Origin of the sequence: Desulfurobacterium thermolithotrophum DSM 11699 (assembly GCF_000191045.1) — a bacterium.
GTDB classification, from domain to species: Bacteria; Aquificota; Aquificia; order Desulfurobacteriales; family Desulfurobacteriaceae; genus Desulfurobacterium; species Desulfurobacterium thermolithotrophum.
The window spans coordinates 228,514-343,856 of the sequence record NC_015185.1 but is presented as its reverse complement, the minus strand read 5'-3'; the positions used below and the strand labels follow the sequence as shown (position 1 = coordinate 343,856).

Annotated in this window: 107 protein-coding genes, 4 tRNA genes, 3 pseudogenes, 1 CRISPR repeat array and 1 riboswitch (2 of these 116 only partly in view); of the genes and pseudogenes, 45 read left to right on the top strand and 69 right to left on the bottom strand. The window is 34.9% G+C overall.

Features of this window, described 5'->3' with window-relative positions:
• The 8 genes in view from DESTER_RS01815 to DESTER_RS01780 are tightly spaced (at most 10 nt apart) and all read right to left on the bottom strand, a layout consistent with a single transcriptional unit that may run on beyond the window.
• On the bottom strand, positions 1–886 hold the 5' portion of the coding sequence (locus tag DESTER_RS01815) for a cytochrome c3 family protein (RefSeq protein ID WP_013637969.1). 2,192 nt of this gene lie to the left of the window's left edge; 886 of the gene's 3,078 nt are visible here — the first part of the coding sequence; the start codon lies at positions 884–886; the stop codon falls past the left edge of the window.
• Positions 886–1,686 carry an NHL repeat-containing protein gene (locus tag DESTER_RS01810; RefSeq protein ID WP_013637968.1) on the bottom strand — a complete coding sequence of 267 codons (801 nt, stop codon included), beginning with the start codon at positions 1,684–1,686 and terminating at the stop codon, positions 886–888. The genes DESTER_RS01815 and DESTER_RS01810 overlap by 1 nt, the downstream gene beginning before the upstream one ends.
• Before the next feature lie 6 nt (positions 1,687–1,692).
• Positions 1,693–2,412, bottom strand: coding sequence for a multiheme c-type cytochrome (locus tag DESTER_RS01805; protein WP_013637967.1), 720 nt, complete (start codon positions 2,410–2,412; stop codon positions 1,693–1,695).
• Positions 2,412–3,344 (bottom strand): formate dehydrogenase subunit gamma, encoded by a 933-nt coding sequence (locus tag DESTER_RS01800; protein WP_013637966.1) that lies wholly within the window; start codon positions 3,342–3,344, stop codon positions 2,412–2,414. The genes DESTER_RS01805 and DESTER_RS01800 overlap by 1 nt, the downstream gene beginning before the upstream one ends.
• Complete coding sequence (locus tag DESTER_RS01795; RefSeq protein ID WP_013637965.1) at positions 3,344–4,438, bottom strand: hypothetical protein; 1,095 nt, start codon at positions 4,436–4,438, stop codon at positions 3,344–3,346. Before DESTER_RS01795 ends, DESTER_RS01800 begins: the two co-directional genes overlap by 1 nt.
• A gap of 10 nt (positions 4,439–4,448) precedes the next feature.
• On the bottom strand, positions 4,449–5,318 hold the full coding sequence (locus DESTER_RS01790) for a cytochrome c3 family protein (RefSeq protein WP_013637964.1): 870 nt from the start codon (positions 5,316–5,318) through the stop codon (positions 4,449–4,451).
• Positions 5,315–5,920 carry a hypothetical protein gene (locus tag DESTER_RS01785; protein ID WP_013637963.1) on the bottom strand — a complete coding sequence of 202 codons (606 nt, stop codon included), beginning with the start codon at positions 5,918–5,920 and terminating at the stop codon, positions 5,315–5,317. Before DESTER_RS01785 ends, DESTER_RS01790 begins: the two co-directional genes overlap by 4 nt.
• Positions 5,917–7,173 carry a hypothetical protein gene (locus tag DESTER_RS01780; RefSeq protein WP_013637962.1) on the bottom strand — a complete coding sequence of 419 codons (1,257 nt, stop codon included), beginning with the start codon at positions 7,171–7,173 and terminating at the stop codon, positions 5,917–5,919. The genes DESTER_RS01785 and DESTER_RS01780 overlap by 4 nt, the downstream gene beginning before the upstream one ends.
• 86 nt (positions 7,174–7,259) lie before the next feature.
• Here DESTER_RS01780 and DESTER_RS01775 point away from each other — a divergent pair, with 86 nt between their 5' ends.
• Complete coding sequence (locus tag DESTER_RS01775; protein WP_013637961.1) at positions 7,260–8,234, top strand: IS5-like element ISDeth1 family transposase; 975 nt, start codon at positions 7,260–7,262, stop codon at positions 8,232–8,234.
• Between the two features lie 62 nt (positions 8,235–8,296).
• Here DESTER_RS01775 and DESTER_RS01770 read toward each other — a convergent pair whose 3' ends face one another.
• Genes DESTER_RS01770 through murC form a run of 3 tightly spaced genes read right to left on the bottom strand, consistent with a single transcriptional unit; the run spans position 8,297 to position 12,826 of the window.
• Positions 8,297–8,959 carry an O-methyltransferase gene (locus DESTER_RS01770; protein ID WP_013637960.1) on the bottom strand — a complete coding sequence of 221 codons (663 nt, stop codon included), beginning with the start codon at positions 8,957–8,959 and terminating at the stop codon, positions 8,297–8,299.
• Positions 8,960–8,961: 2 nt separating this feature from the next.
• Positions 8,962–11,478 carry a DNA polymerase I gene (gene polA, locus DESTER_RS01765; protein ID WP_013637959.1) on the bottom strand — a complete coding sequence of 839 codons (2,517 nt, stop codon included), beginning with the start codon at positions 11,476–11,478 and terminating at the stop codon, positions 8,962–8,964.
• On the bottom strand, positions 11,450–12,826 hold the full coding sequence (gene murC / locus DESTER_RS01760) for a UDP-N-acetylmuramate--L-alanine ligase (RefSeq protein WP_013637958.1): 1,377 nt from the start codon (positions 12,824–12,826) through the stop codon (positions 11,450–11,452). The genes polA and murC overlap by 29 nt, the downstream gene beginning before the upstream one ends.
• Positions 12,827–12,909: 83 nt before the next feature.
• On the opposite strand from murC, the gene DESTER_RS01755 reads away from it, so the two are divergent.
• From DESTER_RS01755 to der, 4 genes are all read left to right on the top strand, one after another.
• Entirely contained in the window at positions 12,910–15,075 is a 2,166-nt protein-coding gene (locus tag DESTER_RS01755) for an IGHMBP2 family helicase (RefSeq protein WP_013637957.1), read from the top strand.
• Positions 15,076–15,232: 157 nt separating this feature from the next.
• Positions 15,233–16,825, top strand: coding sequence for an RNA-guided endonuclease TnpB family protein (locus DESTER_RS01750; protein ID WP_013637956.1), 1,593 nt, complete (start codon positions 15,233–15,235; stop codon positions 16,823–16,825).
• 71 nt (positions 16,826–16,896) lie between these two features.
• A complete protein-coding gene (locus DESTER_RS01745) occupies positions 16,897–18,204 on the top strand; it encodes an IS110 family RNA-guided transposase (RefSeq protein ID WP_013637955.1) in 1,308 nt (435 codons plus the stop codon).
• A 20-nt stretch (positions 18,205–18,224) separates the two neighbouring features.
• Positions 18,225–19,661, top strand: a complete 1,437-nt coding sequence (gene der, locus DESTER_RS01740; protein ID WP_013637954.1) for a ribosome biogenesis GTPase Der — start codon at positions 18,225–18,227, stop codon at positions 19,659–19,661.
• A 79-nt stretch (positions 19,662–19,740) separates the two neighbouring features.
• Here der and DESTER_RS01735 read toward each other — a convergent pair whose 3' ends face one another.
• The 3 genes from DESTER_RS01735 to DESTER_RS01725 are packed head-to-tail and all read right to left on the bottom strand — an operon-like array spanning position 19,741 to position 21,866.
• Complete coding sequence (locus tag DESTER_RS01735) at positions 19,741–20,961, bottom strand: HD-GYP domain-containing protein (protein ID WP_013637953.1); 1,221 nt, start codon at positions 20,959–20,961, stop codon at positions 19,741–19,743.
• Between the two features lie 15 nt (positions 20,962–20,976).
• On the bottom strand, positions 20,977–21,372 hold the full coding sequence (gene folK / locus DESTER_RS01730; protein WP_013637952.1) for a 2-amino-4-hydroxy-6-hydroxymethyldihydropteridine diphosphokinase: 396 nt from the start codon (positions 21,370–21,372) through the stop codon (positions 20,977–20,979).
• On the bottom strand, positions 21,369–21,866 hold the full coding sequence (locus DESTER_RS01725; protein ID WP_013637951.1) for a CinA family protein: 498 nt from the start codon (positions 21,864–21,866) through the stop codon (positions 21,369–21,371). Before DESTER_RS01725 ends, folK begins: the two co-directional genes overlap by 4 nt.
• A 63-nt stretch (positions 21,867–21,929) precedes the next feature.
• Between DESTER_RS01725 and hisC the strand changes: the two genes are divergently transcribed.
• The 4 genes from hisC to DESTER_RS01705 are packed head-to-tail and all read left to right on the top strand — an operon-like array spanning position 21,930 to position 25,206.
• Entirely contained in the window at positions 21,930–23,042 is a 1,113-nt protein-coding gene (gene hisC, locus DESTER_RS01720) for a histidinol-phosphate transaminase (protein ID WP_013637950.1), read from the top strand.
• The gene (locus DESTER_RS01715; RefSeq protein ID WP_013637949.1) at positions 23,039–23,332 is read left to right on the top strand and encodes a hypothetical protein; all 294 of its coding nucleotides are present in this window, start codon (positions 23,039–23,041) and stop codon (positions 23,330–23,332) included. Before hisC ends, DESTER_RS01715 begins: the two co-directional genes overlap by 4 nt.
• 12 nt (positions 23,333–23,344) lie before the next feature.
• Positions 23,345–24,508: a DNA repair exonuclease gene (locus DESTER_RS01710; protein ID WP_013637948.1), complete on the top strand. Its 1,164-nt coding sequence runs from the start codon at positions 23,345–23,347 to the stop codon at positions 24,506–24,508.
• Positions 24,469–25,206: a ComF family protein gene (locus DESTER_RS01705; RefSeq protein ID WP_013637947.1), complete on the top strand. Its 738-nt coding sequence runs from the start codon at positions 24,469–24,471 to the stop codon at positions 25,204–25,206. Before DESTER_RS01710 ends, DESTER_RS01705 begins: the two co-directional genes overlap by 40 nt.
• Here the strand turns inward: DESTER_RS01705 and DESTER_RS01700 are convergent.
• From DESTER_RS01700 to DESTER_RS01685, 4 genes are all read right to left on the bottom strand, one after another.
• Positions 25,203–26,159, bottom strand: coding sequence for an ABC transporter ATP-binding protein (locus tag DESTER_RS01700; protein ID WP_013637946.1), 957 nt, complete (start codon positions 26,157–26,159; stop codon positions 25,203–25,205). The genes DESTER_RS01705 and DESTER_RS01700 overlap by 4 nt on opposite strands.
• A complete protein-coding gene (panB, locus tag DESTER_RS01695) occupies positions 26,159–26,950 on the bottom strand; it encodes a 3-methyl-2-oxobutanoate hydroxymethyltransferase (protein ID WP_013637945.1) in 792 nt (263 codons plus the stop codon). The genes DESTER_RS01700 and panB overlap by 1 nt, the downstream gene beginning before the upstream one ends.
• The gene (rsgA, locus tag DESTER_RS01690; RefSeq protein ID WP_013637944.1) at positions 26,950–27,834 is read right to left on the bottom strand and encodes a ribosome small subunit-dependent GTPase A; all 885 of its coding nucleotides are present in this window, start codon (positions 27,832–27,834) and stop codon (positions 26,950–26,952) included. The genes panB and rsgA overlap by 1 nt, the downstream gene beginning before the upstream one ends.
• 150 nt (positions 27,835–27,984) lie before the next feature.
• The gene (locus DESTER_RS01685) at positions 27,985–29,367 is read right to left on the bottom strand and encodes a class II fructose-bisphosphate aldolase (RefSeq protein ID WP_013637943.1); all 1,383 of its coding nucleotides are present in this window, start codon (positions 29,365–29,367) and stop codon (positions 27,985–27,987) included.
• 99 nt (positions 29,368–29,466) lie between these two features.
• Here DESTER_RS01685 and DESTER_RS08465 point away from each other — a divergent pair, with 99 nt between their 5' ends.
• Positions 29,467–30,177, top strand: coding sequence for a septal ring lytic transglycosylase RlpA family protein (locus DESTER_RS08465; protein WP_013637942.1), 711 nt, complete (start codon positions 29,467–29,469; stop codon positions 30,175–30,177).
• A gap of 22 nt (positions 30,178–30,199) precedes the next feature.
• A complete protein-coding gene (gene nadB / locus DESTER_RS01675) occupies positions 30,200–31,759 on the top strand; it encodes an L-aspartate oxidase (protein ID WP_013637941.1) in 1,560 nt (519 codons plus the stop codon).
• Here the strand turns inward: nadB and dapE are convergent.
• From dapE to DESTER_RS01645, 6 genes and pseudogenes are all read right to left on the bottom strand, one after another.
• Positions 31,756–32,817, bottom strand: coding sequence for a succinyl-diaminopimelate desuccinylase (gene dapE, locus DESTER_RS01670; protein WP_013637940.1), 1,062 nt, complete (start codon positions 32,815–32,817; stop codon positions 31,756–31,758). The two genes, nadB and dapE, sit on opposite strands and share 4 nt — an antisense overlap.
• 19 nt (positions 32,818–32,836) lie before the next feature.
• A tRNA-Ile gene (locus DESTER_RS01665) sits at positions 32,837–32,913 on the bottom strand.
• 16 nt (positions 32,914–32,929) lie between these two features.
• Positions 32,930–33,005: transfer RNA gene (locus DESTER_RS01660), tRNA-Ala, on the bottom strand.
• A gap of 10 nt (positions 33,006–33,015) precedes the next feature.
• Positions 33,016–33,093 (bottom strand) — tRNA-Glu (locus DESTER_RS01655).
• A 9-nt stretch (positions 33,094–33,102) separates the two neighbouring features.
• A tRNA-Lys gene (locus tag DESTER_RS01650) sits at positions 33,103–33,178 on the bottom strand.
• A 29-nt stretch (positions 33,179–33,207) separates the two neighbouring features.
• A pseudogene (locus DESTER_RS01645) lies at positions 33,208–34,286 on the bottom strand (IS481 family transposase).
• Positions 34,287–34,384: 98 nt separating this feature from the next.
• On the opposite strand from DESTER_RS01645, the pseudogene DESTER_RS01640 reads away from it, so the two are divergent.
• The 4 genes and pseudogenes from DESTER_RS01640 (at position 34,385) to DESTER_RS01625 (ending at position 38,262) form a co-directional block, all read left to right on the top strand.
• A pseudogene (locus tag DESTER_RS01640) lies at positions 34,385–35,372 on the top strand (IS5-like element ISDeth1 family transposase).
• Positions 35,373–35,433: 61 nt separating this feature from the next.
• A complete protein-coding gene (gene thyX / locus DESTER_RS01635; protein ID WP_244829545.1) occupies positions 35,434–36,045 on the top strand; it encodes an FAD-dependent thymidylate synthase in 612 nt (203 codons plus the stop codon).
• A gap of 3 nt (positions 36,046–36,048) precedes the next feature.
• The gene (locus DESTER_RS01630; RefSeq protein WP_013637888.1) at positions 36,049–37,356 is read left to right on the top strand and encodes an IS110 family RNA-guided transposase; all 1,308 of its coding nucleotides are present in this window, start codon (positions 36,049–36,051) and stop codon (positions 37,354–37,356) included.
• Between the two features lie 111 nt (positions 37,357–37,467).
• The gene (locus DESTER_RS01625) at positions 37,468–38,262 is read left to right on the top strand and encodes a 2-amino-3,7-dideoxy-D-threo-hept-6-ulosonate synthase (RefSeq protein ID WP_013637936.1); all 795 of its coding nucleotides are present in this window, start codon (positions 37,468–37,470) and stop codon (positions 38,260–38,262) included.
• A 64-nt stretch (positions 38,263–38,326) separates the two neighbouring features.
• Here the strand turns inward: DESTER_RS01625 and DESTER_RS01620 are convergent, their stop codons facing one another.
• Positions 38,327–39,757, bottom strand: coding sequence for an aldehyde dehydrogenase family protein (locus tag DESTER_RS01620; protein ID WP_013637935.1), 1,431 nt, complete (start codon positions 39,755–39,757; stop codon positions 38,327–38,329).
• Between the two features lies 1 nt (position 39,758).
• The gene (locus tag DESTER_RS01615) at positions 39,759–40,475 is read right to left on the bottom strand and encodes a metallophosphoesterase family protein (RefSeq protein WP_013637934.1); all 717 of its coding nucleotides are present in this window, start codon (positions 40,473–40,475) and stop codon (positions 39,759–39,761) included.
• A gap of 31 nt (positions 40,476–40,506) precedes the next feature.
• On the opposite strand from DESTER_RS01615, the gene DESTER_RS01610 reads away from it, so the two are divergent.
• On the top strand, positions 40,507–41,454 hold the full coding sequence (locus tag DESTER_RS01610) for an amino acid--tRNA ligase-related protein (protein ID WP_013637933.1): 948 nt from the start codon (positions 40,507–40,509) through the stop codon (positions 41,452–41,454).
• Here DESTER_RS01610 and DESTER_RS01605 read toward each other — a convergent pair.
• On the bottom strand, positions 41,435–42,007 hold the full coding sequence (locus tag DESTER_RS01605; RefSeq protein ID WP_013637932.1) for a UbiX family flavin prenyltransferase: 573 nt from the start codon (positions 42,005–42,007) through the stop codon (positions 41,435–41,437). The genes DESTER_RS01610 and DESTER_RS01605 overlap by 20 nt on opposite strands.
• Before the next feature lie 74 nt (positions 42,008–42,081).
• Here DESTER_RS01605 and argB point away from each other — a divergent pair, with 74 nt between their 5' ends.
• From argB to DESTER_RS01580, 5 genes are all read left to right on the top strand, one after another.
• Positions 42,082–42,960, top strand: coding sequence for an acetylglutamate kinase (gene argB / locus DESTER_RS01600; protein WP_013637931.1), 879 nt, complete (start codon positions 42,082–42,084; stop codon positions 42,958–42,960).
• Positions 42,961–43,056: 96 nt separating this feature from the next.
• Complete coding sequence (locus DESTER_RS01595; protein ID WP_013637930.1) at positions 43,057–44,457, top strand: cytochrome ubiquinol oxidase subunit I; 1,401 nt, start codon at positions 43,057–43,059, stop codon at positions 44,455–44,457.
• A 15-nt stretch (positions 44,458–44,472) separates the two neighbouring features.
• A complete protein-coding gene (gene cydB / locus DESTER_RS01590) occupies positions 44,473–45,666 on the top strand; it encodes a cytochrome d ubiquinol oxidase subunit II (RefSeq protein WP_013637929.1) in 1,194 nt (397 codons plus the stop codon).
• A 151-nt stretch (positions 45,667–45,817) separates the two neighbouring features.
• A complete protein-coding gene (locus DESTER_RS01585; RefSeq protein ID WP_013637927.1) occupies positions 45,818–46,231 on the top strand; it encodes a hypothetical protein in 414 nt (137 codons plus the stop codon).
• 235 nt (positions 46,232–46,466) lie between these two features.
• Positions 46,467–47,138: a Bax inhibitor-1/YccA family protein gene (locus tag DESTER_RS01580; protein ID WP_013637925.1), complete on the top strand. Its 672-nt coding sequence runs from the start codon at positions 46,467–46,469 to the stop codon at positions 47,136–47,138.
• On the opposite strand, the gene DESTER_RS01575 is transcribed toward DESTER_RS01580, so the two are convergent.
• From DESTER_RS01575 to DESTER_RS01515, 13 genes are read right to left on the bottom strand one after another with little or no spacing between them, the layout of a single operon-like run.
• The gene (locus tag DESTER_RS01575) at positions 47,100–48,713 is read right to left on the bottom strand and encodes an Rqc2 family fibronectin-binding protein (protein WP_013637924.1); all 1,614 of its coding nucleotides are present in this window, start codon (positions 48,711–48,713) and stop codon (positions 47,100–47,102) included. The two genes, DESTER_RS01580 and DESTER_RS01575, sit on opposite strands and share 39 nt — an antisense overlap.
• Positions 48,714–50,138 (bottom strand): hypothetical protein, encoded by a 1,425-nt coding sequence (locus tag DESTER_RS01570; protein WP_013637923.1) that lies wholly within the window; start codon positions 50,136–50,138, stop codon positions 48,714–48,716. It lies immediately after the preceding gene.
• On the bottom strand, positions 50,131–50,364 hold the full coding sequence (gene hfq, locus DESTER_RS01565; RefSeq protein ID WP_013637922.1) for an RNA chaperone Hfq: 234 nt from the start codon (positions 50,362–50,364) through the stop codon (positions 50,131–50,133). The genes DESTER_RS01570 and hfq overlap by 8 nt, the downstream gene beginning before the upstream one ends.
• Positions 50,361–51,269, bottom strand: a complete 909-nt coding sequence (miaA, locus tag DESTER_RS01560) for a tRNA (adenosine(37)-N6)-dimethylallyltransferase MiaA (RefSeq protein ID WP_013637921.1) — start codon at positions 51,267–51,269, stop codon at positions 50,361–50,363. Before miaA ends, hfq begins: the two co-directional genes overlap by 4 nt.
• Positions 51,248–52,108, bottom strand: coding sequence for a lysophospholipid acyltransferase family protein (locus DESTER_RS01555; RefSeq protein WP_013637920.1), 861 nt, complete (start codon positions 52,106–52,108; stop codon positions 51,248–51,250). Before DESTER_RS01555 ends, miaA begins: the two co-directional genes overlap by 22 nt.
• Positions 52,035–53,138, bottom strand: coding sequence for a tetraacyldisaccharide 4'-kinase (lpxK, locus tag DESTER_RS08000; protein WP_013637919.1), 1,104 nt, complete (start codon positions 53,136–53,138; stop codon positions 52,035–52,037). The genes DESTER_RS01555 and lpxK overlap by 74 nt, the downstream gene beginning before the upstream one ends.
• Entirely contained in the window at positions 53,135–54,313 is a 1,179-nt protein-coding gene (locus DESTER_RS01545) for a 3-deoxy-D-manno-octulosonic acid transferase (RefSeq protein ID WP_013637918.1), read from the bottom strand. The genes lpxK and DESTER_RS01545 overlap by 4 nt, the downstream gene beginning before the upstream one ends.
• Entirely contained in the window at positions 54,313–54,987 is a 675-nt protein-coding gene (locus DESTER_RS07995) for a 7-carboxy-7-deazaguanine synthase QueE (RefSeq protein WP_013637917.1), read from the bottom strand. Before DESTER_RS07995 ends, DESTER_RS01545 begins: the two co-directional genes overlap by 1 nt.
• Complete coding sequence (locus tag DESTER_RS01535; protein ID WP_013637916.1) at positions 54,977–55,159, bottom strand: hypothetical protein; 183 nt, start codon at positions 55,157–55,159, stop codon at positions 54,977–54,979. Before DESTER_RS01535 ends, DESTER_RS07995 begins: the two co-directional genes overlap by 11 nt.
• Entirely contained in the window at positions 55,134–55,646 is a 513-nt protein-coding gene (locus tag DESTER_RS01530; RefSeq protein WP_013637915.1) for a cob(I)yrinic acid a,c-diamide adenosyltransferase, read from the bottom strand. Before DESTER_RS01530 ends, DESTER_RS01535 begins: the two co-directional genes overlap by 26 nt.
• On the bottom strand, positions 55,637–56,755 hold the full coding sequence (dxr, locus tag DESTER_RS01525) for a 1-deoxy-D-xylulose-5-phosphate reductoisomerase (RefSeq protein WP_013637914.1): 1,119 nt from the start codon (positions 56,753–56,755) through the stop codon (positions 55,637–55,639). Before dxr ends, DESTER_RS01530 begins: the two co-directional genes overlap by 10 nt.
• Before the next feature lie 2 nt (positions 56,756–56,757).
• Positions 56,758–57,990, bottom strand: coding sequence for a histidine--tRNA ligase (gene hisS / locus DESTER_RS01520; RefSeq protein WP_013637913.1), 1,233 nt, complete (start codon positions 57,988–57,990; stop codon positions 56,758–56,760).
• Between the two features lie 22 nt (positions 57,991–58,012).
• On the bottom strand, positions 58,013–58,687 hold the full coding sequence (locus DESTER_RS01515; RefSeq protein WP_013637912.1) for a tetratricopeptide repeat protein: 675 nt from the start codon (positions 58,685–58,687) through the stop codon (positions 58,013–58,015).
• 84 nt (positions 58,688–58,771) lie between these two features.
• Between DESTER_RS01515 and DESTER_RS01510 the strand changes: the two genes are divergently transcribed.
• Entirely contained in the window at positions 58,772–59,983 is a 1,212-nt protein-coding gene (locus DESTER_RS01510) for a U32 family peptidase C-terminal domain-containing protein (RefSeq protein WP_013637911.1), read from the top strand.
• A gap of 21 nt (positions 59,984–60,004) precedes the next feature.
• On the opposite strand, the gene DESTER_RS01505 is transcribed toward DESTER_RS01510, so the two are convergent.
• The 7 genes from DESTER_RS01505 to fabD are packed head-to-tail and all read right to left on the bottom strand — an operon-like array spanning position 60,005 to position 66,604.
• Positions 60,005–61,219, bottom strand: coding sequence for a type II secretion system F family protein (locus DESTER_RS01505; protein WP_013637910.1), 1,215 nt, complete (start codon positions 61,217–61,219; stop codon positions 60,005–60,007).
• A 2-nt stretch (positions 61,220–61,221) separates the two neighbouring features.
• On the bottom strand, positions 61,222–62,301 hold the full coding sequence (locus DESTER_RS01500) for a type IV pilus twitching motility protein PilT (RefSeq protein ID WP_013637909.1): 1,080 nt from the start codon (positions 62,299–62,301) through the stop codon (positions 61,222–61,224).
• Positions 62,302–62,325: 24 nt separating this feature from the next.
• Entirely contained in the window at positions 62,326–63,093 is a 768-nt protein-coding gene (locus tag DESTER_RS01495) for an undecaprenyl-diphosphate phosphatase (RefSeq protein WP_013637908.1), read from the bottom strand.
• A complete protein-coding gene (thiL, locus tag DESTER_RS01490; protein WP_013637907.1) occupies positions 63,090–64,043 on the bottom strand; it encodes a thiamine-phosphate kinase in 954 nt (317 codons plus the stop codon). The genes DESTER_RS01495 and thiL overlap by 4 nt, the downstream gene beginning before the upstream one ends.
• A complete protein-coding gene (locus DESTER_RS01485; protein ID WP_013637906.1) occupies positions 64,030–64,410 on the bottom strand; it encodes a hypothetical protein in 381 nt (126 codons plus the stop codon). Before DESTER_RS01485 ends, thiL begins: the two co-directional genes overlap by 14 nt.
• 10 nt (positions 64,411–64,420) lie before the next feature.
• Positions 64,421–65,644 (bottom strand): clostripain-related cysteine peptidase, encoded by a 1,224-nt coding sequence (locus tag DESTER_RS01480; RefSeq protein ID WP_013637905.1) that lies wholly within the window; start codon positions 65,642–65,644, stop codon positions 64,421–64,423.
• Positions 65,645–65,680: 36 nt separating this feature from the next.
• A complete protein-coding gene (fabD, locus tag DESTER_RS01475; RefSeq protein ID WP_013637904.1) occupies positions 65,681–66,604 on the bottom strand; it encodes an ACP S-malonyltransferase in 924 nt (307 codons plus the stop codon).
• Positions 66,605–66,704: 100 nt separating this feature from the next.
• On the opposite strand from fabD, the gene DESTER_RS01470 reads away from it, so the two are divergent.
• Genes DESTER_RS01470 through trpD form a run of 7 tightly spaced genes read left to right on the top strand, consistent with a single transcriptional unit; the run spans position 66,705 to position 71,655 of the window.
• Entirely contained in the window at positions 66,705–67,118 is a 414-nt protein-coding gene (locus DESTER_RS01470; RefSeq protein WP_013637903.1) for a secondary thiamine-phosphate synthase enzyme YjbQ, read from the top strand.
• Positions 67,119–68,045, top strand: a complete 927-nt coding sequence (hemH, locus tag DESTER_RS01465) for a ferrochelatase (protein WP_013637902.1) — start codon at positions 67,119–67,121, stop codon at positions 68,043–68,045.
• A 15-nt stretch (positions 68,046–68,060) separates the two neighbouring features.
• Positions 68,061–69,431 carry a protoporphyrinogen oxidase gene (hemG, locus tag DESTER_RS01460; RefSeq protein ID WP_013637901.1) on the top strand — a complete coding sequence of 457 codons (1,371 nt, stop codon included), beginning with the start codon at positions 68,061–68,063 and terminating at the stop codon, positions 69,429–69,431.
• Entirely contained in the window at positions 69,424–69,723 is a 300-nt protein-coding gene (locus DESTER_RS01455) for a nucleotidyltransferase domain-containing protein (protein WP_013637900.1), read from the top strand. The genes hemG and DESTER_RS01455 overlap by 8 nt, the downstream gene beginning before the upstream one ends.
• Positions 69,720–70,184, top strand: a complete 465-nt coding sequence (locus DESTER_RS01450; RefSeq protein WP_013637899.1) for a hypothetical protein — start codon at positions 69,720–69,722, stop codon at positions 70,182–70,184. The genes DESTER_RS01455 and DESTER_RS01450 overlap by 4 nt, the downstream gene beginning before the upstream one ends.
• Complete coding sequence (locus DESTER_RS01445) at positions 70,168–70,605, top strand: GIY-YIG nuclease family protein (protein WP_013637898.1); 438 nt, start codon at positions 70,168–70,170, stop codon at positions 70,603–70,605. Before DESTER_RS01450 ends, DESTER_RS01445 begins: the two co-directional genes overlap by 17 nt.
• Before the next feature lie 15 nt (positions 70,606–70,620).
• Positions 70,621–71,655 carry an anthranilate phosphoribosyltransferase gene (trpD, locus tag DESTER_RS01440; protein WP_013637897.1) on the top strand — a complete coding sequence of 345 codons (1,035 nt, stop codon included), beginning with the start codon at positions 70,621–70,623 and terminating at the stop codon, positions 71,653–71,655.
• Between the two features lie 258 nt (positions 71,656–71,913).
• On the opposite strand, the gene DESTER_RS07990 is transcribed toward trpD, so the two are convergent.
• A complete protein-coding gene (locus tag DESTER_RS07990) occupies positions 71,914–72,915 on the bottom strand; it encodes a hypothetical protein (protein ID WP_013637896.1) in 1,002 nt (333 codons plus the stop codon).
• An 818-nt stretch (positions 72,916–73,733) separates the two neighbouring features.
• Between DESTER_RS07990 and DESTER_RS08535 the strand changes: the two are divergent.
• The 4 genes and pseudogenes from DESTER_RS08535 to DESTER_RS01420 all read left to right on the top strand — a co-directional run.
• Positions 73,734–73,883, top strand: a pseudogene (locus DESTER_RS08535) (IS256 family transposase); the annotation flags it as partial.
• A 41-nt stretch (positions 73,884–73,924) separates the two neighbouring features.
• Entirely contained in the window at positions 73,925–74,059 is a 135-nt protein-coding gene (locus tag DESTER_RS08530; protein ID WP_148223761.1) for a transposase, read from the top strand.
• A 324-nt stretch (positions 74,060–74,383) separates the two neighbouring features.
• Positions 74,384–75,439, top strand: coding sequence for an SLC13 family permease (locus tag DESTER_RS01425; RefSeq protein WP_013637895.1), 1,056 nt, complete (start codon positions 74,384–74,386; stop codon positions 75,437–75,439).
• Between the two features lie 68 nt (positions 75,440–75,507).
• A CRISPR array of direct repeats spans positions 75,508–75,865; the repeat unit is 29 nt; unit sequence CTTTATATCCCACTACGTTCAGATAAAAC.
• Positions 75,866–75,967: 102 nt separating this feature from the next.
• Positions 75,968–76,975: an IS5-like element ISDeth1 family transposase gene (locus DESTER_RS01420; RefSeq protein WP_013637894.1), complete on the top strand. Its 1,008-nt coding sequence runs from the start codon at positions 75,968–75,970 to the stop codon at positions 76,973–76,975.
• Here the strand turns inward: DESTER_RS01420 and lysA are convergent.
• Positions 76,949–78,211: a diaminopimelate decarboxylase gene (gene lysA / locus DESTER_RS01415; protein ID WP_013637893.1), complete on the bottom strand. Its 1,263-nt coding sequence runs from the start codon at positions 78,209–78,211 to the stop codon at positions 76,949–76,951. The two genes, DESTER_RS01420 and lysA, sit on opposite strands and share 27 nt — an antisense overlap.
• On the bottom strand, positions 78,208–79,683 hold the full coding sequence (locus DESTER_RS01410) for a ComEC/Rec2 family competence protein (protein ID WP_041737315.1): 1,476 nt from the start codon (positions 79,681–79,683) through the stop codon (positions 78,208–78,210). Before DESTER_RS01410 ends, lysA begins: the two co-directional genes overlap by 4 nt.
• 143 nt (positions 79,684–79,826) lie before the next feature.
• Here DESTER_RS01410 and acs point away from each other — a divergent pair, with 143 nt between their 5' ends.
• Positions 79,827–81,722, top strand: coding sequence for an acetate--CoA ligase (gene acs, locus DESTER_RS01405; RefSeq protein ID WP_013637891.1), 1,896 nt, complete (start codon positions 79,827–79,829; stop codon positions 81,720–81,722).
• Between the two features lie 25 nt (positions 81,723–81,747).
• Here acs and DESTER_RS01400 read toward each other — a convergent pair whose 3' ends face one another.
• Genes DESTER_RS01400 through prfA form a run of 5 tightly spaced genes read right to left on the bottom strand, consistent with a single transcriptional unit; the run spans position 81,748 to position 87,285 of the window.
• Positions 81,748–82,641 carry a hypothetical protein gene (locus DESTER_RS01400; protein WP_013637890.1) on the bottom strand — a complete coding sequence of 298 codons (894 nt, stop codon included), beginning with the start codon at positions 82,639–82,641 and terminating at the stop codon, positions 81,748–81,750.
• A 4-nt stretch (positions 82,642–82,645) separates the two neighbouring features.
• On the bottom strand, positions 82,646–83,686 hold the full coding sequence (gene hemE / locus DESTER_RS01395; RefSeq protein WP_013637889.1) for a uroporphyrinogen decarboxylase: 1,041 nt from the start codon (positions 83,684–83,686) through the stop codon (positions 82,646–82,648).
• Positions 83,687–83,708: 22 nt separating this feature from the next.
• A complete protein-coding gene (locus DESTER_RS01390) occupies positions 83,709–85,016 on the bottom strand; it encodes an IS110 family RNA-guided transposase (protein WP_013637888.1) in 1,308 nt (435 codons plus the stop codon).
• Positions 85,003–86,157, bottom strand: coding sequence for a radical SAM protein (locus DESTER_RS01385; protein ID WP_013637887.1), 1,155 nt, complete (start codon positions 86,155–86,157; stop codon positions 85,003–85,005). The genes DESTER_RS01390 and DESTER_RS01385 overlap by 14 nt, the downstream gene beginning before the upstream one ends.
• A 42-nt stretch (positions 86,158–86,199) precedes the next feature.
• The gene (gene prfA, locus DESTER_RS01380) at positions 86,200–87,285 is read right to left on the bottom strand and encodes a peptide chain release factor 1 (RefSeq protein WP_013637886.1); all 1,086 of its coding nucleotides are present in this window, start codon (positions 87,283–87,285) and stop codon (positions 86,200–86,202) included.
• 115 nt (positions 87,286–87,400) lie between these two features.
• On the opposite strand from prfA, the gene DESTER_RS01375 reads away from it, so the two are divergent.
• A complete protein-coding gene (locus DESTER_RS01375) occupies positions 87,401–87,787 on the top strand; it encodes a hotdog domain-containing protein (RefSeq protein WP_013637885.1) in 387 nt (128 codons plus the stop codon).
• A gap of 5 nt (positions 87,788–87,792) precedes the next feature.
• Here DESTER_RS01375 and proB read toward each other — a convergent pair whose 3' ends face one another.
• Together proB and obgE are read right to left on the bottom strand one after the other, a co-directional pair.
• On the bottom strand, positions 87,793–88,857 hold the full coding sequence (gene proB, locus DESTER_RS01370) for a glutamate 5-kinase (RefSeq protein WP_013637884.1): 1,065 nt from the start codon (positions 88,855–88,857) through the stop codon (positions 87,793–87,795).
• Positions 88,847–89,863 (bottom strand): GTPase ObgE, encoded by a 1,017-nt coding sequence (gene obgE, locus DESTER_RS01365; RefSeq protein WP_013637883.1) that lies wholly within the window; start codon positions 89,861–89,863, stop codon positions 88,847–88,849. Before obgE ends, proB begins: the two co-directional genes overlap by 11 nt.
• A 78-nt stretch (positions 89,864–89,941) precedes the next feature.
• Here obgE and DESTER_RS01360 point away from each other — a divergent pair, with 78 nt between their 5' ends.
• Together DESTER_RS01360 and DESTER_RS07985 are read left to right on the top strand one after the other, a co-directional pair.
• Positions 89,942–90,595, top strand: coding sequence for an IS607 family transposase (locus DESTER_RS01360; RefSeq protein ID WP_013637882.1), 654 nt, complete (start codon positions 89,942–89,944; stop codon positions 90,593–90,595).
• Positions 90,564–92,000, top strand: a complete 1,437-nt coding sequence (locus tag DESTER_RS07985; RefSeq protein ID WP_052296553.1) for an RNA-guided endonuclease InsQ/TnpB family protein — start codon at positions 90,564–90,566, stop codon at positions 91,998–92,000. Before DESTER_RS01360 ends, DESTER_RS07985 begins: the two co-directional genes overlap by 32 nt.
• A gap of 52 nt (positions 92,001–92,052) precedes the next feature.
• On the opposite strand, the gene DESTER_RS01350 is transcribed toward DESTER_RS07985, so the two are convergent.
• Positions 92,053–93,066: a 4Fe-4S binding protein gene (locus DESTER_RS01350; protein WP_013637880.1), complete on the bottom strand. Its 1,014-nt coding sequence runs from the start codon at positions 93,064–93,066 to the stop codon at positions 92,053–92,055.
• 191 nt (positions 93,067–93,257) lie between these two features.
• Here DESTER_RS01350 and rlmB point away from each other — a divergent pair, with 191 nt between their 5' ends.
• Positions 93,258–93,965, top strand: a complete 708-nt coding sequence (gene rlmB, locus DESTER_RS01345) for a 23S rRNA (guanosine(2251)-2'-O)-methyltransferase RlmB (protein WP_013637879.1) — start codon at positions 93,258–93,260, stop codon at positions 93,963–93,965.
• 9 nt (positions 93,966–93,974) lie between these two features.
• Here the strand turns inward: rlmB and DESTER_RS01340 are convergent, their stop codons facing one another.
• The 9 genes from DESTER_RS01340 to DESTER_RS01300 all read right to left on the bottom strand — a co-directional run bounded on the left by DESTER_RS01340 (position 93,975) and on the right by DESTER_RS01300 (position 103,503).
• The gene (locus tag DESTER_RS01340; protein ID WP_013637878.1) at positions 93,975–95,183 is read right to left on the bottom strand and encodes a glucose-6-phosphate isomerase; all 1,209 of its coding nucleotides are present in this window, start codon (positions 95,181–95,183) and stop codon (positions 93,975–93,977) included.
• Positions 95,184–95,372: 189 nt separating this feature from the next.
• Entirely contained in the window at positions 95,373–96,488 is a 1,116-nt protein-coding gene (gene mqnE / locus DESTER_RS01335; RefSeq protein ID WP_013637877.1) for an aminofutalosine synthase MqnE, read from the bottom strand.
• A 9-nt stretch (positions 96,489–96,497) separates the two neighbouring features.
• On the bottom strand, positions 96,498–97,613 hold the full coding sequence (gene mqnE, locus DESTER_RS01330; RefSeq protein WP_013637876.1) for an aminofutalosine synthase MqnE: 1,116 nt from the start codon (positions 97,611–97,613) through the stop codon (positions 96,498–96,500).
• A complete protein-coding gene (locus DESTER_RS01325; RefSeq protein WP_013637875.1) occupies positions 97,601–98,026 on the bottom strand; it encodes a metal-dependent transcriptional regulator in 426 nt (141 codons plus the stop codon). The genes mqnE (DESTER_RS01330) and DESTER_RS01325 overlap by 13 nt, the downstream gene beginning before the upstream one ends.
• Positions 98,027–98,122: 96 nt before the next feature.
• Positions 98,123–98,776 carry an alpha-ribazole phosphatase gene (cobC, locus tag DESTER_RS01320; protein ID WP_013637874.1) on the bottom strand — a complete coding sequence of 218 codons (654 nt, stop codon included), beginning with the start codon at positions 98,774–98,776 and terminating at the stop codon, positions 98,123–98,125.
• Positions 98,777–98,848: 72 nt separating this feature from the next.
• The gene (locus DESTER_RS01315; protein ID WP_041737623.1) at positions 98,849–99,883 is read right to left on the bottom strand and encodes a ribonucleotide-diphosphate reductase subunit beta; all 1,035 of its coding nucleotides are present in this window, start codon (positions 99,881–99,883) and stop codon (positions 98,849–98,851) included.
• Positions 99,884–99,922: 39 nt separating this feature from the next.
• A complete protein-coding gene (locus tag DESTER_RS01310; RefSeq protein WP_013637872.1) occupies positions 99,923–102,220 on the bottom strand; it encodes a ribonucleoside-diphosphate reductase subunit alpha in 2,298 nt (765 codons plus the stop codon).
• A 217-nt stretch (positions 102,221–102,437) separates the two neighbouring features.
• The gene (locus tag DESTER_RS01305; protein ID WP_013637871.1) at positions 102,438–103,220 is read right to left on the bottom strand and encodes a class I SAM-dependent methyltransferase; all 783 of its coding nucleotides are present in this window, start codon (positions 103,218–103,220) and stop codon (positions 102,438–102,440) included.
• Between the two features lie 73 nt (positions 103,221–103,293).
• A complete protein-coding gene (locus tag DESTER_RS01300) occupies positions 103,294–103,503 on the bottom strand; it encodes a GNAT family N-acetyltransferase (protein WP_013637870.1) in 210 nt (69 codons plus the stop codon).
• A gap of 91 nt (positions 103,504–103,594) precedes the next feature.
• A riboswitch (cobalamin riboswitch) is annotated at positions 103,595–103,779 on the top strand.
• Between the two features lie 125 nt (positions 103,780–103,904).
• Here DESTER_RS01300 and metE point away from each other — a divergent pair.
• From metE to serA, 7 genes are all read left to right on the top strand, one after another.
• Entirely contained in the window at positions 103,905–106,070 is a 2,166-nt protein-coding gene (gene metE, locus DESTER_RS01295) for a 5-methyltetrahydropteroyltriglutamate--homocysteine S-methyltransferase (protein WP_013637869.1), read from the top strand.
• Entirely contained in the window at positions 106,004–106,738 is a 735-nt protein-coding gene (locus tag DESTER_RS01290; RefSeq protein WP_244829542.1) for a radical SAM protein, read from the top strand. Before metE ends, DESTER_RS01290 begins: the two co-directional genes overlap by 67 nt.
• A complete protein-coding gene (nrdD, locus tag DESTER_RS01285) occupies positions 106,738–108,282 on the top strand; it encodes an anaerobic ribonucleoside-triphosphate reductase (protein ID WP_013637867.1) in 1,545 nt (514 codons plus the stop codon). The genes DESTER_RS01290 and nrdD (DESTER_RS01285) overlap by 1 nt, the downstream gene beginning before the upstream one ends.
• Before the next feature lies 1 nt (position 108,283).
• The gene (gene nrdD, locus DESTER_RS01280; RefSeq protein WP_013637866.1) at positions 108,284–108,817 is read left to right on the top strand and encodes an anaerobic ribonucleoside-triphosphate reductase; all 534 of its coding nucleotides are present in this window, start codon (positions 108,284–108,286) and stop codon (positions 108,815–108,817) included.
• Between the two features lie 40 nt (positions 108,818–108,857).
• On the top strand, positions 108,858–109,919 hold the full coding sequence (locus DESTER_RS01275; RefSeq protein WP_013637865.1) for a L,D-transpeptidase family protein: 1,062 nt from the start codon (positions 108,858–108,860) through the stop codon (positions 109,917–109,919).
• Complete coding sequence (locus DESTER_RS01270) at positions 109,889–110,974, top strand: M99 family carboxypeptidase catalytic domain-containing protein (RefSeq protein WP_013637864.1); 1,086 nt, start codon at positions 109,889–109,891, stop codon at positions 110,972–110,974. Before DESTER_RS01275 ends, DESTER_RS01270 begins: the two co-directional genes overlap by 31 nt.
• A 140-nt stretch (positions 110,975–111,114) precedes the next feature.
• Positions 111,115–112,704 carry a phosphoglycerate dehydrogenase gene (gene serA / locus DESTER_RS01265; protein WP_013637863.1) on the top strand — a complete coding sequence of 530 codons (1,590 nt, stop codon included), beginning with the start codon at positions 111,115–111,117 and terminating at the stop codon, positions 112,702–112,704.
• A gap of 35 nt (positions 112,705–112,739) precedes the next feature.
• On the opposite strand, the gene DESTER_RS01260 is transcribed toward serA, so the two are convergent.
• Positions 112,740–113,924: a cytochrome-c peroxidase gene (locus DESTER_RS01260; protein ID WP_013637862.1), complete on the bottom strand. Its 1,185-nt coding sequence runs from the start codon at positions 113,922–113,924 to the stop codon at positions 112,740–112,742.
• Between the two features lie 85 nt (positions 113,925–114,009).
• A protein-coding gene (locus DESTER_RS01255; protein WP_013637861.1) for an ABC transporter substrate-binding protein crosses the window boundary here: on the bottom strand, positions 114,010–115,343 show its 3' portion. It continues 424 nt past the right edge of the window; the window shows 1,334 of its 1,758 coding nt (coding positions 425–1,758); its start codon lies beyond the right edge, outside the window; its stop codon occupies positions 114,010–114,012.

The following is a 115,343-nucleotide window of genomic DNA, read 5'->3' as shown; positions in this document are numbered from 1 at the left end:
GAGAATGAACTACAGGACTTTCAGCTGTATGACATGAAGAACAAAGTTCATTGGCCGAAAGAACTGTTAAATTAGGATTAGGTTCTTTATGCATTTTATGACATGTAAAACATTCAACAGTATTTTGTGGAAGCCTTTGTCTAATAAATTCAGTTACAGTCATATACTCTGGAATGTTTACGTGAATCTTATGGTTTCTTGGGTTAACATGCTCTTTACTGTTAAGTTCTTGAGTATGGCATGCAGTACATAACTGAGAATTTGCTAATGGTTCAACAAGAGCATAATTTGCCTTTCCTCTGTGTGCTGAGTGACAAGATTCACATTGAACTTCGTTATTTTTGGTAACCTTTCCACCAATATTCTTAATTTTCAAAATTTCTGTTGAAGTTAATTTGCCGGCAGTATCTTCAAGTATAGGGTGGTTCATTCCATGAGCAGCATTCTCTTTATGACAGTCTATGCAAAGAGAAGAATTTTTATTCTGTTTTCTCATAAAAGTATAGTCAAGTTTTTTCTCACTTCCTGCTTTTGTATGTGGAGTATGACACGTTCCACAGTAGAGCTTCCCATCTTTTGTAGGAAAGTCCTTTGGTAGTTTAAAATCCTTAGGAATTTTCTTATCAACTGGATGAGAAAAATGTCCAAAACCTATAAATGTTAACCTATCATCTGCAAGTGAACCATCGTGACAAGAAAGACACATTAGTTTATCTGCAGCTTGAATAGAGTTAGTGGTAAGCAAAGAAGACGAATCTATTTTTTCTTCTAAAAGCCAATTCTCATGACAAACAAGACATTCCTGTCTCATAGTCTTACTGAGCTTAGCTTCAGAAACAGAAGGTAGTATAAGAACACTAAGCAGAACTGCTAAGGTTTTCCTCATTATTTAACCCCTTGAATTTTAAATGTAGAAACTTTATTCTTAAGAGGTTCCAGTACAAAAACGGTTTTATCATAACAGGCTACAGCTGTTGGATAATATAAATTCTTTGTAATAACTTTTTCAAAAGCACCATATATATTAAAGAGCTGAAGAGAACCTGTTATACCATCAGTTACAACTAGATTACCATTACAAAAAGCTACTCCTTTAGGTCTAAATAAACTTCCTTCTTCAACTCCAAAGACACCAAAAGATCTAACAAAATTTCCTTTTTTATCAAATTCCTGAATTCTTGCGTTGATTGAGTCAACCACATAAATAAGATTCCTTGATCTATCCATCATAAAAGGACCTACAAAGTAACCTGGTGCAGATCCTTTTCCTCCCAGTCTTTTAATAAACTTTCCATCTTCTGAATAAACATCTATAGTATTTGTTTTTCCATTAGTTATAAAGAGTCTATTTCCTATCTTAACTATGTCTATTGGTCTACCACTAACATTAATTTTCTCTTTAAGATTTCCAAGACTATCCAAAACGTAGACTATACCTTTTTGATTTGTTACATAAAGAAAACCTTTTTTATCAACGTAAATTCCAAACGGAGAATCAATTTCTATATCTGATATATGTTCTCCATTAAAGTTATAGATGGCTATTCTATTATTTAAACCGTCAACCACATATAACTTGTTACTAGAAACAGCAATATCGGAAGGAAACTTCCAATCTCCTTTTATTTCCCCTGCAGAAGCTGCTACTGAGAAAATTAAAATGAAGAACAACATTAAAAATCTCATTCCTCTCTACTCCTGCCAAATGAATTTTGGAAAATGAATTACTTTGTATTCTTTCAAACCTTCAACAACTTCATTTTTTTCAAGATCATCTACTCTATCAGGACTAAACCATAAAGCTGTAAAATCCATTTTTCCATTTCTTCTGTGACAATCATCACATCTAAGAGGCTCATTAGAAAGAGCATTATGCATACTGGCAATAGCTTTAACATCTTTTAGTAAACTTTCATTTCCTTCTAAAGGAATCTCAACAGGAACACCTTTATAAACAGGAACTATTTTGGCAGTGCTGTCCTGGCCTGAGAGCATTACTCTATCACCAGCCTGAATGTATCTAAGTCCATAAAAGTCACCTTTTTCTTTTAGAACAACTTTTCCATCTACTATTTCGGCCCATTTATATGTAACTCCTTCTTTAACAAAATGACAAGTATTGCAGCTCATAAATGTTGAATGAGCATTATAGAAAGGAGCATACTTTTCATCTTTTTTATGTGCTGCAAATGTATGACACTCCACGCAAACATCATTTACTCTGTATTTATAGCTATTAGGAGAGTGAAAAGGCTTAGGGTATTCTTTTAGATCAGGCATTTCTGGCTTTTCAAAATCTTTTAATTTCTTACTCCATTCACTAGCATTGTTAGACGGAGCCGTAAGAAGAGGATTCTCAGCAGCCACCGCCACTGTTGATATTAGAAAAGCAGCTATCAGATATCTTCTCATTATGCACTCCTCCCTTCAACTTCCTTCTCTAGGAGATGATGAGCATATTCGTGCATCTTCTCTATCATCTCTTCTTCAGGCAATTTCTCAACTTCAAGGACAAATTGATAACGTTCCTTTAAGAATGGATACTTTTCAAGAAGATGTGGTTCATTTTCAGCAACAGCCTTAATGATTCTTCTGTAACTTCTTGGTCTTTCCTCTATCCACTCAATCTCAGAAGCTGTTCCGGATAGCCAAATCCAATCCATTGGGAATTTGTTAGGACCATAGTGAACCATGTACATATGAGCAAGGGCAATCCATCCAAGAGCTAATGTAGCCTCATCAGAGTGCATGAGATAAGCTATCTGTATTGTTTCAGGAGGTAATCCAAGGTAGCCAGTAAATACTTCTGGAAGCCAGAGTATCCAACCAGTGATACCAATTGCAAGCATACCCCAACCAACTGCCCAGAAATCAAATTTATCAACCCAAATATACTCATCCCAGTCTGGCGGAACCTTCCTAAAACCAAGTAAGTACTTTACATAATGAATAAAAGTAACATCTGCCGGTCCAGGCACTAGCTTAAAGTAACCAAAAAAGTCTTTTTTTGCCAAGTCCCAGTTAACAATTAAAAGAAGTACTACGTAAAGAACTGTAAGAAGGAAATCGCTAAACATTATAAAACCAGAAATCCTATGAATTGTCATTTCTCCGGAAACACCACCAAGAATCTCTATTAATGGCTTTGCCCATGCAGTATCATAAAACTTGAGAGGATATCCAGTTATAACCTGCCAAATGAAGGTGGCAAACATTCCAACGTGAAGTAATCTTTGATACAGAGTAAACTTCTGTATCATTATCTTTTCACCGTCGACGATAAGTAGCTTATCTTGTTCAGGTCTTATTCTGAATCTTTTCTTTATTACTTCCCAGAGACCCATTAGTGCTTCCTCCTCAAGTTTTTAAGAAGATCAAGTCCTATTATAACTACCCCAAAGAGTAAAACGCTTGTGGTAAGCCAGAACATAAACTCTTCTACAATCTTCACTATTTTCTGTCCAAGAGAGTCAGGCACTGGATGCATATGAACCCATTTTGTAGTCGCAAACTTTTTCATGTCCTTTATAGGTGCAAGTGGATGACACTCTGTAGCTCTTCCACATGTAAGCTCTATGTTCTTTTCATTTATTGACGATCTTGGGTCTTCTTTATGGAAGATATCATGGAAGTTACCGTTTTTGTTTGTATGACAATCAAGACAATCTGCAGCTCTTGTATCACTTCTATCTAAGTAAAGCATCTTAGAGTGCATTGTTACTTTATATGACTCAACAGCTGTTAAAACATGTTCTTTTGCAAACTTATTGTGTATTCCTTCTATTTCTAAAGCTTTTTCCATTTTTTTCTCATCTTCGTGACAGCTTGCACAGAGCTCTACAATCTCCCATCCATCTCTTCTTGTTTTAACAAACTGGCTTATATAACCATTCTTTATAACTGGAATATCTTCTCTACTTGCAACGTGAGCTAGTCTATCTAATGTCCAATCTTTGTTTTCGTGACAAATTGAACATCTGTTAAAACTACCTTCTAGTGTTTCAAACTTCTTTACGTCAACTAGCAATCTGTTTGTATGACAATAGCTACAGTAGGGATAAATATCTGGAGCTTTTTCAAAGTTTTTACCATGAACACTTTCTTTCCATGTTTTAAAAACATTTTCATGGGAAAATGGCTTTTTAGTTGATGGGTCAATAACATGACATCTGTTAGCACAGTTTACTACAGCATTTCCAGGTTTATGAGGATACTGCTCAATCTTATTATGACATTCTGTACATCCTATGTTTCTGTGAATAGAATGAGCATACAGTGCTTCGTTAATACTACAATCCTTTACTTTATTATTCTTATCTACAGCAAACAAACCTTTCAATCTGTGACAGACAAGACATCCGTCATCACCTATTCCTGATGCCAAAGCAGTTCCTGAAATTGCCATCGCTCCTGCTATTCCTAATATGAAGGCTCTCACTCTCTACCCCCTACTTAAGCAAGTTAATGGGGTGGCAATTTTGACATAGTTGCCCACCCCTTAAACTTTGACTCATAAATTTTGTGCCTTGAAAGTTAATTTTGTATTCTTTTATAATACCATAAAGTTTTTTAAGTTTATATTCTATATCTCTTTTTTCTATTTCTCTCCACACTTCATCCATCGCTTTAGTTGAAATTGCAATCTGAGGATGAGGATTATGACATGTTATACACTCTATTTTTCCTTTTACAAGGATAACATGAGACTTTCTTAACTCTAATGTTGCTTCATCAAGACGAGGATCTAAGTCTTTTATACTTACAATGTCTATTACCTTCTTTTTATCCTTAACAAGTTTTTCTACTTCTTCTCTAGGAGCAAGCATATGCTCTAAAACTCCAAGATGAGGAGTTTTTGTATGACATCCAACACACGAGTTATAAGCTTCAAGCTTTGCACCAACGCCATGGCAGTAAATACATGCTTTTAACTTTTCTTTTTTTGGTAGATTTGAAGCTATAACTTCGTGAGGATTAAATTTCTTATAACACGCTGGATTGTGACACTCGAAACAAAAATCCATTTTATTCTTTATAGGCTTAGAAGATCTCAGAAAGTCTTTATTATTTGAGTTCATATCATGACAAGTTGTACAAGTTAACCTTCTATTCTTCAATGGAAATCCTAAAGGTACTTTTATGCATTCAGTCTCCCCAACAAGAATTCCTTTTACAGGATGAACAATAGGGCAGCCAGAATGACACTTAAGACAGTAACGACTATCCTTACCAGTGTATCCTTTTCCTCCACATTCAGAAGCAAAAGTATTACTATTTAAGCTCAATACTATACCTAATAGCAATATAGCTTTCTTCATTTTGTCCAAGTCCCCTTTGTATGGCATTCCATACAAAAACCTATTTGATGACATCTACTACATTTTCCAGGATCGGCGGCAGCTTCTATACCATGAGTATACTCATAGTTCCTTGGATGAACACGATGTTGTATAACATCTCTTTGTGAATGGCAATCAATACAGTCTTTTTGTCTGTGGCATTCACTACACCTTTTAGGTTCTCCTTCATAAGCAAATTTGTGAGTTTTAAGCCAATTTCCTGTTTTGTGATCTGCAGGTTCAATTTCTTTCATATTAAAGTGACATATATAACAATTTCTTGGAGCGTTTGGAGCAGGAGACTTGGGATTGTTATGACAATAATGACATGTAACCTTTGATGGCATAATTAACTTTTTTGAGCCTTTCTCTGCTGATTCAAGGTCTTTCCAACTCATTTCAACGTTCATATTATGACAAGGAATACAACCATGTTCTTCTATAAAATGCTTATGATCTTTATGGTGAAACTTGGCAGTAGCACCTAATTCTTTCTTATAGTTAACATTTCCTCCTTTATCGCAAGAAAAGACGTACATTGACGCAATAACTAAAATTAAGACCTGAAGTAATATTCTCATTTCTTTTCCTCTTTACTTCTATCTTTTCCACCGAAAAAGAAGTAGTTATAGCGAAGGACTACTCTCATATCTCTTTTAAAGTCCTCGTTTGTCCTATCTTCAAGACCAAACTCAAGATTCGAAAATTCAGTGGTTGAATAGATTCCCCTTAGATAAAAGGCATTAGCCCAATGCTTTCCATAAGTAATTTTATCGTAACGAGCAATATCGGCGCTTCCTACAAAGGTTAACTTTGAATTAATCCACTTTGTAAAGCCGAACTCAAGTCCCCTTAAAGTTCCTACCCAACTATTTCCATAAAGAAGAGCTCCATAAACTCTTAAACCATTTTCAAACCAAGTATCTCTAACAAATCCCGCTTTTGCAAGATGTCCGTTATCCTTTTCTGATCTCTGAAGATCAGAAAACGTATAGCTTTCAAAAAGTTGCCATTTTTCTGTTATATCATAGTAACTGCTTTGAGTAAACCTAAGCTGTCTTCCGGAAGAAAAAAGAGAAAAGATAGGATCTTCCAACTTAAAGGAATCGTAAGTATAAGAAGGATCATAGTATTCTGTCTCTATGTTAATTCTTAGCTTTCTCGTAGGATAATAGTTAAAACCAAGGTTTGCATCTACAAATTCTCCGTGAGCTGCATCTATCTCAAAGCGAGTATAGTAAGAAATTTCTCTTGATAAATACTTATAGTTCCCTACTACAAAAGAGCTCTTTTTTACACTTCCATCATTTCTAAGGTGCTCAAATCCAAAGAAATACCCTTTATAATCAAACTTAAATCCTGCTAAAAAGTCGTCTCCATCTGGAGTATTAGGTTCAAAAAAGCGAGGCTTACCAAGATAAAAAGTATATCTCAATCCGTTCTTAAGTCTATGAGTATACTTAACAGTATCAGCGATATATGTTTCAAAACCTTCAGAAATAAACTGCCTACCTATAGAAAGAAAGCTTTGCTTATTTTCAAAAGGAACTTCAATAAAAAGCTGATATATATCAGCATTCCAATCAGTACCGTAACCTAAATCTTTCCATAATTTTCCGTAGAAATGAAGGTCTGAGTTTCCTTTTAAATCACGTATATCAAGCTTTAGGTAAGTATCAAAAGGGATAGAATTCCTATCTTTAATATCTTCCCTAAACTCTACCTGGGTTTTTAATTCCCCTTCGTATCCTGGGACTGAGATTGCAGCTATTGCTTGGGAAGTTACTATCCCTATCCCCAGTCCCAACGTGAGTGCAAATTTATCTATCCCCACGTTCTATCCCTCTCTAAAAAACGGTATGTGGATATTACTATAAATAAAATTCCAATGTCAAGTTCTTTAAAGAGGGTGTTTGAAAATTGCCAAAATTAAGAAAAAAGCCTATCCTCTCCGGTATGAAAGCGAAAAGACTAAATTCCCACAAAGTACTCAACCTATCAAAAACATACATGAACCGGAGAGGACAGGCTGTACTGGTATATTTATATCCTTTTAAAACCAAAAGAGGAAGACCCAAGAAATACCCTGACGAGATAATTCTTACCCTTCTTTTCCTCCAAGTAGCCTGGAACCTATCATTCAGAGACCTTGAATATTTGGCAGTTCAGATATTTGGAAGAGAGAATATTCCTGATTTTTCAACCTATTATTACCGACTCAAGCAACTACCTTCCATTCTCCTTGTAGATTTTCTGAACTTTGTCTCTCGAAGACTCTTAGGGAAGTATCATAAAGAACTAAGATTTCTGATAATAGATGGAACTGGCTTCAAATACAATGAGATTTATCCATTGAAAATTCTAAGAGGCAAAGAGATAAAGGAGGTAAAAAGCCACGTTAAAGTTGTTGTATTAAGCGTTCATCTAAAAGATGGAAAAAGGTTCATTCTTACTGCATTACCTGGAGAGAGTTACGCTTCGGAAGTGAAACTTGGAGAGAAAATAGTTAGGTGGTTAAACGAAAGGGGATTTATATGGAGAGCTTTGAAAGGAAAGCCATTTTTAGGAGACAAAGCTTATGACAGCATTAAGTTTATTGAGCTTGTTCTGTTAGTAGGCTTAAAGCCTTACATAAAGGTGAGAGAAACATTAAGGAAGGGAATTAAATCTGAGATTAGGCTTAAATGCAAAGAGCTTTTAGAATCTGATGAAATTTACAGGTTTAGAGGACTGATAGAGAGTATTTTTGGAGAAGTTAAGCAGGATGTTGGAAGTTACGAGAAAACAAAGAGCTTTCATATAGCTCAACTGTTTGTTTTAGCTAAGTTTATCCTCTTTAACATGGGAGTTTTGTTCTTTGTCTGGATGATTTTTCAAACACTCTCAGTTCTTTAAATAATAAACAATTACTTAGTTCTTATAAGTAAAAAAACTGTACTTATCAAGTAAAAGTGTATTTATCTTTTAACAGAGATCAATAATCCATCACCTACGGGAACTAAATAAGTTTCAAAACCCGGATATTTTCTAACATCTAAAAGAAACTTTTTCAAAAGAGCCACCGTTCTTGTGTATCTTGGATGAAAAGTCTTTCCTGCAATGTAACCTCGAAAAAGAACATTATCAAAAACAGCAATTCCTTTACTTTTAAGAAGTGCCTGAAACTTAAAATTAAAAAATGGATATTCCGATTTTACAGAATCAATAAATATGAAATCAAACTTTTCATTTTCAGCAAGGTAATCTCTAATTACTTTAAATCCATCTGCTTCTAAAACTTCAATCTCTATTCCTGCCCTTTTAAAAAATTTCTTTGCAACTACACTCCTTTTTCTGTTTGAATCAACAGTTGTAATTTTTGCTTCCGGATGGGCAAAGTAAATGTTTAAAGTGCTGTAACCAATTCCTGTTCCTATTTCAAGAACTCTCTTGGGTTTTGTAAGAGAAACAAGAAGTCTTAAAACTATTGCTGCTGAAGGAAGAAGAATAGGTATCTTATTTTTCTTAGCAAATATTTCCATTTCTAAAAGAATGGACTCTTTCTTTCCGAAAGAGCCTGTAAAAATCTCTATCTCCTCAGGAATTATCTCACTTAAGTTTTTCCATCTTTTAAAAGTCACCTTTAACTCCAGTGTTTTCCAACTTTTACGTCAACTGTTAGAGGAACTGAGAACTCTACAACATTTTCCATCGTTTCCTTAACAATTTTCATAATTTCTTCTGTTTTCTCTTCCAAAGCTTCAATTACTATTTCGTCATGAACCTGAAGAACCATATAAGCTCCAAGCTTTTCTAGCTTTTTATAAAGCTTTACCATTGCCAGTTTCATTATGTCAGCAGCTGTTCCCTGAATAGTTGCATTTACCGCAGCTCTTTCTCCAAAGCTTCTAATATTTTTGTTTGAAGACTTTAGTTCTGGAAGTGGTCTTTTCCTGCCAAAGATAGTTTTAACGTATCCTTTCTCATAAGCTTCTCTTAAAGTATTTTCTATGTATTCTTTAACTTTTGGAAACTTTTCAAAGTAACGATCTATGTACTTTTCTGCTTCTTCTACCGAAATTCCAAGACGTTCTGATAAACCGTGAGGACTCATTCCGTAAATAATTCCAAAGTTGACAGTTTTTGCAATTCTTCTAAGTCTTTCGTCAACTTCTTCAGCTGAAATTCCAAAAAGATAAGAAGCAGTTTCAGTGTGTATATCCCTACCTTTTCTATAAGCTTCAAGAAGTTTTTCATCTTGAGAAAGGTGAGCTAGAATTCTTAGTTCGATTTGTGAGTAATCAGCCCAGACAAGGTTATATCCAGCAGGTGCAGTTACAGCGTATCTAATTTTTTTTGAAATTTCATCTGAAACAGGAAGGTTTTGAAGATTAGGTTCTGCACTTGAGAGTCTACCAGTTGCTGTTCCAGTCTGAATGAAAGTCGTACGAACTCTTCCGTCTTCATCCATATGTTTAAGAATTCCTTTTACAAAGGTACTGTTCAGTTTTGTTAGTTTTCTATATTCAAGAAGAAGTTCAGCAATTTTGTGTCCTTTTAAAGCTAAAGCAGTAAGCGTCTCAACATCTGTTGAATATCCACTTTTCGTTTTTTTAAGAGGTTTGAGTTTCAGCTTTTCAAAAAGAATTTTAGAAAGCTGCTTAGGAGAGTTAAGGTTAAACTTCTCTCCTGCTATTTCAAAAATTTTCTTTTCTATTTCCTTACTTTTTCTATCAAGCTCTTTACCAAAGTTTTCTAAATACTCTTTATCAAAAAGTACACCTCTTTTTTCCATTTTGTAAAGAACAAAAGTCAAAGGATGTTCTATAGACTCATAAAGGTTTTCAAGACCTTCTTTTTTAAGTTCATTTAGGATTTCCTTTCCAATATCCAATGTATAGTGAACATAGTCTTTGACTTCTTCAAGACTAACAACTCCTAGTCTTTTTTTGAGAATATCTTTTGAAGAGTAATCTTTTTGAAGAGGATTTAGAAGATATTCACAAACTGAAAGATCTATAAATGAAAAGTTTCTTAATTTTTCTCCAACTTTGTGATAGAGCGATTTTAGATCAAATGTATAAATTTTTCCTTTTTCTGGTAAAAATTCCTCTATCTCTTTAAAATCTACTTCTACATATCCTTCATTAATCGCAATAACTCTTTCAAAATCGTGGATAACAGCAACTTCTGGAGTTGAGAATAAATCAGCTGGCTGGATTTTTCTTTTAAACTCTTCCTTTGAAAGTTTTTTGCTCTTTTTAAACTTATCAAATTCCCCAAAATCTATACTTGGAAAAAGTTTCTTTAACTCGCTAACTATACTTCTCATTTCAAGTTCCTTTAGAAATTCTCCAAGGCACTTGCCTTGAGGCTCTTTTACTTTTAGGTTTTCAAGGGAAATTTCTATTGGAACGTTCTTTTTTATTTTTGCAAGTTCTCTGCTTAAGAAAGCTTGTTCCTTAAACTTTTCAAGGACTTCTCTTCTTTTAGAAGTTAACTTAGAAAGGTTTTTATATAAGTTTTCAAGATTACCAAACTCTGCAATTAATTTCTGCGCAGTCTTTTCCCCTATACTCGGAACTCCAGGAATATTATCAACGGAGTCTCCTACAAGACCAAAGAAATCTGGAATTTGTTCAGGTTCAATACCATACTTTTCCTTAAAACTTACAAGATCGTAAATTTCTTTTTGTCCAGTCTTATTTATTGCAATTACTGAAATTTTTCCATCTATAAGCTGTCTCATATCCTTATCGGGAGTAACCACAAAAACTCTATACCCTTCAGAAGCAAACTTTTTGGCAGCAGTTCCAAGAATATCGTCTGCCTCAAAACCTTCTTTTTCAAGAATCGTTATTCCCAAGCATTCTAAAAATTTTTTTATGTAGGGAAGTTGTAATTTAAAACTATCTGGTGTTGGTTTTCTATTTGCCTTGTATTCCTTTAGGAGTTTACTTCTAAATGTTTTTTTTCCAACATCAAAAGCTACAGCAATATAATTAGGTTTAAAATCCTTATAAAGTTTTAGGAACATCCTTATAAAACCATATATAGCATTTGTAGGAAAGCCTTTGCTTGTGGTAAGATCCTTTATTGCGTAGTAAGCTCTATAGGCAAGACTTGTTCCATCAAAAAGATAAATAGTCTTCTTGCTCATCTTTTTCTCCTGTGATTAATTCAAAAGCTTTTGTTACATCTCCAGCACCCATTGAGAGAAAAACATCTCCAGGTTTTAGTTCTAATTTAATGGTTCTGCAAGCTTTTTTTAGGGAGCCACAATAAACAGCACCGCATTCTCTGGCAAGGTTTTTAGCATTAATACCCTTAATAGGTTTTTCACCGGCAGGATAGATGTCCGAAATGAAAAGATTATCTATTTCCTTTAAAACTTTAACAAATTCTTTCCACAAAAGATTTGTTCTTGAAAATCTGTGAGGTTGGAATAAAACAACAATTCTTCTATCTGGAAAGGAGCTTTTTAAAGCTTTGTAAGAAGTTTCTATTTCCGTAGGATGATGTGCATAATCATCAATAAAGGTTATTCCATTGACCGTTCCTTTTAATTCCATTCTTCTATTAGCATTTCTAAACATCTCTAAACTTTCTGCAATTTGATTAAAGGAAACTCCTACCTCAAGGGAAACACCAATAGCACCAAGAGCATTCAAAATATTGTGTTTTCCCGGAACATTTAGCTTTACTCTTCCAAGCTTCTTGCTTTTATAGTAAACATCAAATATCGTACCAAGTCCTACAGGAACTATTTCTTTTGCATAAAGATCAAACTTTTCACTAAATCCATAAATCAATTTTCTTTTGTAAATACTACCAACAATCTCCTTAACATTTTGGCATTCTCCACAAAGAAAAACTTTTCCATAAAATGAAACTCTATTAGCAAAGTCTAAAAAAGCTTCCTTTAAATTCTCAAAAGAACCGTAATAGTCAACATGATCAGCATCTATGTTCGTAATAACAGAAAAGGTAGGTGTAAGTTTTAAGAAAGTTCCATCACTTTCGTCAGCTTCTGCCACAAGCCAATTTCCATCTCCACTTTGAGCATTGACTCCACCAAGAATAGAAAGTCTTCCTCCAACCAAAATGGTAGGTTTGAGACCAGCTATATGAAAGATAGTTGCTATCATTGAACTGGTAGTGGTTTTTCCATGAGTTCCTGCTACTGCTACTCCTTCTTTAAAACGCATTATGTCAGACAAAATATCTGCTCTTGGAATAACCGGAATTCCCAAATTTTTAGCTTCTTGGAGCTCTACATTATCAAACTTTACTGCCGAAGAGTGAATAACTAAATTTGCACCGTGAACGTTTTCAGCTTTGTGACCTATAAAAACTCTTATTCCCTCTTCTCTGAGCTTTTTAACCATAGAACTTTCTTTAATATCAGAACCTTGAACTTCATAACCTTGCCCTTTCAAAATAAGAGCAATCCCTGACATTCCTATTCCACCAATTCCAACAATATGAATTTTTAGTTTTCCTATCAAGCTCCAGCCTCCAAGAAATTTGATTGCAGTCTTAGAAATTGAAACCTACATTTTCAAGTTAAGAAAATACTTAGGGGTAAATTATGCCAATTCTTCTTGAAGGTGTCCTTGAAGGAAAAAGACTTCAAAGGGAATTAAAACATCTTGGTTTAAGAAAACACGACGTAAAGTCAGTTTACATTGCAAACGGATCCACTTTAGTCTTTTTGAAAGACGAATCACTTTGTAAAGTTTACGAAGAACTAATACCTAATCAAGAAACTATAAAAGAAATCGTTACAGTCCATAATTATGTTGAAAAGTTTAAGTATTTAATCGATATAGAAAGAATAGCAGAAATTGAAGCTCAGGAAGCAGAAATTAGAAAGCTTTCTGGAAGAGAAAGAGAGCTCCTTGGAAGAGCCATTCTTGACTTAAAAGGTACAAAGGCAGGAACTAAGTTTCATCTCCATCTTGTTAGATTTTGGAGAGAAAAGCCAATAGAAACGGAGATAGGGACAGGTGACATAGTTCTTGTTAGTAAAGGAAATCCCTTAAAAAGTGAACTTCTTGGAACAGTTGTAAGAGTTACTGAAAAAACAATGACAGTTGCTTTTGAAAACAGACCTCCTAATTGGGTTTATAAAAAAGGAGTAAGGGTTGATCTATACGTAAACGATGTAACATTTAAAAGAATGGAAGAAAATTTAGAAGCTTTTCGTCACGCCACAAAAAGACAAAGAGAAATTAGAAACATCATTATTGGGCTTAAAGAGCCTGAAAAAGTAGAAAAAGAAGAATTTGAAGTTGTTGACAAAAGGCTTAACAAAACTCAAATAAATGCTGTAAAACAGGCACTTGGAGCTAAAGACTTTTACCTTATTCACGGTCCTCCTGGAACTGGAAAAACAAGTACTATTACAGAACTAATAGTTCAGCTTGTAAAAAGAGGAAACAAAGTTCTCGCAACCGCTGATTCAAACATCGCAGCAGACAACATTTTACTTAACCTTTCAAAGTATTCAGAACTAAAACTTGTAAGAATCGGCCATCCTGCAAGAGTCTTAGAAGAACTTGAAAAGTTTTCTATTTATACTCTTTACGAAGAACATGAAAAGACACAGAAAATAAAAGAAGGTTGGGAAAGAGTAAGGGAACTAATAGAAAAGAGAGAACAATTTACAAAACCTCTTCCCCATCTTAGAAGAGGCATGAGTGACGACGAGATAGTTTTCTTTGGTAGAAAAGGAAAAAGCTTTAGGGGAATTCCAAAAAAGACTATGCGTTCTATGGCAAACTGGATTCTAACAAACTATGAAATTGATGTTAGAATAAAAGCATTAAAAGAGATGGAATCAATTGTCTTACGCCAAATAATTGCAAGTGCTGATGTTGTAATATCAACAAATTCAATGGTTAAATCAGAGCTCCTTGAAGGGTTTCATTTTGATGTTGCGGTTATAGATGAAGGAAGTCAACAAGTAGAACCTTCTACTCTAATTCCAATAATGAAGGCAGACAAATTCTACATTGCTGGAGATCACAAACAACTTCCACCAACTGTAACAAGCGAAGAAGCAAAAGAACTTGAGAAAACCTTATTTGAAAGGCTTATAAATAGCCATTCAGAGCTTTCCTCCATGCTTCAGGTTCAGTACAGAATGAATGAGAAAATAATGGAGTTTCCAAACAGAGAATTTTACGAAGGGAAACTAAGAGCAGCAGAAATAGTAAAAAACCACACTCTTGCCGACTTTGACCTAAAAGAACCCGAAAAATTTAAGGAAATACTTAATCCTTCAGAGCCACTTGCTTTTCTTGATACTTCAGATATAAACGCTTATGAATTTCAACCAGAAGGTTCTACCTCATACGAAAACTACGAAGAGGCAAAGATAGCCATTTCAATAGCTGAGGAACTCTGCAAAATAGGCGTTGACAAAAAAGACATTGGAATAATCACACCCTATGCCGCTCAGGTAAAGCTTATAAAGCAGCTTTTATTGGAAAAAGATTTAAAAGTAGAAGTAAACTCTGTGGATGGATTTCAGGGAAGAGAAAAAGAAGTAATCATTATTTCTTTTGTTCGATCAAATGATGAAGGAGAGATAGGTTTTCTAAAAGATTTAAGAAGATTAAACGTTGCTATAACGAGACCAAAAAGAAAACTTATAGCTATAGGAAACGCAGAAACACTTTCAAATCATGAAGTCTATAAAAGATTTATAGAAAATATAAAAGAAAAAGGAACCTTTTTGAAACTAAATTAACATATAACCACATTTTTTTTTGTTGCTCTTGATAATATGTATCAAAAATACTATGTTTCAGGATATAAAAGCAAGAGAAGTAATAGAAATATTGAACTACACCCGTTTTCAATATACTTTTATAGCCGTAAGAAAATCATCAGGAAGATTTTAAAAAATGCTCTCAAGTAGAGTATTAAGCATAAGAATTTCAGGAAAAGATAGAAAAGAGAAAGTCAGGAAACTATTATTTGACCTTGCACACTTTAAAAACCTCTGGATAATTTTAATCAGGAGATACAAAGAGCTTTACGGATACTATTCGACTGACCAGTCAATACTCTACGGACTCATAGCAGATAAAGAATACTCATCAAAAAAAGAAGGAAAGCTCAGGAAGTTTAAAGAAGTGAGGGAAAACATTTTAAAAGATGAAGAACTGACAGGACTCCTGAAAGCTTTAAAAGAACAGAAAAGGAAAGTTGACAACAACTATCTGCTCCAGCAGGTAATAAGGAGTGTGGTAAAAAGCTTTAACGATTACAGGAAAGCATACAAGGAGTATCAGAAGAATCCCAAGAAGTTTAAAGGGACTCCGAAACCTCCAAAATCAAAAAAGCTGAAGTTTTTAATGAACTTCTCGGTAGAGCTAAACGTAAACACATTTGAGCGGTTAGAGGATAGTATTCTGATAAAACTCAGAATTAACAGCAAGGAATTTCTGAAAGTGAAACTACCGAAAAACTTTAACTTTGAAATTAAGAGCATAAGACTGAAACTATTTGGAACAGACGTTTATGCAGACGTTGTTTACAAAGTAGAAACTTTGGAATTAAGAACAACAGGAGAATACACAGCAGGGATAGATTTAGGACTTAACAACCTGATAGCTTTAGTTTCCACGAATCCGAATTTAGAGAGTCTCATAGTTTCAGGAAAAGAGATAAAAGCATTCAATCAGTGGTTCAACAAAGAAAAAGCTAAGCTCCAGTCAGAGATAGACACTATCAGGAACAAACTTTCACAAATAGAAGAAGAGGAAGAAACACAGAACCTAAAACAGCTTCTTACAGAGAAGCTCATAATACTCAAAGAGCTGTCAGCATACAGAAAAAGAAGGATAGACAACGACTTTCACAAGATAAGCAGAAAAGTGGTTGACATTCTGAAAGCAACTGACCACAAAAAGCTTTACATAGGGAAGGGAGCAACAGAGAGCAAGGATGGAATAAACATAGGGAAGAAGAACAACCAACACTTTGTTTCAGTTCCATTCAGGAGACTGATAGGACTAATCAAATACAAAGCAGAGGAAGTAGGGATAAAAGCTCTTGAAGTAGAGGAAGCGTTTACGTCAAAGACTTCACCGTTTGCAGACATACTTGAAGTCAGAAAGATAGGGAAAAAGTATTTAAAAGCAAAGGAGAAAGAGGATAAAACTTTACTTCAAGAGCTTTTAAATCAACTGAAAAGTTTACGGAAAGCGATAAGGAAGTTCAGAGGACTGCTAAAGGATAAAGTTTCAGGAGCTTTTTTCAATGCAGACCTTGTGGGAGCATACAACATATTGAGAGTGGGAGAGAACTCCCTTAGATTGATTGAAGACTTAAAGCTTTTATTTGTTAAGCTCTGTAATCCTGTCAAGTTTAGACTCATAGAATTTTTCTACAAAGTATCCTGCGGTACCCGTAAGGGAGCAGGTAGTAGTTCGCATAATGCAGGGTTGAGTCCTTTTGACTACCAGTCATGTGGTAATTTAACCACGTTTTAGTACATCTGGTAGTCAAAAGGAATACCTTATAGACTGCACTTATTAAATAATTTCTGGAGATGATATAAAAGATGTCACCCCCTGAAATTCGGGACTATAGTAAAGAGGCAACCTTTAAAGGCAGGAGGCTGGATTTTTCCCTGGGGAATAAGCCCCGTGCGTGGAGATTAGCCGATGCCTCCTGCCGGCTAATTATAGTGGCGGGAAGCGCCGTATTGGAGTATGGGAATAGTTCCGAAGCAGAGGTTGCAAAACACAAAACATATCAGGGGGTAGAGATGAAGGAGAAGGTAGAGAAAACACTGTATGTCGGAGTGGACTACCACAAAAACAGCTTTACAGCAGCTTATTTAGATTGTCTGACAGGGATACTTAATACCAAGAAGTACGAAGCAGAAGAGTTAGAGAAATTTAAAAATCACCTAACAACTTTTAGGAAAAAAGGATATTCAGTAAAAGTTGCGGTAGAAACCTTAACAGGAGTAACATTTTTTACGGAGGAGATAAGGAACTGCGTTGATGAAATAACTTACGTTAACACTAACAAATTTAAGAACATTCTAAAAGGTGTTAACAGTGCTAAAAACGACAGGATAGATGCAGAAACGATAGCCATTTACTATGAAATGGGCTTACTTCCGACAGTTTACGTCCCGACGAGAAAAGAAAAAGAGCTAAGGATAAAGATGAAAGAGAGAGATAGCTTTGTAGATATGAGAAAAGGGGTAATTAACAGACTTCATAGCCTATTGCTTGAATATGGGATAAAGACAAACAAGAGAGAACTCACCACGAAGAAAGGGATGGAAAGGATAAAGGAAGAAACGAAGAAGAAAGTGCCTCCGTCATTACGAGAAACGATATGGAGGCAAATAGAAACAATAGAATACTTAACAGATAAGATAAGAGAGACAGAAGAAGATATCAAGAGTTTTATAGGAGAAGATGAGGAGCTTAAGGGAAAAGTAGAACTTCTAAAAAGCATACCTGGAGTAGGAGATATAGTAGCTATAGCCTTTATATCTGCCGTATGTAACGAAGAGAGGTTTGAAAACGGAGACAAGGTAGCGGCTTATTTTGGACTTGTTCCTCGTATTAATAGCAGTGGAGACGAAGTTAGAAATGGAAGGATAACAAAGAAAGGGGACAGCAGAACGAGGAACAAGATTATCCAGGCTACGAGAGCGTTATTGAACAGCAAGTTAGACAATTCAGTTAAAAGATTTTACGAAGGGTTAGTTAAAAAAGGTTTAGAGAAGAAGAAAGCGCTGATAGCTGCGGCGAGGAAATTGGTTAAAGTAATGTTCGCAGTTTTGAGAGAGAGAAGGCAATTTATGGATTTTGTTGAAAATAAATGCAACCTCTGTGTTGGGGGTTGACATCTTTCATAGGAGGAGAAATGAAAAGATTACCTGTTATCTCTATAGTCGGAAGACCAAACGTTGGGAAATCTTCCTTATTTAATAGACTTCTTGAAAAAAAGGTTGCAATCATTGACGATACTCCAGGAGTTACAAGAGATAGAATAGTTCAAGAAGCAGATATAGATGACCATAAAGTTATTCTTGTTGATACTGGTGGAGTTGATACTTCTGGTGAAGGTTTTGCAAAAGAAACAACAGAACAAGCAAAGAGAGCAATGGAAGAAGCCGATATTATTGTGTTTGTTGTTGACGGAAAAGAAGGTATTACCCCCTTAGATGAAGAAGTAGCAAAAATCTTAAGAAAGTGGAAAAAACCAATCATTGTTGCTGTTAATAAGATAGATGAACCTTACATGGAAGATCTAATCTACGATGCATATAGGCTTGGATTTCCTGAAGTAATTCCTATTTCAACTATTCACAAGATTGGAATTCCAACATTAAAAGAAAGAATCTTAGAACTTTTACCTCAAGAACTCAGAGAAAGTGCAAAAGAAACTTTTGAAAAAGAAGAAAAGAGAAAAAAAGCAGAAAAACTTATTTCTGGAGAAAGTAGAGAAGAGCTTGAAGAACTCATTGATACACTTGAAGGAGGAAAAGATTACATAATAGAAGAAGATGTAGAAAAAGAACCGATAAAGGTTGCAATAGTTGGACGTCCTAATATGGGAAAATCTACTCTTCTCAACGCTCTTGTTGGAGAAGAAAGAGCAATAGTTAGCGACATTCCTGGAACAACAAGAGATGCAATAGACACTTACGCAAAAATTGGAGATGATGAGTTTATCTTTATAGATACTGCTGGAATAAGGAGACGGGGAAAGATAAAGGATATTGAATATTACTCTTACTTACGAGCTCTTGATGCAATAGATAGAGCAGATGTAGTAGTTCTTTTAGTAGATGCAGAAGAAGGACCAACAGATAGGGATACGAAAATTTCAGGGATTGCTCTTGATAAATTTAAACCAATAATTATTGCTGTTAACAAGATAGACAAACTTCAAAACCAAAAAGAATGGGAAAGGCTCCATAGAGAACTCGATCTTAACTTTGACTTTATTCCTTATGCTCCGAGAGTTTTTATATCTGCCAAAGAAAAGAAAGGTCTTGAAGAACTAATTAAACAGATAAAAGACGTTTATAAACAGTACACAAAGAAAGTAAGAACGGGAGAATTCAACAGGGCTCTAAAAGAGCTCATGGAAATTCATCAACCACCTGTTTATAAGAATAAAGTTGTAAAAATTTATTATGGAACCCAAGTAAAAACTAAACCTCCTACTTTTCTTCTTTTCTCAAACTACCCTGAAGGCATTCCAAAATCCTTTAGGAGATTTTTAGAAAACAGACTTAGAGAAAAGTTTGGATTCAACAAGATACCAATAAGAATTGTATTTAAAAAAAGATAAACCTAAAGACTAATTGCAAGTTCTCTAAGAGAATTGTAAAGTTTTCTTGCTTTCTCTTGAGCTTGCTTTCTTTCTGTATTTACTTTCTCAAGATTTTTTTCAATACATAAACCACGTTTTTATCTAGCTTATTTTTATTTGCTAACATATCAATTATTGCCATTGCTTTTTTTATAGGTAATCCTTTTTTATAAGGACGGTCTTCCATGAGAGCTGTAAAAATGTCAGCAACAGCCATAATTCTGGAACCTAATGATAAATCTTCTTCTCTAAGTTTAAATGGATAACCACTTCCATCTAAAGTTTCATGATGATAAGATGCCCATTCAACTATATCCTTTTCAACTTCCAGCTTAGATATAATCTTATAGCTGAAGAAAACATGAGATTTCATTACATTATACTCTTCTTCAGTTAATCTATCGGGTTTTTCTAAAATAGTAGAAGGAATAGCTATTTTTCCTATATCATGAAGAAGACCAGCAATGTGCATTTTCATTAAATCCGGATAGGTAAAGTTAAAAAGATTTGCTAACGCCAATGCAGTCTGTGCAACTCCAGAAGAATGAGTAGCAGTAAAAGGACTTTTAAAGTCTATAAGATAAGCTAATAGTTGTGTAAAATCGTAAAATGCTTCTGTTGGTAGGCGATTTTCAAAGTTTTTTAACAGTTTTTCCAAAGTCTCTTCTAAACAACTTCTATTTAAAATTTCATACCAAAAAGCTTCCTTTGGACATATTTTCTTTAAGAAAAGATCAACAAGTTTAGGATCTAGTTTTTTCCCTTTATACCTTAAAAGATAATCTTCCAATTGTGGAAGAAATAAGGAAATCTTGGAATAAGGATTTTCATTCTTAATTTTTGAAGCGATAAAAACGTCTATTCTATCGGCTAAGTATATAATAGAAGAACTATAAGGAACTTCTTTTCTAAAAGACTCTTTATAAGGATAGTGATGATATTTTACTATTTTAGCTATTTTAGAAAAATAGGGAAACTTCTTTAAGAGTTGGTATCCAACCTCTGAATGAATATGTAATCGTTGCTCTTCCTCCAATTCAAGATTACTAACTGAAGCAATGTCATCTTTTGAATGTACCATTAAAAGACCTATATCATGAAAAAGTCCAGCCACTAAGATGTTATAAAGAAACTCACTTGAATAACTTATTTCTCGCGCTATAAGATAAGAAATAAAGGCCACTTTATAGTTATGATTATTTAAGATAGGATTAGCCAAGCTATTTAAAGAAGAAACTGCAAGTAAAAGCTTAGATATATCCAAAGTAGGTTCTAACATGGTTTCCTCTTAAATTCAAATTGATAAACATTTATAAATCTTAACAAAAAATGCTCTATGTTGGAGACCTGGATGAGGAATTTTTAACGATTTAGTATTAATAAAAAGGTTTTCATACTTAATAATATCTATATCTACAACTCTTGGACCCCATCTAAAAGTTTTATATCTTCCTACTCTTTTCTCTATCCACTTAAGGAGTTTCAGAAGTTCAGAAGGAGGATGATAGGTATCTATAAGAAGACCATAGTTAAGAAAAGAGGGTTGATTGACAACACCAAAAGGGGCCGTTTCAATTATTTCAGTTTTCCTTAAAATTCTGCCAACAAACTTCTCTATAAGTTCTTCAGCTCTTTTAAGATTATCTAATCTATTACCAAGATTTGTTCCAAGTATTAAAACTACTTTCATTTTTCCTCTTTTAGCATTTGAACAAGAAGTTTGAGAGCTTTCTTTGCAGTTTTCCTTCGCCTGTTATTTCTCCTTGCAACTTCATCTGGATCCTTATCTTCAAAGATAAATTTAAAAACTTCCACTCTGTCTCCAACAGAAACTCCAATGTATGTGAGTCCCACCGGCTTTTCGGGAGTTTCTCCCGTAGGTCCTGCAATTCCAGTAGTTGAAATAGCACATTCTGTGTTCATGAGCTTTTTAACCCCTAAAACCATTTCCTTTGCAGTCTCTTCACTAACTGCACCAAACTTTAAAAGCGTTTCTGGGCTGACGTTTAAAACCTTCATCTTTATTGAATTATCGTAGGCAACTACACCACCCATAAAGTATTCAGAGCTCCCCGGTACATTTACAATCCTTGCTGCTACAAGCCCTCCAGTGCAGCTTTCAGCAGTTGAAAGCTTTAGTCTTTTTTTCAAAAGGAGCTCTTTAAGTTCAACTTCTGGTTTCATTTCAATCTCCCAAACAGGTTATAATCTTAACTCTAATTATCTTACCATTTTAAAGGAGGAAAGATGTTTTCTCTTCCAGAACATATAAAAAAAGTTCACGTTTACGAACCAGGAAAACCTGAAGATGAACTTAAAAGGGAATTAGGACTAAGAGAAATAGTTAAGTTAGCTTCAAACGAAAATCCTTTAGGACCATCTCCCGCAGCAGTAAGGGCAATAATTGAGGATTTAAAAAACTTAAATAGATATCCTGATGGGAACTCTTATTATTTAAAAAGAGCTCTTGCAAAGCATCTTGGAGTCGGAATTGAAAACCTCTTTGTTGGTCTTGGTTCAAATGAAGCTTTGGACATAATCTCCAGAGCTTACCTTAGACCAGGTCTTAACGCTGTTTACAGTGAAAAATCTTTTGCTGTTTATCCAATAGTTGTTCAACTTGCAGGTGCCGAGCATAAAGTAGTAAAAGTAAAGGATAACTACTATATGGATTTAAAAGCTCATTTAGATGCAATTGACGAAAACACTGCAGTTGTTTTTCTTGCAAATCCGAATAACCCAACCGGAACCGCATTTTCAAGAACCGAATTTGAAACCTTTCTAAAAGACTTTCCAGACAATGTTCTTTTAGTATTAGATGAAGCCTACTATGAATATGCAGTAGGAGCAGGTTTTGATATAGAAAACGGCGTTGAATACATACACGAAAAAAATATTGTTGTAACAAGAACTTTTTCAAAAATCTATGGACTTGCTGGACTAAGACTTGGATACGCAGTTGCCAAAAAAGAAATAATCGACGACATGAACAGAATAAGACAACCATTTAACGTTACAAGACCTGCTCAAGTTGGAGGAGTTGCGGCACTTGAAGATAAAATGTTCATTAAACATTCTCAAGTTGTAAACGAAGAGGGCAAAAAATACCTTTACGAGCAATTTGAAAAACTCGGTCTTCCTTATGTTCCGACCTATGCAAACTTTATACTTGTTAAAGTTGGATTTCCAAGTAGAGAAGTCTTTAAAAGGCTCCTTCAAAAAGGTGTAATAGTTAGAGCAATGGATGGTTATGGTTTTAATGACCACATTAGAGTTACTGTAGGAACGATGAGGGAAAATATAATCTTTATAAATAAACTAAAAGAAGTTTTAGAAGAATTAAAGGACGAATCACTATGAAAAAGCTAATGCTTCTTGCGACTTTGTCGCTTATTTTTTCCTTTTCTTCCTGTTCTTGTAAGTGGCAAACAAAAATGGAAAAGGAAGTACTTAAAGTTACTGGAGGAGAATTTACAGTTAAGGTTTACAATGGAGGAAAACTCATTGCTACTTATGAAGGCAAAGGATATGTTTGGTTTGAAATGGATAAAAATGGCAGACACACAGGAGTTGTCACCTTTAAGGATGAAAGAGGACATATAATTAGAGTAGGTGGATTCGGTGGAGTAGTAATCGTTGACTACCAATAAAGGGAGTAAAGATTGAAAATAGCTCACATTTCAGATACCCATCTTGGCTATACTCAGTATAGACTATCTGAAAGAAAAAAAGATTTCTTTTTAGCATTTGAAAAAGCTGTAGACAGAATTATTGAAGAAAGAATTGATATAGTTATTCATACTGGTGACCTTTTTGAAACCCATCAGCCTGATATGGTGACTTTATCTCAGTGTATTGGTATTCTTCAAAAACTCAAAAATGCAGGAATAGAGTTTATAACAATTACCGGAAACCATGACAGAGTTTTAAGAAAAGGAACCATTCCACCACATAAAATTTTAGAAGAGCTTGGTCTTTTAAAACTTGTAGATCCTTATGGTGTACTAAAAATGGGAGATCTTTTTATTGCTGGTTTTAGATATCTTCCTAAAAGAATGATTCAACAACTTAAAGCTTCTTTTTTTGAAAAATTACAAGAAGAAGTAGATAAAAGCAAGTACTCTATATTAATGTTCCATCAGGGAATTGGGCAGTATCTTCCTCATGAAGAAAGCTTTGAAATGGAAATTTTTGACTTACCACAAGGTTTTAAATACTATGCTGGTGGACATATTCATGTTTTTGTAAAGGAAAAGCTATACAATGGAATTTTTAGTTATGCAGGTTCTACAGAATTTCGTTCAAAAAAGGAAGTTCTTTCAGGAAGGAGAGGCTTCAACATTTTTGATTTTAAAACAAATGAACTCAAACGTATCGAAATAGAAGGATTAAGGTCGTTTGAACTCCTTAAAGTTTCTGAAGATAAAGATGATATAAAAGAAAAATTGAAAGAATTGTCCCAACGAATAGAATGCTATGAAATTCCACCTGTTGTTTTAATCGATTACGTATACAAAACCACTGAACCTGAGGTTTTTAAGGTAATCTTTCAAGAAATAGAAAGGAGAGCTCTCTACCTTAAGATAAACAAAAAAAGGGTTACCGAAGAAACAATTGAAATTGAAAGTGAAAAGGGAAAATCTTTTTCAGAGTTTTTGACTGATTTCTTAAAGGAAAAAAATTATGGAGAAACGGTTATTAAATTGGCCGAAGAAGTTATCGAGTCTCAAACTGAACATGTTGAAGACATATTAAAAGATTATGTTAAGAAGGAAGTCGGAAAAGATTGGGAGGAAATAGAAAAGTATCTGCAGGAAAGTTTTTAAGAAATTTCATTCTTGATTTGCTTTTTCCAGAATACTGTCTTGTCTGTGGCTCTTTTCTCTTTTTAGATCATTCCTACATAGCCTGCAATAACTGCTGGGAAAGTTATTTCAAAGAGTTCAAAGGTAAAAAGTGTTCTACTTGTGGTTATCCATTAAAGCTAAAACCAGGAACAGCCTACTCTTGTAGAGATTGCCTTGAAACAGGAAGAAGCTTTTCTTTTGATGGTGTAGAGTACTTTGGAATCTACAGTGATTTAATAGATTTAGCAATAAAAACCTTAAAGTTTGAAAAAAAACTTCCAGTAGGCTGGAAAATAGGAGAAACAATAAAAGAACACATTCAAAAGTACATATATCAAACTAAAGTAGATTGCGTAATTCCTGTACCTTTACATAAAGAAGAATTAAAAGAAAGGGGATTTAACCAGTGTGAAGAAATTTTAAAAGGAGCTGAAATTTCTTTTGTTAGAGGTATTAAAAAAGCTTATAAAGTAGAAAGACAGTCTTCTCTTCCCTTAGAAAAGAGGGTAGAAAATATAAAAGGGATTTTCGAGGTTGTTGAAAAAGTATGGGGAAAAAGAATTTTGCTGTTTGATGATGTTTTTACAACTGGCTCTACAGTTAATGAAATATCAAGGGTTTTAAAAGAAAACGGAGCTTCTAAGGTTTTTGTTTATAGCGTTGCAAGGAGTATTTAAGTATACAAAAGGCAACTAACTTTGTGAGTTAGAGAAATCTCTATAGGTTTCATATCGTAAGTTAAACAATCTTTATTTCTTTTTGGACATCTTGGATAGAAAGGACAGCCCGTCTTTATTGTTTCTTCTGTGTCAATATCTGGAAGTTTTAAAACTTTTCTCTTTTTGATTGGATCTGGAACGGGAACAGACGATATTAAGACTTTTGTATAAGGGTGTTTGGTATCTGAAAATACTTCCTTTGAAGTACCTTCTTCAACTATATATCCTTTGTACATAACTATTACTCTATCGCTAATAGCTTCCACAACAGGAAGAGAATGAGAAATAAAAAAGTAAGAAACCCCTTGCCTTTCTTGAATATCTACAAGAAGATTTACTACCTGAGCTTGAACCGAAACATCAAGAGCAGAAGTTGGTTCATCTGCAACTATAAGTTCAGGGTTAAGTGCTATTGCTCTTGCAATAGCTATTCGTTGCTTTTGGCCTCCTGAAAGCTGATGAGGATATCTATTAAGATAAGAAGACGATAGTCCAACTGTAGAAAGGAGCTCTTTTGCTTTTTCCTCTAACTCTTTCTGTGAAAGGTCATAATTTATTTTCAATCCCTCTGTAACTATCTCCCAAATTTTCATTCTTGGATTTAGAGAATTTTGAGGATTTTGAAATATCGCTTGAACGTTTTTTCTATAAATTTTATAGCCTTCTTTACTTAGAGTTTGAATTTCTTTTCCTTTGTAAAGAACTTTCCCTTTATCAGGTCTTTCAAGATCAAGAATTACCTTTCCAAGAGTCGACTTTCCACAACCACTTTCTCCAATTACTCCAACAGTTTCTTTTGGAAAAATGGAAAGAGAAATACCGTTAAGAGCATTTATGACTTTTTCAACTTTTCCGAAAAAACTCTTCTTTACGGGAAAAGATTTGAAAACTTCTTTGATTTCAAGAATCATCAATAAGAATGCTCCCTGCCTGGAAACTTTCCAGACTTTACTTCTTCAATGTACTGTTTAACGGCTTCTCTTGCAAGTTTTCCGAGCTCTGCGTAACGCTTTACAAACTTTGGCTTGAACTCTTCAAAAAGACCAACCATATCATGAAAAACAAGAACCTGCCCATCACAGTACTTTCCAGCTCCAATTCCAATAGTTGGGATTGAAAGGCTTTCTGTTATCTCTTTTGACAGACTCTGAGGTATTTTCTCAAGAACAACTGCAAAAGCTCCAGCTTCCTCAACGGCTTTAGCATCTTCTATGATTTTTTCTCTTTCTTCTCCCTTACCTCTTAGTTTGTAACCACCATAAACGTTAACACTTTGAGGTTGAAGCCCAATGTGTCCCATAACAGGAATTCCGGAATCTACAAGAGCTCTAATTACTTCCTTTTGAGTAACTCCGCCTTCAATCTTCACAGCATCGCATCCTGTTTCTTTTAGAGCTCTTCCTGCGTTTAAAATAGCATCTTTTACTCCTGTTTGATAAGAAAGGAACGGCATATCAAAGATAACCATTGCATTTTTCCTACCTCTAACAACAGCTTTTGTATGATGAATCATCTCCTCCATTGTTACAGGAATAGTAGATGAATACCCAAGAGCTACCATTCCAAGAGAATCTCCTACCAAAATTGCATCAACTCCAGCACTATCAACAATCTTTGCAGTTAAATAATCGTAAGCAGTCAAAACCGTTATTTTTTCTCCTCTCTTCTTTTTTTCCAAAAATGTTGCAGTAGTTATAGCCATTAATCGCAAACCTCCTTAAGCCAAGGTACAAACTCTTTTGTCATCTTTAAATAATTCTTGTATCTCTCACAGGAAATTTCACCTTTTTTTAGCGCTTCCCTGACCTCACAGCCCTCTTCGTTTAAATGAAGACAATCTGAGTATTTACATTGATATCTTAAGAACTCAGGAAAGTAAAATCTAACTTCTTCTTTCTCCATGAAGTTAAGTGCTTCAACCCTTGAAAATCCTGGAGCATCTCCAATGAAACTGCCTTCAAACGGAATCAATCTTACCTCTCTTGTTGTATGTTTTCCTCTTTCTGTCTTCCTGCTTACCTCACCAATTCTCAGCTCTTTTCCTGTTAGTTTCGAAATTAGAGAGCTCTTTCCAACTCCAGATGGTCCTGCAAAAATAGAAATCGCTCCTAAAAGTTCTCTTCTTAACTCCTCTATACCCTCTTTAGTTTCTGCACTTGTCTTTATAACTTTGTATCCTGCATTTTTATAAATCGTGTACCAGCGTTGGAGCTCCTCTTTTCCAACTTCATCAAGAAGATCAATCTTGTTGAAAACAATAACCGTATCAAGACCTAAGTAGCTATATACAACGAGCAAATTATCCATTAAAAAACTTTGAAAAGGAGGATTTTGAATCGTTGCAACAATAACTACTTTTTCTACATTAGCAATTGGTGGTCTTATAAGAAGATTTTTCCTTTCCTCAATTACTTCAATTGCAAAACTTTCGCTATCAACAATTCTTCCTTTTACTTTATCTCCAGCATAAACTTTATCCTTTTTCTTTACCTTACCAAGAGGAATTCCCCTGTAAGATTTATTTTTCTCAGGAACAAAAACTGTTATTTTTTGTCCTGCTCTTTCAATAACTATTCCTTCTACCATAAAGTAAGATAACCTCCTTTTTTAGCCTTCATTAAGAAAAATTGTAATAAAAACATTTGAAATGAAAAATTCGTGTAAAAGGAAGACAGTAAAAGTCCAGATTAAATCCCCTTCCTGAAAATTATTTTAAGCCCCCAAAGGGGGCAAAAATTAATAAGGTCTTCTTTTGTAGATCTTAACAGGCTTAATGTACTTATCAATATACTTTTTAGTTCCATAGACGTTTAACTGTTCAAAGAGGAACCTAAACTTCTTTTCAAGTTCAGCCATTATCTTCTCTTTCACGTCCTGTGGTAGATCCCAGAATTTCTTCTTGAATGGTCCAAAGGCCTTCTTTCTTGTCTTGTAGATGAATTGCTCCTCTGTCCAGCCCTCTTTCCACTCGTTTTTAAGTTCAGTCTTGAGCCAGCTATAAATTTCTTGTTTAAAATCTTCTGGAAGGTGATCATAAATGATATTCTGGAATCCTGTCGCGAGATGGATTTCGGCTGTTTTTACTTCAGGGAACTTGTGGAATAGCTCATCTGGAAGCGTTGAAGCACCATGCTGAACAGCACCAGCCATTGAGTATTTCTTTCTTGCAACTTCTCCGATCTTCTCAAGAACAGAAAAGTCAAGCTTAACTTCAGCTATTTTTCCATCTGGGAGTGGAACACCACCGTGTTCAGTTCCTGTCTGAACGCTTATCTTACTAATACCTGGAATATTTTTTCCATATTTTTTAAGACTTTCAAGATATCCTTCCATAAAAGCTTCAAATTCTTCCGGTGTTGAATTCTTACCACCGATGTGTCCAATTTCTCCACCAACAGAAACTGTAATTCCCTGAGGTTCTATTTCTCTAATAAAAGCTGTCATTTTTGCAGTGTTTAAGTAGTTAAAATACTGCTGTTCTTTAAGAGTAGGCTTACTATAATCAACAAGTGTTGATGGATCAATATCAATGTTGTAAAAGTCAGCTTCAATAGCTTCTTTTGTAAGAGCTTTTATATTTTCAAGTTCCTTTTCTGGATCCTCAGCGTACTTTTTGGCATTAAACTGGAAGTGGTCTCCTTGAATAAAAACAGGACCTTTATATCCTTCCTTTATAGCAGCAGCAAGTGCACAAGCTGTATATTCAGCTGGTCTTTGCTCTGTATAACCAATCTCAGACTTTGCAATTTCAAGAATAAAAGCTCCAATTTCTTTCTCAACTGCAATTTTAAAAATCTGTCTCATGACATCGTAAGTCATTCCCCTAATATTCATTGCAGGAACTGTAAACCACTGGTCTATTTCTCCATTGGCCATTCCCTGTACGTAAAGATCGTGTATAGATGCTGGGACAATATCTAATTCAAGAGCTATTGCTCTAATAAGCCATCTGCTGCATTCTTTTTCCTTTCCCTCATCCCCAAAAACTGCTGTGTAAATGAGCCTATCTATTAGCTCGTTTCTTACTTTTTGTTCGTCAAGGACTTTTACTCTATCTTCTCCAACTTCAATAATACCTTTCAAAGCATCTTTAAGCTCATCACAGGTAAATTTTTCCATAATGGTTCCCTCCTTAAAATTTGTTTACAAAATTTTACGATAAACTTTGTTTGTAATGTAAAATTTCAGTGTTATATGTCACTTTTGAGAAATTTGGTTATGAGAAAAATTTGGTTATTAATGTTACTTAGTTTTTTCTTCCTAAGCTGTGGAGAACAAAAAAGAATTTATTGGAATTTTCCAGTTACAAAATCTAATTGTAAGTATACATATAAAGTTAACGGAAGAACTTACTGTGTAAGAAAAAAGGCAGATGGTTACGTTGAATACGGAATTGCTTCTTGGTATGGTCCAGGATTTCACGGCAGACGAACCGCAAGCGGAGAAATCTATAATATGTACAAGCTAACAGCTGCTCATAAAACTCTTCCACTTGGAACTTATGTAAAAGTCATAAATTTAGAAAATGGAAGAAGTGTTATCGTTAAAATAAACGACCGTGGTCCTTTTGTAAGAGGAAGAATCATAGATCTTTCGTATGCTGCTGCTAAGAAAATAAGAATGTTAAAAAAAGGTACTGCAAAAGTAAAAATAATTGCTTTAGGAAAAAGAGTTAATCATAAGTATATACCCGTAGAAATTAAAAAAGGAAGATTCTACATACAAGTTGGAGCTTTTAAGAACAAACTAAATGCTTATAAATTCAAAAATAGAATCTACAAAAAGTTTGGTATTAAGGCCAAAGTTGTAAAATTAGACAATTATTATAGAGTTCTTGCTGGTCCTACATACACTTACAAAAAAGCTAAAGAGTTCAAGAAAAAATTAAGAAATATTGGTATTAAAGATTCCTTTATAATTAGATATTAGTTTAAACTCTACCGGAGGAAACGTGAAAAGTTTTCTTTCTGTTGATACAGCAACTATTTCTCATAAAGAGTATGATGCTATAGTTGTTGGAAGTGGTGCTGCAGGTCTCTTTTGTGCTACAAAACTTTCATCTCTTGGTCTAAAGGTATGTGTTCTAACAAAAGATGCTGCAGATGTTGGTTCTACAAAACTTGCACAAGGAGGAATAGCAGCAGCCCTTTCAAAAGAAGACAGTCCGGATTTACACTTTAATGATACTCTCAAAGCAGGAGCCGGACTTGTAAAAACAAAAATGGCAAGAATTCTAACAGAAGAAGGCGTCAAAAGAGTCATAGATCTCATAAGAATGGGAGCAAACTTTGAAACTAACGAAAAAGGATTGTTGAAGTTTACAAAAGAAGCTGCACATTCTGTAGCAAGAATAGTTTACTATAAAGATAAAACAGGTGAAGAAGTTGAAAGAGCATTACTTGATAGTTATCGAGGGGACATCATTGAGTTTGCAGAGGTTAAAGAACTTATAGTTAAGAATAATAGATGTTATGGTGTTATCTACGAAAAAGACGGGAAAATAAATGCCATATATGCTCCTGTCACAGCTATTGCTACCGGAGGAGCAGCTGGAATCTACCTGAAAAACACAAACCCTCCAACCTCTACCGGTGATGGAATAGCAATTGCTCTTAGATACGGAGCTAAACTTCAGGATTTAGAATTTGTCCAATTTCATCCAACAGCATTTTGTGATGATTCTGAATGCTTTCTCATATCTGAAGCTGTAAGAGGAGAGGGAGCTATTATCGTTGATGAACAGGGAAGAAGGTTTATGGGAGACTATCATCATCTTTGGGAACTTGCACCAAGAGATGTTGTAACAAGAGCAATAGAGTGCCAAAAGAAGATATGCGGAGGAAACGTTTATCTTGACTTTAGACCGATTGAAAAGAAAGGAATAGACATATTCAAGAGATTTCCAACAATTACATCAAAACTCTTCGAGAAAGGATTGAATCCCAAAAAAGACCTTATTCCAATTACACCTGTTGCTCATTACTATATAGGTGGAATAGCAGTAGATAGTTTCGGAAGGAGTTCTATAGAAGGATTATTTGCCGTTGGTGAAGCTTCATGTACAGGAGTTCATGGAGCAAACAGACTTGCCAGCAACTCACTACTTGAATGTCTTGTCTTTGGGGAGAGAACTGCCTATGGAATGTATAGAGATTGGAGATATTTAAGACAAGATTTTTCACCTATAGGAATAAAACTAAATCAAAAATCTGTGTTAAGTAACAATAAATTTTCTTTAAAAGAAGTTCAGGAGATAATGTGGAAAAATGTTGGAATTGTAAGAAGTGCTGAATCTCTTACAAAAGCAATAGACAAACTTTCTGAAATTGCTAACTCAAATTCTGACTGGCAAGTTAGAAATGGAGCTGTTTTAGGTCTTGCAATTACAATAAGTGCAATGAGAAGAGAAGAAAGCCGAGGAGGACACTATAGAAGCGATTTTCCTTATGAAAGAGAAGAGTTCAGAAAACACAGCACTTTCACGCTAAGCGACCTTGAGAGATTGATTTAATCTTTCAGAAACGCATACAACATCTCATAACATTCTTTAACTTTTTCTATTTCAACATATTCGTTTTTTTGGTGGGCTTGGTGTGGTTGACCGGGACCAAAGTTAACAGCATCTATTCCGTGATAGGAAAACTGTGCAACATCTGTCCAAGCTTGTTTTGGCTCAATAGGAAGATTAAACCTCTTGAGAAACTCAACTAAAATTGGATTATCTATGCAAGGTCTTGCAGCAGGAGAGAGATCGGTAAATTCAATTTCATCTGCTTCAATCTGTTCTTTTATTTTAAGTAGATCCTCTTTAGCTTCTTCTAATGTTTTTGTTGGAGAAAATCTGTAGTTAAGATTAACCTTAAATTCTTCTGGAATTATGTTTCTTCCCCCTTTAAACTCGGTCATTGTTGCATTGAGAACTTCAAAGTAGGAAAGCTTTCCAACTTTGTACTCAACAGGTTCAAGTTCATTAAGGAACTTTAAAAGCTTCCAACCTTTGTGAATAGCATTATGCCCTTCCCAGGGTCTTGCAGAATGAGCTCTCTTACCTTTGAATTTGAACCAGGCGTGAATTACCCCAAGGCACCCAACCTGGACGACATTATCGGTAGGCTCAAGGACAAAGGCAAAGTCTATTTTCTTTAAGAGATCAAGGTATCTATCAAATATTTGTCTTAGACCATTATCAAGATAAGGTCCCTCTTCCTTTTCGTAAAAAATAAAAAAAAGATTGTACTTTGAACTTTTAAATGCAAAGTCCTCAATCAATTTAAGCATAACTGCGTCACCAGCTTTCATATCACTGGTGCCAAGACCGTAAAGTTTTCCATTAATTATTTGCCCTGTGTAGTCATTTTCTCCTGGAACTGTGTCAAGATGTCCTACAAGAGCAATCGTTTTCTTTTTAGATTCAAAATGAGTGTAAGCTACTATGGTGTTATTTTCCCTAATTACTGAAAGCTTAGAATTTTTTTCTTTTATAAAATTTTCAACGAAATCAGCAATTTCCTTTTCGTTTCCATAAACAGAAGGGATAGATATAAGCTTTTGGAGGAGAGAGACTGGCATAATAACCTCTTTATAAAAATGGTGGGCCCGGGAGGACTCGAACCTCCGACCGTCCGGTTATGAGCCGGATGCTCTAACCAACTGAGCTACAGGCCCCTTTTATCATCTACTCTGGTGGAGCCGGTGGGACTTGAACCCACGACCTTCAGACTGCCAGCCTGACGCTCTCCCAGCTGAGCTACGGCCCCAAAATAGTAATGGCGTCCCCAGGGGGATTCGAACCCCCGTCGCCGGCGTGAAAGGCCGGTGTCCTAGGCCGGGCTAGACGATGGGGACGCATTTAAGTGGTGAGCCGCCCAGGACTCGAACCTGGGACCTACGGATTAAAAGTCCGTTGCTCTACCAACTGAGCTAGCGGCCCACTTTTAAGACGAAGGATAATATAGGCAGCTAGAAAAAGATGTCAAGCCATGTGTTCGAGTTCAATACATGGTGGACACCTTGATGACTTCTAATATAGTCCTCAAACTTCTCAGCGGGAGTCTTGTAATTTAAAGAGTGATGGGGTCTAAGAAAGTTGTAAATCTTTAAATACTCAAAAAGTTTTTTATTCATCTCATCAACAGTCGGTTCTGTTCCTTCTATCATCCATAGTTCACTTTCTGTCGTTTGAATAAACCTTTCTACATGCGCATTAGTCTTGGGAGATTTCGGATAACTAAAGTAGTGTTCTATCCCTTTTCTTTTAAGATATTCGTCTAACTCCCCTAAAAATTCGCTCCCGTTATCCGTTTGAACTTTCTCTATCTTGAAGGGAAGAAATTTTTCAAGTTCTTCAAAAAACCTTCTTCCGCTCCTGCTGCTTTTTGTAGAATAAACCTTGGCAAATGCTATTCGGGTGAACTTGTCTATTGCCGTGAACTGGTAAAAGGTTTTACCGCACCAGTAGAGGTATTTAACGTCCATGAGGATTGTTCCTGGTTTGTCTGCTCTTAGTCCTTTTCTGGTGCGGTTCTTTTTCCCTTTCTGTTTCTTCCTCTTGTAGGTACTTTTTAGTTTCCAGGTTCTTTCTATTAGTCCGTGTCTTTTGAGAACCCTGTAAACTGTAGAGGATGATATTTTTACATTTAGGTATCTTTCCATGAAGGCTGCTATCTTTTCTTTGCTCCAGGTTGGGAATTTTCCCTTATTGTGACGATGATGTGTTCTATTTCAGGTTCTGTTTGGGGTTGTCTTACTTTATGAGGTCTTTTGTTTCTGTCTTGGAGTCCTTCTATCCCGTACTTGTCGTATCTTTTTTTCCACTTGTAGAAGGTTGTTGGACTGATGCCAAAGTATCTGCATGTTTTTCTGGCGTTGCCTGTTTTGTGGTAGTACTCTATCCATTTCAGTCTTTTTTTAACGTTTCTGTCTTTTGTTAGGTCAAGTTTCTTTTTTACTCTTCTTCCTTCTTTCAGGGTTTCTTTGAATGCTGTATTTGTGCTTGATATATGGAGGGATGTTCCTTTGAATCTTTTCAATTGTTTCATCGGTGGACACCTCCTTCTGGGATTCAAAGGTTATTGTAGGGTGTCCACCTTCTATCTGAACTTCAACAGCCATGTCTAAAATTGAGGGTGTTTGAAAATTGCCAAAATTAAGAAAAAAGCCTATCCTCTCCGGTATGAAAGCGAAAAGACTAAATTTCCACAAAGTACTCAACCTATCAAAAACATACATGAACCGGAGAGGACAGGCTGTACTGGTATATTTATATCCTTTTAAAACCAAAAGAGGAAGACCCAAGAAATACCCTGACGAGATAATTCTTACCCTTCTTTTCCTCCAAGTAGCCTGGAACCTATCATTCAGAGACCTTGAATATTTGGCAGTTCAGATATTTGGAAGAGAGAATATTCCTGATTTTTCAACCTATTATTACCGACTCAAGCAACTACCTTCCATTCTCCTTGTAGATTTTCTGAACTTTGTCTCTCGAAGACTCTTAGGGAAGTATCATAAAGAACTAAGATTTCTGATAATAGATGGAACTGGCTTCAAATACAATGAGATTTATCCATTGAAAATTCTAAGAGGCAAAGAGATAAAGGAGGTAAAAAGCCACGTTAAAGTTGTTGTATTAAGCGTTCATCTAAAAGATGGAAAAAGGTTCATTCTTACTGCATTACCTGGAGAGAGTTACGCTTCGGAAGTGAAACTTGGAGAGAAAATAGTTAGGTGGTTAAACGAAAGGGGATTTATATGGAGAGCTTTGAAAGGAAAGCCATTTTTAGGAGACAAAGCTTATGACAGCATTAAGTTTATTGAGCTTGTTCTGTTAGTAGGCTTAAAGCCTTACATAAAGGTGAGAGAAACATTAAGGAAGGGAATTAAATCTGAGATTAGGCTTAAATGCAAAGAGCTTTTAGAATCTGATGAAATTTACAGGTTTAGAGGACTGATAGAGAGTATTTTTGGAGAAGTTAAGCAGGATGTTGGAAGTTACGAGAAAACAAAGAGCTTTCATATAGCTCAACTGTTTGTTTTAGCTAAGTTTATCCTCTTTAACATGGGAGTTTTGTTCCATGGGAGTTTTGTTCTTTGTCTGGATGATTTTTCAAACACTCTCTGTCTAAAATTTTCAGAAGCAATATTAATACCGTATAATTTTATATTCCATAATTAGTAAGGAGCTTAATGATGGAAGTACTCCTTCTCTCAGAAAATGTTCCACCTTTGGAAGGAAACTTAAAAGTTTTACTGAGACATTCTCACTTCACGTTTTTAGTTGATGGAATATCAAGAGCATGTTCCCATCAGCTTGTAAGACACAGACCTGCCTCTTATAGTCAGCAGTCTCAAAGATATGTTGCAATGAAAAACTTTCCTTACGTTATTCCTGAGTCCGTAAGGAAGAAAAAAGTTGAAATAGAAGGCAAGACTTATAGCTACAACGATGTTATGATGTTCATAGGTAAATTCTATGAAGCACTTGTTGAAGAAGAAGTACCTAAGGAAGATGCAAGATTTGTGCTTCCTAATGCTTGTACTACAAGAATTGTTTTTACTATGAATGGGGAAGAGCTTATTCATTTTCTAAGACTTCGTACTTGCACAAGAGCTCAATGGGAAATCAGAAAGGTAGCCATCAAAATGCTTAAAATTTTAAGAGAAAAACATCCTTCGCTTTTTAAGTCTGTAGGCCCCAATTGCTATTATCTTGGCTACTGTACAGAAGGAAAAAAAAGCTGCGGTAGGCAAAAGGAAATGAAAGCTTATTTTTCTTCTCTTTGTAAGGAGATGATATAAAAGATGTCACCCCCTGAAATTCGGGACTATAGTAAAGAGGCAACCTTTAAAGGCAGGAGGCTGGATTTTTCCCTGGGGAATAAGCCCCGTGCGTGGAGATTAGCCGATGCCTCCTGCCGGCTAATTATAGTGGCGGGAAGCGCCGTATTGGAGTATGGGAATAGTCCCGAAGCAGAGGTTGCAAAACACAAAACATATCAGGGGGTAGAGATGAAGGAGAAGGTAGAGAAAACACTGTATGTCGGAGTGGACTACCACAAAAACAGCTTTACAGCAGCTTATTTAGATTGTCTGACAGGGATACTTAATACCAAGAAGTACGAAGCAGAAGAGTTAGAGAAATTTAAAAATCACCTAACAACTTTTAGGAAAAAAGGATATTCAGTAAAAGTTGCGGTAGAAACCTTAACAGGAGTAACATTTTTTACGGAGGAGATAAGGAACTGCGTTGATGAAATAACTTACGTTAACACTAACAAATTTAAGAACATTCTAAAAGGTGTTAACAGTGCTAAAAACGACAGGATAGATGCAGAAACGATAGCCATTTACTATGAAATGGGCTTACTTCCGACAGTTTACGTCCCGACGAGAAAAGAAAAAGAGCTAAGGATAAAGATGAAAGAGAGAGATAGCTTTGTAGATATGAGAAAAGGGGTAATTAACAGACTTCATAGCCTATTGCTTGAATATGGGATAAAGACAAACAAGAGAGAACTCACCACGAAGAAAGGGATGGAAAGGATAAAGGAAGAAACGAAGAAGAAAGTGCCTCCGTCATTACGAGAAACGATATGGAGGCAAATAGAAACAATAGAATACTTAACAGATAAGATAAGAGAGACAGAAGAAGATATCAAGAGTTTTATAGGAGAAGATGAGGAGCTTAAGGGAAAAGTAGAACTTCTAAAAAGCATACCTGGAGTAGGAGATATAGTAGCTATAGCCTTTATATCTGCCGTATGTAACGAAGAGAGGTTTGAAAACGGAGACAAGGTAGCGGCTTATTTTGGACTTGTTCCTCGTGTTAATAGTAGTGGAGACGAAGTTAGAAATGGAAGGATAACAAAGAAAGGGGACAGCAGAACGAGGAACAAGATTATCCAGGCTACGAGAGCGTTATTGAACAGCAAGTTAGACAATTCAGTTAAAAGATTTTACGAAGGGTTAGTTAAAAAAGGTTTAGAGAAGAAGAAAGCGCTGATAGCTGCGGCGAGGAAATTGGTTAAAGTAATGTTCGCAGTTTTGAGAGAGAGAAGGCAATTTATGGATTTTGTTGAAAATAAATGCAACCTCTGTGTTGGGGGTTGACATCTTTCATAGGAGGGAAATAGTCAGTAATTTATTAAATTTTCTCAGAATACTGCTAAAATTCTTACAGAAAAATTCAGCTTTGTAAAATTAGTTTAGGAGGTTTTTATTATGAAGATAGGAAAAGCTATAAGAATGGAAAGAATTTTAAACAGAGAAACAGGAAATACTGTAATAATTCCTATGGATCATGGCGTTTCCATGGGACCTATTCCAGGGATAATAGATATCAGAGAATCCATAGACAGAGTTGCAAATGGTGGAGCTAATGCAGTTATTATTCATAAAGGTCTTGTAAGACATGGTCATAGAAAAGGCGGTAAAGACGTTGGACTTATTCTTCACATGTCAGCAAGTACTTCTCTTTCTCCAAAACCAAATACTAAAGTACTTGTTTGTACTGTAGAAGAAGCTATTAAGCTTGGTGCTGATGGTGTTTCAATTCATGTGAATCTTGGAGATATAAATGAAGATAAGATGCTTGAAGACTTTGGAAGAGTTTCAGAAAGCTGTCTTGAATGGGGAATGCCGTTAATAGCTATGATGTATGCAAGAGGAGAACATATAAAAGATCAGTTTGATCCTGAAGTAGTTGCTCACTGCGCAAGAGTTGCTGCTGAGCTTGGAGCTGACATTGTAAAAGTTGCCTATACTGGAGATCCAGAATCATTCAGGAAGGTAACAGAAGGCTGTCCTATACCGGTAGTTATTGCTGGTGGACCAAAGATGGATAGCGATATGGAAATACTTGAAATGGTTGAAGGAGCTATGAAAGCTGGAGCTAAGGGTGTTTCTATTGGAAGAAATGCTTTCCAGCATGAAAATCCTGAGAAAATAGTAAAAGCAATTGCTGCTATAGTTCACGAAGGAAAGTCTGCAAAAGAAGCTGCAGAGTATTTAAAATAATTTAGTAAGGGGAGGATATCCCCTTACTTATACTATCACTATTTCTAATAGTATCACCTAATACTTAACCAAGGTCAAAACAAATTGTTTTTATCTCTGTCATTTCTTCTATAGCAAAATGTGGACCTTCCCTTCCTATTCCGCTTTCTTTCACGCCTCCATAAGGCATTTGGTCAACCCTAAATGTTGGAATCTCGTTAACCATTATTCCACCGCATTCAACTTCTTCACTAAACTTAAAAGCATTTTTCAAATTATTTGTAAATATTCCGGCTTGAAGACCGTAAGGAGAGTTATTTACCTGGTTTATTCCTTCTTTAATGGAAGAAACTTTATTAACAATAATTACAGGTCCAAAAACTTCCTTTCTAAAGAGTTTAGCCTTTTCAGGTACATTTATAACTACTGTTGGTTCAATCAGTGTATTTGAAATCCTTTTACCGCCACAGACTATTTCTGCTCCTAATGATTTTGCTTCTTCTATCCACTCCATAATTCTGTCTGCTGCATTTTCATCTATTACAGGCCCCATGCCAGTATCATCTTTTCTTGGATCTCCTACTTTTAAGGTCTTTGAGAATGCTGTAATTTCTTCTATAAAGGTATCAAAAAGCTTTTCATGAACAAAAACTCTTTGAACTGATATACAGACTTGTCCAGCAAGAGCAAAACCTCCTCTTGCAACCTTTTCGGCTATTTCTTTAAGCCTATAATCCTGATCCTCATCTATATACACACCAGCGTTTGAACCAAGTTCCATTGCATACTTTTTAAGTCCTCCTCTACTCATAATAATCTTTCCAGTTTCAACGCTTCCCGTAAATGTAATCATTCTGACATCTTTACTTCGGACAAGGGCATCTCCTGCTTCCTCACCATATCCAGTTACAACATTAACTGCTTCAGGAGGAAATCCAGCTTCAATTAAAACCTCAGCAAGTTTGATAACTACTAACGATGTATTTTCAGAAGGTTTTATAATAACGCTGTTTCCGGCTGCTAAAGCAGGAGCAACTTTATGACAGGTAAGGTTTAGAGGAAAATTAAATGGAGTTATACATCCAATTATTCCAAGAGGAACCCTTCTATAAAAACCTACTTTATTTTCTATTCCTGGAGCAGCATCAAAAGGTACTTCTTCGCCAAGAATTCTCTTTGCTTCTTCTGCCGAAAGTGTTATAGTGTTTACTGCTCTTCCTACTTCTCCCATAGACTCTTTTATAGTTTTTCCAACTTCAAGAGTAAGAAGGTGTGCAAATTCATTAGCTCTTTTTGAGATGATTCTTGCAGCTCTTTGAAGACATTGATACCTTTCATAAGCAGTCATTTTCTTAATTTTCTCAAATCCAACTTTTGCAGATTCTGCAGCTAGATTTACATCTTCTTCTTTTCCCCTTGGAATTGTTCCAACTAAAGAACCATCATAAGGAAAGAGGATTTTTATTTCCTCCTGTGTGTAAACTTTCTTTCCGGCAATTAACATATAACCTTTCATTCTACACCCCCACAAGTAATCTTGCTGCTAAGAATTTAGGAAGTCCAGCTTTTAAAATGGCTTTCGCTGCCGACTTTACGTCATATTTCACCCGTCGAAAGTAAATAGTTTTTCCATCAAAGATTATAAAAGAAGCTTCAGGATTTCTATCCCTTGGTTGTCCTACACTTCCAGGATTTATAAGATATCTTCCTTTTTTAAGTTTAACTATAGAAGTTCGAATCCTATCCGGATTTGCTACCTCTAGTTTAAAAACTGTAGGTATATGAGTATGTCCAAAGAAACAAACTTGTCTAACTTGTCTAATGAGTCCATGGTAAGCATCTTCTATCGTTAATATATACTTCATACTTCCTGATGATTCAGGAGTATCGTGAACCAATTGAAATTTAGAAGTTAATACTTGTACTCCCTTTGACATAAGAAAGTCTAAGAATTTCTCTTTTAGAACTTCTTTCGTCCAAAGGATTGTTCTAGCAGCATAATCATTTAGCATTGAAATATCTACAAGATTCAAAAGTGCTAATTCATGGTTTCCTAAAACAAAGTGAGTACAGTTATCTTCAATCCACTGAAGACACTCATTTGGGAAAGCACCGTAACCTACAACGTCCCCTAAACACCAAACTTCATCAACCTGTTCTTTCTCTAATTCTTCAGCTACAGCCTGTAAGGCATGGATATTTCCATGGATATCGGATATTATTCCTACTTTCATAGATATAAAGTTTATTACGGAGTAGCCATAAATGGAAGAGATTTTAAAGCTAAGAAGCAAACTTTTAAAAGTTGTTAGGGGATTTTTTGAACTTCAAGGATTTATAGAAGTTGAGACACCCTTAATGGTACCTTATGAAAATCCTGATTCTAATGTTGTTAATGTTAAAGTTTCATTTTCTAACTTTTCAGGAAAGAAGTTTAATTGGTTTTTACATACTTCTCCAGAATTTTTTATGAAAAGAATTATTTGGCATGGTATTCCAAGAATCTATCAAATTTCTAAGGTATTTAGAAATGGAGAAATTACAGAATCTCACAATGTTGAGTTTACAATGGTTGAATGGTATAGAACAGGAGCTGATTATAAAAAAGGAATGGAAGAGACTCTTGAACTTCTAAAAGAATGTGTTAAAGCAGCAAAAAAAGAAGAGCTATCTTACAGAGGAAAGAGATCTCACTTACATGGATATATCTCTTTTACTGTTGAAGAAGCTTTTAGAGAGTTTGCAGGTGTAAAGGACATTTTTGATGAAGAGGAAGTCTTAAAAGTTTCTAAAGAAAAAGAATATGAATCTGCTTTCTTCAAGCTTTTAGTTGATAAAGTGGAACCAGCTCTTGCTGAATTTCAAGTTCCCGTTTTTCTCTACAATTACCCTGCAAAATTCTCTGCTATGGCTAAGGTTAAAGGAAATTATGCAGAAAGATTTGAGCTTTACGTTTGTGGTTTAGAGCTTGCCAATGGTTATACAGAGCTCACAGATTTTGAAAGTTATAAGAAGAAATTCTTTGAAAAAGGAAAACAAGCAGTAGATAAAGGATTTTTAAAACTTCTCAAAGAAAAACCTCTACCATCTTGTGAAGGTGTTGCTTTGGGTTTTGATAGGGTTTTAATGCTAATCACTGGAAAAAAGATACATGAAGTAATTCCTTTTTCTACAAAAAAATTGATTAATGAACTTATTCTCCCCAATTTTTAATTAGATTAAATTCTTTACCTGTCAGAGCTCTTAGAGCTCTTTCCACTACGAAGTTAACTAAATCGTCTACTTTTTGAGGCTTTCCGTAAAATCCAGGAGATGCAGGTAGTATTGTTGCTCCAGCATCATTGACTTTTAACATATTTTCAATGTGAATTCTGTTTAACGGAGTTTCTCTAAGAACCAAAATCAAAGATCTTTTTTCTTTGAGTGTTACATCTGCAGCCCTATGTATTAAGTTCCTTGTTGTTCCCGATGCTATATGACCTAAAGTTCCAGCTGAACATGGAGCTATAATCATTCCTATTGCCTGATAAGAACCGCTTGAAGGGAGAGCAAATAAGTCATTATGTGAAAAAAGAGTTACCTGCTCTCTTGGAAAAGAATCTACAAATTCTTCTACCGTCATACCTATTTCATACTCAAACACTTTTTTGCCAATTTCTGAGAAGATAATATCAACTAAATAACTGTTTGCAACTAAAACCTCTACGATTCTTTTACCGTAAATAGAACCACTTGCACCTGTTATCCCGACAATAACTCTTTTCATTTCTTATTTACCTCTTCTACTAAACCTTGGCATTATATTTGAATTTCAGCAAAATCATACCATGGAGGAGTAAAGTGGAAAAGCTCATAGAAAAAGCATCAACTCTTTTAGAAGCACTTCCGTACATAAAAAGGTTTTATGGAAAAACCATAGTTATCAAGTATGGCGGTAACGCAATGGTAAGAGAGGAATTAAAAGATGCTTTTGCAGAAGACATTGTTCTTCTTAAATACATCGGAATTAATCCTGTTATAGTTCATGGAGGAGGACCTCAAATTGGAGAGTTCCTTGAAAAATTAAAAATACCGACTCGATTTATTGGTGGTATGAGAGTAACAGACAAAGAAACTATGAATGTTGTTGAAATGGTTCTCGTTGGAAAAGTAAACAAAGAGATAGTAAAGCTAATAAATTCCCATGGAGGAAATGCTGTTGGATTATCCGGAAAAGACGGTAATCTGATAATTGCTGAAAAGATAGACTCTAAAAAGTATCTTTCAGAAGTAAAGGCACCGGAAATCATAGATTTAGGATTTGTAGGAAAGGTAAAAAAGATAAACCCTGATATTGTTAATAAACTTATAGAATCCAAGTTTATTCCTGTGATAGCTCCTGTTGGTATAGGTGAAGACTTTGAGGCCTATAACATAAACGCAGATTTAGTAGCAGGAGAAGTAGCAGCAGCTTTAAAGGCAGAAAAACTTATAATGCTGACTGATGTTGAAGGAATAAAGGATAAAAATGGAAAATTAATAAAATCGATTGCTCGAAAAGATCTTTCCAATCTGATAGAAAATGGTACTATTTCTGGAGGAATGATTCCAAAAGTTAAAGCTTGTGAAATAGCTTTGATTGGAGGGGTAAGGAAGACTCACATTATAGATGGGAGGGTAAAACATTCCATTCTCTTAGAAATATTTACTCAAGAAGGTATTGGAACTGAAATTGTTTAGAGATTGATAAATAAAAGTTTATGTTTATTGAAATAAATTTCTTCATGTGCTAAATTTATAGTTAATAAAAATTTGCAATTAATGGAGGTTGCGGAGATGGATTTCGTACTCTTAGTATCGCGGCTGCAGTTTGCGATGACAGCCTTCTTCCACTTTATTTTTGTACCTTTAACTCTAGGGCTGTCAACGCTATCTGCAATCATGTTGACTCTTTACTACGTGACAGGCAAAGAAATCTACAAGAACATGACTAAGTTCTGGGCTAAACTCTTTGCTATCAACTTTGCGCTGGGAGTTGCTACAGGACTTGTTCACGAGTTTGAATTTGGTATGAACTGGTCTGTCTACTCAAGATTCGTAGGGGATATCTTTGGTGCACCACTTGCTATTGAAGGACTTCTTGCCTTCTTTATGGAATCAACCTTCATAGGAGTCTTTCTCTTTGGCTGGGATAAAGTTCCTAAAGGTGTCCACCTTTTAGCTGCGTGGCTTTCATCTATTGGATCAAACCTTTCAGCTCTTTGGATTCTCATTGCTAACGGATGGATGCAACATCCTGTAGGTGCCAAAGTTACCGAAACTCTTGCAGGAAAAAGAGCAGAACTTACAGACTGGTGGGCTGTCGTTTTTAACCCTGTTGCTGATGTTAAGTTCTGGCATACTGCTACTGCCGGAATGATTTTATCAGCTGTTTTTGTTCTTGCTGTAAGTGCATATCACCTTCTTAGAAAACAAAACGTTGAGTTCTTTAAAAAATCTGCCTATATAGCCCTTGTTTTTGGACTCATAGCTTCAGCAGGTGAAGTAATTATTGGTGATATTCACGCTTATGAAGTTGCAAAAACTCAACCAACTAAGCTTGCTGCTGGTGAAGCTTTATGGGATACAAAAAAAGGAGCTAACCTTCTTATTTTTGCTTGGGCAGACGAAGAAGCTAAAAAGAACATTATAGAAATTCCTCTTCCAGTTCCTGGACTTCTTAGCTTCCTTGCAACTCATGATTTTAACGGTGAACTAAAAGGTGCAAAAGATCTTCAAAAACAGTTTGAGAATACATTCGGAGCTGGAAACTACATTCCACCTGTTAACTTTTCTTTCTTATCTTTTCATTTGATGGTATATCTCGGATTTTTCTTTGTAGCTCTCTTCCTCATAGGACTTATAAAGTATAAAAATCTTGAAAATAGCAAAGGTTATCTTAAACTTGCACTTTATTCTTTACCACTTCCTTATATTGCCTGTTGGCTTGGATGGGCATACGCTGAAGTTGGAAGACAACCTTGGATTGTTTATCCGCTCACAGACGATCACGGAAAAATCCTTATGTCAGAAATAGGTCTTAAAACTGCAGAAGCAGTTTCTCCTCTCACAAACGTTGAAGTTGTAATTACATACGTCGTCTTTGCAATAACATTCACAGCTCTTGCTATTGCTGACTTTTATCTTCTTGCTAAGTTCGCAACTAAAGGTCCAGAAAAAGAAGCCGAACTATATTGATGGAGGAGGTGAAATATGCATTTCGATTTGCCTACGATATGGGCGTTTTTGGTAACGGTGCTCATTGCAGGATATATTCTTACTGATGGTTTTGATCTTGGGGTCGGAATTCTTCACGGTCTAATTGCCAAAACAGATATTGAAAAAAGAGTTATGCTGAACTCTATTGGTCCTGTATGGGACGGTAATGAAGTTTGGTTTATTACAGCTGGTGGAGCTGCTTTTGCAGCCTTTCCAGAACTTTATGCAGCACTCTTTAGTTCTCTTTACATAGCTCTCTTTATTGTTCTTCTTGCTCTAATTTTTAGAGCTGTTTCATTTGAGTTTAGAAGTAAAGAGGCAGATCCAGGTTGGAGAAAGCTCTGGGATCAAAGTATCTTTTGGTCAAGTTTAATTGTTGCACTTCTTATAGGAGTAGCTATTGGTAATATCCTTGCTGGAATTCCTATTAAGAATACAGCTATAGAAGGAGAAAAACTTCTTGGTTTCATTTATACAGAAAAGTTTCCTATCAGCTTTATAAATCTTGTTAATCCATTTACGTTCCATGGATTTTATGGACTTTTAGTTGGTATTGCGACAGTACTTTTTGTTATTCTTCATGGCGTTTCATGGCTTTTATGGAAAACAGAAGGAGAAATTGCAGAAAGAGCAAGGAATGTTGCTCTTAAGTTATGGCTTCCCTTTGTTATAATGTATGTTGTGTGTACAGGACTTGCTTATACAATTTCCTTTAAAGTTTCTAATCTAGAAAACATCAAGTATCTTGGTCTTCCAGAAGATACGCTTCAGTCTATAGCCTCAATGATTGACTCAAATGGTGTTTTACACCATGCACTCTTTAGATATCCTGCAATTGAATTAACACTTATCGTCCTTGCTGCTCTTTCAGCTGTTGGTTATTTAATGGCTGTAAAGAACATGAATGGTGCAAGAGCTTTCCTATTTTCATCTCTTACGTTTGTTTTTGCAGGATTTGCAGTATTCTTCGGTGCTTATCCGTTAGCTGTTCCTTCAAGCTTTGGGCTTGAACATTCAATTTCTATCTATAATGGAGCCTCAAGTACTCTCACGTTAACTGTTATGCTCGTAGCAGCTTTGATTTTCACTCCTATTGTAATTGCTTATCAAGCATGGGTTTACAAGATGTTCTTGTTCAAAATTTCTACAGAGTCTATTAAGAGAGAAATTGAAGAGGCTCATGGCTAAGTGTAACTAGGAAAAGAAGGAGGAAGTTATGTGGCTTATAATAGCATTTATTTGGTGGATAGCTGTAGCATGGATTACTTATGCATTGGCTAAATCCAAGTTTGAAAGAGAGGGGATATAATCCCCTCTTTTAAATTCTTAGGGAGTTAGCATGGCTGCAATTATCGGTCTAAAAGAAAGATTCTTGACAGAAAGGAAAGACTTAATAGATAAAGCTTATGAACTCTATAGGAAAACTGGAAGCTGGAAAGAAGTTGAAAAGTTTTTAAGAGAAGAGTTTAAAGAAGAACTTTCAATTTTTAAACCAAATCTATTTACTTACTTTCTTCTTGTTGGTGGAATTTTACTTTTACCTTCTCTTTATTTGTGGAAAGTTTACTTTGAACCAGGAACCACGGCTCATTTTCTTTCCAGATTAACATTTATGTTAGCAGCCATGTTTTCTCTAAAAGGTATTGTTGGTCACTATGTTATCTTATTCATCAACAGAGATAGATTTGAAGTAGAACTAAATACTTTAAAAGCCTCAATAAAAGGAGGAAATAATGGAAAGCAATCCAATTAAGACACTTATGTTTTATGGAGTCTTTGGTATATACATTCTAATTGTTCTCATTACATCTTACGTAATTATAACAATGAAATAGAAGGGGGCCTTTTTCCCCCTTTTTTTTCAAATCTTTTTTCGTTTCCTTTCTAAAAATTTGCCCTTTCTTCTTTCTTCAAATTTCAAAAGCTTGAAGTTTCTGGCTATGTTATTATTATCTTTAATAAAAATTTTTTGTCTCTTGGAGGAAACTATGGAGTTTGAAAGGAATCCCATTGCTGTAGAAAAAACGGAGGTAACAAGTTTTAATGCATTCTTAGGAAAGGTTTTCCTAAATATGTTTTTAGGTTTATTACTAACAGCTATTACGGCTTACTTATCTCTTACCTCAGGTTTTGTTTTTTCACTTGGAAAGTGGGGATTTATAGGTTTTGCTGTTCTTTCTCTTGTACTTGTAATAGCTACAGGATTACTTAGAAATAATCCTCTTCTTTCTGGAGCAGCTTTTTATCTTTTTTCAGCAGCTGAAGGAATACTTCTTGCACCTATTTTTATTGTATATACAGGAAGCTCGATCATCACCGCGTTTCTTACAGCTTCTATTCTTTTTGGGATAATGGCTCTTCTTGCAATAAGTAAGAAGGTAGATTTCAGAAAATTTGGTACTTATCTTTTTGTTGGATTGATTGGAATTGTAGTTGCTTCTCTTTTAAACGTTTTCCTTTTAAAATCTGCTGGTCTTGGAATAGCAATTAGCATCTTAACCGTTTTAGTTTTTTTAGGATTAACAGCTTATGATATTCAAAAACTTGAAGAAATGGCATATACCGAAGGAAATGCATTTTTTGGAGCTCTTGCTCTATACTTAGACTTAATTAACCTTTTCTTAGCTCTTCTTAGACTCTTTGGAGAAAGAAGAGAATAGTTCAGGATTTACGAAAATTGTTTTTTCATTTTCGTAAACTACAAAGCCAGGGGGAGCTCCCTTTGGCTTTTTTAAGTTTTTTACCTCTGTATAGTCGACAGCTACTTTTCCTGATTGTTTTCCTCTACTGAAAAAAGCTGCTGTTGCTGCAGAAAGAACTATATCTTCTTCAGAAGGTTTTTCTCCTTTTTCCAGTCTTAAAATAACATGAGAACCGGGTATTTCCTTTGCGTGAAACCAAATATCCCATGGATTTGCAAGTTTCAAAGAGAGGAACTCATTTTCTCTACTGCTTCTTCCAACAACGATTTTTCTTCCTGAAGGAAGTATATATACTTTGAAATTCTTTTTTCTTTTCTCTTTTTCCTTGGTTTCAGGTAAAAAGCTCTTTAGTTCCTCTAAGCTTTCTTTTTCGTTAATGCTACTTTTTAAAAATTCTTGTTCTAATAGTTCTTCTTCTAACTTTTTTCTTAAAGTTTCCTCGTATTCAGCTTTTCGCTTAAGCTTTCTGTACTTTGAGAAGTATTTTTCAACATTTTTTTGGGGTGAAACAGAAGGATCTATAGGTACTTCTATTTCTTGATTTGTATAGTAATCGAAAACTTTTACACTTTTCTTTCCAGGTTTTAGAGAGTTTAGATTATACTTAAGGAGCTCTCCGAGTTTCCTGTTTTCCTCAGCCTCTTTTAGTAATTCTTCCTTACTTTTTAAAGCTTCTATTTCCTTTTTCAATGCTTCTATTCTCTTCTCAACATCTTTAAGAAGAGATTTCTTTAAAGAATCTACCTTTTCCTTTTCAATTTTCTCTCTGTAATAAAATTCCCAACATTTCGTATAAGGAAAATTTCCTGAAAATTTCTTAAATTCTAAATTCTTTAAAGATTGATAAAAAAAAGTTGTCATGTATTTAGGCTTTCCCTTTTCATAATAAAGAAATGCACTTTTTGATTCTTTATGCTTTCTTAAAAACTCTTCATAAGCTTTTTGAAGATTTCCAAATTTTTCAAACAAATAAGCAATTTCTTTTCCATTGAGTGGAGATATTCCTGCAACAAATTTATGAAGATTTTTTTCTATTCCTTCCCTTTTCACTTTTCCAAATTCTAATTCTTGAAATTCTTTCTTTTCTTGAGGAGGAAATGTATAGATTTCACCTCTTGATATAGGTCTTATCGAGCTTTTAACTTCTCTAAGTAAAGAAAGAATTTTTCGTTTTTGATTAAGAAGAAAAACATTTGCGTTTTTTCCAGTAAGTTCAAAAATGAGAAAATAGAGCTCAAAACTTCCGGATGGAAGTAACTTAACTGTTTCAACTTCAATTACTCTGTCTATTACAGGAAGTTTAACAGCTCTAACAAAAGTCCCTTGAATGATGTTAAAGCCCTGAAGTTCTGAACTAACCAAATTTTCATTTGAGAAAAAAAGAGCATTAGGTTGACCAGTATAGATGTTTAAAAAAGAGCTACCAATCTTAACTGAAAAGAGTCTATAATCAGAGTAAATCTTAATTACTCTTTCCTTTAAAATTCTTTCCTTAAGCTCTTTTACGCATTTCTCTATATAGAGATAGTCCACTTAAGCTCCTAATTCCCTAAATTGAAGAGCAGACGATAAAAAGACTTTTTCATTAGCTTTTAATAATCGAGCAGTTGTTCCAATGTAGTCTTTTGAGAGCTTCAAAAATGGTTTTCTGAAGCTCTCAGTTTCCAAAATTTTCTTTACAGTAGATTTGGTGAGCCTTAAACTACTTAGAAGCTCGTCAAATTCCTTTTGCGCAGCTTTTTTAGCTTCAAAGAGTTTCATTTGAACTCTACTTTTTACGTTTACTTCACCATCACCGGAAGTTTCAATAGATATGAAGATGCTTTCAGGATAGTCTGATAGAACCTTTGCCTGAGCTCCATCGCTTTGAGTAGAAGGCATACAGCCAAAAGGTTTAACTGAAACTGTCATGTGAGCTTTTTTCTCTTTTACGTTGTATATGTGTTTAGCAACTTCAAGATGTCCTTCACCACCAACAACAAGGTGGTCAAAGTATGGTTTGGCAAGCTCTACAAGGTATTTTTGAGAAGGTAAAGGTCTTGGTCTAAAAGAGAAGATTCTTCTGAAAAGATTATAAAGATTCCTGAAAGTAACTGCCATTGCTCTTATAAAGAGAAGTTTTTTTGCTCTACTCAAACTTAGTCCTTTTGCTCTAATTTCTAACTTTGCTTTTTCTTCTTCCATAAACAACTGGTAGTCTATCCAACCAGCTATTGATTCAACTTTAACTTCTGCACCACTTTCCTCAAGCCATCGATGGAGATTATAGTTTCCATCACCTTCAGTAGTGTGTGCCCAAAACTCTCCTATGACGCTTACAACGGGTTTTACTCTTGAGTAATCAAATTGAAGTTCTTCAAGTTTTTTCCTTAAAAGTTTTAAAACAAAAATGATATCCTTAACCCTGCCACCTTTCTTAAGTACTTTATAAATTTCTTCTTTCATTTCGGAAATAACTTTATCAACTGAACCAGACAAAACTTCGTAAGGTCTAAGTTGATAACCTAAATCTCTTACTATATCTGCTACCCATACAGCCTTTACAAGCCTCCAAACAAGGGATGGAGTAAGCTCTAAATCACCTTCTGAGGAAAGTTCGCTTTGGTTCAGTATAGAAACAGAGAGGTTTTTAAATCCTGCTAACTTTAATGCATGTCTATATTCTGTTTCGTACATACCAAATCGGCAGGGACCACACGCACCTATGGTTACAAAGGAATATTCGTTTTCAACATCTATTCCTTCCGCTCTTTTTTCTTGAAGATACTTTATAAGATTTCCTACTGTGTAATAAGTGGGATTGCACATTCCTCTATTACAAAACTCCCTGCCAACTGCAAAAGAGTGATTACTAGGAGTTGGCAGGAATTCAGCTCTATATCCCAAGCTCTCAACAGCACCTTTCATAAAGAGTTCATGAAGAGGAGTCAATCCTCCAAAAAGGATAGTTTTAGCCATTCTTATTTTCTTCCTCTTTAAAGAGGTTCTTCACAGGTCTTGATGGAACTATTGTGGCTATAGAGTGTTTATAGACTAACTGTTGACTTCCTCCATTTTCTAAAAGAATTGTAAACTGGTCAAAGAAAGTAATTACACCCTGAAGCCTTGTTCCTTTTGATAGGAATACACTTACTGGAATTCTTTCCTTTCTAAGCCTGTTGAGATAAGTGTCTTGAAGATTCATACTTCCTCCCTTATTTCCTTTTTTATCATGTCTATCAGTTTTCTCTCAGAAACTTCTGAAAGATTTACCCACTTAAATTTAGGCTCTTTTCTAAACCACGTAAACTGCCTTTTAGCAAACTGTTTTGTCCTTCTTTTGAGGAGTTTTATAGCTTCTTCCAAAGTTTTTTTTCCTTCTAAATACTGAAGCATTTCCTTGTAACCGAGAGCTTGAAAAGCTGTTGTATTTTTTCCAAACTCTAAAAGCCATTTAGTTTCATCAATAAGCCCTCTTTTTATCTGTGAGTCAACCCTGTCTTCTATTCTTTTGTAAAGCTCTGGTCTATTTCTATAGAGAAAGTATCCTAAGAACTTATAACGAGGTTTTTGAGGAATTTCAAACGAAGAAAGAGGTTTTCCAGTTAACTTATAGACTTCGTAAGCTCTTATTAATCTCTTTCTATCGTTGCTTCCTATTCTCTCTGCTGATAGTTTATCAACCTCTTCTAAAAGAGCGTAAATCTCTTCTGTTGATAGTTTTTCCAACTCTTTTCTTATCTTTTCATTTCCTGCGGGAACTTTTGGAAGACCGTAAAGGAGGGCTCTTATATAAAATCCTGTCCCACCTACAACAATGGGATACTTATTTTTCTCTCTTATCTCCTTTATAGCCTTATCAGCTTCTTCTACAAATTCAGCAACAGAAAAAGGCTCATTTGGTTTTCTAATATCTATCAAATAGTGAGGAATTTCTTTCATTATTTCTTTAGAAACTTTATCGGTTCCTATATCAAGTCCTTTGTAAACTTGCATCGAATCAGCACTTATTATCTCCCCCTCTATTTCCTTTGCAAGTTTTATAGAAAAGTCTGTTTTTCCAGTTGCTGTTGGTCCTGTTAAAATTATTAGAAGTTTTTCTCTTTCCACTTTTTAAACTCCGGTGAATTTTTCCATCTCCTATGAAACCAGAACCACTGTTCTGGATGTTTTCTTACGGCTTTCTCAATGGCTTTTGTACATTCCTTAGTAAGCTCTTCAACTGTTTTACCATCTGGATAGATTGGTTTGTAGGTTTCAATAACATACTTATCATTTTCAACAAAACAGAATGCTGGAATAATAGGTTTTCCTGTTTTTATACTAAGAAGTGCTACACCTTTGTTTGTATAAGTCTCTCTTCCTAAGAAATCTGTAAGAACCCCTTCTTTAACTTTTGGCCTTTGATCAAGAAGAATTCCAACATATCTATTTTTCTTTAAATCTTTCACTATTTCAATCACGTTTCCTGTAGGAATAACCTTTATTCCCCACTTTTGGCGAATAGAATTTATAAGTTTATCCACTCTATGATTTTTCATCGGTTTTGCAACAACAGAAAGCTTTCCATCACTAAGAACAGAAAATAAAGCTCCCATAAGCTCCCAGTTTCCAATATGAGCTGTAAGAAGAATTCCACCTTCAGATGGTATAGTAGATGGATCAACAGGTTTAAACAATTTTTTCAAATACTCAAAAGAATAGTTAGTAGACTTAATGAAATCTATTGAGCACCTTATGAAACTTTTAAGACTTTCTTTTCCTACTTCGAGAGGAAATCCAGCAAATAAAAGATTTTCCTCAGTTACTCTTTTTATCCGAGGATAATAGTAAATAATCTCAGCCAGAATATCTCCTATCTTAAAAGCCTTATCTCTACCAATTTTCCTTATTAAAGAAAGACTCCCCTTTAAAAGTAGATATTCCAGAAGGTATGAAACCTCTTTCAACTTCTTCCTCTAACTTTTCTGTATTTTCAATGTTAGAACTCAAGTATTCCTTAAGGCCGTAAGCGTCAAATCTTATAACCGGTGCTTTTAATCTAAGTCCAGATTTTCTAAGTTTAATCAAGTCTTTTTCGGTAGTTACGAGATTTTTAAACCTCTTTAGCTCTTTAATGTCATCTTGTGTATAGGCATGATGATCATCATATATAACATAATTTCTAACTTTATAGCCCATATTTATCAGCATTTCCACAAATTGGGAAGGGTTACCTATCCCACAAAAAACATCTATTTCCCTTTCAGGCGGTTCTGTTCTTTCAAAACTTTCATTTATCCAAAATTTAAAGACTTGCTCGGCAAGAAAAATAGGTTTTCTAAAACTTCTTAAGTAGAGCTCTAATGAATTAAGCCTTTTAGAGTCAATAAGATTACTTCTTGTAATTACAAAACAGTCTGCCCTTTCAAGATTCTTAGGTGCTTCTCTTAAAAGACCCAGAGGCAAGCAGTAGTTGTCTCCAAACGGATTAAAAGGATCTATAACTGCAATGTTTATTTTCGGCAGTAACTTTCTGTACTGAAATCCGTCGTCAAGGATGACAACGTTTGCTCCTTTCAAAAAAGCGTATTCTATTCCTTTGAGCTTATTCTTGCTGACTATTGTTTTATAGCCTTTTACAGCATATAACGATGCTTCATCTCCAAAGAGTTCTACATTATCAGTTGCAAAAGCTGGCCCTTTCTCTTTTCCTTTGTAACCTCTACTTACAATTGCAGGTGAAAATCCCATTTCTTCAAGAATGAGGTATATAGATTCAGTAAGAGGAGTTTTCCCGGAACCCCCAGCAACTATATTTCCAACAGAAATAACGGGAAAAGGAAAAGCTTTAGATTCTAAGAATCCATTGCTATAGAGGAAATTTCTTACTTCTGCTCCAAAACAGTAAAGCTTTGAAAGAGACCACAAAACTGGAAAGAGAAAAACGCCTATACCTTCCTTCCTCAAAGCTTTAAGTCTTAGCTTGTTTAAATTCAAAGCTCTTCCCCTATAGCTTTTAATATCCTCTCGGTAACGCCTTTTTCCTTCTGGTAGGATTTAAAAATAGTTTCTGAAAGCTCACTGTAAAACCTTTTATCTAAAAGAAGCTTTTCTACAAAACGGAGAAGTTCTTTAACAGTAAGAACAGGAACTTTAAGACGATATGCAACTTCAGAAAAATCGGTTCCAAAATCACCAATAACTACAGGCTTTTTCCAAAGGGCTGCTTCAATAGGATTGTGTCCACCAATATTAGGAACAAAACTACCACCTATCACTATAACGTCTCCAAATCTGTAAAGAGAAGAAAGTTCGCCTATAGTGTCTACTATATAAAATTCAATATCACTTGTAATTTGTTTTGTTTCACTTCGAAAAGCATATCTTGAAGGAATTTTAATTTCTTTAGCTCTTTTAATATGTCTTGGAGCTATAATAGTAAGAAGATTTGGAAACTTGCTCTTTAGTTTCTCATGAAGTTCAAAGGCTATTTTCTCTTCACCTTGATGGGTACTTCCCCAAATAATAACTTTTCTATTACCTTCTATAAAAAGATCAGAAAGACTTTCTGGCTTTTCTACATCAAATTTTAAATCTCCGACAATTTTTACGTTTTTAAATCCTAAGCTTTTTGCCCTATCAGCATCTGCTTGAGACCTTGCAAGGAAGACAACATTTTTAAACAATGGTTTGAAAAAAAACTTAAAATTTTTGTAGTTTTTAAAACTCCTTTCAGAAATTTTACCACTTACTATAAAGGTTGGAATTTTTAACTTACCAGCGCAGTGTAAAAGAGAAGGCCAAATTTCTGTTTCGTAGATTAAGATTTTCTCAGGCTTATTTTTCTGTAAAAATTTCTTCACTATTGGGTAAAGATCAAGAGGAAGAATTTTTGATGGAACTTCAGGGTAGATATTTTTTGCTCTTTCAAGCCCATAGTCTGTAAATACTGTAAGAGCCAATCTGTCTTTTAGTTTCTTTACAAGAGGTTTAACAGAGTTAACCTCTCCTATACTGGAAAGATGAAGCAATATTTTTCCTTTCAATTGAGGAAAATCAGTTAAAAATCTATCAGAAATGGAAATATTTCCTCGTTTTCTTGTAGCTAATTTGACTACTGGATAAAATAAAATGGAAGATGATAAAAGTACGTTATAGAAAAAAATTCTCATTACTTTAGTCCTATTAACTTGTGTATTTGTGGAATAATTTTAATCTCAAAGTCATTTATGAACTTCCTGTCACTAATAACTAATTCAAAAATTCTTTTAGAAGTATAAGAGTAGTCCTCAAACGGAACTTCAAGAGGTTGAATTACTATGGGAGCTCTAATGAGATTCTTATTTTTGTACGCAAACTCTTTTATTACTTCTAAATCTTTTTGATCGTAAGCTGCAAATTTAATGTATACTTGCTCGTAAGTTGTTAAGAATTTTTCCAAGGTTTCTGTAGGAAAGTCAACTCCCATTGTCGGAGGCTTTGGAGAGAGAACTATTTTCAGTTTTGGATACTTAAGGTCATCTCTAAATATGTGTCCACAAGTTTCAAGTGTTATCTTTCTTACTGTTTCAAGGTCAGAAAGACGTTTAATGAGAATTGATAGATTTTTTTCCTCAACTGGTTCTCCACCTGTCACGATGACTTCAGGAATCTTTGATTTCAAAACCTCTTTAACAAGAGAGTCAATATCCCATAACTTACCTTTTTTCCATGAGTACTTTGTATCGCAGTACTTGCAGCCAATAGAGCATCCAGAAATTCTTATAAAAAAAGAGGGAGCTCCTAAATCAAGTCCTTCTCCTTGAAGGGATGTAAAAAGTTCAGAAATGGCTATACTACTCCTCATCTTTTCTTTTTACCTTAACAGGTGATTCTATCTCTACATCGTAGTGTTTTCCTGCATAGTAACCAGCAGCAGCACCTGCTCCACCAGCAATTAAAAGAGGAACACAACCAGAAGAAAAAAGTAAAACAGTACATATAGCTATTAATCTAATAATCAATGCCTTTTCTCCCATGAACACCTCTATAGAAAGGGTGTTTTAATAGTCTTATCTCCGTAACGTAATCTGCAAGCTCTATGATTTCTTTTTTAGCATGTCTTCCTGTAAGTATCAACTCTACACTTTCAGGCTTTTCCTTAACTAACTTAACTACTTTTTCCACTGGGATAAGTCCCAAGTGAATAGCTACATTGATTTCATCAAGAACTATAACATCAGATTCCTTTATCTTTTCTTCTGCTAACTTAATACCGTTTTCAGCTCTTATATAGTCTTCGTCAACTATCTTAAAATCGAAACCAGGTCTTCCTAATTGAATGAACTCAAAATTTGAAAGTTTATTAGCTACAAGCATTTCACCGGTTATTTTACCTTTTACAAACTGCAAAAAGCAGCATTTTAAACCTCTACCAATAGCCCTAAGACAAAGGCCTAAAGCAGCTGAGGTTTTTCCCTTTCCATTTCCAGTATATATATGAACAAATCCTTTTTTTAGAGGCATTTAGAAATCTCCATAGCAATCTTTCTTGCCTCTTTATCTATTTCGATTACTTCTTCTATTGATGAAGGTTCTTTGAATTTAGAGCTCTGAAGAGTTTTTTCTATTAAAACAGGAATTTGTGTAAACTTAATTTTTCCTTTGAGAAAAAGTTCAACAGCAACTTCATCGGCAGCATTTAATACTATAGGATAGGGATATCCACTTTTTAAAGAGTCATATGCAAGTTTTAAAGCTGGAAATCTTTTTAAATCTGGCTCTTCAAAGTCAAGTTTTAAACCGTAAAGATTTAAATAAAGCTTTTCTACATCAAGGGGTAATCTTTCAGGATAACTTAAGGCATAAGCAATGGGAATTCTCATATCTGGGACGCCTAGTTGAGCCAAAACTGAGTTATCTATAAACCTTACAAAGGAATGAACAATACTTTGAGGATGGACAAGAACCTTTATCTTTTCAAGCTCTAAGCCAAACAGCCAGTAAGCTTCTATAACTTCAAGTCCTTTATTCATTAGCGTAGCAGAATCAATGGTAACTTTTTGTCCCATATCCCAATTGGGGTGTCTTAGAGCTTCTTGTGGAGTTACTGATTCAAGGTCTTTTCTCTTTCTAAAAGGACCTCCTGAAGCGGTAAGAATTATCTCTTTCACATTTTTTCTACTTTCACCATTTAAACACTGAAATATAGCTGAATGTTCGCTGTCAACAGGTATAACCTTTTTGGCAGCTTCCATTATAAATTTACCAGCACAGACCAAAGATTCTTTATTTGCAATGGCTATCCTAGCTCCTTTATTGGCAGCCCAATAAGTAGGCAAAATACCAGCTGAACCTGTTATGGCCGATACACATATATCAAACTCAACTTCTTCAATCAGCTTTTTAAGTCCATCAAGACCTAAGTAAAACTTACCCTTAAATGAAAACTTATCCTTAGAATTAACAAGACAAACAGCTTTAGGTTTAAACTTTTCTACCTGTTCTTTTAACTTTTCTACATTTTTTCCCGCAACAAGAGCTTCTACTTTAAATCTATCTGGAAAGCGAGAAATTACATCAAGAGTACTTTCACCAATTGAACCTGTAGAACCTAAGATTAAAACCTTTTTCATCACTAAAACCTTGCAATAAGTGCTTCTATGTTTTCAACTCTTTCCTGTTTTCCTGTTTCAAGCTCTTTAAAAGAGAAGAAACCTTCTTCCACTTCAGATTCGCCAATGATTACAACGTATTTAGCTTTTACCCTATCGGCAGCTTTCATCTGTGCTTTAAAACTACCTTGTCTGTGGTCTATTTCTACCCTAAAGCCTTTTTCTCTTAAAAGTCTTAAAAGCTTTAGACCCTCTTTGTAAGCTTTTTCTCCTCTTGTTACAAGAAATATTCCTTCTCTTTTTTCTTCTATCTCAGGTAAAAGAAGCATTGCTCTGTCAACTCCCATTGCAAAGCCAAGAGCTGGTGTTTCAGGTCCTCCAAGCTGGCTAACTAATTTGTCATACCTTCCACCTGCCAAAATAGTACTTTGAGCTCCAAGCTTTTTAGACTTAAACTCAAAAACAGTCTTTGTGTAGTAGTCAAGTCCTCTAACAAGAAAAGGATTTTCAACAAACTTAACATCTAAAAGAGCAAGATATTCTTTAAGTTTTTCAAAATGCTCACTACACTCATTACACAAGAAATCAGTTATTTTTGGTGCTTCAGCTACAATGTTTTGACAGGTTTCAACCTTACAATCTAAAACTCTTAAAGGATTTCTCTCAAACCTTTTAATGCAATCCTCGCACAACTTTTCTTTTCTACTTTCTAAAAATTCAATAAGAGCTCTTTTATATTCTGATCGACACTTTTCGCAGCCTATGGAGTTTAGTTCAAGAGAATAATCAATTTTGAGAGCTTTAAGAATATCACAGGCTACTTTTATAACTTCTGCATCTGCTCCTGGAGAAGAAAGTCCAAAGACTTCGCATCCAGCCTGGAAAAACTGTCTTTTTCTTCCAGCTTGAGGCCTTTCAAAGCGAAACATAGGGCCAACGTAAAACCACTTTGTGAAAGGTTCTTTAGCAAAAACTCCATGTTCAATGTAAGCTCTAACAGCAGAAGCTGTTCCTTCTGGTCTTAGAGCAATTACTCTACCCCCTTTATCCTCAAATACATACATCTCCTTTTGAACAATATCTGTAGTCTCTCCCACACTTCTAGAAAATAACCCAGCTTCTTCAAAAATTGGAAGAATAACTTCTCTAAATCCTGCTTTATTAACAACATTCTTAAAGGTTTCAACTACTTTTTCAAACTTTTCACTTTCAGGAGGAATTAAATCTTCAACTCCTCTAACTGCTTTAAATTCCATGAGGTTCTCCTCTCTTTTTTTCTTATTCTACGAGCTTTTCAGCAACAATAGTAATTGGAAGGTCTTTGTAGTCTCCTTTGAGAATTTCAAGGAGCTCTAAAGCTTTCTTTCTGTCTCCTTTCCTAAGAGCTACGATAATACTATCGTAGAGAGCCTCTGGATAAGTCCAATCTTTATCTCTCTTTAAAGTAGAAAAGAGTTTTTCTGCTTCTGTTAATTGACCTTTTTCTATGTAATCAGCAGTTAAAGAGGTCTTTGAAGGTGGAGAAACAATGTATTTATTTTTATAGGCTAAATAACGAAACTCATCGCTATTTTTTTCTAACTTACCTTTTAAAAATCTTGCAATCAAGGTAGAAGGAGCTTCTGGATATTTTTTCTCAGCTTCACTAAAAAGTTGTAACGCTTCTTTTATCTTTCCTTTTTCAAGTTTAAAAAGTCCTTCATCTACAAGTTGAGAAGCTTTTACTTCAATAGAGTTTTGATACCACATGTAGCTTAAATAACCACCACCTACAATAAGAAAAGCTACTACTACTGCGAAAATCTTTTTCCAATGAGTTATTAAATACGTACCGATTTTATAAAGATCATCTACTAACTGCTTTGCTTCCGGAGTGTCTATCTTATCTGGAATTTGAACTGGTGCTTCTTTCTCTTCTTTCTTTCTGTAAGCTTTATAAGGCGGCTTTTTCAATGAAACCTCCTATACACAGTTAAAGTTGCACTTCAATTGTAGCAATTTTATTTTTTTCAAGTGATAACTTTTAAGGAGAAAGCTGTGAAACCGGAAGTTCTTTCACCAGCAGGAAACTTAGAGAAGTTAAAGTTTGCAATAGACTTTGGAGCAGATGCAGTTTACTTAGGAGGAAAACTTTTTAATTTAAGAGCAAAGGCTAATAACTTTACAGTAGAAGAAATGGCGGAAGGAATAGAATATGCTCATAGAAAAGGACGAAAAGTTTATGTTACGCTGAACGCATTTGCAAGGAACGATGACTTTGAAGGTATTAAAAATTTTGTAAAGGAAGTTAAAGAGTTGGAGCCTGATGCCTTTATAGTTTCAGACCTTGGAGTTCTTTTAACTGTAAAGGAAATTGCTCCAGAAGTTGACATTCACATAAGTACCCAGTCAAACGTTACAAATTACAAAGCCGTAAAAGTTTATCAAGAACTTGGAGCAAGTAGAATTGTACTTGCAAGAGAACTTTCCATCGAAGAAATAAAAGAGATTAAGGATAGAGTTCCAAATATGGAAGTTGAAGTATTTGTCCATGGAGCAATGTGTATGGCTTATTCCGGGAGATGTTTGCTTTCTAATTATCTTTCTTACAGAGAAAGCAACAAGGGCGCGTGTTCTCAAAGCTGCCGATGGAAGTACTATCTTGTTGAAGAAACTCGTCCAGGAGAATTCATACCGATAGAGGAAGATGAAAAGGGAACATATATTTTCAATTCTAAAGATTTATGTGCTCTTCCACTTCTTGAAGAGCTGATAGATGCTGGAGTTGATTCACTTAAAATCGAGGGAAGAGTAAAAAGTGCTTACTACGTTGCTGTTACAACAAGTGTTTATAGAAAAGCTGTCGATCTGATTTTAAACGACAGGGAAGCATTTAAAAAAGAGCTTCCACTTCTCCTTGAAGAGCTTAAAAAAATTAGTCATAGGCCATACACCATAGGATTTCTTTCAGGAAACAAAGAAAACCTTCAGCACTACGAAACAAGTTCCTACATAAGAAACTACAAGTTTCTTGCAGTCTTTAAGAACGGAAAGTGGAATGTAAGAAATGCATTAAAAGTTGGTGATGAAGTAGAAGTTTTTACTCCAGATGCAAAGACAAAAAAGACTATCGTAAAAGATATCCAAATTTTGAGAAAGGATAAATTTGAAAATGTAAAGATAGCTCACCCAAATCAGATAGCTATCCTAAAGTTTGAGAATGTATTGGAAATTCCTGAAAATGCAATATTAAGGAAAAAGAGTGTTTAACTCTTTAGAATTAAAAAAATCTTATTTTATAAGTTCTCCAATCTTAAATATTGGTAGATACATAGCGATAATTATGAATCCGATAATTCCTCCTATAAATACCATCATTATTGGTTCTATTAAAGATGTTAAAGCATCAACTGTTCTATCTACTTCTTCTTCGTAAAAGTCAGCAACTTTACTTAGCATTTCATCCAAATTCCCTGCTTCTTCTCCTATTGCTACCATGTTAATCAGCATTGGAGAGAAAACTTTATATCTTGAAAGCGCAACAGAAATACTAATCCCTTTTTCAACTTGATTTCTGACTCCATTTATTGCTCTTCTTAGAACTTCATTATTTGTTGTTTCTCCTGAGATTGAAAGTGCATTAAGAATATTAAGACCACTTGAAACCATAGAAGATAGCGTTCTAGAAAAACTTGCTATACTGGCTTTTAAAATTAACTGACCTATAATTGGAAGACGAAGGAGTGTTAAGTCCATTAAATACCTTGCTTTTTTGAACTTTCGCAGTGAAACTAAAAGAACAACAGTTAAAACCAATCCTAAAACTATCCAGCCGACATAGTCTCTTAAGAAGTTACTTAATTCAATTACAAATTGAGTAAGACTTGGAAGCTCTCCTCCTAAGTCTTTATAAAGCGCTTTAAATGTAGGAATTATAAAAATGAGAATACCTCCTATTATTATGGTAGCTATCAATAAAACAAAAGCAGGATAAAAAAGAGCACTTTTTATTTTTCCTCTTAGTTTTTCAATTTTTTCTAAATATTCAGCTAATCTTTTTAGAGTTTCTTCTAATGTACCTGATTCTTCGGCTGCTCTTATCATGCTAATATAGAGCTCTCCAAAAATATTTTTGTATTTTGAAAGAGCAGTTGAAAACTTTCCACCTTCTTCGATATGAGAAGCTATGTCTTCAATAATTTTTTTTAAACTTTTGTTTTGAATCTGTTCTTTTATGATTCTCAATGCTGTAACTATTGAAATGCCAGCATGTATCATTGCATATAGCTGTCTAGTAAATATAAGTTTATCCTTTGTACTTATTCTATTTAAAAAGGAAAAATCCAATTCGGATTTAAAGATTGATTTATCCTCTTTAAGTTTCTCTATATGAACAATTCCTTTAGAAAAAAGGAGCTGTTTTGCAAGTTTCTCGTTGTCTGCCTCTATTTTTCCCTTTCTCTTTCTATCAAGAATATCCCTACCAACATAAGTATATATTGCCATTATTAGCCTTTCATATAAGCTTTTATCAGAGATTCAAGTTCTTTAACATCTGGGGAAACCTTTTTAGCTTCTTCAAGGGTTATAACACCTTCTATATAAAGTCTTGCTAACGACTGGTTCATTGTAATCATTCCAGTAGATGATTGTCCTGTTTGCATTAGTGAATATACCTGATGAAGTTTGTTTTCTCTTATGAGATTTCTTATTGCTGGTGTTGGAATGAAAACTTCTACAGCAGCTACTCTTCCCTTTCCATCTCTTCTTTTTAAAAGCTTTTGAGCAACTGCACCGACTAAGACAAAAGACAGTTGAGTTCTAACTTGAGCTTGTTTTTCGGCAGGAAATACATCCACTATACGGTTAATTGTTTCTATGGTTGAGTTTGTGTGAAGAGTAGAAAATACAAGATGGCCTGTTTCAGCAGCAGTTAAAGCTGCTTCTATCGTTTCAGGATCCCTCATTTCACCAACAAGTATAACATCAGGATCTTCTCTTAAAGAAGCTCTTAAAGCATTTGCAAATGATTTTGTATCTACTCCTAATTCTCTTTGAGTTACAAGAGATTTTTTATGTTCATAGACAAACTCTATTGGATCTTCAATTGTTATGATGTGGTATGGATAAGTTTCATTAATGATATCTATTAAAGAAGCAAGAGTTGTTGATTTACCTGAACCTGTTGGTCCTGTGACAAGAACAAGACCTTTATCTTTGTGAGCAAAACTTTCTACTACTGGTGGTAATCCAAGTTTTGGAAATTTTGGAATATCGTAAGGAATCAAACGAAAGGCCGCAGCTAATGACGTTCTCTGATAGTAAGCATTTCCTCTAAATCTTGCTATTCCTTTTATACCAAAGGAAAAGTCTAACTCTAAATTTTCCTCTAATTTTTTCTTTTGAAAATCAGTTAAAACACTATATATAAGCTGCTTGGTGTCTGTAGGAGAGAGAATCCCATAACCTTCAATAGGAATTAAGTCTCCATTAATCCTTAACCTTGGAGGACTTCCAGGTGCGATGTGTAGATCTGATGCTTTACGTTCAACAACTTCTTTTAAAAGGTCAACAATACTTAGAGCCATCTTTTTATCCCGGTTTTCCTTAAATTATAGCAAGAATAGCTTTAAAAAAAGAAAGCCTACAACTATTCTGTAAATTCCAAAAGGAATGAACGTGTGAGTTTTTATAAAATTTAATAACCACTTAACCGAAATGTACGCAAAAACAAAGGCTGTAACAAAACCAACGATTAAGGCAATACCTCCTTCCGGAGTAAAATCTTTGAAGTTTTTAACTATCTCAAAGCCTGTAGCAGCAAACATCGTTGGAATAGCTAAAAGAAAAGAAAATTCTGTGGCAGCAACTCTTTTCATTCCAAGAAGAAGTCCGCCAATTATTGTGGCACCAGAACGAGAAGTTCCGGGAATCATTGCAAGAGATTGGAAAACACCAAGCATTACAGCTTTTAAATAACTTATCTTCTCAGGTTCAGAGATATGATGTTCCTTTTCTTTGTATAAGAGCTCTATAACAATGAACACTGCTCCCCAAAAAATAAGAGCAATACTTACGACAAAAGGATTAAAGAGTTCTTCAACATAATGGTGTAGCGCAAGTCCTATTATTCCAGTAGGAATAAAGGCTGCAATTAACTTCTTCCATAGTTCAATATTGCGAGTGAGCTTTTCTCTGTAAATAGAAACCACTGCCAAGATAGCTCCAAGCTGAATAGCAATTTCAAAAGTTTTTTCAAAGGAGTTCTGTTTCAATCCGAGAAGGTAAGAAACTAAAATCATGTGTCCCGTTGAAGAGATGGGAAGAAATTCAGTAATTCCTTCTACTATTCCCAGAATAATGGCATCTAATATGTTCATTCTACACTCCTTAAATGATCAAAACCTACTTTTTTTATTCTTTTTCCATCAAGAAAAACTCCATTTCCTTCTGAAACAACTCCTATGACCTTAAATCCAATCCTTTCTATACTATTAAGTAACTTTTCAGGAAATGTAATTATAAGCTCGTAATCTTCTCCACCAAAAAGAGCATATTGAAGAGCTCTTTCTCTAGTACCTACATAAGAAATAAGCTCTTTAGAAATAGGAATTTTTTCACTAAAAATATCTATTTTTACGTTAGAGCTCTCAGAAATTGTATAAAGATTGAAAATAAGACCATCACTAACGTCAGTTCCACATTGAACTCCAAGGGTTAGAGCTTCTTTTCCTTCTTTTACTCTTGCAGATGGGTCTAAAAATCTTTTAACAAGATAACTTTCAATCGGTTTGTTTTCTAAGAGAATTTCAAGTCCGGCTCTACTGTCTCCAAACGTTCCTGTTACTGCAACCAGATCTTTAGGTTTTGCCAAAGATCTTAACATGTAACCTTTGCTTTTTCCTGTAAGTGTTGAATCAAAAAATTCTGTTTCGGAAGCTACCGTATCTCCTCCAACAATTGATACTCTGTAATCCTTACAGGCATCTGAAAGACCATCATAAAGTGCTTCTAGTAATTCTTCTTCTGATTGATTAGAGACTCCCAAGTTAATTATCGCAAACTCGGGAACTCCTCCCATAGAAGCAACGTCACTTATAGAAATTGATAAAAGCTTTCTTCCTAAATAATAGTAAAGTTCAGGAAAATTATTTATCCACTCTCTTTTATAGTGGGAGTTCTCAACAAGAGCATCAGAAGTAATGATTTGGTAAGAGCCGTTTAACTTCACAACGGCAGCATCATCACCAATCCCTACTACAACTTTTTCAGAAGGACAGGAAAGCTTACGTGTCAACTTGCTTATAAGCTCAAATTCACTTAGTTTCATCAGCCTCTACAACCTCTAAATAGCAAATATTTTTGAATTTCTTCACAATTCCTTTAAAAATGTATTCTTTCCTTTTATCAGTAATGGGATTAAGACCTCCTGTGGCTCTTACATAGATACAGCCAGTAGAATCAACTATACAGGAATCTGATCTTGTTATTCCAGGATTTTTGCATTCTGCAGGACAGTTCCATCCCATGTATTTTGCCCTTAAAGTAACTTTCTGATTTTCAAAAGAATTACAGCGCTTTAAGATATTACCAATAGTCTCAAGTCTAAATGTTGCCTCTCCGTTAACCTTGAAAGAAGCACAGGAAAAGCTTGTTATTAGTAAAGTAAAAAGAAAGGCTAACTTTTTCGTCTTCATCCCATTTTCCTCAATATCCTAAATCCTGATAGTAAATTTTAAGAAAGTCATCCCAGTAGTTTTCTGTAAAAGGATTGTAGTAGTTATTAACTGTTATATTATTTATCACACAGTTTCGAGGATTATCAACAGTTGCACTATAACACTCAAAGTCTAAAGCTGAAGAATAGGTCTTAGGGAAATAAATCGAAATTCCCTTTAAGTTAGTGTTTATCAAAGCTTTATAAATACTATCAATTGTATTTTTTAAGTCAATAGTAGCAGTAAGGCTGGAAAGATTATCAGCAAAAGACCACAAATCTATTGTTTCATTCCAACCAGGAATTTGAGTAGCGTTCTCTCTTGCAGAATAAAAGTCTGTAAAATTGCCAAAGCTATAGCTTAGTGCAATATCGTTAACTTTACTTACTATGTTTTCTATTTGTTCTTTCGTATAAACTGCTAACGTACAGCCACCATTATTACTACTACATTCTAAAGAGTTTAAATAGTTTTCTTTAAACGCGTCAACTATATACTTACCAAAAGTGTAAGCATCAGCATTTGGATTGGAAATAAGCTTTGCCATTACTTTTGTGTAATTCCAGCCATCTCCTGGTTCGAAAGTTTCAGACGCGACAAAAGCATTAGCATAGTCTTTAATGTCATAAAGGACTTCAGTCATTCCCATAAGACATTCGTCAAATCCTATAAGGCTTAAGTTGTACCCATCATTTTTTAGTTGCTGTAATGCTTCTTTTAGCTCAAACATGAAAAGGTAATCGTTATTAGTAAGATCCTCAGCAGCAGATCTACTATCAGCGTAGTCTAAACCTGAACTCCTCCAGCCATCTCCATGGTTCCATAAAATGAGAGCTCTGTTTTGTGCTGGATAGAAATCGGAGTACTCTTTAACAAAGTTTACAAGGGTTTGTGGATCTCCCATATTCGGTTCTGGAATATCCTTTACTTTTTGAAGCTTTCCATCTATGGATTCGTAAATTTCTCCACCTATTGAATTTTGTTTGTCTACAAGAACAACAACTTTAACACTTTGCGGATAGTTAACTTGACCAAGTTCTTGGAGGTCGTAGTTTGTAAAAGGAGAAAGGCTATTATCACCATCCATATAAATTAAAACTAACCAATTTCTCTCGCTGAAAGAACCACTTCCCCCTCCACAGGAAAAGAGAGATAGAATTAAACAGGAAAAGAGAGATAGAATTAAAAAAGCTATAAAAAAAAGCTTCTTCAATCTAAATCCTCCAAAAGACAGCTAACTTCTTTAGCTCTAACTTAAAAATTTTTCCAAGTCTTTTGGCTTTTCAACGTTTATAACTTTTAGGCTTCTATCTATTCTTCTTATAAGTCCTTTTAAAACGTTCTTAGGACCAATTTCATAAAAAGTATCAACACCCATTTCTTTCATCTTTAGAACATCCTCAACCCATCTAACCGGAGAAAACATCTGTCTATAAAAAGAATCTCTTATCTCTTCAGGAGTTTTAATAATTCTGACGTCAGCATTGTTAAGAATAGGAACTTCAGCTTCTTTAAACTCGATTTCTTCCATTAGTTCCTTTAACTTTTCTGCAGCAGGTTTCATGAGCTCTGAATGAAACGGAGCTGAAACTGCAAGCCTTACAACTTTTTTTGCACCAGCTTCTTTTAGTTTTTCCTCAGCTTCTTCAAGGGCTTTAATCTCTCCAGAAATTACTGTTTGTTCAGGGCTGTTGTAGTTTGCTACTTGAATAAATCCTGATTTAACATTTTTTAAAACTTCTTCTATTTTCTTAGAAGTAAGTCCTATTACTGCTGTCATGCCACCAACACCAGCTGGAACAGCTTCCTGCATAAACTCTCCTCTCTTTCTTACAAGAAGAGCTCCATCGTGAATAGAAATTACCTTGGCTGCACCGGCAGCAGAAAATTCACCAAGAGAATGTCCGGCAACTAATACTGGTTCTTCATTAAAACCAGCCTTTTCAAGAACTTTTAAGATAGCCATACTGAGTGTGAATATTGCTGGTTGTGCATTGTACGTAAGAGTTAGCTTCTCTTCTGGAGCTTCAAAACAAAGTTTTGCTATGTCAACTTTTGCGCCTTCAGAAGCTTCTTCAAATACTTCTCTTGCCTCTGGGAAAGCGTCAAAAAGCTCTTTTCCCATTCCACTGTACTGAGAACCCTGACCAGGAAAGATAAACGCAACTGCCATCTTTCTCTCCTTGATTTTTCTGATTTTAAGCGTGATGATATCATAAAATTTTAAAAGACTTAAAAGCATTTGATATCATTACTTTTAAAATGGAGGAAAGATGAAGGCTTATACAGAATACCTGACGTTTAATACACAAAAAAGAAGGGATTTAATCAGAATAACAGACACAGTAAAAGAAGCTGTTAAGAAATCTGGCGTTAAAGAAGGTCTCTGCCTTGTTTCTGCAATGCATCTAACTGCAGCAGTTATTATTCAGGACGATGAAGAAGGTCTTCACGAAGATATTTGGGAATGGCTTGAAAGACTAGCTCCGTTTAAACCTAACTATAAACACCACAGAACTGGCGAAGATAACGGAGATGCTCATCTTAAGAATTTACTTGTTCACCTTCAAGTAGTTCTTCCAATAACTAACGGTCAGTTAGATTTAGGCCCTTGGCAGGAAATTTTCTATGCTGAATTTGATGGTCAAAGACCAAAAAGAGTTATCATAAAAATAATTGGAGATTAGATGAGAGAAGCTATACTATTAACTTATATGGGAGCTCCTTCCACCTTAGATGAAATTAAACCTTTCCTTTTCAGGCTTTTTTCCGATAGAGATCTCATAAACTTTGGAGTTCCGGCATTTCTCCAAAAACCTTTGGCTTATTTGATTTCTACATTTAGAACTCCCAAAGTTAAACCTCAGTATGAAGCAATAGGTGGAGGAAGTCCTCTTGTTAGATATGCACTAGATCAGGCAAATCTTCTTGAAAAGGAAACAGGTATCAAAACTTTTCTTGGGATGTTATATTCCAAACCCTTACTTAAGGAAGTTGTTAAGGAAATTGAAAGATACAGTCCAGATAGACTCTACGTTCTTACATTGTATCCACAGTATTCAGTTGCAACCGCAGGAGCGTGTTTTAGAGATGTAGAAAAGTTTTTAAGTAAAAAAATTAATTACACTTTTATAAAGTCGTGGTGTAGAAATTCCTATTACATTGAGTGGATTCAAAAATCTATAGGGAAGGAACTAAAAGATTTAAAAGAACCTTTCATTCTTTTTTCAGCTCATAGTCTCCCAAAATACATAGTTGAGAATGGAGATATTTATGTTAATGAAATTGAAGATACAGTAAAATTGGTAATGGAAAAGTTTAAAGAGATTCCTTATAAGATTTCTTACCAAAGTAAAGTTGGACCAATCAAGTGGCTTGAGCCGTCAACTGAGGAAGTGTTAAAAGAACTTAAAGAAGAAAAAAGAAAAGAAGTGCTCGTATTTCCAATAAGCTTTATTTCTGAACATATAGAAACTCTTTACGAGTTAGACGTGGAGTATGGAGAATTAGCAAATGAGTTAGGCTTAAATTATAAAAGAGTTAAATTAGATCACAAAAATTTACTTTTAATAAAAGCTTTATCCTCAGAAATTGATAAGCTAAGAAAAGAATAAAGTTGGAGGACTTTTATGAAAGTTGCTGTTATAGGAGCAGGAATTTCAGGACTTTCTGTAGCTTTCTATTTAAAAAAGGGTGGAGCAGAAGTAAAAGTTTTTGAAAAGGAAAAGACTGTTGGCGGTAAAATGAAAACAATCCATGAAGATGGTTACATTATAGAAACAGGACCAAACGGTTTTCTTGATGGAAAACCTTACACTTTAAACCTTGTAAAAGAGCTTGGAATTGAGAGTAAGCTCTATAGGAGTTCTGATAAAGCAAGAAAAAGGTTTATCTACACAAATGGAAGACTTGTAAGACTTCCAGAAAGCCCAATTGCATTTCTTGCCTCCTATCTTCTTTCATGGAAAGGAAAGTTAAGGCTTGTAGGAGAGTTTTTAGTTCCTCCAAAAAAAGAGGATATAGATGAAAGTCTTTCTGAATTTGCAAAAAGAAGAATTGGAGAAGAAGCACTTGAAAAATTGTTAGACCCTATGGTTGCAGGAATTTTTGCTGGAGACCCTGATAGACTCAGCCTCAAAGCTGCCTTTCCAGCCATCTATTACCTTGAAAAACAGTACGGTGGTCTTATAAAAGGCCTTATCGCAAAAATGAAAGAAGCTAAAAAGAGTGGAAAGAAAAGTGGTCCAGCAGGTCCCGGAGGCGTTCTTACTTCCTTTAAAGGTGGAGTAAAAGATTTAATTGATTCTTTAAGTGAGTTTCTGGGAGATTCTATTGAAACAGAGGTAGAAATTTTAGGTCTTGATAGGATAGAAAAAGGTTGGAAGGTAAAGTACAAAAAGGAAAATGAAGTTTTTGAAGAAACTTTTGATGCTATTGTTTTTTCAACTCCTGCCTATATAACAGCTAAACTTTTAAACGATTTAAATCTTGAGCTCTCTAAGCTCCTTTCAGAGATAGAGTACTCTCCGATTTCCGTTGTTGCTCTTGGATTTGAAAAGAAAGGACTTGGACACGACCTTGATGGTTTTGGCTTTTTAGTTCCAAGGAGTGAAAAGAGAAAAATCCTTGGAGCTCTCTGGGACAGTTCAGTTTTTCCAAATAGAGCTCCAAGTGGGAAAGCTTTAATAAGAGTCATGATAGGTGGTGCAAGACAACCTGAACTTGCACTCCTGCCAGATGAGGAGCTTGTAAACATTGCTCTCAAAGAACTCAGAAGAATAATGAAAATTCGCCATTATCCTGAGAAAATAAAAGTCTTCAAGCATGAAAAAGGTATTCCACACTATACTGTTGGACATGCTGAAAGAGTAGAAAAGATATTTAGACTAATTAGTAAATATCCTGGTCTTTATCTTTGCAACAATGCCTATACAGGAGTTGGAGTCAACGACTGCACAAAGGCTGCAGAAGAGGTTGCAAGGAGAATTCTTGATGGCTAAGGTTAGGCTGAGTGACCGGGAAGTCTCAGCTATTAAAGAAACAGCAAAAGATGTTTTTGGAGAAGGAACTAAGATTATTCTTTTTGGTAGCAGAGCAGACCTTTCAAGAAAAGGAGGAGATATAGACCTCTACATTGTTCCAGAAGATAAAGAGGATCCTTTTGAGAAAAAGTTAAAGTTTCTTATTAAACTGAAACAGAAAATCGGAGATAGAAAGATAGACGTTATAATTCAGAGGGATCCTGAAAGGGATATAGAAAAAGTAGCCATGCTGACTGGGGTTGAACTATGACCGATGAAGCTATAAGACAAAAATATAATAAGCTCCATTCAGAAATTCAAAAACATTTGTTTCGATTAAAACAGGCATTTGAGAAGTTAGGAGCTCTGAAAGAGCTCCCAATTGCTGCTATGGACGTTGCTGACCTTCTTAATAAAGAAGAAGGAGTACTACTTTTGGATCAGATAGCCTATAGGTTTTCAAAACTTCAGGATTCTCTTGGAAGGTTACTTAGAGCCTACCTTACACTAAAAGGTGAAAATGTAGAGCATCTTCCAATTATTGATGTAATTAACCTTTTAGAAAAGTTTGGTTTTGAAATTACTCCAGAAAAATGGTTTGAACTCCGTGAAATTCGGAATTCAATAGCTCATGAATATGAAGATGAATATGAAAAAATAGCCTGGACATTAAACAAAATTCATTCAGAACTTCCATACTTAGAAAGACTCTTTAATGAGCTTCAACTTTGAACTTCCAGAAACTAAAGGAACTTATTGCATTCTTTTTGTGATAGACACTCTTTTGTTCAAAGTTAAAAGCGGTAAGCAGTTTTTACTCAAGAAAGGTGTTTATGTTTATGTTGGTTCAGCCTTTGGAAGTGGTGGTTTAAGAAAAAGAATTTCAAGACATCTCAGAAAGAAAAAGAAAAAGCACTGGCACTTAGATTTCATTTCAACGGACAGCTCTTTTAAAGTTCTTGAGATCTGGATTATCGAAGATAGAAAGCTCGAATGTTCCTTAGCCAATTCAATATCTGAAACAGAAAAACCTGTTATCGGTTTTGGTTCAACCGACTGTAACTGTCCATCTCACCTTTTTAGAGTTAGTGAAGTTGAAAACTTAAGAAAACGGCTCCTTGAAAAATTCAATGTTAAAATTTTCAAAATCTGACAGGCGGAGAAGAAGATGGAAGTTAAAGAGGTTTTAAATAAATTAGTTGAAAAGCAAAATCTTTCTTTTGAGGCAACAAGAAATCTTTTTACACAAATAATGGATGGAAAACTGACAGACGTTCAGATAGCCGGAATCCTCGTTGCTCTCAGATCAAAGGGAGAGACAACAGAGGAGATAGCAGGTGCAACTTCTGTAATGAGAGAGAAGAGCCTGAAAGTTCCACTTTCCAAAGATATAAGGGAGAGAATAGTTGACACCTGTGGAACCGGTGGAGATTTAAAGGGAACATTTAACATATCTACAACCGTTGCTCTTGTTGTTGCTGCCTGCGGTGTGCCTGTTGCAAAGCACGGAAATAGGTCTGTTTCAAGCAAGTGTGGAAGTGCAGATATCTTAGAAGCTTTTGGTGTGAAAATAGATCTAACACCAGAGCAAGTTGCAAAGTGTATAGGAGAAACAAACTTTGGATTTATGTTTGCTCCAAGATTTCATCCTGCAATGGCAACGGTTGTAAGACCGAGAAAAGAACTTGGAATTAGAACGGTTTTTAACCTTCTTGGTCCAATGACGAATCCGGCTGGAGCTAAAAGACAACTCATGGGAGTTTTTGCTGACTACTTAACAGAAAAACTTGCTGAAGTGCTTTTAAAACTTGGAACTAAGAAGGCCTTTATCGTTCATGGAAAAGATGGAACTGATGAAATAACAATTTGTGATATGACAAAAATTACAGAAATTTCGGATGGAGATATAAAAAGCTACATAGTTTCTCCAGAGGACTTTGGAATTAGAAAAGCTTCTTTTGAAGAATTAAAAGGCGGAGAAACTTTAGAAGAAAACAGAGAAATCGTGAAAAAAATATTGACAGGAGAGGAAAAAGGAGCAAAGAGAGACGTTGTTCTCCTAAATGCTGCTTTTGCACTTCTTGCAGCGGAGAAAGTGAGTTCTGTAGAAGAAGGAATTGAACTTGCAAATTCTGTTATAGAAGAGGGTAAACCTTACAAGCTCCTTCTTAAAGTCGTTAAAGTAACAAACACTTTTAGTTAGTAATACTACTAACGCTAACACCAACACTCGGTTGTGTCTATTGTTACCGTGTGTAGATTCTTCTGTGTTTAAAGCGTATCTATAAGGAATTGAAACCTACAAGTTTAGGGAGTACTCATAGAACTGGGTAAATTATAGAAAGTGCCCATTAGAAAGTGCCCATTCTTCTCTTTTAGATTTAATTTTTCTCGAGGAAAAACTAAGTTCTTCATAGTTTCCAAAGTTTTTAGTTTTTTCATAATATTGATGTATAGTATATTAATTACTTTCCTCTTTTAGTTTCACTCTGTCAAGAACTTCAACTAAATCTTCTAATGTTAGTCTTTTTTCAAAAAGAACATTTATAAGCCTTGTTAACATCCATATAACAGCGAAAGGCAAAGCTATCACTTGAATTACAATCATTGAAACCTCAAGGACAATGAGTTCTCCAATGGCTTCTACAAATTCTCCTTTATGCTGCCAGAGATAGATTAAAAACTCTTTAAATTCTTGAGCTTTTTCCTTTGTACTGTTCCAAATAGAAAAAATTTCCTCTTTTATAGAATTTAATTTTGAAAGAGGATTAAAGTCTTTTACTGAATTCCAAAAACTTCTTTCCTCTTGACTTTGGTAGTTTCCAGAATCGTTAAACTCTATTGAATCAAGAGAAATATTTTGAGGGGAAAACTTTTGTTCATACTCATCTACACTTCCAAAAACAGAAAGAGCTCTGTTTATTTCTGGTTCAAAGTAATCTTTGTAAAGAAAATCGTTAACGATTCCACAAATAGGAAGAGCTAATCGAACGGCAAAAAGAAGAGTAACAATGTTCAGAATGGTTCTCGAAAAATTCCTCAAACTCTTTATCCAGAGTCCAGGAAGAAGGAAAAACAGAAGATAAGAAATCAACTTAAAAGTGTAAATCTCTAAAAGTTCTTTTGTAATTTTCATTAGTCCTAATGCTGCTATCGAGGCCGTTAAAATCGTAGAAAGTCTTTCTGTAGCATCATCAACAGGATCAAGAAATTGTCCTAAATGAACGGTCATACCGAGACCAAGGGGAGCCACTTCTATTTCTGTTTCTTTTGCAACAGAAACAACAGCATTTAATACTCTTGTAGTTGCATAAGCTGCTACTGCTTTTTTCGTTGCAACTTCAAAGTATTCATCTCCTTTTCTGTCAAGGTATGGAATTTCAGAAGGGAAGATTCTAAAAATGAAAACTGCAATGATTAGAATAGAAGAAAAAATAATTTCTTTCCTTTTCTTCTTAATCATTGCAAGAACGCTTTTATTTTTTTCTCCATATCCTTCCTCTACTTATACCTTACTTTTACCACTCCAAATACCGGAATCCTTCCCTCCACTGGTTGAAAAGGAGGAGGATTGAAAAATTTTCCCTCAATCCATTCAAAGTTAATTTCGAAATAGATTTTATCAGAGAGTTTTACAGTTAGTTCCGTTTTTTTTACTATCAATCTGTCCCATAGAAAATAGTAAGTAAAAGTTCCCAGCAATAAGCAATTTTTTCTTTTATCATAAACCACTCTACCTCTTGTAATTTCATCACATTCCTTCAAGTTTAATTTTGGATAACGAAAAGGAGACTCTTTACAGGTCACAATCACAAGATGGCTGAATAATATCTCCATACTCGGGGTACAAGAAAAAATTGTATAAAAGCAAAAAAGGAGGTGAAAAGATGGCGAGGTGAAGAGAAACTGAAAAAGAAAAAGCCCTAAAATTGGTAGTCCAAGACTACATCAAACAAAAGGAAGAAGGTACTCCTGTCTCAATTCTTACATTAATACAGGATTTCCTCAATGCCTACATACAAGTAGAAAGAGAACTGTATCTTCAACAACACCCAGAAAATTCTGCAAACGGCTTATAGAACAGAACTTTATCTCTCATAATGGGGCAGTTAGACATAAAAGTTCCAAGAGTGAGAGTAGGAAAAACATTCAGACCTTCACTACCACCAAGTAGATAAGGACTACGAAAACCTGCTTTTAGCATTGCTGTCCAATGGATATTCAAGAGCAAGGATCAAGAAAACCTTACAGAGGCTTAATTTGTCCTATTCTGAGGAATGAATAGAAGAACTTGTCAATCTCGTTTACAATCATCTTGATGCTTATAAAACCTCTCCTTTACCAGAAGAAATATCTGCAGTCTTCATATACGCTTATCACACCAAGCTAAGAAACGATAACAGAAAGGTAACAGAGATAAGCCTCTACGTGTCAGTAGGAATAGATATGGAAGGCTATGAGCAGATTCTGGGATGGTGGGTAAAAAAGGGAGGAAAAGTAAAGGTTTCTGGGCAGAAGTCCTGCAAGATCTCATCTCACGAGGACTTAGCAGAGTCTGTATTTTCGTAACAGACGACTTTAATGGATTGAGGGAAGTCCTCTACTGAGGAGGTAAGAAAGTTCATATACACTACGAATATAGTAGAAAGTGTGAATGCTGGACTTGAGACGATGTGACTTGAGCTTGGAGGATATTTTCCTTCACCCAAGTTCAGTTTAGTAACTTCAATGACAGATGGATGAGGAAGCCAATCCCAGCTATTAGAAACAAACTCTATAGACTTAGACAGTTAATGAATGCTAAGTTTGGAGTTTAGGAGGTGGTAGAATAATCACACAATTTTTTTGGTAAGTCTCCTGGATAAAACAATCAAACCCTCTCAGAAGCTCATTTGCATAGTGCGGAGTAGTTCACTATACTTCTCGTTGCAATGAGAACAGTCAAAGAAATCATAATAAAGGAATGGTTTTTCTTATTATCACTCTTGAGCTTTTTACTAACAAGTGTCTGTTTCTTTAGAATTCCTCATTATTCAATTGATGATTTTAAGATTCTATTTACACTCTTTGTTTTTCTTATTCTTACCAAAGGACTTGAGAAAAGTAATTTCCTGAAATACCTTGCGATAAAGGTTGAGAGAGGCAGATTTGTCCCTTTAAAGATAGTTCTCTTTACAGCTTTCATTTCTGCCTTTATTACAAATGATGTTGCACTAATAGTCATCGTTCCTCTTACTCTTTTGATGAAAATACCGAAATTGGAACTCCTTATTGTTCTTGAAGCAATGGCTGCAAATAGCGGTTCAGCACTAAGCCCCTTTGGGAATCCACAAAATATCTTTATCTATTATCACTACAACCTTCACTTCAAAGAATTCGTTGAAACGATATTTCCTTTCGTTTTTGTTTCACTTATCCTCCTCATACTCCTGACACCAAAAGGAAAAGAAAAAATAAAACCCATGGAAGAAGAGGTTAAGTACTCCCGGGAATCTTATTTACTCCTATTTTTCTTTGGAACCTTTATCTTGAGCGTTTTAAAGTTCATCCCGCTGTGGGTTGGTATCTTGCCTATTATCTATGCACTCTTTTTCAATAGAGAAATCTTGAAGATTAACTACTTTCTTCTTTTTACTTTCTTTTTCTTTTTTGGACTTACCGACAACTTAGTTCATACTCTGAACTTAAGACTGGAGAATCCAACAGAAGTCTTCCTCTATTCAGCCATTGGAAGTCAGATAATGAGTAATGTTCCAGCAACTCCTTTCTTTGCAGATTTCACAAACCAGTGGAAACCTCTTCTCTGGGGAGTAAATGTTGGAGGATTTGGAAATCTGATAGGTTCTCTTGCAAACCTAATTGTCTATAAACTTTATGTTGAAAAATTTGGAAACAGTAAAAAAATCTTTATCAAGTTTCATGTAATTGGCTATCTCTTTTTCATAGTTGGAATTCTTACTTTTTTCATAACAACCAATTTAAAATAAGAATCTACGTTATTTTCGTTTGTTTCTTATATTGGATCGAATCTATTAATTAAATCACAAACATTTAACTTTATATCCCACTACGTTCAGATAAAACACAAGAATCCGAAGAGATACGCTCTTTACCTGCGAGGACTTTATATCCCACTACGTTCAGATAAAACAGCAACAGATACAACTAATGCTGCTCTTTTCAAGTACTTTATATCCCACTACGTTCAGATAAAACGTAATACAAGAGCAATTGAGCTTGTTTTAAAAATGCGCTTTATATCCCACTACGTTCAGATAAAACTTCTTTAGTTCCAACGCCAACACCAGCATTAACGATACTTTATATCCCACTACGTTCAGATAAAACGCTGAATGTTTTGTGGTCTTAGGTAGTAGGAATACACTTTATATCCCACTACGTTCAGATAAAACCAAGAAATCCATATTCTTTTAAGTCAAAGAACCACAACTTATTTTTGAACTATATCAAATCGTGAAAAAGTAATTAATTGTAGCAAAGAGGGTGTTTGAAAATTGCCAAAATTAAGAAAAAAGCCTATCCTCTCCGGTATGAAAGCGAAAAGACTAAATTTCCACAAAGTACTCAACCTATCAAAAACATACATGAACCGGAGAGGACAGGCTGTACTGGTATATTTATATCCTTTTAAAACCAAAAGAGGAAGACCCAAGAAATACCCTGACGAGATAATTCTTACCCTTCTTTTCCTCCAAGTAGCCTGGAACCTATCATTCAGAGACCTTGAATATTTGGCAGTTCAGATATTTGGAAGAGAGAATATTCCTGATTTTTCAACCTATTATTACCGACTCAAGCAACTACCTTCCATTCTCCTTGTAGATTTTCTGAACTTTGTCTCTCGAAGACTCTTAGGGAAGTATCATAAAGAACTAAGATTTCTGATAATAGATGGAACTGGCTTCAAATACAATGAGATTTATCCATTGAAAATTCTAAGAGGCAAAGAGATAAAGGAGGTAAAAAGCCACGTTAAAGTTGTTGTATTAAGCGTTCATCTAAAAGATGGAAAAAGGTTCATTCTTACTGCATTACCTGGAGAGAGTTACGCTTCGGAAGTGAAACTTGGAGAGAAAATAGTTAGGTGGTTAAACGAAAGGGGATTTATATGGAGAGCTTTGAAAGGAAAGCCATTTTTAGGAGACAAAGCTTATGACAGCATTAAGTTTATTGAGCTTGTTCTGTTAGCAGGCTTAAAGCCTTACATAAAGGTGAGAGAAACATTAAGGAAGGGAATTAAATCTGAGATTAGGCTTAAATGCAAAGAGCTTTTAGAATCTGATGAAATTTACAGGTTTAGAGGACTGATAGAGAGTATTTTTGGAGAAGTTAAGCAGGATGTTGGAAGTTACGAGAAAACAAAGAGCTTTCATATAGCTCAACTGTTTGTTTTAGCTAAGTTTATCCTCTTTAACATGGGAGTTTTGTTCTTTGTCTGGATGATTTTTCAAACACTCTCAGCTTGTATTCCTTACTTAAAATATTTCCTCTTTACTTATTAAATCCCCAAGAGTTTCTCTCTGCCTTATAATTTCTGCCCTCCCTTCTTTAGCTATAACTTCAGCAGGTCGCGGTCTTGAATTATAGTTTGAAGCCATTGTAAATCCGTAAGCCCCAGCACTCAAGACAGCAATTATGTCTCCTTCATTTAAAGGAGGAAGTTCCCTATCTTCTGCAAGAATATCTCCTGTTTCACAAATTGGACCTACTACATCAGCTTTTTTTAAGTTACCTTCTTTTTTAGAAGCAGGAACTATATGATGGTAGGCTTTATAAAGGGAAGGTCTTGCAAGATCATTCATCCCTGCATCAACTATGTAAAACAGTTTCTCGTGTCTTTCTTTTTTATAAATTACTTGAGATAGAAGAATACCTGCGTTTCCTGCTAATCTTCTTCCTGGTTCAAGTATGAGTTTACATCCTAAATCCTTTATGATTGGAATAATCTCATCTGCAAGAGCTCTAGCCGGGACTGGAGGTTCATTAGGATTATAGCTTATACCAAGTCCACCACCTGCGTCAAAATACTCAATCTCTATGCCAACAGAATAAAGTTCTTTAACTATTTCTTTAATTTTCCTCGCAGCTTCTCCAAAAACTGAAACATCAGTTATTTGAGAACCTATGTGAAAGTGAATACCTATTGGATTTATGTTTTTAAGGTTTTTAGCTTTTTTATAAAGTTCTATTGCTCCTTCGTAAGCAATACCAAATTTACTGGTTTTAAGTCCTGTAGAAATGTAGGGATGAGTTTTAGGATTTACATCAGGATTAACCCTAAATGCAATAGGCGCTACTTTCCCAAGCTTTTCAGCCACTCTATTTATGGCGTAAAGTTCACTTTCTGATTCAACATTAAACATTAAAATTCCCTTTTCAAGGCCGTATTCTATTTCGTCTATCCTTTTTCCTACTCCTGCAAAGACTATTTTCTTAGGATCAATACCAGCGGTTAGAGCTCTAAATATTTCTCCCATGGAAACAGTATCTGCTCCAGCCCCAAGCTCTTTTAAAACTTTTAATACAGAAATGTTTGAGTTAGATTTAACAGCAAAACACGTAATGTGTTCTATCGATGAAAAAGCACTGTCAAACTCTTTAAACCAATGTTCTAATGCTGACTGACTATAAACGTAAAGAGGAGTTCCATATTTTCTTGCAAGTTCCTCTACACTAATACCATCTATCTTTAACTTTCCGTTCTCGTAATAAATAAATGGAAAAAGCTCTTCTCTCATTTTCTTACCTCTTTAGGTTTTGTTGCAATTATAACTCTTTTATCAAAAATTTTGTTTTTATATAGACATTTTTTTGCATAAGGGAAAACATAATCAGAATAAATAAGACAATTTCTAAGAGACTGTCCTTCCTTAGATATGAATTGAAATGAATTCATTTTGTAACCTTTCAAGAGAAAAGTTTTATTGTTAATCTCAGTAGGAAGAAAAAAAGCATAAAACAAAAGGATTACTGGAGGGATAAAAGAAAGTTTATTTTTTTTAGAAAGTAAAAATAAGAACATAACTCCTAATGTTATACCTGAAATCCAAAGAGATAATTTTGAGTAGAAAATAAAATTTTTTGTAAGTAGAAAGAGTTCCTTACTAAATTGCAGGAAAAAACTTCCTGTAATTTCTGCCAAATTGTTAATAAAATTAACTTTAAAAAAAGTAATTTCCGATAAAAAAGTCGTTATAAGAAAAGGAATAAAAATAATTCCTGCAATTTGAGAATTTATAAAGGACAACAAGTTAAAAGTACCAAATTTTGACAAAACAACAGGAGCAGTAAAGAGAACTGGAGCAATTGCAAGAAGAAGACTCCTTATAATTTTGCTTTCCGTAAATTCCAGAGCAACAATTATTCCAGTCACAGCAAGAAATGAAAGAACAGCCCCAATAGACAAATTTTTGCCTATTGCTGCAATAAAAAGAATTATTCCAAGAAGATAAAAGGGAGAAAACTTTCTATAATTTTCTACTCCTAAGGATATAAATAAAGTAAAAAGATAAGCTCTAACTGCTGAAGTTGGAAGTCCAGTGAAAGGCATAAAAAAAAGAGCAATTAAAGAAGCTTTAGTTAAAGGCTTTTTTATGCGTAAGAATTTAAGAAGAAGAGCAATCGTACCTATTACAATACTAATATGAAGTCCAGAAATAGCCAAAAATGGATAAAGTCCTGAAAGAAGAAAGTAGCTTTTAACAGAATCCGGAATTTCCCTTCTAATTCCGAGAGTAATTCCTCCTGCTACTTCAGAAATAGGAAAAGAGATAGATTCCTTTAACTTTTTATAAAGTTCATACCTTATGTTTGGAAAAAAATAAATAAGAGTGTTTCCTCTTTTTATAACTTTTCCTGTTTCATCAACAATATCACCTATTTTTGCCTCTTCTATTGGAACTTTTGAGCCGTTTGAAAGCAGAGCTATTTTTTCATCATTCCAATTTTCTGTTATCCAGACAACTTTTTGAGGATTTTCTATGGGAGTAATTAGCTTGAGAAGAATTAAAAGGAAAATAGATAAGACTATTCCAGGTAAGAGCTCTACTAGTTTAAATCTAATCCAATAACAAGTTAATAAAACGAAAGTTACTGCTACACAAAAGATAAAGTAAGGTGTTCCAAAACTTTGAAGCGTAATTATCAAAAAAGTCAAAAAGAAGATATAGAGAGTATGTTTTTCCATCTTGAAAACTTTATTTGCTTTCAAAAATTATTCTATCAAACCACTTAAGGAAATAGACTCAAATTCTTGAAAAAATACAATTAATTTAATATTCATTGTTTAAATCATGAAAAAATATAAAATTTTGCTATGATTAAAAAAGAAGTTAACTAACTTGGGAGGTGGAGATGTCCGAAGAAAGACTTGAGCACTTATTAAAACAGGAAATCGTAGTTCAACCGCCAGAGGAGTTTATAGAAAATGCAAATGTAAAAGACTATGAGGCTGAGTACAGAAAATTTGAAAAAGATCCTGAAAATTTTTGGTCAAGTATTGCCAAAGAACTCTTCTGGTATGAAAGGTGGAAAAAAGTTCTTGAGTGGAATTATCCTCATGCGAGATGGTTTGTTGGAGCTAAAACAAACATAACAGTTAATGCCCTTGATAGACACGTTAAAAACGGAAAGAGAAACAAGGTTGCTTTCTTTTGGGAAGATGAACTTGGAAATGAAAGAGTTGTTACCTATGGAGAGCTCTACAGACTTGTAAACAAACTTGCAAACGCTTTAAAAAAAGCCGGTATAAAAAAAGGAGATAGAGTTGTTATTTATATGCCTCTTGTTGTCGAGCAAATAGCTGCGATGCTTGCATGTGCACGAATAGGAGCTATTCATTCGGTTGTATACGCTGGATTTAGTGCACCAGCTCTAAAACACAGGATAGAAGATGCAGAAGCAAAAATTATCATTACTGCCGATGTAACTATTAGAAGAGGAAGAGCTATTCCTCTTAAAAGAATCGTTGATGAAGCAATTATGGAACTCTCTTTCATCAAGCAGGTAGTTGTTCTTAGAAGACTTGAACCAAAGGTTGACCTTATTGGAGAAAAAGAAGTTGATTTTTACGAATTTATGAACGGATGCTCTGATTATTGTGAACCTGAAGTGATGGATTCAGAAGATCCTCTTTTTATTCTCTACACTTCCGGCTCTACAGGTAAACCCAAAGGTGTTCTACATACGACAGGCGGCTACATGGTTGGAACTTATTATTCCATGAAAACCGTTTTTGATTTAAAAGATAATGATGTCTATTGGTGTACTGCAGACCCAGGATGGATCACAGGTCACAGCTACATTGTTTATGGACCTCTTATTGCCGGAGCTACACAGGTTATTGCAGAAGGAGCTCCAAATTATCCAGATTTTGGAAGATGGTGGAGATTAATAGAAAAATATGGTGTAAACATCTTTTATACTGCCCCAACTGCTATTAGGATGTTTATGAAAGCAGGAGAAGAGTGGCCTAACAAGTATGATCTTTCTTCCCTAAGACTTCTTGGTTCTGTTGGTGAACCTATCAACCCTGAAGCATGGCTGTGGTACTACAGAGTTATTGGTAAAGAAAGATGTCCAATTATTGATACTTGGTGGCAGACTGAAACAGGTACTGTAATGATTACAACAATCGATAGTCTTCCTATGAAACCAGGTAAAGCAGGTAAACCTGTTCCTGGTGTAGTTGCAGATGTCGTTGACAAAGAAGGAAATCCTGTAAAAGCAGATAAAGGAGGATTTCTTGTTGTTAAGTATCCTTGGCCTTCAATGATGAGAACTATATGGAAAAATCCTAAAAGATACGAGCAGTACTGGAACACTATTCCAAACTGTTATACAGCTGGAGATGTTGCAGTTAAAGATGAAGACGGATACATAATGATTCTTGGTAGAGCAGATGACGTTATCAATGTTTCTGGACATAGAATTGGAACAATGGAAGTTGAATCTGCTCTTGTTTCTCATTCAGCAGTTGCAGAAGCTGCAGTTATAGGTATACCTGATCCTATTAAAGGAGAAGCAATTAAGGCATTTGTAATTTTGAAAAAAGGTTACAGTTCATCTGAAGAGCTGGTTGATAGTCTTAAACAGCACGTTAAAGCAGAACTTGGAGCTATTGCAGTACCGTCTAAGATTGAATTTGTAGGGAAACTTCCAAAAACAAGAAGTGGAAAAATTATGAGAAGAGTGCTTAAGGCTAAAGAACTTGGAATTGATCCAGGAGATCTTTCAACTCTCGAAGATTAATGGAAAGGGGAGTTTTCTCCCCTTTTTAATTACATGTTTTAAGAGTTAATCCTAATTTCTCAATTAGTGAAAAAACTTCTGGATTTTCATTTAGAAGATACGTAGCGTCTTTAAGCGAAATAGGTTCAGAGGGCTTTAATGAAACTTCTAAGCAAGAAGGATTTTTAATAAAACTAACAAGTGGGAAAACTATTTTCTTTTTTACACTTTCACTGGAAGAATTACTTTCAATAGTGTAAATAAGCTTTTTCTTAAACTCTTCTACAGAAATTCCTTGTTGTTTTGCTTCTTTCTTTAAAAAGTTTTGAACAAGCCCTCTATCTTTATAAATCAAGTCAAAGTAAGCTAAAGCTATTCTTTTTAAAGTATATTCCTTGTCTGCTTTTCCATTAATTAAAAGTTCTAGTTTCTGTTTTGTGATATTTGTAAAATAAGAAACAGTCTTAAGTTCTCCAAATAAAGGAGAAGATGTAAGAAACTCTACCTTTAATATACTACCATCGAAGGCATAGCTAACATCTAAATTAAGAGGAATAAAATTTATAGTTTTTTCCTTAAGATTTAAGGTTTTTGAGAAATTACTAATAAAAGGCATTTTCAGTGGAATTTCTAATCCTTCTACTTTTAAGTGAAGGTTTTCTGGAATTTCCTTTTTTCTATAAGAGATAGGGAGATCAACAATTATTTTATTTGCAAAAATTGAATAGCCAAGTTGAGATGCCCTAAGGTTCTCAATAGTTATCGTGTTTTCTAAAAGTTTATAGTCAAACTTCCTGTAAGTAATATCTAAAGGTAAAGATGAAAGTTTCCTGTCAAGTTTTTCTTTCAACTTAACTTCAGCATAGCTTTCGAGAGCAAAGTAAGAAGAAATGACAGCAATTACAAACAAAATAAAGGTAAATAACCACCTTAAACGCATAAAATTAACCTCTAAGTTCTTTGCTTACTTTATGAACTGTATCAACTAAGAACTTAGCCTTTTTTGGATCTGTAGGTGGTAATATGCCATGTCCAAGGTTAAAGATATGTCCTCTTGCTTTTAATCCTTCTATGAGAATTTTTCTCACTCTTTCTTCTATTATCTTTTCGTCTGCAAAAAGAGTCACAGGATCAAGATTACCCTGAATTGACTTGTCTATTCTCTCAAGTGCAAATGGTATTTCTGTTTTCCAGTCAAGACCAATAACATCAACACTTAACCTGTTGTTAACTTCAAGAAGATGCCCTGCGTTAACTCCAAAATGAATGATTGGAATTTCTGGATATCTTTTCTTTAATTCATTAACAATTCTTTCTGTGTAAGGAAAGACAAACTTTTCATAATCATCTTTTGAAAGAACTCCCATCCATGAATCAAAAATCTGAATTAAGTCAACACCTGCTTTTATTTGCGATGAAAGATATTCTATAACTGTTTCTGCAAGTTTTGACATAAGAGCATCCCAAAGCTCTGGCTCATTCCACATTGTAGATTTTGCAGCAATATAGTTTTTAGAACTTCCACCCTCTAACATGTAACTTGCCAAAGTAAATGGAGCTCCGGAAAAGCCAATTAAAGGTCTATCTGTAAGTCTTTTCTTTATCAGCTGAATCGTTTCAAGAACGTAAGGAAGATCTTTTTCAGGCTCTGGAATTTTTAGTTTCTCAACGTCTTCGAGCTTTTCAGCCTTTGGCTCGAGAATAGGTCCTTTTCCTTCAACAAAGCTAACGTCTATTCCCATTTTCTCGAGAGGAACTAAGATATCAGAAAAGAGAATTGCAGCGTCAATTCCAATTTCTTCAATTGGAATAAGAGTAACCTCTGCTGCAAGTTTAGGATTCTTACACAGCTCCATAAAACTACCAGCTTGAGCTCTGATCTTTCTGTACCTCTCAGAATACCTTCCAGCCTGTCTCATAATCCAAATAGGAGTGTAGTCGGTCTTTTCTCCTCTTGCCGCTTTTAAAATCGGATGGTCTTTCATTTTTAAACTCCTATGAAAGATGTCAACCCCCAACACAGAGGTTGCATTTATTTTCAACAAAATCCATAAATTGCCTTCTCTCTCTCAAAACTGCGAACATTACTTTAACCAATTTCCTCGCCGCAGCTATCAGCGCTTTCTTCTTCTCTAAACCTTTCTTAACTAACCCTTCGTAAAATCTTTTAACTGAATTGTCTAACTTGCTGTTCAATAACGCTCTCGTAGCCTGGATAATCTTGTTCCTCGTTCTGCTGTCCCCTTTCTTTGTTATCCTTCCATTTCTAACTTCGTCTCCACTGCTATTAACACGAGGAACAAGTCCAAAATAAGCCGCTACCTTGTCTCCGTTTTCAAACCTCTCTTCGTTACATACGGCAGATATAAAGGCTATAGCTACTATATCTCCTACTCCAGGTATGCTTTTTAGAAGTTCTACTTTTCCCTTAAGCTCCTCATCTTCTCCTATAAAACTCTTGATATCTTCTTCTGTCTCTCTTATCTTATCTGTTAAGTATTCTATTGTTTCTATTTGCCTCCATATCGTTTCTCGTAATGACGGAGGCACTTTCTTCTTCGTTTCTTCCTTTATCCTTTCCATCCCTTTCTTCGTGGTGAGTTCTCTCTTGTTTGTCTTTATCCCATATTCAAGCAATAGGCTATGAAGTCTGTTAATTACCCCTTTTCTCATATCTACAAAGCTATCTCTCTCTTTCATCTTTATCCTTAGCTCTTTTTCTTTTCTCGTCGGGACGTAAACTGTCGGAAGTAAGCCCATTTCATAGTAAATGGCTATCGTTTCTGCATCTATCCTGTCGTTTTTAGCACTGTTAACACCTTTTAGAATGTTCTTAAATTTGTTAGTGTTAACGTAAGTTATTTCATCAACGCAGTTCCTTATCTCCTCCGTAAAAAATGTTACTCCTGTTAAGGTTTCTACCGCAACTTTTACTGAATATCCTTTTTTCCTAAAAGTTGTTAGGTGATTTTTAAATTTCTCTAACTCTTCTGCTTCGTACTTCTTGGTATTAAGTATCCCTGTCAGACAATCTAAATAAGCTGCTGTAAAGCTGTTTTTGTGGTAGTCCACTCCGACATACAGTGTTTTCTCTACCTTCTCCTTCATCTCTACCCCCTGATATGTTTTGTGTTTTGCAACCTCTGCTTCGGGACTATTCCCATACTCCAATACGGCGCTTCCCGCCACTATAATTAGCCGGCAGGAGGCATCGGCTAATCTCCACGCACGGGGCTTATTCCCCAGGGAAAAATCCAGCCTCCTGCCTTTAAAGGTTGCCTCTTTACTATAGTCCCGAATTTCAGGGGGTGACATCTTTTATATCATCTCCTTTTTCTGGCGTCTTATTAAGAAGTCCTTTATGCTTAATTCCAACCTTCATTTTTACAGGTACGTATTTACAGATTGGATCTTCGTGCATGTAATCGTTATGCTCCCAGTAAGCTCTTACTCTACAGCCATTGCAGATTTTAACGTATTCACAAACGCCACACCTTCCTTTGTACTCCTCAATCTTCCTCATATCCTGCATTATCTTTGATTCAAACCAGGCACGGTCAAACGGAACATCAAAAACGTTTATGTCTGAAATCGGGAAGTAACTACAGGGTCTTAGCCATCCATGGCAATCAATATAGGCAATCGATTGTCCTGCAACACATCCCTTTCCACCACCTGTTCCAAAAACAAGGTTACGTCTTTTTAAGTCAAGTCCATCTCTTTTTGCGTTTTGATTAAAAATTCTATAGTAGTGAGGAGCACAGGTTGGACGAACTAAAATTGTATTGTCTCCTTTTAGTATTAGCTCTTTTTCCAGTTCATAGTGCCAATTTAACCAATATTGAGCTTCTTCGGCATTAAGGAGCTCTGCGTTTGCTTCTTCAGCTCTTCCAACTGGAAGAACTAAAAACATATACCAGGCTCTTGCTCCAATTTCTCTTGCCTTTTTATAGACATTCGGAATATCAAAAGCATTTCTCTTTGTAAACGAGGAATTAATAAGAAATGGAATATCGTGTTTTTTAAAGAGCTCCGCAGCCTTCATTACTCCTTCATAAGCTCCAGGCTGCTTTCTAAAATCATCGTGAATTTCAGCTGTTGAGCCATCAAGAGAAAGAGATACCATTTTTATTCCAACTCTTTTCATTTCCTTACACACTTCGTCATCTACTAAAACACCATTTGTAGCAATACACATCCTAAAGCCTTTTTCTGTACCATAAGCAGCCAAATCCCAAACGTCTTCTCTTAAGAGGGGTTCGCCACCAGTGAGAACTATTGTTGGTTTTGAGATTTTTGCTATGTCATCCATAAGTTTTTTGCCGTCCTCAAAAGAAAAATCTCCTTGTTCTGACTCCATTGTCGAAGAAGAACGGCAATGAATACAGTTTAAATTACAACGTCTTGTGATTTCCCATGCTATCCATTTTGGAAGGAATTCCTCTTTTATTGCCATAATAGCCCCTTTAAAGTGTTCTGAAAGGAAAAGTTTACCAAACTATTCTCTTGCGAGAGCTTCTATCTTTTCTGCTTGCTCTGCTGCTGTAAGAGCATCTATCATTTCATCAAGCTCACCATCTAAAAATTCTTCAAGGTTATAAAGTGTTAACTTAATTCTATGGTCTGTAACTCTATTTTCAGGGAAGTTGTAAGTTCTAATCTTTTCGCTTCTATCTCCACTTCCAATTTGCGAACGCCTTGCCGAATCAAGTTGTTCTTTTTGTTGTCTTTCGTAGAGCTCTTTAAGTCTTGCCCTTAAAATTTTCATAGCTTTTATACGGTTTTGGATCTGAGAACGTTCATTTGAGCACGTTACAACTATTCCTGTTGGAATGTGAGTAATTCTTACAGCTGAATCAGTCGTGTTTACGTGCTGTCCACCAGCACCAGAAGAACGGTAAGTATCTATCTTTAAGTCTTTCTCATCTATATGAATATCAACCTCTTCTGCTTCCGGTAAAATTGCAACAGTTGCAGCAGATGTGTGAATCCTTCCACCGGATTCTGTTACAGGAATTCTCTGAACTCTATGAACTCCACTTTCGTACTTAAGCCTACTGTAGGCACCTTTTCCAGAAATTGTAGCTATAACTTCCTTAATTCCACCAAGTCCTGTCTCGTTGAGAGAGAGGATTTCAACCTTCCAGCCCTTCTTCTCTGCATACCTTGTGTACATTCTGAAGAGATCCTGTGCAAAGAGAGCTGCTTCCTCTCCGCCTGTTCCAGCTCTTATCTCTAAGATTACATTTTTCTCATCGTTTGGATCTTTTGGAATCAAGAGTTTTTTAAGTTCAGCTTCTAACTGCTCTAGTCTTTCTTCTAATTCTTTCTTTTCTTCTTTTGCAAGTTCTATTAGTTCATCTTCATTAGCACTTTCTATTATTTCAATAGCTTCTTCTATTCCTTGCTTTGTCTTTTTATACTCCATGTATGTTTCATAGATTGGCTGGAGTTCTTTATGTTCTTTTGCTAGAGCTTGAAACTTTTTTTGATCAGCAATAATCTCCGGTTTTCCAAGACTCTCTTCTATTTCCTTAAACTTTTCTACTATTCTGTCCAGTCTTTCGATAATTGCTTTTTCCATTTAAGTTACCTCTAATACTGGTTTCAGTGATAAGGATAGTCAAAATGAAAATTTTGACAAGGGAATAAAAAAATTTTAATTTTGTTTAATAAATACAAAAGAGGGAGAAAAACAAATGGAAATTAAAACCCATCAAAAGATCAACCAAAATTTATGCGGAATTCCTACAAAGTTATCGCAAGGTTATGCTGAAGTAGAGCTTACAACGACAGAAGAAATGGCAGCAGATGACAAGGGTCTTGTTCATGGAGGATTTATCTTTGGACAGGCAGATTATGCAGCAATGCTTTCTGTTAATCATCCAAACGTTGTTCTCGGTGGAGCAAATGTAAGATTCTTAAAACCTGTAAAAGTTGGAGAAAAAGTTCTAGCCATAGCAAAAGTTATTTCAGAAGAAGGAAAGAAAAAAATTGTCGAGGTTGTTGTAAAAAGAAACGACGAAGAGGTTTTCAAAGGAGAGTTTATCTGCTTTGTTCTTCCAACGCACGTTCTAGATAGGTGATAAATTTAGTTCTCTTTCAAAATCACCAGATCATCTCTGTGTACACATGTTTTTCTAAAAGAACCAATCTCATCTGAATTGCACCTTACTATTCCTTTTCCAATGAGATTGCCGTAAGTGTCAAAAATCTCTATGGCATCCCCTTTTCTAAAACTTCCTTCTACTTTTTTAATTCCTCTTGAAAGGAGACTTTTACCGTTTTCAACTATTGCTTTAACAGCTCCTTCATCTATGTAGAGTTTACCCGTTGGCTTCATCAAATAGAGAATTCTGTACGTTTTGGCTTTAAGTTTTTTTGCGGGCATGAAAAAGGTTCCAATCTTTTCTCCTTTGAGAATCCTTAAAATAACGTCTTTTTCCTTACCGCCGGCTATTATGACCGGAATTCCCTTTTTAGAAGCTTTGGCTGCTGCTTCAACCTTTGTCCACATTCCACCTGTACCAAAATTAGTTTTTCCCGAGAAATCACAGATTTTTTTAAGCTCCTCCAGATTTTCAACAATAGGAATCAGTTTGGCATTAGAATATTTATTTGGATCTTTGTCGTAAAGACCGTTTGTTATAGTAAGCATTATTAGAAGATCTGCTTCGAAAACAACAGAAACGTGAGCAGAAAGATTGTCGTTATCTCCGATCTTTATCTCTTCTACAGAAACTGTATCGTTTTCATTAACTATGGGGAGAGCTCCGAATTTCATAAGGGCATTTAAGGTGTTTTTAGCGTTTATAAATCGCTCTTTTGACCTCAAGTCTTCGGCAGTTAACAAAACCTGAGCAATTTCTATTCCGTGTGATTTAAAAGCTTCTCGATATTCAGCCATTAAGTAGGGTTGCCCGATAGCAGAAAGAGCCTGTTTTTCCTGAAGAGAAAAAGGTTTTCTGTTAAGCTTAAGTGCTTTTATTCCAGCAAGGACAGCACCGGAGCTGACAAGAACAACCTCTTTTCCATTCTCAATAAGAATTGAAATTTGCTTAGCAAGTTCCTTAATAAAGTTTCTATTTATACCTTCATCCCCAGATAAAAGCTGTGAACCTACTTTCACTACAATTCTTTTAACATTACTCAACATCTTCAACTTCCAGTTCCTTTAGCTTTTTTGAAACAAACCACATAAGTTCGTTCATTCCTTCGCCAGTTACAGCCGAAACTGCAAAGAAAGGATAACCTTTTTTTTCAAAGTAGTTTTTAAGTTCCTCTATTTTACTTCTATCAGTCAATGCATCAATCTTAGTTCCTACAACTATCTGAGGTTTTTGGGTAAGTTCCAGAGAGTAAAGCTCCAGTTCCTTATTAATCTTCTCAAAGGCCTCTTTTGGATCTCTTGTCATATCTGTAAGATCTATGAGATGTAAAAGTAGCTTTGTTCTTTCTACGTGTCTCAAAAACTCATGCCCTAGACCCTTTCCTGCATGAGCTCCTTCTATAAGACCTGGAATATCTGCAACAACAAAGGAAAAATCTCCAACCTTAGCAACTCCAAGAATTGGCCTTAAAGTTGTAAACGGATAATCTGCAATTTCAGGCTTTGCTGCTGTAACTCTTGAAAGGAATGTTGATTTTCCAGCATTTGGAAATCCGATAAGACCAACGTCAGCAAGAAGTTTTAGTTCAAGCTCAACCCATCTTTCTTCTCCGGGCTCACCAGGTTCAGCAAAGTCGGGAGTTCTTCTTGTGGGAGTTGCAAACTCTGCATTTCCTCTTCCACCTCTTCCACCTTTTGCAACAATAAGCCTTTGACCATGCTTATTTAAATCTCCAAGAACTTTTCCCGTTTCAGCATCCTTAACAACAGTTCCTACGGGTACTTTTATTATCAGATCTTCTCCACTTCTTCCTGTTCTTTTATTTCCTTCTCCGTGTCTTCCTCTTTCAGCTTTATAGTGGCGTTTGTATTTAAAATCAAGGAGCGTATGAACGTTTCTATCTGCTTCTAAGATAACGTCTCCTCCTTTTCCGCCGTTCCCACCTGAAGGTCCTCCTTTTGGAACAAACTTTTCCCTTCTAAAAGCAACACAGCCGTTCCCACCATGTCCACCTTGAACAAATATTTTTGCTCTATCTATAAACTGAGCCATAAGATCCTCTTTGAAAACAATCCAGATTTTCATTATATTTCGTTATAGAATATAAGTTTTTATTAGTGAGGTTGCAAGTTGAAAGGAACAATGAGAACTTCAGAATTTGCAAGGAGAGTAGGACTTCATCCTCAAACAGTTAGAGCAATGGTAAAAAGAGGAGAATTGAGACCTTACATAACTCCGTCAGGACAGTTCAGATTCACAGAGGAACACGTAAAGCAGGTATTGGGATTAAAAGGGATAGAAAGGAAAGGGAAAACAGTTATTTATGCAAGAGTATCTACTCAAAAGCAAAGGAAATACCTTGAAAACCAAGTTGAAGCATGCAGAAACTTCCTTGTTTCTAAAGGTTATTCGGTAGATGAGGTTATTACAGATGTAGCAAGTTCTTTCAACTTTAAGCGTAGGGAACTTAATAAATTGCTTGACGAATGTTTCAATGGAGAAGTAGGAGTTATCTGCATTTATTCAAAAGACAGGTTGTCAAGGATAGCTTACGATCTATTTGAGGAAATACTCAAAAGACTTGGAATAGAAATACTAATTGTTGATAAATCTGAAGGTTTATTAACAGACGAACAGTTAAAGGACGCAGTAGAGGAAATGATTAGTTTTATTCACTACATTACATCAAAGATTTACAGTTCAAGAAGTTATAAAAGAAAGAAGATAGAAAAATGTATCAAAGAGGTAGTCAATGCTCCTAACGATGAGCGTAACAACGACTAAGAAAAGCGTTGTTAATAAGCTGGAGAAAGCTTCAAAAACATTCCAGCAGTTTAAAAATTTAATCTACCTGTGTGCATTAGAATACTACCAGAACACAAAAGACCTAAAACCTTTTCTATCAAGAACCTTTCTTGAAAAGTTTGTTAAAGGGAAGGAGGAACTTCTCTTTGAAAACGAGAAGATAAAAGAATGGAAAAAAGAGCTTGAAAACTTGTGGAAAGAAAAAATCGGTTCTGATACTGCAAAAACATTGGTAGGGATAGTTGCAAAAGAGTTTAAAACAGTAGTAGGAAAATGGAAAAAAGGAGAAAAGTCAGATTTACCAAAACCGAAAAAGTTAAGTTCTCTCTATTCTTTCACTCTTGAGACTAATCCAAATATGTTGGTAGATAAAAGGAAACTCAAAGGTAAAAAGAAATCCAATCACGTGGTAATCAGGATAGGAAAAGATTTTGGAGCAGTTAAGTTTAAGATTCCTGCTGGAATTAATGTAAAACACATCAAGGTGAGCTGGTCAGCATCAGGAGAAGTAACTTATCTAATAAGCTATGAAGTTCCTAAAAGTGAAGTTATTCTAAACAAAGAGTTTTTCCTCTCAATTGACTTGGGAGTCAAGAATTTGATTTCTGCAGTTTCCAACAAAGAGGATTTACCGTCGTTTATCATCAATGGCAATCCCTTAAAAGCATTCAACCAATGGGTAAACAAGCTATCAGCAAAACTCCAAAGTGAAGGAAAAGAATTAGAACACAAGAAGCTTTGGAATTACAGGAAAAAGAGAATTAATCAACTGTTTGGAACTGTATCCAATTTCATAGTTGCTTTATGTTTAAAAAAAGGAATAGGGAAAGTAGTCATTTCTGACAGCTTAACAGAGGAATATCAAAAGGAGGGAACAAAAGGAAAAAGGTTTAACCAAACTTTCAGACACATACCACTTGGAAAACTCATTCAGAAACTTGAATACAAGTGCAGATTAGCAGGGATAGAGTTTCTCAAAGAACCCGAAACCTATACTTCCCAAATTTCAGCAGTAACAGGGAACATAGAGGAAATTTCTGGAAAGAGTAAGGAAGAACTTACGGAAGAAGATATCAATAAACTACAATTTACAGGAAAAAGAGTCAGAAGAGGTCTTTTCAAAGACCTGAAGATCAGCAAAGTTTTCAATGCAGACCTTAATGGAGCTTTAAATATTGCGATTAAGAAGTTAGGAAAAAGTGTTAGAGAAAAATTTCTCAAACTTCCAAACTGGATAGATAAGCTCAGTAGAGCTGTTAAACTAACACTTTTTCCTCATTCAAAGTATTCTGCGAGTCCTCTATTTCAGGGGATAGCAGATAGTAGTTCCTACCTTACAAGAGGTAGCGAAGGACATCTGTTAGCGATAGCTAATGAATGCTAACAAAAGCTATCGTTTTTCAGATGTCCACAACTCAAACAGTTAGAAAATAAATCTATTTCATTAAAATATTTCTTGCCCATTCAACATCAAATCCATGGTTTAGAAGAAGATATGCTTCATCTCTCATAGTTAAATGTGAGTGCCATATTCCTGCCGCCATAAACAATCCTATAATACCAATAAAAACACCTATAAGTGCAAAAGGATAAATCCATAGCGGAACATTTCTACCAAGTATTTGTAGCTTCATAGCATCATGAGTACATTTACTTTTGCACTGAAGACACATAACACACTCACTATTATTAAATTCCACAGTTTTGTAAGGAGTTAAACCTATTAAGCAATTTGAACACTGTTTACATTGAGTGCAAGTTTTAGGAGACCTTCGAAGATGAGTTAGAGAAAATAAATTAAAAATTCCATAAAAAGCACCAAGAGGACATAGATATTTACACCAGAAGCGAGGAATAATAAAAGAAAAGATAAGAATTAATACAAGTATTGCAGCAAATAAATTTTCTTTACCATGAAAAAGGTCTATCCAAAACTTAAAAAGCTCTATATCTGCAGCTGCACTTATATTTTGAGCCATCATGCTCATCATTTGGGCTGGTATTAAAAGTATGTTATAAAGAAACCAACCAAGAATTAAATACTTTAAACTCCTTAAAGGTATATCAAGAGCAAAGAAGTATTTCCAATTCTTTAATTTACTTCCCACATTATCAATCTTTTTAATAAAGAGTAGCTTATTTCTAAGCCAAGTAATATAATCAAGTAATGTTCCAACAGGACATATCCAACTACAAAAGCCTTTTCCTAGAATGAATGTAATTAAAATTACTGCTAACATTATTGGCATTGCTGCTGGATGAAAAGGATCTGTAATTCCAGTGCGAATTTTCATGATAATATCGTAAACTCCAACAATGGGAAGAAAAGCATCTAAGAAATCTGGTCTATTACTTCCATAGAATACAAAGAGGTAGTATTTATAAATACCGTAAGCAATTAGTAAAAAGAAAGCTGTTTGAACTATAAATCTTAGCTTCTGTATTTTCATAACAACCTCCAAACTTTAAGAATAATAAACTATTATAAGAGGCTATCTTTAACCAGACAAGTATTTGTGATATTTCTAAAAATTTAAAAAATGAAAAAAACAATTAATTTTTCTTATACTCCAGGTTATATTTGATTTAACTTGAACTATATTTGGACTTTCATAATCTATACTATAATCGGAGGATTAAGTTGGGCTTTATAATATGGGGAAGAAACACACTTGAAGAAGCTGTAAAGTCGGGAAGAACTTTAGAAAAAGTGTATCTCCAATATGGACATTATTTTGAGCCCAGTTTTCTTAATTGGTTAAAGGAAAAAGGAATTAAATTTCAATGGGCAAAAAAGCAGCAACTTGAAAGGCTAGCAAAAACGAAGAAACATCAAGGAATAGTAGCAATCCTATCGCCAATAGAATACATTTCTTGTGAAAAACTTTTTAAAAGTACCATTGAAAAAGAAAGCTTTTTCGTAGTTCTTGATAGAGTGACAGAACCTCAAAACTTAGGTGCTATTGCTAGAACAGTAGAATCTTTTGGAGGAGTGGGTATTCTTCTACCGGAGAAAAACTCTGCTCCGATAAATGAAATTGCCTTGAAGGCTTCATCTGGAGCTCTATTTCATCTAATGGTTTCAAGAGTTCCTTCTCTAAATGAATCATTAATCACTTTTAAAAAATTGGGTGGTAGTATTTATGCTGTAGAAACAGGTGGAAAGGATATAAGAAACATAAATTTTCAAAAACCATTAGGACTTATTTTAGGTTCTGAAGGAAAAGGAATAGAAAAAAATCTTTTAAAACTTTCAAATGAAATAGTATCAATTCCTACAGTAGGTAAAACTCCTTCTTTAAATGTTTCAGTAGCAGCTGGAATAGCAATTTGGAGTATGTTTACATAAAGTTTAACTTTATGTTTTTTTAAGTTTTTCATAAGCTAGTTTTTTTCCCACTTCTACTGCAGGTTGACCGTATGGATTGACTCCCATAAGCTTTCCAATAACAACAGTTGCAACCATATAACTCATAAAGAGATAACCAAGATTCCAGGGAGACAGATCATCTAATTCAACTTGAATTATTGGTCTTTTACGGCTGAGAAGTGCTTTAACTGTTCCTTCAAATTCTGCCTTGATTATATCTGATAGTTTCTTACCGGCTATAAAATCAAGAATTTCTGTTCTTTCTGGAAGACGAACATCTTCTCGGTAATTTTCAATTATAAAGAATTGGTAGATTTTATCATCGTGTCCGTCCATAAAGAGCTGAAGAACTGAATGTTGAGAAGATGTACCTATAGCTTTCATTGGTGTTTGTCCTTTCCCGTCTTTTCCCAAACTTTCTGCCCACAATTGAGCATACCACTCTGTAAATTCTCTTAAATAGTTAGAGTAGGTCATCATCATTACAGAAATAGTTCTGTTTCTTAAATAGTGAAGATATTTATAAACTCCAAGATAAATTGCCGATTTTGGACTTTCAACTACTGCTCTTGCTCCGTCCAAAAGTTCTTTAGTTCCATAACCTATAAATTCTGCTGGGACAAGACCTACTGGAGTGAGAACTGAAAACCTTCCACCAATTTCAGGAAGGATAGGAAAAAAGAAGGCCTTATTTTCTTTTGACAATTTCTCAAAGGCATTTCCAGGATCTCCAATAAAAATCATCTGTTTTCCTGGATTAGCTATTCTTCTTTTCCGGAATTCTTCCTTTATTACATTTAATAAACTAACTGTTTCAAGTGTTTTTCCTGATTTACTAATAAAAGCAAAAACTGTTTTACTCCAGTCAAGAGAATCTATACACCTTTTTACATAAGTCGGATCAATGTTGTCAAAGAAAACTAATTTTCTTCCGTGATTAAACTCGTCACATGTTAAAGTATTGTATATTGCTTTTGTTCCAAGAGAAGAACCTCCCATGCCTACAACAACAAGAGTATCGAATTTATTCTTTAAACTTCCTATTACATCTTTGATTTCTTTTAAGTTAGTTTGGAGAGATTTAATAAAAGGCATTTCTTTTTCGTTTACTAGATTAAAGAGATTATATTTAGAAATCAATTTTTGAACTTCTAATTGAGGAAGATTACATCCTTCAAATGAAAAAACAACAGCCATATCCCCTCCTCATAATTTAATACTCCTTTCAAGGTGCCCTCATATATTGGTAATCTCTAATTTCAAAGGACTTTTGTATTTTCACAAATAACTTTTGCAAATTCAAGAATAGAAGTTTTAACAGAACTTTTCTTTCGAAGATCCTTTTATATCAACACTAACAACTAACAAATAAGATTTATATCTATATTAATCATAAATTTTTATAACATTATAGAGAGTATCTCTCTCAACAGGAATTTTTCCAGCTTCTTTTATAAGCTTTATAAGTCTGCTTTTTGGCATATACTCTCCAGCCTTTGCTCCAGCAGCTTGCGTAATATCTTCTTCTGTAACTGTTCCATCTATATCGTCGGCTCCAAATTGAAGTGCTATTTGGGCAACCTTTTCTCCAAGCATTATCCAATAAGCTTTAATGTGAGAAAAGTTATCGAGCAAAAGTCTTGAAACAGCGATAGTTTTGAGTTCGTCAACTCCGGTAGTATAAGTTGCTCCGGGAATTTTTGTATTAAGAGGATGAAAGGCAAGTGGAATAAACGTTTGAAAACCACCTGTTTCATCTTGAGCTTCTCTAAGTTTTAAAAGATGGTCAACTCTATCTTTATAGCTTTCAATATGTCCAAAAAGCATTGTCGCGTTAGACTTTAAGCCAAATCTATGAGCAGTTTTATGAATCTTAAGGTATTCTTCACCAGATATTTTATCCGGACAAATTTTTTTTCTCACTTCCTTTTTAAAAATTTCTCCTCCTCCTCCAGGAATAGAGCCAAGTCCAACTTCTATCAAATCCTTTATAGTTTCTTCAATAGATTTTCTTCCTTTTTCTGCAATATATTTAATTTCTTCAGCAGTATAAGCCTTTATGTGAATATCTGGAAAGCTTTCTTTAACAGCTCTAATTATTTCAATGTACTCTGTGTATCCCCAATCAGGATGAAGTCCTCCAACAATATGGACTTCTGTAAGTCCGGGATTCTGTTCTTTGTAATTTCTTAACTTTTCTAAGATCTTTTCAATTGTTAACTCGTAAGCTCCATCTTCACCTTTTTTCTTCCTAAATGCACAGAATTTACAAGTTCCGATACAAATATTTGTAGGAGTTATATGAACGTTAACATTAAAGTAGGCAAGTTTTCCATTCTTTTTCTCGGCAGCATAATTTCCAAGAAGTCCTAGTATAGGAAGATCAAAAGAGTTAAAAAGTTTAATTCCATCTTCAAAAGTGAGTCTTTTATTATAAAAAATTTTTTCAATAATGGAAAATAAATTTTTATCTTTTACAAGGGAGAGAATAACTTCTTCCATAGAGTACTCCTAATCATAAACTTTAATAACGTTATAGTTCGTATCCCTTTCCACCGGAATCTTACCCGATTCTTTTATAAGTTTTATGAGTCTTTCTTTTGGCATAAAAGAACCTGTATTTGCACCTGCAGAGTGGGTAATTGATTCTTCAATAACTGTTCCATCAAGGTCATCAACCCCAAAGTGAAGAGATATTTGAGCAAGTTTTTCTCCAAGCATTATCCAAAAAGCTCTTATGTGAGGAAAATTATCAAGAAGAACCCTTGCAACTGATAACATCTTAAGATCATCAAAGCCTGTTGTAAAGTTACCGCCAAGTTTGGTGTTTTTCGGATGGTAAGCAAAGGAAATAAAGGCTTGAAAACCGCCGGTTTCATCTTGGAGCTCTCTCAACCTTAAAAGATGCTTAACTCTATCTTCATAAGTTTCAATATGACCGTAAAGGATAGAAGCATTTGTTTTTAATCCAAATTTATGAGCAATCTTATGAATCTCAAGATATCTATCAGATGAAAGCTTTTCAGGACAAAGCTTCTTTCTTATTTCTTCACTAAAAATTTCAGCTCCACCTCCAGGAAGTGAACCAAGACCAGCTTCTATTAAGTCGCAAAAAACTTCTTCAGTATCTTTTCCAGAAATTCTGCATAAATGATCAATTTCTTCTGCTGTAAACGCTTGGATATGTACGTAAGGGAAGTTTTTCTTTATTTCCCTTAAGAGCTCTATATAATAATCATAACTCCACTCTGGATGAAGACCACTAACTATATGAATTTCAGAAATACCTTTAAAAGATTCAATTTTTTTTAAAACTTCATCTATAGTTAGTTCATAAGAATCTGCATCGCTTTTACTTCTTCTAAAAGCACAGAACTTGCAGTTTCCAATACAAAGATTTGTAAGATTTATGTGTCTGTTAACAACAAAGTAGACAAGATTTCCGTTCTTTTTCTTATTTACAAAATCCGCAAGTTTTCCAAGAGTTAAGATATCGTTTGTCTTAAAAAGTTTAATTCCATCTTCAAAAGTAAGTCTTTCTCCTAATAAGATTTTTTCCACTATTGGAATGAGAGAATTATCTTCTACGAACTCAGGAACTAAAAAAGGATTTGTCATCCCTTCCATAAAAACTCCTTAAATTCCTCAGAAAGTCCTTTTTCTCTAAAAAAGTCAACTAACTTCTGAATCTTTCTAACTGTTTCCTTAGAAAGATGATGCTCCATCAGGCATCCTTCTTTTTCTGCAATTTCTGGAGGGAGCTGAAGAACTGTCTTCATAAAGTCTTTTAAAACTTCATGCTTTTTATAGAGATTCTCAGCATACTCTCTTCCTTTTTCAGTTGTTCTAACATATCCGTAAGGCTCGTAAAGGATATATCCTCTTTCTGATAGTCTTCTTAAAACGTCTGTAACCGTAGGCATTTTCACACTTCTTTCGTTGGCTATTTCTTTAACTCTTGCTACTCCATTCTTTTTTTCTAAAAGATAAATTGTCTCAAGATAATCTTCTAGTCTAGGAGCTAATTTTTCATTCGTCATTTCTCACCCTGCTAACTTATTTAAAGAACTGCTTTATAGTATATCAATTATAGAGGCTGATAAGTATCAGCCTCCAAAGATTGTAAATCTTAAGATTTATAAAGACTTTTGAATTTCAAAATCTATTTCTTTTCCAAGATGTCCTGTTGCGTTTGCTACATGTACAACAACTTTTTTTGTTTCTGGATCATACTCTAAAACAGTAATTCCACAGTTTGCCTGTTTAAATGCCCAGAACTTATTTAAATCAACTCCAAGTAGATAGCACATTATAACTTTGTTTGTTGCGTCGTGTCCCACAATAACTATTAGGTCATCGTTGCTATGTTTACTAACAATTTCTTCAAAAGCTTTTACAGCTCTATCATAAACATCTTGAAGACTTTCTCCACCCTCTCCTGGCATTCTTACTTCTGCTGGTTTGGCTTTCCAAAGTTTAAAAAGTTCTGGATATTTTTCTTGTACTTCAGAAGCAAGCATTCCTTCCCATTCTCCATGGTCTATTTCCTTAAAACCGTCTCTTTCTTCAACAGGAAGATTATGATGTTTTGCAATTTCTAAAGCTGTATCTTTACACCTTGAAAGAGGACTTGAGTAAACAGCTTTAACTGGAAAATCTTTTAAAGCTTCTCCCACTCTTCTTGCTTGTTCTTTTCCTTCTTCATTTAGCGGTATATCCATCTTTCCTTGGTATCTACCTTCAGCGTTCCAAACGGTTTTCCCATGTCTAACTAATATGATTCTTGGCATTTTTCACTCCTTTAGATATTTTTGAATTGAAAATTATAAAGTTAAAAATAATAAAGTTAAAAATAGTGAATTCTAAATTTCGTCCCAACCTTCAACAGCACTTGCTTGATTGTAAGAGGTAACTGTAGCCTCAAAGAAGTTAGCTTTAACGTTTCCTTCTCCACCTGTGTCTGCAATTCTTTCAAGATGCTCATAAGGATTTGGAGTATCAGGAAATATAGGATCAAGTCCAAGAGCTTTTAATCTTTTGTTAGCAACATAGTAGGTATATTCTTCAATAGACTTTTCATTCATTCCAAGGATTTTGTTTCCAATAACTTTTTTACTGAATCTTTGTTCTTGGTTAACTGCTACCTTAAACATTTCATAAATCTTGTCCTTAGGTAAATACTTTTTAAACTCTTCATCTGTCAGGTCTTTCATAAAGTGCTCAAATAGAATAACGTGAGTTAGCTCATCTCTATTTATGTAGCGAATAATATCAGCTGTTCCTTGCATAAGATTGCGGGATGCAAGGTTATAGAAAAACATAAAGCCATTGTAAAAATAAAGACCTTCAAGAAGATAGTTTCCTACAAGAACTTCTCCATAGTTTTCCATTGTTGGTTCTTCAAGAAACTTCTGATAAATATCAGCTATGTATTTGTTCCTTTCAAAAAGTATTGGATCTTTTTTCCACCAATAGTAAACAGTCTCTCTGTGCTGCGGGGGAATAACAGACTCTATCGTATATCCATAGCTTTGAGAATGGATAGCCTCCTGATAGGCATGAATGGAAAGGTCAATTGTTATTTCAGGAGCTTTAACATAAGCTGCAATATTTGGAATGTTTGTTGTCTGAATAGAATCTAGAAAAACTAAAAAGGAAAGTATTTCATCGTAAGCCTGTCTTTCATCTTCAGTCAACTCTTTATAGTCTAAAACATCTTGAGTAAGATCAACTGTTTCGGGAATCCAAAAGTTTGCCATCATAACTCTATAAAGCTTTGTAGCCCACTCATACTTAACGTCGTTAAGATTAAAGATGTTGGTGGTATTTCCGTAAAGTATTCCCCTTTTTGTAGGATCATCGTTTCCGTTCGGGTTGAAAATTGGTCTTGGTTTCATGAGCTCTTTTCTAATATCAGCCATTATTTCCCCCATTACTCAGTTTGCACAGGCTACACACTCTTCTTTCTTAGAAATTGCTGTTTGACTATCTTTCTGAATCGTTCTAACGTAGTAGATGGTCTTTATACCTTTTTCCCAAGCGTAAATGACTGTTTCAAAAATGTCTTTTGCTCTTACTCCAAGGTTAAGGTTAAAAAGGAGCTCCATACTAATTCCACTATCAACCCACCTTTGGATTGTGGAGATAACATCTATTACTTCTTTTTGGTTTAAAAACTTGCTTTCTCTGTAAAACCAAAACTTTTTCTTTAGGTAAGGCGGACATATCGGAACTGCTTGTTTTTGGTTTTTGTCAATATAGAACCTGCTAAAGGGTGGTAGTACTCCTGGAGTTGCTCCCTGCAAGAGTCCAGAACTTGTATTTGGAGCTATTGCAAAGAGTTGACCATTTCTAATTCCATACTTTTTAAGCTTTTCTAAAACTGTGAGCCATTTTTCTTTTAGATGAGTTTTCTTTAAAAGATACTCTCTATCTTTTCCAATAATTATTCCCCTGCTCCAATCTGAGCCTTCAAAAGCTTGAAATTTTCCTCTTTCCTTTGCAAGATTTATGCTTTCGTCTATTCCGTAGTAAGCAATTTTTTCATAAAGCTCATCTATTAAATTAAGAGATTGTTTCCCGTAAGGTATTTCTCTTTTAGCAAGGTAATCTGCAAGCCCAAGCGTTCCAATTCCAATCGTTCTATAACGGTCGTTGTGAAGTTTACTTTCCAAAATTGGTGAAGTTGTAAGGTCGATAGTGTTATCAAGTATTCTTACAGCAGTTCTTACTACATCCTCAAGCTCTTTATCGTTTTCTATGTTTGCAAGGTTTATAGAAAGAAGATTACACGTATGAACTAGTCCTGGCTTTTCTACTTTGCTGACAATTTTTCCTTTTTCTAAAGTTGTTTTAAAGCTCTTTGAAGGTCTAAAGTTAGAAAAGCTTTCCATGCAGAGATTTCCATTTCCGATATAGCCATCGTGTTTAAGTGGATTTAATCTATTTGCAGTATCTTTAAAGAAAATGTATGGAAGTCCTGTTGCAACTTGGGTTTTAAGGATTTCTTTTAAGAGTTCTTTAGCTTTCACTTTCTTTTTTAGCTTTAACTTATAGCTTTCTTTTTCTATTTGTACGTAGGCTTTTTCAAATTCTTCTCCCCAGAGTTCGTATAGCCTAAAGCCAAACTTCTTTTCTACCTCATATGGATCAACAAGTAGCCAATCTTTGTCTTTCTTTACTCTTTCCATAAAAAGGTCTGGAATCACAACTTGAGGAAATATGTCAAAAGCTTTTCTTCTTAGATCACCATTTTCTGTCTTTAGTTCAAGAAAATCGAAAATGTCAAGATGCCAAACGTCAAGAGCTACCGTAACAGCTCCGGCTCTTTTGCCTTCTTGGTTTACAGCTACAGCTATGTCATTAAGAATTCTTATCCATGGAACTACTCCACCACTTGCTCCAAAGACTTTTTTAATCCAAGAACCTTGAGCTCTAATTCTTGATAAGTTTACTCCAACTCCACCAGCTCTTTTTGATATTTGCGCGACTTGATTTGCAGTATACATAATGGAATCAAGACTATCGTCCATTGCAGTAATAAAGCAAGAAGAAAGGTTTCCGTTTGGACGTCTCAAGTTTATAAGAATTGGCGTAGCTAAAGATAGCTTCTTACCAGCTATCAAGTCGTAAAACTTTTTAACTAATGTCATTCTTTTATCTATAGATTCGTCTTTAGCAAGCATTAAAGCTATTGACATATACATTTCCTGAGGGAGCTCTATCGGATAGTCTTCGTATATACATAGGTATCTTTTGGCAAGTAGATTTGCTCCTGCATAGTCGTATAGAAAATCGTATTCAAGCTTTAGATAGTCTCCAGCTTTAACTATTTCTTCTTCAGAGTAACTTTTGAAAATCTCGTTGGTATATAAACCTTTTTCTACAAGGTCTTTTAGGACTTTTAGGTACTCTTTTCCACCACCAATATATGCAAGTTTTGAGGTTCCTCTTTTTATGGATACTTCCTTGTAAAGATTAAAGATGAAAAGTCTTCCAGCTAAGATTCTCCAGTCCGGTTCTTCTGGAGTTGTAAGCTGAAGTGCTGTGTTTACTATGGATTTATGAATTTCTCGAGTTGTAATTCCATCATAAAAATGAAGTTTTAATTTTGATTCAAGTTTTAATGTATTTACTTCTAATCCCTTTGCAGCCCAATTAATTACTTTTCTAATTTTTTCTATATTAAGCGGTTCTTTACTGCCATTTCTTTTAACGACAGAAATCTTTCGCATCTATCCTCCAAGTCATCTTTTCTAAATGAAAAATTTTAAGATTTGAGGAAAGAGTGAAGGGGCTTAACAACTTCAAGAATCTGAATAAAGTAAGTGCGTCTACAAATTTTTATTTGCAATAAATTTCTAATTTCAAAAAATTAGCTATAACTTTTTCTAACGAAAAGAAAAGAGAGATAAGCTTTAAAATCATCTTAAGGGGTCACTACAGAGCTCCTTACAAAATTTTATAGAGATATTCAACATTAGTAGAGCTCTCTTTTAGCTGATAGTCTGAAAGATAAGGGAACAGGTCTTTTACACCCTTATTTACTTTTATAACAACTCTTTTTCTAGCTACTCTTTCTGCTTCTTTCAAAGTCTCTGGAGAGATAAAATCCTTCACCGCAACTTCCCTAAATGGAGCCATAACATCACAGTGCCACTTTGGCTTAATAAACATTGGAGAAAAATAAACTACATCATAGGATTTATCAGGCTGCTGCTTTAAAAATTGGTAGTTATCTCCCTTAAAAGGTTTCACTAAACTAAAAGCAAACTCGGCAGTTTTTAATTTTCCTCTCGGTTTATAAGTTTTAAGCCCCCTTTTAACTATTTCATAAATTACCGGTTCTTTTTCAATGCCGATAACTTCCCTTTTTGACACAAAAGCTGAAAGAAGAGCATCTTGAGCAAGTCCCAGGTTACAGTCAAGAACAGTTTCTCCTTCCTTTAAATCCATAGCTTCAATCATCGCCTCATAACCTGTTGATATGTAGTTTAAAAGTCTAATCTTAAATAGACCTGGATGGAAAAAGAGCTTTTTGCCGTTAAGCGTATGAAGTGTAAGATTTAAATCTTTACCAACAACAAGTACGTTTTTTCCAAACTCTTTTTTTATGGACTCGATGGTTCTATGGCGTCTTTTTACATATACCGTCTTGAGTTCCTTAGACAGTTTCTTCCCTTCACTTCTCATCTCTGGAGTTGGTTTTCTATCAGTTGTAACAACAACTTCCATAACTTCTCCTATTTAGCTATGAGATTTGGCTTTTTCCTCTCAAGGTACTTTTGAGTATAAGAGCAAAGAGGTACTATCTTATAGTTTTTTTCTCTGCAAATTCAACAAGTTTTTCTGAAAGCTTAGCAGCTATACCTTTACCTCTATAGTTTACAGGTACATAAGTTGTAGTGACTATAATTACTTTCCTTTCTTCTAATTCTCTAAAAGTTATAAAAGCTTCTTCTCCACTTTTAAGCTCTGTGTACACTTTTCCATTTTTGACTTTTACTTTTATTTCCAAGTCATACCTCATCTATAATTATTTCTAATCAAAATTTACCACACGTCTATCTTTTTCTCTATCAGATTTGATTATTCTGCCAATTTGTCCTAAATTGACCCCCGTCACGGGTGAACGGGAAGTCCGGTGAAAGTCCGGCGCTGTCCTCGCAACCGTGAGCAGGAGTTTTTCTGGCTTTAACCACTGGAGAGTATGGGTGAAAAGCTCCCTCTCTGGGAAGGTTAAAGCCTATTTAACCCTGCAAGCCGGGAGACCGGCCCGTGATGGGTAGGAGAAACTCCTACCCCTTCGCGTCCTGCGGGGGTTCGGGGCGCGGGAAAGAAGAGGGTATTCCTTTTTCTTTTCCCGCCTTAGAGCTTCCTGCAGGTGTTTAAAACAAAACACCGCAGGAGGTAGAAAAGATGAAAACGTATGCTTACGGCTTTCCAAGACTTGGAAAGCAGAGAGAATTTAAGCGCCTAATAGAAGGATACTGGGCGCAGAAAGTTACAGAAGAAGAGCTTCTTACGGGCATTAAGGAGCTCAATAGAAAAAGAGAAGAGACCTACCAAAAGTACGTTAATGCCCATCCACAGGGGGAAATGACCCTCTACGATCCGATGCTCGATATGGCTCTTCTTTTTGGAGTCTACAAAGCTGAAACTCTTGATGAGTACTTTAACCTCTGTAGAGGTAAAGACGCCCTTGAAATGACAAAGTGGTTTAACACAAACTACCACTATCTAGTTCCAGACTTTGAAGGAAAGAAACCATGTTTTAAAGTGACAACTCCAGTCTGGAACAGACACGAAGGAGCAAGAGAAAATGTTCATCTAATAGCTCCTTTTACATTTTTAAAGCTTTCGAAAAATCTTCCCCAAGAGTATTTTGAAGAAGCATTAAAAGAACTTACAGAAATAGTAGTCCAGTACATAAACGAGAAAGGATTTGAGTCTGTTCACCTTGAAGATCCAGCCCTCGTTATGGAATTAACAGAAAAAGAGTGGAACCTCATACAAGATGCTTACAAATCTTTTGAAAAAGCTAATGCTGAAATTAACATTTTCACCTATTATGATAGTGTTGATTGTCTTCAAAAGCTTTTTGATCTTCCAGTTTCTGGAGTTGGCGTTGACTTTGCCCACGACAGAGGCGAAAACCTAGCTCAGCTTAGAGAAATTGACCCTAAAGGTAAAAAGCTCTTTGCTGGTGTTGTTGATGGAAGAAACGTTTGGAGAAACGACCTCTTTAAAACAGCTGAGGTTATCAGCGAGCTTTCTAAGAAATTTGATGTTGTTGTAACAAATGCTGCACCACTATTTCATCTTCCTGTAAATCTCTTAGGTGTAACTCTTCCAGAAGAGCTCTTGAAAAAGGTAGCTTTTGCAGAAGAAAAACTCAAAGAGCTTCAGTTAATTTCTCAAATCCTTTCAGGGGATGAAGCAGAAGCTAAAGAGTGGGTTGCTGAGCTTGAAAGCTCCTTTGGAGAAATAACTAAAGTGAGAGAAAGAGTTAAGAGCTTAAAGGAAGAAGATTTTGTTAGAAAGCCAAGTTACCAAGAAAGAATTAAAAAACAGCAAGAAGTTCTTAACCTGCCTCTCTTTCCAACAACAACAATTGGAAGTTTCCCACAGACAGAAGAAGTTAGAAGAGTGAGACTTCTTTACAAAAAAGGAAGACTTTCTGAGGAAGACTATAAGACATTTATCAGAGGAGAGATTGCAAAAGCTATTCAAATTCAAGAAGATCTTGATATTGATGTCTTTGTTCATGGTGAGTTTGAAAGAACAGACATGGTCGAATTCTTTGCCGAAAAAATGAAAGGAATTGCAACAACAGGAAACGGTTGGGTAATCTCTTACGGAACTAGATGTTATCGTCCACCTATTATCTATGGAGATGTTGAAAGAGATGGACAGATGACAATTAGTGAAATAGTCTTTGCTCAAAGTCTAACAGAAAAGCCTGTTAAAGGTATGCTTACAGGACCCGTAACAATCATTGCCTGGAGTTATGTAAGAGAGGACATTCCAACTTCAGAAGTTGCTTACCAAATAGCACTTGCTCTTAAAGACGAAATAAAGGACTACGAAAAAGCTGGTATCAAGATTGTCCAAATCGATGAGCCAGCAATTAGAGAAAAAGCTCCAATCAAGAAAAGGAACTGGGACGAGTACTTTGATTGGGCCATAAAGTCATTTAGACTTTGCCACTCTTCAGTTAAGCCTGAGACACAAATTCACACTCACATGTGCTACTCTGAGTTTGGAGAAATCATAAATTACATAGTAGACATGGATTTTGATGTAATTTCAATAGAAGCATCAAGATCAAAAGGTGATATCATAGAAACGTTTGAAAAAGTTGCTTTTGACAGACAAATAGGTCTTGGAGTTTGGGATATTCATTCTCCTTACGTTCCATCTCTTGAAGAGATGGAAGTAATTGTAGAAAGAGCTCTAAAGGTAATTCCTAAGGAAAACTTCTGGATAAACCCTGATTGTGGATTGAAGACAAGAAGATGGGAAGAAGTAATTCCAGCTTTAAAGAACATGATAACGGTCGCAAGGAAGTTAAGGAAGACCTAATAAAGGTCTCCCTTTTTCTTGATGTTGAAACTCCAATTACATTTAGAGACCAACCTGGCATCCAGTCAGCTGTACTTTATACAGAGATCAATCTCTGCAATCTTAACTGTTATCACTGTCATAATCGCCACGGATACAACGAATATAAAGGAAAAAAGGAAAAATTAAGCTACAAAAAACTAAAAGAGAAACTTTTAATGCTAAAAGCTTTAGGAGTTGAGCTTATCATTATCTCTGGAGGGGAACCAACACTAGAAAAAAAACTCGAGGAAGGCTTAAGGTTTATAAGATCTTTAGGATTCTCAGTTAGGGTTGATACAAATGGAACAAATCCAGAAGTAATTCAAAGACTGATAGAAAAAAAAGTAGTTAATGGTTTTGCTTTGGATATAAAAATTCCTCTCAAAGTTAGATACACCCCTCAGGAACTAAAACGCTTTAAGAGAGTTCTCTTTTCCACAGAAGATGTAGACGATGAAGCAGTTTTGAATTATTCTGAAAAACTAATGACATCATTAGAAATAATAAAGAAAAATCCTTTACAGTACACTGTTTTTAGAACAGTAGAGTATCCACTACTTTTGGAAGAAGATAAAAATGAGATCAGAAAATTGTTAGAATTCTCTCCACACCAATTCAATCCGTTTTATCCTGTGGAGGAAGAATAATGCACAACAAGTATTTCAAACTCATCGATTTATTTATCGAAAACGACGATATTTCAAGGAATAATGCCAACTTTGTTAGAGGAGTTCCTGTTTTAGAACATGTTGTGACTGGCGAAGTAATGAAGGATTATCTTTTTGATGTTGTATATAAAGGATTACCTGTAAGAATTCATCACGAAGAAGGGTGGGCATATCACCATCAAACTTATCGCTTGAGTGCTTACTGTATTGGATTGTCTGCTAAAGACATTGCGTTTTACGGTCTTCGTAGCAATGCAAAGAATGAAAGAAGAGCAGCTCCTCCAAAAAGATTAGAAACTCTCTTTATGCAGTGTGCAAATCTTATCTGTCTTATTGCTCAAGAGGTATCTGGTGCAACTTCTTTAAACGATCTCTCTACAGTTGCTGCAGGATACCTATACCACCTTGAAAAGATAGAAAAGAAAACTTATTCAGATTACGAGCTGGAAAATCTCTGGCAAGAGTTCCTCTATAACATAAACTTGCCATTTAGAAGTGGAAACTCTCCCTTCTCTAATATAACACTTGACTTTGGAAAGCCTAATAGCAGATTGAAACACGAACCTATTGTTTATGCAGGGCAACTTCTTGACATTACCTATAATCAGATTCCTTCTCACTATTTCGACAGAATAAATACAGCTTTTATAAAAGCTATGAGAAAAGGAGATGCAGACGGTAATCCGTTTACGTTTCCACTAATAACTGTCAACGTTACAGAAGACTTTGATAGAAATAATCCTGCTTGGAAATTGCTTCTTAAAGAAAGTGAATACTTTGGAGGATTTTACATTCAAAACTATCTTAAAGAACCTTTTGAAAAACCTTCTATCTATAGAGAAAAGAATCCTTACATTAAACCTTTTGACGAGGGAATGATTTATAGTAACTGTTGCAGGATGTTATTTGACATTTCTCAAGTAGAAGCTGTTACAGGTTCTAATCCGTTTCATTCAGGTAGTGGAGTAGGTGGTATAGGAGTTTATGCAATAAATATGAATAGACTCCTTTTCTTAGCAAAAGAAGACTTTGAACTTCTTAAAAGAATGATAGACTATACGATGGATATTGGTGCTCAAGCACTTCAAAGAAAAAGAGTTTGGCTTAAAAAACACTGGAAGGATCTTTACCCATACCTTTCTTTCTATCAGAAAGATGATCATTCTCTTTTCAATATATTTTCAGTAGTAGGTGTTCATGAAGGAATGGTAAATGCAGGGTTTGAAGGTGGACTTTTTAATGACGATGCTAAAGAATATGCTCACGAAATAGCTCAATACTTATATCAAAAGCTTCATCAATTTATGGAAAAGGATAGAGTTTTATACTCCTTAGAGTATGCACCAAGCGAAAATGCGGCCTGCAGGATGGCAGAAAAAGATCTTCAGTTTGCAAATGCAGTTGCTGATATTCTTAATGGAGAAAAATCACCTGAGATTTCAAACGATCCTATCCTTAACCAATTTATAAGAGAATCCCTTGAAAAGTTTGGGGAGAGAATTTTTGAAGTTGTAGGAGGCTGAAATGGAAACTGTTAAGAAAGTGAAAGCTAAGATATTTGTTAATGGTGATCCCCTATCAAAAAGGGTATTTTTAACTTCTGGTTTTCAAGCACCTTTTCAAGAAGGAGATTTACTAAGACAAATAGACGTAAATTCCCACTTTCAAAGCTATGCTACAGGTGGAAGTATATTCCATATTTTCACAGCTGAAGAAATGGAACCAGAAGAACAAGAAAGATTAATCTTTAACATAATTAAAAACTTCCCTATCCAATATCTAACAAAAACTCCTTTTTTAACAACATGCAATAAATGCGGTCATAAAATGGTTGGCAGAAAAACAAAGTGCGAAAGATGTGATTCTGAAGACGTAACTTTGTGGTCTAGACCAATAGGTTACTTTAGACCCGTAATGAGAGGAAAAATAGAGAAAAATTTCAAAAATGCTAAGTATTTATTTTGGCTTTCAGGAAGAATTGAAGACTTTGCAACGAGAAAGGAGGTAAAGAAAAAAGACGTTGAAGAAATTGTTAATGAATTATCTTCAATTATATAATTGATAAAATTCCCCCAAATTCTAGACAATGGGGAACTAAATGTTAAAGTTTTTGTTAGTTTTTCTTTTAGCTTTCTCCTTTTTAACTGCAAGAGGAGAAAGCTTGTACGGATTAGTTAAGAAACTAGATACCTTAACGCCTGAAGAAATTTCAAAAGAAATAAGAAATCTTTCTCCAGAAGAGAGATTTAAACTACAGCTTTTGCTCTTTTCTTATGCTGGAGAAAGTAAAGAAGTCAGAAAACTTATAAAAAAGGCTTATCCAAAAAGACTTATATCTAACGTTCTTATTTTACCTCCATCTATAAACGCAATTATAGTCGATAAAACTAGAGAAATTTTATACGTAATCAAAATGGATAAAAGTATTCCCCATGTTATAAAGAAATTTCCTTGTATAACAGGAAAAAAACTAGGAGATAAATTAGAAGAAGGAGATCTTCGAACACCAGAAGGAATTTACTTTCCCCTATACTGGAGGACAAATCTTCCAAAGCTTTATGGAATAGGAGCTTTTCCTTTAAATTATCCGAATCTGATAGATAAGAAAGTTTTAAAGAGAAATGGTCATGGAATCTGGATTCACGGTACTAATGATCCCAACAGACCTCCACATAGCACAAATGGATGTATAGTTTTAAAAAATGAATATCTCAAAGAACTTAAAAAACTTATAGATCCTAAATTAACCCCTGTTATAGTTGTAACAACAGTTAACTATGTAGAAAGAAAAAAATATATAAACGAAAAAAAATCTATTTTAAGCTTCATTCTAAGATGGAAAAAAGCATGGGAAAACACTCCTAAAAACCTCAAAAGCTATTTTTCTTTTTATTCAAAACACTTTGTTTGGAAAAAGGGGAACTATAAGGACTGGATTAGGTATAAGAAAAGAATTACAAAACAAAAAAAGTGGATAAAAATTAAAATTTTTAATCTATCGCTATCCAAAGATGGAAGAGTATTACAATTTGGAAATCTCTACGTAGCAAATATTGATTTTGAGTATAAATCAAACAATTTTCATTCTAAAGGGAAAAAACTTTTATATATCGTTCGAGAAGGAAAACAATGGAAAATCTTGGGAGAAGAGAATTTATAAAAGGAATTTGGGTTTCTACACTTTTGCCGTTTATCCCTCAAAATGCTTTTGGAACTGTTAGGAAAGGAATTCATGTCACTCTTCCTGAAATTAAATTTCAAACCACTTACTTGCAGGGAAAAAGAAAAGGAGGAAGAATTCTCCTCATTGGTGGAATTCATGGAAATGAACCAGGAGCTTACAAAAGTGCTGAAATTTTAAGACAAGTTAAGGTAGAAAAAGGAGAGCTCTTTATCGCTCCTCGAAGTAACTTTATCTCTATTCTTGCCAATGTTAGAGGTTACAACGGAGATATGAATAGAAAGTTTGCAAAGCTTTCTAAAAAGGATCCAGATTATCCTTACGTTCTTAAACTCAAAAAGCTTATAAAAGAGATAAAACCTGATGTTGTTCTTTCGCTTCACGATGGCTTTGGTTTTCATATTTTAAACAAAAGATTTTGGGGACAGTGTATAGTAATAGATGAAGAAAGATACAAAAATTTTGAGCTTGGAAAGATTGCAAGAACTGTGTCAAGATTAGTAAACAATAAAATTAGAAATAAAAAGTGGCTGATTCCCGTTTTTAATACTCATACTTTTTCAAAAAATACAAAACATCCTGAACAAAGACGATCATTAACTTATTATTGTCTTTCAAAATGCAATACTCAAGCATACTGTCTTGAAGCTTCAAAACAGCTACCTAACCTTGAAACAAAAGTAAAAACGCATCTTTTAATGTTAAAAGAGTTTTTTAGAATCTTTAATCTTGAAATAAAACCCGATTTTGATTTCTTAATTGAAAATTGTGAAAGAATGTTAAACGAGCGAAAAACCTATACAGCAAACTTAAAGATAAATGGTAGAAAAATCATCATTTCTTCTAATAAAGCTATAAAGGTTCCTTCTAAAAGTGAGGTTGAGTTTTTATCCTTTCATGGTTCAGACGGAACAAACGTTATTCCAGTAGGAGTTAATCTTAATTGGAGGAAATTTACTATTAGAGATAGTTTATCTCTTAAAATCAAAGATGACTATTTAGATATTTTTAAAGTAAAACTAATTCTTATCTAAATAAATATTCATTAAAAGTAAAAACGAAAAACTTATGAAAAGCTTTTACAAAATCTTTGAAAATTTACTAATTTAAAGATGATGTATAATCCTTACGTATTAAAGTGAAAGTAGGAACATTAAAATGGAGGTTAGAATAGATGTATAAAATCTTAGTCACAGAACACATAGCAGACGCAGGAATCGAACTACTGAAAAGTCAGCCAGATGTAGAACTAACTTATGATCCTGAACTATTTAGAAACTTTGAAAAGATACTTGAAATTATCCCAGAGTACGACGCTATTATTACTAGAAGTGGTACACCTGTAAAGAAAGAACTTTTTGAAAGAGCAAAGAACTTAAAAGTTGTTGGAAGAGCAGGAGTTGGTGTTGACAACATTGACCTTGATGAAGCTTCAAGAAGAGGTATTTTAGTCGTAAATGCCCCAACTGGTAATACTCTAGCAGCAACAGAACACACTATGGGAATGATGATTTGTGCTGCCAGAGCAATTCCTTATGCTCACAACTCTTTAAAAGAAGAAAGAAGATGGGATAGAAAAAAATTTATGGGAGTTGAACTTGCTGGAAAAACTCTTGGAATTATAGGTTTTGGAAGAATAGGTTCAAGGGTTGGAATAAGAGCAAAAGCATTTGATATGAAAGTAATAGCTTATGACCCATACATAAAGAAAGAAAAAGCTGAAAGGCTTGGAGTTGAACTTGTAGATGAGCTTGATGAACTTCTCCGTCGTTCTGACATTATAACGATTCATACTCCTTTAACAGACGAAACAAGAAATATGATTACAAAAAAAGAAATCGAAAAAATGAAAGATGGCGTTATTATTCTTAATATAGCACGCGGAGGAATAATAAAAGAAGATGACCTTTACGAAGCTCTTGTTAGCGGTAAAGTAAGAGCGGCAGCTCTTGACGTATTTGCCAAAGAACCTGCAACAGATAACATTCTTCTTGATCTTCCAAACATTGTTGTAACTCCTCACATTGGAGCAAATACTTTTGAATCTCAAACAAATGTTGCAGTAATTATTGCAAATCAAGTTCTTGCAGCACTTAGAGGAGAAGAAGTAGAGTTTGCTGTAAATGCTCCATACGATGATACTGCTGCAAAAGTTTTAAAACCATTTATGGACCTTGCGGAAAAGCTAGGACTTTTTGCTGTTCAAGTTGCATGCTCAAGATCAAAAGAAATAGTTCTTGAGTACAGAGGAGATCTTGGGGAAGATCTAAAACCTCTTACGACTGCGTTCCTTAAAGGCTTCTTACAAAACATAGTAGATATTCCTGTTAATCTCATTAATGCTCCATTTCTTGCAAAAGAAAAGGGAATCTCTATCGTAGAAGTAAAAAGACCTGAAGGTATAAACTTCAAGAAACTTATAAAAGTCATATGTAGATCAGAAAGTGGAGAATTTACAATCGCTGGAACAGTAATGGACGATCAGTTTCCAAAAATCGTTGAAATAAACGGTTTTCTCTTTGATCTCACTCCTAAAGGAAAGTTTTTACTAATTAAGAACTTTGATGTTCCTGGAGTAATTGGAAAGCTTGGTTCTATCCTTGGTAAATACAATGTTAACATTGCAGGATTCCAACTTGGAAGGATTGAAAGAGGTAAGGAAGCTAAGGGAGTGATTTTAGTAGACAACGACGTTCCACAAGAAGCTATTAACGAAATCAAGAAAATTCCTGAAATTTTAGAAGTAAAACAAATAAACTTATAAATATAAGGGGAGCTCTTTTAAAGAGCTCCCTCTCTTTAATTTTTCTCTGGAAGTTCTGGTAAAACTCTTGCTTCAAGAGGTACTTCACCAGTCATAGATTCAAGAAAAGCTTTAATTTTCTTTGCTTCAATGTTAGAAAGCTCTTTTCCTAATTCTTTCTTAGCCATTATTTTTATTGCAGCTTCAAGACTATTTACAGAACCATCATGGAAATATGGTGCAGTAATAGCAACATTTAAAAGTTGTGGTGTCCTAAATTTGTATTTGTCTTTTGGATTCTTAGTTACATTATATCTACCAAGGTCTTTATTCCACTTGAACTCATGAAACTGACCATCAGAAAGAACTGGTCCATTATGACACGCAATACATCCATACTTAACAAAAAGTTTCATACCTTCTTTTTGTTCAGAAGTAAGAGCATTATCATCACCAAGAAGATACCTATTGAAAGGAGAATTTGGAGTATTAAGAGTTCTTTCGAATGCTGCAATGGCTTTTGTCACGTTTTCAAAAGTAACAGGATCCTTTTCTCCTGGAAAGGCTTTTTTAAAGAGTTCTACATACTCAGGTATTCTTTTCAGTCTTTCTACAATGAGTTTTGGGGTTGCGTTCATCTCAACATGTGCTTGCAGTGGACCTGCTGCTTGTTCTTCTAGTGTTAAGGCTCTTCCATCCCAAAACTGAACTTTTAAGAATCCAGAATTAATAGTTGTTGGAGCATTTCTTGGACCTGCTTGCCAACCATGACCTATAGAAGTCTTTTGATTATCATCTCCACCAATAGAAAGATTATGACAGGTATTACAGGAAATCAGTTGACTCCTTGAAAGTCTTGGATCATAGTAAAGCATCTTTCCAAGTTTTACTTTTTCAGGGGTTAAGCTGTTATTCTTTGGAATTGGCGGAAATGATGGAAGAGGAGTAAAAAATGATCTGAAATCTTCCTGCACAGATTTTACAGAAACTTCCCTTGAAAAAAGTTCTTTAGCAGCTTTTTCAAAAGCTTTTACATTGTCAAAAGGCATTTTTTTATGTTTAGCAGAATTCTTAGCTGCTTCTACTAAAGCTTCTTTTGTTTTGAACTTTTTAATTAAGACATCTTTACTTGGAGCTATTATTCCATGACATTTAGAACAGATACTATCCCATGTGCTAGCAATTGCTGGTGTCCCAGTACAAATAGCTAAAAAAGTAGTAATAGATAAAAATTTTTTCATTTGTGACCTCCTCTTAAACTTACTTTTTAAGTAAAAAGATATTTTAATTGTAAAGATTTTTCAAGTAATATTTTTTCTTAATTTTTCATTTTCCATTCTTCTCAATGAACATTTTTTCTGCTTCGTAAGTTCCCCAGACTGTCGGGAAGAAGTTCTTTACTCTGTTTCTTGCTGCTTCGAGAACTAACGGAGCAGCTATGTAGATTAACGGTTGCTCGTAAGAGATTATCCTATAGGCTTTCTTGTATATCTCAACCCTCTTCTTGAAATCAAGCTCCCTTGCTCCTTCTTCAAAGAGTCTATCAACCTCTGCTTCCCACTTTGTTGCCGGTTTTTTTTGGTTCGGATTCCACATGTGGAGCTGCCCACTGCTCATCCATACATTTCTGCCACCGTTTGGGTCGATTGAACCTGTTAATCCAATTATCACAGCGTCAAAGTCGTGGGTATGGAGAAGCTTTTCAACAAGGTTGTTAAAGTCGAGGGGCTGGAAGTGAACGTCTATTCCAAGTCTTTTGAGGTCGTACTTGATTATTGCACCTATCTGAACTCTTGAAGGGTTGTTTGAGTTTGTCAGAAGGTTAAACTCCACTTTGTGACCATCTGGTGTTTCAAGCCATCCATCTCCATTCCTGTCCTTCAGTCCTATCTCTTCAAGGAGTTTTTTTGCCTTTTCCAGATTGTATGGAAACTTTGGATAGCTGGAATCGTAGTACAGTTTATTTGCTGGTGTTACTGGAGAATAAACAGGATATCCTAAACCATTATAGACTGTGAGAATTATTCCTTTTCTATCAATTGCATGGGAAATTGCCCATCTGAATTTTCTGTTTGTAAAGAGTTTCCACTTCCAGTCAGGTATGGCTCCCTTTTTCTGATTGAAGCATATAAAGTCGGCAGTTAGGGAAGGTCCAAGGTTGTAGATTGTGTAGTTTCCTTTTTTCTCTCCAGATTTCAGCTCTGGAAAATCGTCACCTCTGACTCCATAGAAATCGAGCTCTCCAGCCTTAAACTTTAAAAGCTGGGTGTTCTGGTCGGGCAGGATAAACTTGACCTTTTTATCTATGTAGGGAAGTGTCTTCCCCTCTTCATCTTTCTTCCAGTAATCTCTGTTCCTTTCATAGACCAAATACTGTCCTGGAACGTATTTAACCAGTTTGTAAGGACCTGTTCCGATGAGTTTTTCAGGAGGTGTAGAAACAGTCCAGGTTTCCATGAACTTTCCGGACTTTACAGCTTCTTCAAGGACGTGTTTCGGAAATATCGGTGCTGATAACGAATATAGAAGAGGAGCAAAGGGTTCTGGAAGGTCAAACTCAACTGTATATTTATCTATCTTTTTAACTTTTGGTAGTTTTCCATCTATAAGGAACATATCCTTTGTAGAGTTAGGAATCTTTGGATTGAAGTAGATCTGGT

Excerpts from the sequence above, each read along its gene's own strand:
- DESTER_RS01595 (WP_013637930.1), top strand. The coding sequence starts at position 43,057 with ATGGATTTCGTACTCTTAGTATCGCGGCTGCAGTTTGCGATGACAGCC.
- DESTER_RS01625 (WP_013637936.1), top strand. The coding sequence starts at position 37,468 with ATGAAGATAGGAAAAGCTATAAGAATGGAAAGAATTTTAAACAGAGAA.
- DESTER_RS08530 (WP_148223761.1), top strand. The coding sequence starts at position 73,925 with ATGGTGGGTAAAAAAGGGAGGAAAAGTAAAGGTTTCTGGGCAGAAGTC.
- rsgA (WP_013637944.1), bottom strand. The coding sequence starts at position 27,834 with ATGGTAGAAGGAATAGTTATTGAAAGAGCAGGACAAAAAATAACAGTT.
- DESTER_RS01530 (WP_013637915.1), bottom strand. The coding sequence starts at position 55,646 with ATGCCTCTAAAAAAAGGATTTGTTCATATATATACTGGAAATGGAAAG.
- DESTER_RS01685 (WP_013637943.1), bottom strand. The coding sequence starts at position 29,367 with ATGGAAAAATTTACCTGTGATGAGCTTAAAGATGCTTTGAAAGGTATT.
- dxr (WP_013637914.1), bottom strand. The coding sequence starts at position 56,755 with ATGAAAAAGGTTTTAATCTTAGGTTCTACAGGTTCAATTGGTGAAAGT.
- DESTER_RS01755 (WP_013637957.1), top strand. The coding sequence starts at position 12,910 with ATGCCAATTCTTCTTGAAGGTGTCCTTGAAGGAAAAAGACTTCAAAGG.
- hemH (WP_013637902.1), top strand. The coding sequence starts at position 67,119 with ATGAGAGAAGCTATACTATTAACTTATATGGGAGCTCCTTCCACCTTA.
- DESTER_RS01445 (WP_013637898.1), top strand. The coding sequence starts at position 70,168 with ATGAGCTTCAACTTTGAACTTCCAGAAACTAAAGGAACTTATTGCATT.
- DESTER_RS01305 (WP_013637871.1), bottom strand. The coding sequence starts at position 103,220 with ATGGAAGTTGTTGTTACAACTGATAGAAAACCAACTCCAGAGATGAGA.
- DESTER_RS01630 (WP_013637888.1), top strand. The coding sequence starts at position 36,049 with ATGTCACCCCCTGAAATTCGGGACTATAGTAAAGAGGCAACCTTTAAA.
- cydB (WP_013637929.1), top strand. The coding sequence starts at position 44,473 with ATGCATTTCGATTTGCCTACGATATGGGCGTTTTTGGTAACGGTGCTC.
- DESTER_RS01535 (WP_013637916.1), bottom strand. The coding sequence starts at position 55,159 with ATGGGAGAAAAGGCATTGATTATTAGATTAATAGCTATATGTACTGTT.
- DESTER_RS01545 (WP_013637918.1), bottom strand. The coding sequence starts at position 54,313 with ATGAGAATTTTTTTCTATAACGTACTTTTATCATCTTCCATTTTATTT.
- DESTER_RS01290 (WP_244829542.1), top strand. The coding sequence starts at position 106,004 with ATGGGAAGAAGTAATTCCAGCTTTAAAGAACATGATAACGGTCGCAAG.
- DESTER_RS01400 (WP_013637890.1), bottom strand. The coding sequence starts at position 82,641 with ATGCGTTTAAGGTGGTTATTTACCTTTATTTTGTTTGTAATTGCTGTC.
- DESTER_RS07995 (WP_013637917.1), bottom strand. The coding sequence starts at position 54,987 with ATGAGGAGTAGTATAGCCATTTCTGAACTTTTTACATCCCTTCAAGGA.
- hemG (WP_013637901.1), top strand. The coding sequence starts at position 68,061 with ATGAAAGTTGCTGTTATAGGAGCAGGAATTTCAGGACTTTCTGTAGCT.
- DESTER_RS01260 (WP_013637862.1), bottom strand. The coding sequence starts at position 113,924 with ATGAAAAAATTTTTATCTATTACTACTTTTTTAGCTATTTGTACTGGG.
- prfA (WP_013637886.1), bottom strand. The coding sequence starts at position 87,285 with ATGGAAAAAGCAATTATCGAAAGACTGGACAGAATAGTAGAAAAGTTT.
- folK (WP_013637952.1), bottom strand. The coding sequence starts at position 21,372 with ATGAAAGTAGTTTTAATACTTGGAACAAATCTTGGTAATAGATTAGAT.
- thiL (WP_013637907.1), bottom strand. The coding sequence starts at position 64,043 with ATGAAACTAAGTGAATTTGAGCTTATAAGCAAGTTGACACGTAAGCTT.
- proB (WP_013637884.1), bottom strand. The coding sequence starts at position 88,857 with ATGTTGAGTAATGTTAAAAGAATTGTAGTGAAAGTAGGTTCACAGCTT.
- DESTER_RS01745 (WP_013637955.1), top strand. The coding sequence starts at position 16,897 with ATGTCACCCCCTGAAATTCGGGACTATAGTAAAGAGGCAACCTTTAAA.
- DESTER_RS01485 (WP_013637906.1), bottom strand. The coding sequence starts at position 64,410 with ATGAAGACGAAAAAGTTAGCCTTTCTTTTTACTTTACTAATAACAAGC.
- DESTER_RS01275 (WP_013637865.1), top strand. The coding sequence starts at position 108,858 with ATGTTAAAGTTTTTGTTAGTTTTTCTTTTAGCTTTCTCCTTTTTAACT.
- dapE (WP_013637940.1), bottom strand. The coding sequence starts at position 32,817 with ATGCCAGTCTCTCTCCTCCAAAAGCTTATATCTATCCCTTCTGTTTAT.
- DESTER_RS01270 (WP_013637864.1), top strand. The coding sequence starts at position 109,889 with ATGGAAAATCTTGGGAGAAGAGAATTTATAAAAGGAATTTGGGTTTCT.
- DESTER_RS01310 (WP_013637872.1), bottom strand. The coding sequence starts at position 102,220 with ATGCGAAAGATTTCTGTCGTTAAAAGAAATGGCAGTAAAGAACCGCTT.
- hisS (WP_013637913.1), bottom strand. The coding sequence starts at position 57,990 with ATGGAATTTAAAGCAGTTAGAGGAGTTGAAGATTTAATTCCTCCTGAA.
- cobC (WP_013637874.1), bottom strand. The coding sequence starts at position 98,776 with ATGCCAAGAATCATATTAGTTAGACATGGGAAAACCGTTTGGAACGCT.
- DESTER_RS01790 (WP_013637964.1), bottom strand. The coding sequence starts at position 5,318 with ATGAAGAAAGCTATATTGCTATTAGGTATAGTATTGAGCTTAAATAGT.
- DESTER_RS08465 (WP_013637942.1), top strand. The coding sequence starts at position 29,467 with ATGAGAAAAATTTGGTTATTAATGTTACTTAGTTTTTTCTTCCTAAGC.
- DESTER_RS01715 (WP_013637949.1), top strand. The coding sequence starts at position 23,039 with ATGAAAAAGCTAATGCTTCTTGCGACTTTGTCGCTTATTTTTTCCTTT.
- DESTER_RS01750 (WP_013637956.1), top strand. The coding sequence starts at position 15,233 with ATGCTCTCAAGTAGAGTATTAAGCATAAGAATTTCAGGAAAAGATAGA.
- DESTER_RS01580 (WP_013637925.1), top strand. The coding sequence starts at position 46,467 with ATGGAGTTTGAAAGGAATCCCATTGCTGTAGAAAAAACGGAGGTAACA.
- mqnE (WP_013637876.1), bottom strand. The coding sequence starts at position 97,613 with ATGGAAGGGATGACAAATCCTTTTTTAGTTCCTGAGTTCGTAGAAGAT.
- thyX (WP_244829545.1), top strand. The coding sequence starts at position 35,434 with ATGATGGAAGTACTCCTTCTCTCAGAAAATGTTCCACCTTTGGAAGGA.
- DESTER_RS01620 (WP_013637935.1), bottom strand. The coding sequence starts at position 39,757 with ATGAAAGGTTATATGTTAATTGCCGGAAAGAAAGTTTACACACAGGAG.
- DESTER_RS01390 (WP_013637888.1), bottom strand. The coding sequence starts at position 85,016 with ATGTCACCCCCTGAAATTCGGGACTATAGTAAAGAGGCAACCTTTAAA.
- der (WP_013637954.1), top strand. The coding sequence starts at position 18,225 with ATGAAAAGATTACCTGTTATCTCTATAGTCGGAAGACCAAACGTTGGG.
- DESTER_RS01455 (WP_013637900.1), top strand. The coding sequence starts at position 69,424 with ATGGCTAAGGTTAGGCTGAGTGACCGGGAAGTCTCAGCTATTAAAGAA.
- nrdD (WP_013637866.1), top strand. The coding sequence starts at position 108,284 with ATGGAAACTGTTAAGAAAGTGAAAGCTAAGATATTTGTTAATGGTGAT.
- acs (WP_013637891.1), top strand. The coding sequence starts at position 79,827 with ATGTCCGAAGAAAGACTTGAGCACTTATTAAAACAGGAAATCGTAGTT.
- DESTER_RS01610 (WP_013637933.1), top strand. The coding sequence starts at position 40,507 with ATGGAAGAGATTTTAAAGCTAAGAAGCAAACTTTTAAAAGTTGTTAGG.
- DESTER_RS01350 (WP_013637880.1), bottom strand. The coding sequence starts at position 93,066 with ATGAAAATACAGAAGCTAAGATTTATAGTTCAAACAGCTTTCTTTTTA.
- DESTER_RS01425 (WP_013637895.1), top strand. The coding sequence starts at position 74,384 with ATGAGAACAGTCAAAGAAATCATAATAAAGGAATGGTTTTTCTTATTA.
- metE (WP_013637869.1), top strand. The coding sequence starts at position 103,905 with ATGAAAACGTATGCTTACGGCTTTCCAAGACTTGGAAAGCAGAGAGAA.
- lysA (WP_013637893.1), bottom strand. The coding sequence starts at position 78,211 with ATGAGAGAAGAGCTTTTTCCATTTATTTATTACGAGAACGGAAAGTTA.
- hemE (WP_013637889.1), bottom strand. The coding sequence starts at position 83,686 with ATGAAAGACCATCCGATTTTAAAAGCGGCAAGAGGAGAAAAGACCGAC.
- DESTER_RS01385 (WP_013637887.1), bottom strand. The coding sequence starts at position 86,157 with ATGGCAATAAAAGAGGAATTCCTTCCAAAATGGATAGCATGGGAAATC.
- DESTER_RS07985 (WP_052296553.1), top strand. The coding sequence starts at position 90,564 with ATGCTCCTAACGATGAGCGTAACAACGACTAAGAAAAGCGTTGTTAAT.
- DESTER_RS01500 (WP_013637909.1), bottom strand. The coding sequence starts at position 62,301 with ATGGCTCTAAGTATTGTTGACCTTTTAAAAGAAGTTGTTGAACGTAAA.
- serA (WP_013637863.1), top strand. The coding sequence starts at position 111,115 with ATGTATAAAATCTTAGTCACAGAACACATAGCAGACGCAGGAATCGAA.
- DESTER_RS01470 (WP_013637903.1), top strand. The coding sequence starts at position 66,705 with ATGAAGGCTTATACAGAATACCTGACGTTTAATACACAAAAAAGAAGG.
- DESTER_RS01505 (WP_013637910.1), bottom strand. The coding sequence starts at position 61,219 with ATGGCAATATATACTTATGTTGGTAGGGATATTCTTGATAGAAAGAGA.
- DESTER_RS01785 (WP_013637963.1), bottom strand. The coding sequence starts at position 5,920 with ATGAGAATATTACTTCAGGTCTTAATTTTAGTTATTGCGTCAATGTAC.
- DESTER_RS01375 (WP_013637885.1), top strand. The coding sequence starts at position 87,401 with ATGGAAATTAAAACCCATCAAAAGATCAACCAAAATTTATGCGGAATT.
- DESTER_RS01605 (WP_013637932.1), bottom strand. The coding sequence starts at position 42,007 with ATGAAAAGAGTTATTGTCGGGATAACAGGTGCAAGTGGTTCTATTTAC.
- DESTER_RS01570 (WP_013637923.1), bottom strand. The coding sequence starts at position 50,138 with ATGGCTAAAACTATCCTTTTTGGAGGATTGACTCCTCTTCATGAACTC.
- DESTER_RS01325 (WP_013637875.1), bottom strand. The coding sequence starts at position 98,026 with ATGACGAATGAAAAATTAGCTCCTAGACTAGAAGATTATCTTGAGACA.
- DESTER_RS01800 (WP_013637966.1), bottom strand. The coding sequence starts at position 3,344 with ATGGGTCTCTGGGAAGTAATAAAGAAAAGATTCAGAATAAGACCTGAA.
- nrdD (WP_013637867.1), top strand. The coding sequence starts at position 106,738 with ATGCACAACAAGTATTTCAAACTCATCGATTTATTTATCGAAAACGAC.
- DESTER_RS07990 (WP_013637896.1), bottom strand. The coding sequence starts at position 72,915 with ATGATTAAGAAGAAAAGGAAAGAAATTATTTTTTCTTCTATTCTAATC.
- panB (WP_013637945.1), bottom strand. The coding sequence starts at position 26,950 with ATGGCTATAACTACTGCAACATTTTTGGAAAAAAAGAAGAGAGGAGAA.
- DESTER_RS01725 (WP_013637951.1), bottom strand. The coding sequence starts at position 21,866 with ATGAAACCAGAAGTTGAACTTAAAGAGCTCCTTTTGAAAAAAAGACTA.
- hisC (WP_013637950.1), top strand. The coding sequence starts at position 21,930 with ATGTTTTCTCTTCCAGAACATATAAAAAAAGTTCACGTTTACGAACCA.
- DESTER_RS01735 (WP_013637953.1), bottom strand. The coding sequence starts at position 20,961 with ATGTTAGAACCTACTTTGGATATATCTAAGCTTTTACTTGCAGTTTCT.
- DESTER_RS01585 (WP_013637927.1), top strand. The coding sequence starts at position 45,818 with ATGGCTGCAATTATCGGTCTAAAAGAAAGATTCTTGACAGAAAGGAAA.
- trpD (WP_013637897.1), top strand. The coding sequence starts at position 70,621 with ATGGAAGTTAAAGAGGTTTTAAATAAATTAGTTGAAAAGCAAAATCTT.
- hfq (WP_013637922.1), bottom strand. The coding sequence starts at position 50,364 with ATGAATCTTCAAGACACTTATCTCAACAGGCTTAGAAAGGAAAGAATT.
- DESTER_RS01615 (WP_013637934.1), bottom strand. The coding sequence starts at position 40,475 with ATGAAAGTAGGAATAATATCCGATATCCATGGAAATATCCATGCCTTA.
- DESTER_RS01315 (WP_041737623.1), bottom strand. The coding sequence starts at position 99,883 with ATGAAACCAAGACCAATTTTCAACCCGAACGGAAACGATGATCCTACA.
- DESTER_RS01805 (WP_013637967.1), bottom strand. The coding sequence starts at position 2,412 with ATGAGAAGATATCTGATAGCTGCTTTTCTAATATCAACAGTGGCGGTG.
- DESTER_RS01495 (WP_013637908.1), bottom strand. The coding sequence starts at position 63,093 with ATGAACATATTAGATGCCATTATTCTGGGAATAGTAGAAGGAATTACT.
- obgE (WP_013637883.1), bottom strand. The coding sequence starts at position 89,863 with ATGGCTCAGTTTATAGATAGAGCAAAAATATTTGTTCAAGGTGGACAT.
- fabD (WP_013637904.1), bottom strand. The coding sequence starts at position 66,604 with ATGGCAGTTGCGTTTATCTTTCCTGGTCAGGGTTCTCAGTACAGTGGA.
- DESTER_RS01450 (WP_013637899.1), top strand. The coding sequence starts at position 69,720 with ATGACCGATGAAGCTATAAGACAAAAATATAATAAGCTCCATTCAGAA.
- mqnE (WP_013637877.1), bottom strand. The coding sequence starts at position 96,488 with ATGGAAGAAGTTATTCTCTCCCTTGTAAAAGATAAAAATTTATTTTCC.
- DESTER_RS01810 (WP_013637968.1), bottom strand. The coding sequence starts at position 1,686 with ATGAGATTTTTAATGTTGTTCTTCATTTTAATTTTCTCAGTAGCAGCT.
- polA (WP_013637959.1), bottom strand. The coding sequence starts at position 11,478 with ATGAGCAAGAAGACTATTTATCTTTTTGATGGAACAAGTCTTGCCTAT.
- DESTER_RS01700 (WP_013637946.1), bottom strand. The coding sequence starts at position 26,159 with ATGATTCTTGAAATCAAAGAAGTTTTCAAATCTTTTCCCGTAAAGAAG.
- DESTER_RS01340 (WP_013637878.1), bottom strand. The coding sequence starts at position 95,183 with ATGGCTGTTGTTTTTTCATTTGAAGGATGTAATCTTCCTCAATTAGAA.